Source organism: Salinisphaera sp. C84B14 (assembly GCF_040361435.1).
Lineage (GTDB): Bacteria > Pseudomonadota > Gammaproteobacteria > Nevskiales > Salinisphaeraceae > Salinisphaera.
Genome location: NZ_APNL01000005.1, coordinates 1 through 114,747 on the forward strand (window position 1 = coordinate 1; position 114,747 = coordinate 114,747).

105 protein-coding genes and 2 pseudogenes (1 of these 107 only partly in view) are annotated in these 114,747 nt (G+C 63.2%); 61 read left to right on the forward strand and 46 right to left on the reverse strand.

Translation table 11 applies throughout. The features are described 5' to 3' along the window. The coding region (rsmI, locus tag C84B14_RS05325) for a 16S rRNA (cytidine(1402)-2'-O)-methyltransferase (RefSeq protein ID WP_353222427.1) at window positions 1–397 on the reverse strand (397 nt) is incomplete at its 3' end. Between the two features lie 98 nt (window positions 398–495). Between rsmI and C84B14_RS05330 the strand changes: the two genes are divergently transcribed. The 3 genes from C84B14_RS05330 to C84B14_RS05340 all read left to right on the forward strand — a co-directional run bounded on the left by C84B14_RS05330 (window position 496) and on the right by C84B14_RS05340 (window position 3,461). After that, on the forward strand, window positions 496–2,406 hold the full coding sequence (locus tag C84B14_RS05330) for a penicillin-binding protein activator (protein ID WP_353222429.1): 1,911 nt from the start codon (window positions 496–498) through the stop codon (window positions 2,404–2,406). 106 nt (window positions 2,407–2,512) lie between these two features. Continuing rightward, on the forward strand, window positions 2,513–2,872 hold the full coding sequence (locus tag C84B14_RS05335; protein ID WP_348766439.1) for a YraN family protein: 360 nt from the start codon (window positions 2,513–2,515) through the stop codon (window positions 2,870–2,872). Next, window positions 2,862–3,461: a D-sedoheptulose-7-phosphate isomerase gene (locus tag C84B14_RS05340; protein ID WP_348766440.1), complete on the forward strand. Its 600-nt coding sequence runs from the start codon at window positions 2,862–2,864 to the stop codon at window positions 3,459–3,461. The genes C84B14_RS05335 and C84B14_RS05340 overlap by 11 nt, the downstream gene beginning before the upstream one ends. A 34-nt stretch (window positions 3,462–3,495) precedes the next feature. Here C84B14_RS05340 and C84B14_RS05345 read toward each other — a convergent pair whose 3' ends face one another. From C84B14_RS05345 to C84B14_RS05395, 11 genes are all read right to left on the reverse strand, one after another. Further along, window positions 3,496–3,918 carry a ClpXP protease specificity-enhancing factor gene (locus C84B14_RS05345; RefSeq protein ID WP_353222703.1) on the reverse strand — a complete coding sequence of 141 codons (423 nt, stop codon included), beginning with the start codon at window positions 3,916–3,918 and terminating at the stop codon, window positions 3,496–3,498. A 140-nt stretch (window positions 3,919–4,058) separates the two neighbouring features. After that, window positions 4,059–4,691 carry a glutathione S-transferase N-terminal domain-containing protein gene (locus tag C84B14_RS05350; protein WP_353222431.1) on the reverse strand — a complete coding sequence of 211 codons (633 nt, stop codon included), beginning with the start codon at window positions 4,689–4,691 and terminating at the stop codon, window positions 4,059–4,061. Between the two features lie 25 nt (window positions 4,692–4,716). Next, window positions 4,717–5,463, reverse strand: coding sequence for a cytochrome c1 (locus tag C84B14_RS05355; protein WP_348766442.1), 747 nt, complete (start codon window positions 5,461–5,463; stop codon window positions 4,717–4,719). Next, window positions 5,460–6,695 (reverse strand): cytochrome b, encoded by a 1,236-nt coding sequence (locus C84B14_RS05360; RefSeq protein ID WP_348766443.1) that lies wholly within the window; start codon window positions 6,693–6,695, stop codon window positions 5,460–5,462. The genes C84B14_RS05355 and C84B14_RS05360 overlap by 4 nt, the downstream gene beginning before the upstream one ends. A gap of 1 nt (window position 6,696) precedes the next feature. After that, window positions 6,697–7,296: a ubiquinol-cytochrome c reductase iron-sulfur subunit gene (petA, locus tag C84B14_RS05365; protein WP_348766444.1), complete on the reverse strand. Its 600-nt coding sequence runs from the start codon at window positions 7,294–7,296 to the stop codon at window positions 6,697–6,699. 130 nt (window positions 7,297–7,426) lie between these two features. Continuing rightward, a complete protein-coding gene (hisD, locus tag C84B14_RS05370; protein ID WP_353222434.1) occupies window positions 7,427–8,728 on the reverse strand; it encodes a histidinol dehydrogenase in 1,302 nt (433 codons plus the stop codon). Next, entirely contained in the window at window positions 8,728–9,372 is a 645-nt protein-coding gene (gene hisG, locus C84B14_RS05375) for an ATP phosphoribosyltransferase (RefSeq protein ID WP_348766446.1), read from the reverse strand. Before hisG ends, hisD begins: the two co-directional genes overlap by 1 nt. Further along, window positions 9,369–10,661, reverse strand: coding sequence for a UDP-N-acetylglucosamine 1-carboxyvinyltransferase (gene murA, locus C84B14_RS05380; protein WP_353222436.1), 1,293 nt, complete (start codon window positions 10,659–10,661; stop codon window positions 9,369–9,371). The genes hisG and murA overlap by 4 nt, the downstream gene beginning before the upstream one ends. Before the next feature lie 30 nt (window positions 10,662–10,691). Continuing rightward, on the reverse strand, window positions 10,692–10,934 hold the full coding sequence (locus C84B14_RS05385; protein WP_293628423.1) for a BolA family protein: 243 nt from the start codon (window positions 10,932–10,934) through the stop codon (window positions 10,692–10,694). 70 nt (window positions 10,935–11,004) lie between these two features. Then, a complete protein-coding gene (locus tag C84B14_RS05390) occupies window positions 11,005–11,760 on the reverse strand; it encodes an ABC transporter permease (protein ID WP_353222438.1) in 756 nt (251 codons plus the stop codon). Continuing rightward, window positions 11,757–12,695 (reverse strand): ABC transporter ATP-binding protein, encoded by a 939-nt coding sequence (locus C84B14_RS05395; RefSeq protein ID WP_353222440.1) that lies wholly within the window; start codon window positions 12,693–12,695, stop codon window positions 11,757–11,759. Before C84B14_RS05395 ends, C84B14_RS05390 begins: the two co-directional genes overlap by 4 nt. A gap of 148 nt (window positions 12,696–12,843) precedes the next feature. On the opposite strand from C84B14_RS05395, the gene C84B14_RS05400 reads away from it, so the two are divergent. The 14 genes from C84B14_RS05400 (at window position 12,844) to mgtE (ending at window position 24,579) form a co-directional block, all read left to right on the forward strand. Then, window positions 12,844–13,821 carry a KpsF/GutQ family sugar-phosphate isomerase gene (locus C84B14_RS05400; protein ID WP_353222442.1) on the forward strand — a complete coding sequence of 326 codons (978 nt, stop codon included), beginning with the start codon at window positions 12,844–12,846 and terminating at the stop codon, window positions 13,819–13,821. Beyond that, on the forward strand, window positions 13,818–14,327 hold the full coding sequence (locus C84B14_RS05405; RefSeq protein ID WP_353222444.1) for a KdsC family phosphatase: 510 nt from the start codon (window positions 13,818–13,820) through the stop codon (window positions 14,325–14,327). The genes C84B14_RS05400 and C84B14_RS05405 overlap by 4 nt, the downstream gene beginning before the upstream one ends. Window positions 14,328–14,338: 11 nt before the next feature. Next, the gene (lptC, locus tag C84B14_RS05410) at window positions 14,339–14,893 is read left to right on the forward strand and encodes an LPS export ABC transporter periplasmic protein LptC (RefSeq protein WP_348766453.1); all 555 of its coding nucleotides are present in this window, start codon (window positions 14,339–14,341) and stop codon (window positions 14,891–14,893) included. After that, the gene (lptA, locus tag C84B14_RS05415; protein ID WP_353222446.1) at window positions 14,868–15,395 is read left to right on the forward strand and encodes a lipopolysaccharide transport periplasmic protein LptA; all 528 of its coding nucleotides are present in this window, start codon (window positions 14,868–14,870) and stop codon (window positions 15,393–15,395) included. Before lptC ends, lptA begins: the two co-directional genes overlap by 26 nt. Then, a complete protein-coding gene (gene lptB, locus C84B14_RS05420; RefSeq protein ID WP_348766455.1) occupies window positions 15,392–16,144 on the forward strand; it encodes an LPS export ABC transporter ATP-binding protein in 753 nt (250 codons plus the stop codon). The genes lptA and lptB overlap by 4 nt, the downstream gene beginning before the upstream one ends. After that, window positions 16,141–17,595 carry an RNA polymerase factor sigma-54 gene (locus C84B14_RS05425; RefSeq protein ID WP_353222448.1) on the forward strand — a complete coding sequence of 485 codons (1,455 nt, stop codon included), beginning with the start codon at window positions 16,141–16,143 and terminating at the stop codon, window positions 17,593–17,595. Before lptB ends, C84B14_RS05425 begins: the two co-directional genes overlap by 4 nt. A gap of 44 nt (window positions 17,596–17,639) precedes the next feature. Further along, entirely contained in the window at window positions 17,640–17,972 is a 333-nt protein-coding gene (gene hpf / locus C84B14_RS05430) for a ribosome hibernation-promoting factor, HPF/YfiA family (protein ID WP_293628407.1), read from the forward strand. Between the two features lie 73 nt (window positions 17,973–18,045). After that, on the forward strand, window positions 18,046–18,510 hold the full coding sequence (locus tag C84B14_RS05435) for a PTS sugar transporter subunit IIA (protein ID WP_293628405.1): 465 nt from the start codon (window positions 18,046–18,048) through the stop codon (window positions 18,508–18,510). A gap of 13 nt (window positions 18,511–18,523) precedes the next feature. Next, the gene (gene hprK / locus C84B14_RS05440) at window positions 18,524–19,522 is read left to right on the forward strand and encodes an HPr(Ser) kinase/phosphatase (RefSeq protein ID WP_293628403.1); all 999 of its coding nucleotides are present in this window, start codon (window positions 18,524–18,526) and stop codon (window positions 19,520–19,522) included. A 118-nt stretch (window positions 19,523–19,640) separates the two neighbouring features. Next, entirely contained in the window at window positions 19,641–20,498 is an 858-nt protein-coding gene (rapZ, locus tag C84B14_RS05445) for an RNase adapter RapZ (protein ID WP_353222451.1), read from the forward strand. Between the two features lie 24 nt (window positions 20,499–20,522). After that, window positions 20,523–20,921 (forward strand): PTS sugar transporter subunit IIA, encoded by a 399-nt coding sequence (locus C84B14_RS05450; RefSeq protein ID WP_293628399.1) that lies wholly within the window; start codon window positions 20,523–20,525, stop codon window positions 20,919–20,921. 42 nt (window positions 20,922–20,963) lie between these two features. Then, the gene (locus tag C84B14_RS05455; RefSeq protein WP_293628397.1) at window positions 20,964–21,233 is read left to right on the forward strand and encodes an HPr family phosphocarrier protein; all 270 of its coding nucleotides are present in this window, start codon (window positions 20,964–20,966) and stop codon (window positions 21,231–21,233) included. A gap of 37 nt (window positions 21,234–21,270) precedes the next feature. Then, window positions 21,271–23,010, forward strand: a complete 1,740-nt coding sequence (gene ptsP / locus C84B14_RS05460) for a phosphoenolpyruvate--protein phosphotransferase (RefSeq protein ID WP_293628395.1) — start codon at window positions 21,271–21,273, stop codon at window positions 23,008–23,010. 204 nt (window positions 23,011–23,214) lie between these two features. Next, a complete protein-coding gene (gene mgtE, locus C84B14_RS05465) occupies window positions 23,215–24,579 on the forward strand; it encodes a magnesium transporter (RefSeq protein WP_293628393.1) in 1,365 nt (454 codons plus the stop codon). 522 nt (window positions 24,580–25,101) lie between these two features. Here the strand turns inward: mgtE and pmbA are convergent. Continuing rightward, window positions 25,102–26,475 carry a metalloprotease PmbA gene (gene pmbA, locus C84B14_RS05470; protein WP_353222454.1) on the reverse strand — a complete coding sequence of 458 codons (1,374 nt, stop codon included), beginning with the start codon at window positions 26,473–26,475 and terminating at the stop codon, window positions 25,102–25,104. A 95-nt stretch (window positions 26,476–26,570) separates the two neighbouring features. Between pmbA and C84B14_RS05475 the strand changes: the two genes are divergently transcribed. From C84B14_RS05475 to C84B14_RS05490, 4 genes are all read left to right on the forward strand, one after another. Further along, window positions 26,571–28,067 (forward strand): HAMP domain-containing sensor histidine kinase, encoded by a 1,497-nt coding sequence (locus tag C84B14_RS05475; RefSeq protein ID WP_353222455.1) that lies wholly within the window; start codon window positions 26,571–26,573, stop codon window positions 28,065–28,067. Continuing rightward, on the forward strand, window positions 28,057–28,692 hold the full coding sequence (locus tag C84B14_RS05480) for a hypothetical protein (protein ID WP_353222457.1): 636 nt from the start codon (window positions 28,057–28,059) through the stop codon (window positions 28,690–28,692). The genes C84B14_RS05475 and C84B14_RS05480 overlap by 11 nt, the downstream gene beginning before the upstream one ends. Continuing rightward, window positions 28,693–30,063, forward strand: a complete 1,371-nt coding sequence (locus C84B14_RS05485; protein WP_353222458.1) for a sigma 54-interacting transcriptional regulator — start codon at window positions 28,693–28,695, stop codon at window positions 30,061–30,063. It abuts the gene before it with no gap. 329 nt (window positions 30,064–30,392) lie between these two features. Continuing rightward, window positions 30,393–30,674, forward strand: a complete 282-nt coding sequence (locus tag C84B14_RS05490; protein ID WP_353222459.1) for an EF-hand domain-containing protein — start codon at window positions 30,393–30,395, stop codon at window positions 30,672–30,674. Between the two features lie 512 nt (window positions 30,675–31,186). Here the strand turns inward: C84B14_RS05490 and mpl are convergent. Together mpl and C84B14_RS05500 are read right to left on the reverse strand one after the other, a co-directional pair. Beyond that, window positions 31,187–32,539: a UDP-N-acetylmuramate:L-alanyl-gamma-D-glutamyl-meso-diaminopimelate ligase gene (gene mpl, locus C84B14_RS05495; RefSeq protein WP_353222461.1), complete on the reverse strand. Its 1,353-nt coding sequence runs from the start codon at window positions 32,537–32,539 to the stop codon at window positions 31,187–31,189. A 23-nt stretch (window positions 32,540–32,562) separates the two neighbouring features. Continuing rightward, entirely contained in the window at window positions 32,563–33,093 is a 531-nt protein-coding gene (locus tag C84B14_RS05500; protein WP_293623770.1) for a type 2 periplasmic-binding domain-containing protein, read from the reverse strand. Window positions 33,094–33,108: 15 nt separating this feature from the next. On the opposite strand from C84B14_RS05500, the gene rnd reads away from it, so the two are divergent. Beyond that, window positions 33,109–34,281 (forward strand): ribonuclease D, encoded by a 1,173-nt coding sequence (gene rnd, locus C84B14_RS05505; RefSeq protein WP_353222463.1) that lies wholly within the window; start codon window positions 33,109–33,111, stop codon window positions 34,279–34,281. A 12-nt stretch (window positions 34,282–34,293) separates the two neighbouring features. Here rnd and C84B14_RS05510 read toward each other — a convergent pair whose 3' ends face one another. Beyond that, a complete protein-coding gene (locus tag C84B14_RS05510) occupies window positions 34,294–34,851 on the reverse strand; it encodes an adenylate kinase (protein WP_293623772.1) in 558 nt (185 codons plus the stop codon). Window positions 34,852–35,033: 182 nt separating this feature from the next. On the opposite strand from C84B14_RS05510, the gene C84B14_RS05515 reads away from it, so the two are divergent. Continuing rightward, complete coding sequence (locus tag C84B14_RS05515) at window positions 35,034–36,296, forward strand: 6-phosphofructokinase (protein WP_353222465.1); 1,263 nt, start codon at window positions 35,034–35,036, stop codon at window positions 36,294–36,296. Between the two features lie 75 nt (window positions 36,297–36,371). Further along, a complete protein-coding gene (ppa, locus tag C84B14_RS05520) occupies window positions 36,372–36,905 on the forward strand; it encodes an inorganic diphosphatase (protein ID WP_293623774.1) in 534 nt (177 codons plus the stop codon). A 188-nt stretch (window positions 36,906–37,093) separates the two neighbouring features. Here ppa and moaB read toward each other — a convergent pair whose 3' ends face one another. Together moaB and C84B14_RS05530 are read right to left on the reverse strand one after the other, a co-directional pair. Continuing rightward, window positions 37,094–37,609, reverse strand: coding sequence for a molybdenum cofactor biosynthesis protein B (gene moaB / locus C84B14_RS05525; RefSeq protein WP_293623775.1), 516 nt, complete (start codon window positions 37,607–37,609; stop codon window positions 37,094–37,096). 120 nt (window positions 37,610–37,729) lie between these two features. Continuing rightward, window positions 37,730–38,851: a CNNM domain-containing protein gene (locus C84B14_RS05530; RefSeq protein WP_293623776.1), complete on the reverse strand. Its 1,122-nt coding sequence runs from the start codon at window positions 38,849–38,851 to the stop codon at window positions 37,730–37,732. 302 nt (window positions 38,852–39,153) lie between these two features. Here C84B14_RS05530 and C84B14_RS05535 point away from each other — a divergent pair, with 302 nt between their 5' ends. The 3 genes from C84B14_RS05535 to sbcB all read left to right on the forward strand — a co-directional run bounded on the left by C84B14_RS05535 (window position 39,154) and on the right by sbcB (window position 43,930). Beyond that, on the forward strand, window positions 39,154–40,470 hold the full coding sequence (locus C84B14_RS05535) for a DEAD/DEAH box helicase (RefSeq protein ID WP_293623777.1): 1,317 nt from the start codon (window positions 39,154–39,156) through the stop codon (window positions 40,468–40,470). 90 nt (window positions 40,471–40,560) lie between these two features. Further along, window positions 40,561–42,456 (forward strand): ABC-F family ATP-binding cassette domain-containing protein, encoded by a 1,896-nt coding sequence (locus C84B14_RS05540; protein ID WP_293623778.1) that lies wholly within the window; start codon window positions 40,561–40,563, stop codon window positions 42,454–42,456. Window positions 42,457–42,490: 34 nt separating this feature from the next. After that, on the forward strand, window positions 42,491–43,930 hold the full coding sequence (gene sbcB, locus C84B14_RS05545) for an exodeoxyribonuclease I (protein ID WP_293623779.1): 1,440 nt from the start codon (window positions 42,491–42,493) through the stop codon (window positions 43,928–43,930). Window positions 43,931–43,976: 46 nt separating this feature from the next. Here the strand turns inward: sbcB and C84B14_RS05550 are convergent, their stop codons facing one another. The 5 genes from C84B14_RS05550 to C84B14_RS05570 all read right to left on the reverse strand — a co-directional run bounded on the left by C84B14_RS05550 (window position 43,977) and on the right by C84B14_RS05570 (window position 49,669). Beyond that, a complete protein-coding gene (locus tag C84B14_RS05550) occupies window positions 43,977–45,743 on the reverse strand; it encodes a sensor domain-containing phosphodiesterase (RefSeq protein ID WP_293623889.1) in 1,767 nt (588 codons plus the stop codon). A gap of 253 nt (window positions 45,744–45,996) precedes the next feature. Further along, a complete protein-coding gene (locus C84B14_RS05555) occupies window positions 45,997–46,752 on the reverse strand; it encodes an amino acid ABC transporter ATP-binding protein (RefSeq protein ID WP_293623780.1) in 756 nt (251 codons plus the stop codon). Between the two features lies 1 nt (window position 46,753). Further along, window positions 46,754–47,575 carry an amino acid ABC transporter permease gene (locus C84B14_RS05560; protein ID WP_293623781.1) on the reverse strand — a complete coding sequence of 274 codons (822 nt, stop codon included), beginning with the start codon at window positions 47,573–47,575 and terminating at the stop codon, window positions 46,754–46,756. A 9-nt stretch (window positions 47,576–47,584) separates the two neighbouring features. Next, complete coding sequence (locus C84B14_RS05565; RefSeq protein ID WP_293623782.1) at window positions 47,585–48,421, reverse strand: transporter substrate-binding domain-containing protein; 837 nt, start codon at window positions 48,419–48,421, stop codon at window positions 47,585–47,587. Window positions 48,422–48,556: 135 nt separating this feature from the next. Then, a complete protein-coding gene (locus C84B14_RS05570; protein WP_293623783.1) occupies window positions 48,557–49,669 on the reverse strand; it encodes a DUF1615 domain-containing protein in 1,113 nt (370 codons plus the stop codon). A 107-nt stretch (window positions 49,670–49,776) separates the two neighbouring features. Between C84B14_RS05570 and C84B14_RS05575 the strand changes: the two genes are divergently transcribed. From C84B14_RS05575 to C84B14_RS05590, 4 genes are read left to right on the forward strand one after another with little or no spacing between them, the layout of a single operon-like run. Then, window positions 49,777–51,054, forward strand: a complete 1,278-nt coding sequence (locus C84B14_RS05575) for a metallophosphoesterase family protein (RefSeq protein ID WP_293623784.1) — start codon at window positions 49,777–49,779, stop codon at window positions 51,052–51,054. Continuing rightward, a complete protein-coding gene (locus tag C84B14_RS05580) occupies window positions 51,051–54,554 on the forward strand; it encodes an ATP-binding protein (protein WP_293623785.1) in 3,504 nt (1,167 codons plus the stop codon). Before C84B14_RS05575 ends, C84B14_RS05580 begins: the two co-directional genes overlap by 4 nt. Continuing rightward, window positions 54,544–55,488 carry a S66 peptidase family protein gene (locus C84B14_RS05585; RefSeq protein ID WP_293623786.1) on the forward strand — a complete coding sequence of 315 codons (945 nt, stop codon included), beginning with the start codon at window positions 54,544–54,546 and terminating at the stop codon, window positions 55,486–55,488. The genes C84B14_RS05580 and C84B14_RS05585 overlap by 11 nt, the downstream gene beginning before the upstream one ends. 55 nt (window positions 55,489–55,543) lie before the next feature. Continuing rightward, window positions 55,544–55,894 carry a TraR/DksA family transcriptional regulator gene (locus C84B14_RS05590; RefSeq protein ID WP_293623787.1) on the forward strand — a complete coding sequence of 117 codons (351 nt, stop codon included), beginning with the start codon at window positions 55,544–55,546 and terminating at the stop codon, window positions 55,892–55,894. A gap of 5 nt (window positions 55,895–55,899) precedes the next feature. Here the strand turns inward: C84B14_RS05590 and C84B14_RS05595 are convergent, their stop codons facing one another. After that, window positions 55,900–56,865: a LysR family transcriptional regulator gene (locus tag C84B14_RS05595; protein ID WP_293623788.1), complete on the reverse strand. Its 966-nt coding sequence runs from the start codon at window positions 56,863–56,865 to the stop codon at window positions 55,900–55,902. A gap of 203 nt (window positions 56,866–57,068) precedes the next feature. Between C84B14_RS05595 and C84B14_RS05600 the strand changes: the two genes are divergently transcribed. The 9 genes from C84B14_RS05600 (at window position 57,069) to asd (ending at window position 66,800) form a co-directional block, all read left to right on the forward strand. Continuing rightward, the gene (locus C84B14_RS05600; protein ID WP_353222705.1) at window positions 57,069–58,289 is read left to right on the forward strand and encodes a Zn-dependent hydrolase; all 1,221 of its coding nucleotides are present in this window, start codon (window positions 57,069–57,071) and stop codon (window positions 58,287–58,289) included. Window positions 58,290–58,313: 24 nt separating this feature from the next. Beyond that, on the forward strand, window positions 58,314–58,460 hold the full coding sequence (locus tag C84B14_RS05605) for a hypothetical protein (RefSeq protein WP_006913053.1): 147 nt from the start codon (window positions 58,314–58,316) through the stop codon (window positions 58,458–58,460). Between the two features lie 22 nt (window positions 58,461–58,482). After that, on the forward strand, window positions 58,483–60,081 hold the full coding sequence (locus C84B14_RS05610; protein ID WP_293623790.1) for a sodium:solute symporter family protein: 1,599 nt from the start codon (window positions 58,483–58,485) through the stop codon (window positions 60,079–60,081). 362 nt (window positions 60,082–60,443) lie between these two features. Next, window positions 60,444–61,322: a hypothetical protein gene (locus C84B14_RS05615; RefSeq protein ID WP_293623791.1), complete on the forward strand. Its 879-nt coding sequence runs from the start codon at window positions 60,444–60,446 to the stop codon at window positions 61,320–61,322. 34 nt (window positions 61,323–61,356) lie between these two features. Further along, complete coding sequence (locus C84B14_RS05620; protein WP_293623792.1) at window positions 61,357–62,799, forward strand: esterase-like activity of phytase family protein; 1,443 nt, start codon at window positions 61,357–61,359, stop codon at window positions 62,797–62,799. A gap of 390 nt (window positions 62,800–63,189) precedes the next feature. Further along, complete coding sequence (locus tag C84B14_RS05625) at window positions 63,190–63,849, forward strand: YceH family protein (RefSeq protein WP_353222472.1); 660 nt, start codon at window positions 63,190–63,192, stop codon at window positions 63,847–63,849. 53 nt (window positions 63,850–63,902) lie between these two features. Further along, window positions 63,903–64,361, forward strand: coding sequence for a GNAT family N-acetyltransferase (locus C84B14_RS05630; RefSeq protein ID WP_353222474.1), 459 nt, complete (start codon window positions 63,903–63,905; stop codon window positions 64,359–64,361). 299 nt (window positions 64,362–64,660) lie between these two features. Continuing rightward, window positions 64,661–65,464 carry a hypothetical protein gene (locus tag C84B14_RS05635; RefSeq protein ID WP_353222476.1) on the forward strand — a complete coding sequence of 268 codons (804 nt, stop codon included), beginning with the start codon at window positions 64,661–64,663 and terminating at the stop codon, window positions 65,462–65,464. Window positions 65,465–65,681: 217 nt separating this feature from the next. Next, window positions 65,682–66,800: an aspartate-semialdehyde dehydrogenase gene (gene asd / locus C84B14_RS05640; RefSeq protein ID WP_353222477.1), complete on the forward strand. Its 1,119-nt coding sequence runs from the start codon at window positions 65,682–65,684 to the stop codon at window positions 66,798–66,800. Window positions 66,801–66,900: 100 nt separating this feature from the next. Here the strand turns inward: asd and C84B14_RS05645 are convergent, their stop codons facing one another. The 3 genes from C84B14_RS05645 to C84B14_RS05655 form a co-directional block, all read right to left on the reverse strand. Beyond that, window positions 66,901–68,163: an acyl-CoA dehydrogenase family protein gene (locus C84B14_RS05645; RefSeq protein ID WP_353222479.1), complete on the reverse strand. Its 1,263-nt coding sequence runs from the start codon at window positions 68,161–68,163 to the stop codon at window positions 66,901–66,903. Window positions 68,164–68,168: 5 nt separating this feature from the next. Beyond that, complete coding sequence (gene ssuE / locus C84B14_RS05650; RefSeq protein ID WP_353222481.1) at window positions 68,169–68,792, reverse strand: NADPH-dependent FMN reductase; 624 nt, start codon at window positions 68,790–68,792, stop codon at window positions 68,169–68,171. 112 nt (window positions 68,793–68,904) lie between these two features. Then, window positions 68,905–70,344, reverse strand: coding sequence for an LLM class flavin-dependent oxidoreductase (locus C84B14_RS05655; RefSeq protein WP_353222482.1), 1,440 nt, complete (start codon window positions 70,342–70,344; stop codon window positions 68,905–68,907). 228 nt (window positions 70,345–70,572) lie between these two features. Here C84B14_RS05655 and C84B14_RS05660 point away from each other — a divergent pair, with 228 nt between their 5' ends. Both C84B14_RS05660 and C84B14_RS05665 read left to right on the forward strand, forming a co-directional pair. After that, a complete protein-coding gene (locus C84B14_RS05660) occupies window positions 70,573–71,505 on the forward strand; it encodes a CysB family HTH-type transcriptional regulator (protein WP_353222484.1) in 933 nt (310 codons plus the stop codon). Between the two features lie 143 nt (window positions 71,506–71,648). Beyond that, window positions 71,649–72,236: a hypothetical protein gene (locus C84B14_RS05665; RefSeq protein WP_353222486.1), complete on the forward strand. Its 588-nt coding sequence runs from the start codon at window positions 71,649–71,651 to the stop codon at window positions 72,234–72,236. A 130-nt stretch (window positions 72,237–72,366) separates the two neighbouring features. On the opposite strand, the gene C84B14_RS05670 is transcribed toward C84B14_RS05665, so the two are convergent. After that, window positions 72,367–72,831 carry a GTP cyclohydrolase II gene (locus C84B14_RS05670; protein ID WP_353222488.1) on the reverse strand — a complete coding sequence of 155 codons (465 nt, stop codon included), beginning with the start codon at window positions 72,829–72,831 and terminating at the stop codon, window positions 72,367–72,369. A gap of 143 nt (window positions 72,832–72,974) precedes the next feature. Between C84B14_RS05670 and C84B14_RS05675 the strand changes: the two genes are divergently transcribed. The 4 genes from C84B14_RS05675 to C84B14_RS05690 all read left to right on the forward strand — a co-directional run bounded on the left by C84B14_RS05675 (window position 72,975) and on the right by C84B14_RS05690 (window position 77,701). Next, on the forward strand, window positions 72,975–73,904 hold the full coding sequence (locus tag C84B14_RS05675; RefSeq protein ID WP_035451483.1) for a chromate resistance protein ChrB domain-containing protein: 930 nt from the start codon (window positions 72,975–72,977) through the stop codon (window positions 73,902–73,904). Window positions 73,905–73,906: 2 nt separating this feature from the next. Beyond that, complete coding sequence (chrA, locus tag C84B14_RS05680) at window positions 73,907–75,361, forward strand: chromate efflux transporter (protein WP_051414514.1); 1,455 nt, start codon at window positions 73,907–73,909, stop codon at window positions 75,359–75,361. A 91-nt stretch (window positions 75,362–75,452) separates the two neighbouring features. After that, window positions 75,453–76,376 (forward strand): DUF1259 domain-containing protein, encoded by a 924-nt coding sequence (locus C84B14_RS05685; protein ID WP_026949793.1) that lies wholly within the window; start codon window positions 75,453–75,455, stop codon window positions 76,374–76,376. A gap of 23 nt (window positions 76,377–76,399) precedes the next feature. Beyond that, window positions 76,400–77,701, forward strand: a complete 1,302-nt coding sequence (locus tag C84B14_RS05690; RefSeq protein WP_026949794.1) for an ISL3 family transposase — start codon at window positions 76,400–76,402, stop codon at window positions 77,699–77,701. 168 nt (window positions 77,702–77,869) lie between these two features. Here the strand turns inward: C84B14_RS05690 and C84B14_RS05695 are convergent, their stop codons facing one another. The 4 genes from C84B14_RS05695 to C84B14_RS05710 form a co-directional block, all read right to left on the reverse strand. Further along, window positions 77,870–78,367 (reverse strand): DUF4231 domain-containing protein, encoded by a 498-nt coding sequence (locus tag C84B14_RS05695; RefSeq protein WP_353222491.1) that lies wholly within the window; start codon window positions 78,365–78,367, stop codon window positions 77,870–77,872. Between the two features lie 118 nt (window positions 78,368–78,485). Then, window positions 78,486–79,436, reverse strand: coding sequence for a hypothetical protein (locus C84B14_RS05700; RefSeq protein ID WP_353222492.1), 951 nt, complete (start codon window positions 79,434–79,436; stop codon window positions 78,486–78,488). Between the two features lie 125 nt (window positions 79,437–79,561). After that, entirely contained in the window at window positions 79,562–79,984 is a 423-nt protein-coding gene (locus C84B14_RS05705) for a hypothetical protein (RefSeq protein WP_353222493.1), read from the reverse strand. A gap of 133 nt (window positions 79,985–80,117) precedes the next feature. Further along, on the reverse strand, window positions 80,118–80,420 hold the full coding sequence (locus tag C84B14_RS05710) for a hypothetical protein (RefSeq protein WP_353222495.1): 303 nt from the start codon (window positions 80,418–80,420) through the stop codon (window positions 80,118–80,120). Between the two features lie 319 nt (window positions 80,421–80,739). Here C84B14_RS05710 and C84B14_RS05715 point away from each other — a divergent pair, with 319 nt between their 5' ends. The 3 genes and pseudogenes from C84B14_RS05715 to C84B14_RS05725 form a co-directional block, all read left to right on the forward strand. Beyond that, entirely contained in the window at window positions 80,740–84,207 is a 3,468-nt protein-coding gene (locus tag C84B14_RS05715; RefSeq protein WP_353222497.1) for a type VI secretion system Vgr family protein, read from the forward strand. After that, a complete protein-coding gene (locus C84B14_RS05720) occupies window positions 84,204–85,040 on the forward strand; it encodes an ankyrin repeat domain-containing protein (RefSeq protein ID WP_353222499.1) in 837 nt (278 codons plus the stop codon). Before C84B14_RS05715 ends, C84B14_RS05720 begins: the two co-directional genes overlap by 4 nt. 415 nt (window positions 85,041–85,455) lie before the next feature. Then, a pseudogene (locus C84B14_RS05725) lies at window positions 85,456–85,821 on the forward strand (ankyrin repeat domain-containing protein); the annotation flags it as partial. A 420-nt stretch (window positions 85,822–86,241) separates the two neighbouring features. Here C84B14_RS05725 and ssuD read toward each other — a convergent pair. Further along, the gene (gene ssuD / locus C84B14_RS05730) at window positions 86,242–87,411 is read right to left on the reverse strand and encodes an FMNH2-dependent alkanesulfonate monooxygenase (RefSeq protein ID WP_353222501.1); all 1,170 of its coding nucleotides are present in this window, start codon (window positions 87,409–87,411) and stop codon (window positions 86,242–86,244) included. A 1,036-nt stretch (window positions 87,412–88,447) separates the two neighbouring features. Then, the gene (locus tag C84B14_RS05735) at window positions 88,448–89,806 is read right to left on the reverse strand and encodes an MFS transporter (RefSeq protein WP_353222502.1); all 1,359 of its coding nucleotides are present in this window, start codon (window positions 89,804–89,806) and stop codon (window positions 88,448–88,450) included. A 217-nt stretch (window positions 89,807–90,023) separates the two neighbouring features. Here C84B14_RS05735 and msrB point away from each other — a divergent pair, with 217 nt between their 5' ends. Then, the gene (gene msrB, locus C84B14_RS05740; protein WP_353222504.1) at window positions 90,024–90,470 is read left to right on the forward strand and encodes a peptide-methionine (R)-S-oxide reductase MsrB; all 447 of its coding nucleotides are present in this window, start codon (window positions 90,024–90,026) and stop codon (window positions 90,468–90,470) included. Next, a complete protein-coding gene (gene msrA / locus C84B14_RS05745) occupies window positions 90,470–90,979 on the forward strand; it encodes a peptide-methionine (S)-S-oxide reductase MsrA (RefSeq protein WP_293623809.1) in 510 nt (169 codons plus the stop codon). Before msrB ends, msrA begins: the two co-directional genes overlap by 1 nt. Window positions 90,980–91,054: 75 nt before the next feature. Here the strand turns inward: msrA and C84B14_RS05750 are convergent. The 4 genes and pseudogenes from C84B14_RS05750 to dctP all read right to left on the reverse strand — a co-directional run. Further along, window positions 91,055–92,146 (reverse strand): annotated as a pseudogene (locus C84B14_RS05750) (PQQ-dependent sugar dehydrogenase); the annotation flags it as partial. 227 nt (window positions 92,147–92,373) lie between these two features. Further along, window positions 92,374–93,684, reverse strand: a complete 1,311-nt coding sequence (locus tag C84B14_RS05755) for a TRAP transporter large permease (protein ID WP_293623811.1) — start codon at window positions 93,682–93,684, stop codon at window positions 92,374–92,376. Next, window positions 93,681–94,235 (reverse strand): TRAP transporter small permease subunit, encoded by a 555-nt coding sequence (locus C84B14_RS05760; RefSeq protein WP_293623812.1) that lies wholly within the window; start codon window positions 94,233–94,235, stop codon window positions 93,681–93,683. Before C84B14_RS05760 ends, C84B14_RS05755 begins: the two co-directional genes overlap by 4 nt. Window positions 94,236–94,308: 73 nt before the next feature. After that, the gene (dctP, locus tag C84B14_RS05765; RefSeq protein ID WP_293623813.1) at window positions 94,309–95,358 is read right to left on the reverse strand and encodes a TRAP transporter substrate-binding protein DctP; all 1,050 of its coding nucleotides are present in this window, start codon (window positions 95,356–95,358) and stop codon (window positions 94,309–94,311) included. 487 nt (window positions 95,359–95,845) lie between these two features. Between dctP and C84B14_RS05770 the strand changes: the two genes are divergently transcribed. Continuing rightward, complete coding sequence (locus C84B14_RS05770) at window positions 95,846–97,837, forward strand: hypothetical protein (RefSeq protein ID WP_502949894.1); 1,992 nt, start codon at window positions 95,846–95,848, stop codon at window positions 97,835–97,837. A gap of 52 nt (window positions 97,838–97,889) precedes the next feature. Continuing rightward, window positions 97,890–98,531, forward strand: a complete 642-nt coding sequence (locus C84B14_RS05775; protein WP_353222509.1) for a pseudouridine synthase — start codon at window positions 97,890–97,892, stop codon at window positions 98,529–98,531. 11 nt (window positions 98,532–98,542) lie between these two features. Here the strand turns inward: C84B14_RS05775 and C84B14_RS05780 are convergent, their stop codons facing one another. The 4 genes from C84B14_RS05780 to yghU all read right to left on the reverse strand — a co-directional run bounded on the left by C84B14_RS05780 (window position 98,543) and on the right by yghU (window position 103,003). Next, a complete protein-coding gene (locus C84B14_RS05780) occupies window positions 98,543–99,688 on the reverse strand; it encodes an aldo/keto reductase (RefSeq protein WP_353222511.1) in 1,146 nt (381 codons plus the stop codon). Between the two features lie 64 nt (window positions 99,689–99,752). Further along, window positions 99,753–99,983, reverse strand: a complete 231-nt coding sequence (locus tag C84B14_RS05785) for a DUF2835 family protein (RefSeq protein ID WP_353222513.1) — start codon at window positions 99,981–99,983, stop codon at window positions 99,753–99,755. Between the two features lie 13 nt (window positions 99,984–99,996). After that, window positions 99,997–101,889: an EAL domain-containing protein gene (locus C84B14_RS05790; protein WP_353222515.1), complete on the reverse strand. Its 1,893-nt coding sequence runs from the start codon at window positions 101,887–101,889 to the stop codon at window positions 99,997–99,999. Between the two features lie 238 nt (window positions 101,890–102,127). Next, window positions 102,128–103,003: a glutathione-dependent disulfide-bond oxidoreductase gene (gene yghU / locus C84B14_RS05795; protein ID WP_353222517.1), complete on the reverse strand. Its 876-nt coding sequence runs from the start codon at window positions 103,001–103,003 to the stop codon at window positions 102,128–102,130. A gap of 526 nt (window positions 103,004–103,529) precedes the next feature. Between yghU and C84B14_RS05800 the strand changes: the two genes are divergently transcribed. Beyond that, complete coding sequence (locus C84B14_RS05800; RefSeq protein ID WP_353222519.1) at window positions 103,530–104,399, forward strand: LysR family transcriptional regulator; 870 nt, start codon at window positions 103,530–103,532, stop codon at window positions 104,397–104,399. A gap of 10 nt (window positions 104,400–104,409) precedes the next feature. On the opposite strand, the gene C84B14_RS05805 is transcribed toward C84B14_RS05800, so the two are convergent. The 3 genes from C84B14_RS05805 to C84B14_RS05815 form a co-directional block, all read right to left on the reverse strand. Next, entirely contained in the window at window positions 104,410–104,934 is a 525-nt protein-coding gene (locus tag C84B14_RS05805) for a phenolic acid decarboxylase (protein ID WP_348767941.1), read from the reverse strand. A gap of 102 nt (window positions 104,935–105,036) precedes the next feature. Further along, window positions 105,037–106,278 carry a cation:proton antiporter gene (locus tag C84B14_RS05810; protein ID WP_353222521.1) on the reverse strand — a complete coding sequence of 414 codons (1,242 nt, stop codon included), beginning with the start codon at window positions 106,276–106,278 and terminating at the stop codon, window positions 105,037–105,039. A gap of 42 nt (window positions 106,279–106,320) precedes the next feature. Then, entirely contained in the window at window positions 106,321–107,382 is a 1,062-nt protein-coding gene (locus C84B14_RS05815; protein ID WP_353222523.1) for an amidohydrolase family protein, read from the reverse strand. Between the two features lie 151 nt (window positions 107,383–107,533). Between C84B14_RS05815 and C84B14_RS05820 the strand changes: the two genes are divergently transcribed. The 6 genes from C84B14_RS05820 to C84B14_RS05845 all read left to right on the forward strand — a co-directional run bounded on the left by C84B14_RS05820 (window position 107,534) and on the right by C84B14_RS05845 (window position 112,796). Then, window positions 107,534–108,712, forward strand: coding sequence for an MFS transporter (locus C84B14_RS05820; RefSeq protein ID WP_353222525.1), 1,179 nt, complete (start codon window positions 107,534–107,536; stop codon window positions 108,710–108,712). Between the two features lie 81 nt (window positions 108,713–108,793). Continuing rightward, the gene (locus C84B14_RS05825) at window positions 108,794–109,720 is read left to right on the forward strand and encodes a glutathione S-transferase family protein (RefSeq protein WP_353222527.1); all 927 of its coding nucleotides are present in this window, start codon (window positions 108,794–108,796) and stop codon (window positions 109,718–109,720) included. 116 nt (window positions 109,721–109,836) lie between these two features. Continuing rightward, window positions 109,837–110,037, forward strand: coding sequence for a hypothetical protein (locus C84B14_RS05830; protein ID WP_353222529.1), 201 nt, complete (start codon window positions 109,837–109,839; stop codon window positions 110,035–110,037). Next, window positions 110,030–110,410, forward strand: coding sequence for a hypothetical protein (locus C84B14_RS05835; RefSeq protein WP_353222531.1), 381 nt, complete (start codon window positions 110,030–110,032; stop codon window positions 110,408–110,410). Before C84B14_RS05830 ends, C84B14_RS05835 begins: the two co-directional genes overlap by 8 nt. A gap of 131 nt (window positions 110,411–110,541) precedes the next feature. Continuing rightward, window positions 110,542–111,708: an alcohol dehydrogenase catalytic domain-containing protein gene (locus tag C84B14_RS05840; RefSeq protein ID WP_353222533.1), complete on the forward strand. Its 1,167-nt coding sequence runs from the start codon at window positions 110,542–110,544 to the stop codon at window positions 111,706–111,708. A 41-nt stretch (window positions 111,709–111,749) separates the two neighbouring features. Continuing rightward, window positions 111,750–112,796: a proline racemase family protein gene (locus tag C84B14_RS05845; protein ID WP_353222535.1), complete on the forward strand. Its 1,047-nt coding sequence runs from the start codon at window positions 111,750–111,752 to the stop codon at window positions 112,794–112,796. A gap of 184 nt (window positions 112,797–112,980) precedes the next feature. Here the strand turns inward: C84B14_RS05845 and C84B14_RS05850 are convergent, their stop codons facing one another. Further along, on the reverse strand, window positions 112,981–113,868 hold the full coding sequence (locus tag C84B14_RS05850) for a polysaccharide deacetylase family protein (protein ID WP_353222537.1): 888 nt from the start codon (window positions 113,866–113,868) through the stop codon (window positions 112,981–112,983). 89 nt (window positions 113,869–113,957) lie between these two features. Between C84B14_RS05850 and C84B14_RS05855 the strand changes: the two genes are divergently transcribed. Further along, window positions 113,958–114,747, forward strand: partial view of a DNA ligase gene (locus C84B14_RS05855; protein ID WP_353222539.1) — the 5' portion only. It continues 104 nt past the right edge of the window; 790 of the gene's 894 nt are visible here — the first part of the coding sequence; it begins with the start codon at window positions 113,958–113,960; its stop codon lies beyond the right edge, outside the window.

Genomic DNA, 114,747 nt, shown 5'->3' on the forward strand with positions numbered 1-114,747 from the left:
TTACACAGCTAGGCAGGCCGGCAACCGAAAGCGCAGCGATCGCCGCGCAGGCCCCCGGCACCGCAAGTACCGGATACCCCGCCGCACGCACCGCGCCGACCAGCGCATAGCCCGGGTCGCTGACCAGGGGCGTGCCGGCATCACTGATCAAAGCCACCGAATCGCCGGCCGCCAGTCGATTGACGATGGTATCGATGCGCGCGCCTTCGTTGTGCTCGTGCAACGACATCATGGGCGTATCGATGCCCAGGTGGCGGGTCAGGCGCGCGCTGTGACGGGTATCTTCGGCGGCGATCAATGCCACCTCTGCGAGCGTGCGCCGCGCCCGATCGCTGAAATCGCCGAGGTTGCCGATGGGCGTGGCCACAATCCAGAGTGCGGCCGTGGTCGATTGCATAGTCGTTTCACGACGTCGTAGGGGTGGCGCTGATATTATGCAGGCCATACCGGCGCGCTTGGGGGATACGGCGCGCAAACCTGGGAGTTGCAAATATTATGACCGTCTCTAAAAAGCTATCGCTGGGCCCGATCGCCGTCCTGCTTATTGCGCTGATGCTGGCCGGCTGCGCCGAGCAGTTACGACAGGCCCAGGGCCAGTTCGGCAACGCCCAGGCCGGCACGCCCGAGGAGGCGGTCGCACAAGGCGATTACGCCCGTGCTGCCGAACTTTATGCCCAGGCCTCGGCCAGCACCTCGGACCGTGATCGGTCACGACAGCTGCGCTTCGAAGCCGGGTTGGCCGCCGCCCAGGCCGGCGACGCCGAGATGGCCAAGCAGATCCTGTCGAGCTTTCCGCCCAGCACGCTCAACGACCTGGAACGGGCCCGCTACAAATTGGCGCGCCGCGAAGTGAATCTCGTGGGCACACCGCCGGCGGCAGCGCTCGAACAGCTGCCCCCACCGGGCAGCGGCACGCCGCCCCAGGTGGCCGAACGGGTCTGGGAAAAACGCGCCCAGCTGCATTTCGAACAGAACAACCTGATCGCCGGAATCGGCGCGCTCGTGCAGCGCGGCGTATGGCTGGTCGACGACCGCATGCTGCGCGGCAACGACGACAACATCTATTCCAAGGCGCTGGATGCCATCACCCGAGGCCAGGGCCCGCAAAGCCAGGCCGCCCAGGATGCCGATCAGACCACGGTGGGCTGGCTGGCGCTTGCCGAGATCGGCCAGCGCCGCTGGAACAGCCGCAACGAACGCGACCAGGCGCTGGCGGCCTGGGAAGAACGTTTTCCGCAGCATCCGGCCACCCGGAGCATACTCGATCAGCGCTTTGACTATCGCGCCCGCACCTCCCCGGTCGAGCGCAGCCGCCCCGGCCAGCGCTTCGGGCAGGCTCCGCGCCCGCAAAACGATAGCGTGGCCCTGGCGTTGCCCATGACGGGCAACTTTTCGAGCGCGGCCAAGGCCATTCGCGACGGCTTCATGTTTGCCTACGAAAACGACAGCAGCAAACCGGCCCGCCCGCAGGTCTACGACACCAGCGCCATGAGCGCGAGTGAATTGCTGCAGCGGGCGCAGAGCGACCGGGTGGGCATTCTGGTGGGCCCGCTCGACAAACCGAAGGTCGCGGAGCTCGCACGCCTGGACAGCCAGATCCCGACCGTCGGTCTCAATTACACCGATACGCCTGACAGCCGCCCCGGCTTTTATCAGTTCGCCCTCGCGCCCGAGGACGAAGCCCGCGAGGTCGCACGCCAGGCCGCTGCCAAGGGCCGCACGCGCGCGCTGGCCCTGGTGCCCAGCGGCGACTGGGGCATGCGCGTGTTCAACGCGTTTCGCAGCGAGCTGGAAAAACGCGGCGGCCAGGTCGTCGACCAGGCAACCTATGAGCCCAGCGAGCCGGATCACCGCGACCCGATTCAGCGCCTGCTACAGAGTTATCGCCGCGGCGGCGCCGACTATATCTTCGTGGCGGCCCAACCCGCCCAGGCACGCCTGATCCGCAGCCAGCTTCGCTATTACCGGGCACGCAACCTGGCCATGCTGACCACCTCGCATGCCTATACCGGCAGCCCCGATCCGGGCGAGGATATCGACCTCAACGGCGTCGAGTTCGTCGACATGCCCTGGGTGGTCGGCGCCGGCGATTTTCTCGACTCGCGCCGCGCCGAAGCGATTCAACGCTATGGCACGACCGCCGAGCACTACGAGCGTCTGTTCGCCATGGGCATGGACGCATGGAAGCTTGCCGATCGTATCGCCGAGCGTGGCCTGCGCCCGGACGATCTGTTCGAAGGCATGACCGGCGTGCTCAAGGTCAACCCCGATGGCACCATCCGGCGCTATCTGGCCTGGGCGGTATTCCGCGACGGCGAGCCGGAGCTGGTGGAAATGCCGTCGATCAGCGACGCCAAGAACGACGACGCCGGGTCGTCGACCGCCCGCGATCCTTGGGCCCGCTAATACGATCGGGGCGCGCGCCGGCGGTCCGGCGGCGCATGGCGCCCGGCCGCCGGGACGCGGCCAGGGCATGCGAGCACCCTGGCGGCGCCCCGCGCTAGGTTTGCGCATGCGTCGAAGCACGCTTGCAACCGGGCACGACGCAGAAGATGTGGTGGATCGCGCCGCGCGCAAGCGCGGCTGGAAGCGTATCGAGCGCAATTACAACGTCCGCGGCGGTGAGCTGGACCTGGTCTACGATGCCCGCGGCACTCTGGTAATTGTCGAGGTTCGCTATCGCACGCGCAGCGACTACGGCAGCGCTGCGGCCACGGTCACACGCAGCAAGCAGCAGCGCATCGTACGGGCCGCCCGTCATTTTCTGGTGCAATATCCGCGCTATGCGCAGGCCACGATTCGTTTCGATGTGGTCGGCGTAAATGCCCACAACGAACTCGACTGGATAGAGAACGCTTTCTATGCCGAATGAAGCCGATACCCGCCTGCAGCTGATCGGGCAGCTTTTCGCCGACAATGCACAGGCCAATATGGCCACCCTGGCTGCCAACGACCGGCAAATCGTCGCCGCCGCCGATCTGCTGATCGATTGCCTGGATCGCGGCCACAAGATCCTGTCCTGCGGCAACGGCGGCTCCGCCGGCGACGCACAGCATTTTTCCTCGGAGTTGATCAACCGCTTCGAGCGCGAGCGGCGCGCCTTGCCCGCCGTCGCGTTAACCACAGAAAGCTCCACGCTGACCGCGATCGCCAACGACTACGCCTACGAGCGGCTGTTCGCGCGTCAGATCGAAGCCCTGGGCCAGCCCGGCGACGTCCTGCTGGCGATCAGTACCAGCGGCAATTCCGCCAACGTCTGTGAAGCCGTGGACAGCGCCCACGCGCAGGGGCTGAACGTGCTCGCTCTGACCGGCAAGGAAGGCGGCCGCATGGCCGCGCTTCTCCAGGAACAGGACGTCGAGCTAAGAGCGGCATCGAACAGCACCGCGCGCATCCAGGAGATGCACCTGCTGTTCATCCACTGCCTGTGCCGCCTGATCGAGGATCACTTGCTCGACTGAGCGCCTGCGGCCGGGCTGCCGCAGCAGGCTTGCCCTATTTAACCACCTTGAGATGCGGGTGCTTGCTCTTGGTGTCGCTGCCCTCTTCGTGCGTATCGGCGTCCGTGCCGCTGCCCGGCCCGTCATCGGGTGGCGTGGGCGCGGCTTCCACCTCTCCGAAGAGCATGCCCTCGCCGTTTTCGCGTGCATACAGCGCGAGCACCGCGCCCGGCGGCAGGCTCACGTTGTAGCTCTGCCCGGAAAAACGCGCCGAGAAACTGATCAGCTCATTTTCCAACGCCAGCCCGCGCACCGCGCCGGGGCTGATATTGACCGTGATCTTGCCATCCTCGGTAACGAATTGACGCGGCACATCGACGCCGTCGGCGTCGGCAGCAACCAGCAGATGGGGCGTCAGATCGTTATCGAGCACCCAGTCGTAAAGGGCGCGAATCAGGTACGGCCGGCGGGACGTCAGTTCGGCCATGAGCACAACCTCAAATCAGTAGCAAAGCGAATGATCTGCGTCCAACGGTGGGGCAGATCGCGCGTATAAACAAGTCGTGGGAATACGGGCAACGCCAGCGCAGGCGAGCGCCCGCAGCGACAACCGGTCGCTCAGCGCTTGGGCGGCAGCTGGCCCATTTCGGCCTCGATGGCCGACAGGCTTTCGGCAAAGGCCGGGCGCGCAAACAGGCGCTGCGCGTAGCTGCCAAGCGTTTTCGCATGCCGCGGCGGCAGCTTGACGCCGTAGTGCTCGAGACGCCATAGAATCGGCGCGAGCGTGCAGTCCACCAGCGAAAACTCCTCGCCGATATACTCACGCGGCGAAAAATCCGCGGCCAGCGTGGTCAGCAGCTCGGTCATGCGTTCGCGCGCCTTGCGGGCCACGGCAGGCGTACCGTCGAGATCCTCACACAGCTCGTAAAGATCCGCCTCCATGCGAAAGATGGCCAGGCGATACTGGGCTCGCAGCACCGGATCCACCGGCATGAGCGGCGGGTGCGGATAACGCTCGTCGATATACTCCAGGATGATGCGCGGGTCGTAGACCACGAGATCACGATCGACCAGCGTGGGCACCGTGTTATAGGGATTGAGCTCGAGAAGATCCTCGCTTTCCTCGTCTTCTCGAAGCTCGACCACCGTATAACTGGCCACGCCCTTTTCGGCCATGATCAGTCGCACCCGGTGGCTGTGTACACAGCCCGGGCGCGAATAGAGCGTAATCGTAGCGCTACGACTGGCCATGAATCAGCTTTCGAAGCGACGTGGTTTAATGCACATCGCGCCAGAATTCCCGCTTGAGCATATAGGCCAGCGCCGTGAACAACAGCAGGAACACGATCACCTTGAAGCCGAGCGAATAGCGCACCAGCTTGGCCGGCTCGCCCACGTAGACGAGAAAGTTGGTCAGATCGCCCACGGCCTGCTTGTACTCCGCCGGGTTGAGCTGGCCTTCCTGGATAAGCTCGAACTCCGGCGCGCCGTGGCCGGAACCGTGCGAACCCTCTTCTTCGTCGCCTTCGCTGTGCTTGAGCGCCTGATAACCCTGCAGCGGAGCAAGGACGGCGGGCATCGCCGTATTACTCATCACCACGTTGTTCACGCCGGTCGGGCGCGAGTCGTCGCGATAAAAGCTCAACAGGAAGCTATAGACCCAGTCCGCGCCGCGCTCACGCGCGGTCAGCGACAGATCCGGCGGCGCCTTGCCGAACCATTCGGCCGCGCTCTCGGCGTCCATCGTGCCCTGGATGGTGTCGTGGATCTTGCCGCGGGTCATCATGAGATTGTTCTCCATGACGTCCTCGGGAATCTCCAGATCTTCTGCAATCCGCTGATAGCGCATGTATTGCAGCGAGTGGCAGCCGGAGCAGTAGTTCATGAACATCTTGGCGCCACGCTGAAGCGAAGCCTGGTTGCCAAGATTGGTGTCATGGTGAAAAGGCACCGATTCACCACCGGCCGCCAATGCGGCCAGCGGCATCATCAGAAACAGCGCAATGAGGAACCGACGCATCATCCCGTCACCCTTTCCGGAACCGGCTTGGTCCTGTCGATCGCGCTATAGAACGGCATCAACAGGAAGAAGGCGAAATAGATCGCAGTACAAATCTGCGCGATGGTTGTCAGCAACGGGCTCGGCGCCTGGGTGCCGATATAGCCGAGGGTGATGAAAGCCACCACGAAAATCGCGAGCATTGCTTTGAAGATCAGCCCTTTGTAGCGAATCGACTTGACCTTGCTTCGATCCAGCCACGGCAGCACGAACAGAATCAGTACCGCGCCAAACATGGCGATCACGCCCAGCAGCTTGGCAGGCACGCCCAACACTTCGAAGTTAATCGCACGCAGGATCGCGTAGAACGGCGTGAAGTACCACACCGGCGCAATGTGCTCGGGTGTGACCGACGGATTCGCTTCGGTGAAGTTCGGCGGCTCCAGGAAAAACCCGCCGAACTCCGGCGCGAAGAAGATCACGCCGCAGAACAGGATCAGGAACACGCCCACGCCGAACAGATCCTTCACCGTGTAATAAGGGTGGAAAGGAATACCGTCGGCCGGGTGGCCGTCGGCGTTCTTGTTGGCCTTGATCTCGATACCGTCGGGGTTGTTCGAGCCCACGTGATGCAGCGCCATGATGTGCGCGATCACCAGACCGACCAGCACGAACGGCAGCGCCACGACGTGCAACGCGAAGAAGCGATTGAGCGTGGCATCGCCAATGACGAAGTCACCGCGAATCCAGGTCGTGAGCTGCTCGCCGATCACCGGGATAGCCGAGAACAGCGAGATGATCACCTGCGCACCCCAGTAGGACATATTGCCCCACGGCAGCACGTAGCCCATGAAGGCCTCGGCCATCAACGCCAGGAAGATCAGGCAACCGAAGATCCACAGCAGCTCGCGCGGCTTGCGGTACGAGCCGTACAGCAGAGCGCGGAACATGTGCAGATAGACCACGATAAAGAAGAACGATGCACCCGTGGAATGCATGTAGCGAATCAGCCAGCCCCATTCCACGTCGCGCATGATGTAGGCGACAGAGCCGAACGCCTCGGCGGCGGACGGCTTGTAGAACATCGCGAGCCAGATACCCGTGAGCAGCTGGTTGGCCAGCACCAGCATGGCCAGCGAGCCAAAGTAGTACCAGACGTTGAAGTTCTTCGGGGCGTAGTACTGGCCGATGTGTTCGTTCCACAGCTGGGTCGCCGGGAACCGGGCATCGACCCAGTTCATGAACTTGCTTGCCATTTTACGCAGCCTCCTCGCCGCCCTGGTTCGGATCCTCGCCTACCACTATAAGGCTGTCGCTCTCATAGCGATGCGGCGGCACCACCATATTCAGCGGCGCAGGCACGCCCGAATAGACCCGGCCTGCGATATCGAACTTGGAGCCATGGCAGGGGCAAAAGAAGCCGCTATAGGACAACTGGCCGCCATCGGCTTCCGGTCGATACTTGGGCGAGCAGCCCAGATGCGTGCAAATACCCACCATCACCAGCACCGCCGGCTCGATCGAGCGGTGCTTGTTGCGGCAGTATTCCGGCTGCTGGTCGGCCTTGGATTCGGGATCGGACAGCTGGGGTGCGACCTCGTCCAGGGTTTCGAGCATGTCCGGCGTGCGGCGCACGACCCAGACCGGTTTGCCTCGCCAGGTCACGCTCACGAGCGCGCCCTCTTCCAACGCAGCGATGTTGACTTCCACCGGAGCGCCAGCCGCCCTGGCGCGCGCACTCGGCAGCCAGGACTTGACGAACGGTGTGGCCACAAAGGCCGCGCCCACGCCACCGACGGCTGCGGTGGCGGTGGTCAAAAATCGGCGCTTGCCGACGTCGACCCCCTCTTTGCTCATGCGTAAAACCTCTTCGAGCAGGGCAGAAATGCCGGTTCGATTTTTCTAATGGGTGCGTGATCCGCGGCGTGACAGGACGCCGCAATGGAGTCGAAAAAGTATAGCACAGCGCGGCGCAATCAAAGCTGACTCAGCCCTGGCCTTCGTCGCCGCGTACGCGCGCAGACGCCGCATGGGCATACAGCCCCTCGCCCACGGCAAGCTCGGCGGCGACCGGCGCCAGCGCGGCTGCGCCGCGCGGACTGGCCTGGATGATGGACAGGCGCTTCTGGAAATCGTAGACCCCAAGCGCCGACGAAAACCGCGCCGTGCGCCCGGTGGGCAGCACGTGGTTGGGCCCGGCACAGTAGTCGCCAAAGGCTTCGGGGGTGCGATGCCCCATGAAGATCGCGCCGGCGTGCTCGATCGAATCCAGCAGCGCCTCCGGATCGGCGACGGCGAGCTCCAGATGTTCGGGGGCTATCCGATTGGACAAGGCCATGGCTTCGGCCATGTCGGCGACCGCGATCAGCGCGCCGTGGTTGGCCAGCGATGCGCGGATGATCTCGTGCCGCGGCTGGTCTTCGATCAGGCGTTCGACAGCGGCTTCGACAGCGGTAAGAAAATCCCGGTCCGGACTGATCAACAGCGCCCGCGAATCCTCGCCGTGCTCGGCCTGGGCGAACAGATCCAGCGCTGCCCATTCCGGATCGCCGCTGCCATCGGCAACGATCAGTACTTCGGACGGCCCGGCGACCGATTCGATGCCCACCCGGCCAAATACCTGGCGCTTGGCTTCGGCCACATAGGCGTTGCCCGGGCCGACGATCTTGTCGACACAGGGCACGCTGTGCGTGCCGTAGGCCAGCGCGGCGACGGCCTGCGCGCCGCCGATAGTGAAAAAGCGGTCCACCCCGGCGAGCGCAGCCGCGGCCAGCACCCAGTCGTTGACTTCACCGCCCGGCGCGGGCGACACCATGATGATCTGCGACACGCCGGCCACCCGGGCCGGCAGCGCGTTCATCAGCACGCTCGACGGATAGGCGGCCTTGCCGCCCGGCGCATACACACCGGCCCGCTCGATCGGGCGCACCAGCTGCCCCAGGCGGTTGCCGTATTCGTCTTCGTAGGACTGGGCTTCGATCTTCTGCGATTCGGCATAGCGTTGGATACGATCGGCCGCGGTTTCCAGCGCGGCACGCGGCTGCGCGGGCATTGCATCGAGCGCAGCACTCAGTCGCGCCGGGGCGATTTCCAGGGCGGCCATATCGGTCGCCGGATGCCGATCCAGCTCGCGCGTGTACGCCACCACCGCTTCGTCGCCGCGTTCGCGCACGTCGGCAATAATGGCCGCCACCCGGCTATCGATCTCGGCCTGGGCCGGCGTATCGTGATCGATGAGCGCTTCGAAGCGTGCCTCGAAGTCCTGGCTCGCACTGTCGAGACGCTGCATCACGCCGGGCCTCCGGCATTCGGGTCGAACAGATCGATCAACTCACCGATTTCGGCATGCTTCATCTTCTGTGCGGCCTTGTTGACGACCAGACGCGCGCTGATGTCCTCGATCACCTCGAACGGCTCCAGGCCGTTGGCACGCAGCGTGTTGCCGGTATCGACCAGATCCACGATCACGTCCGCCAGGCCGACCAGCGGCGCCAGCTCCATCGAGCCGTAGAGCTTGATGATCTCGACCTGCCGGCCGAGCCGCGAAAAATAGGCACGGGTGGTTTCGACATACTTGGTCGCCACCCGCAGCGGGCGATGCCCGGCTGCCTCCATCGCCCCGGGCAGCCCGGCGGTCATGAGCTTGCAGCGGGCGATGCCCAGATCCAGCGGTTCGTACAGATCCGCGCCGCCGTGTTCAATCAGCACGTCCTTGCCGGAAATGCCGATATCGGCCGCGCCATACGCCACGAACGTCGGCACATCCGACGCCCGTATAACGAGCAGACGCAGTCCGGGCCGGTTGGTTTCGAACACCAGCTTGCGCGACTTGTCGGGGTCGACCTCCGGCTCGATGCCGGCCGCAGCCAGCAGGGGCAGCGTGGCTTCCAGAATGCGCCCTTTCGACAGGGCAAGCGTAACCTGACGGCTCATGCCCCCACCTCGCGCGCGGTGACCGGCGCCCGGTCGGGCAGGCGCTGGATATGACCGCCGAGCTGCGCCATCTTCTCCTCGATGCATTCATATCCGCGATCGATATGATAAATCCGGCGTACGTCGGTCGAGCCGTCGGCCACCAGCCCGGCGATAACCAGCGAGGCCGAGGCACGCAGATCGGTGGCCATGACCGGCGCGCCAGTCAGGCGCTCGATACCGGTCACGATGACGGTATTGCCTTCCTGACGAATCTTCGCGCCCATGCGCTGCAGTTCGGAGACGTGCATGAAGCGGTTTTCGAACACGGTTTCGGTCACCGTACCCACACCACTGGACAGCGCATTGAGCACACAGAACTGGGCCTGCATATCGGTAGGAAAGCCCGGATACGGGGCGGTGCGCAGATTCACGGCCTTGGCCTGCTTGCCGCGCATATCGACCTCGATCCAGTCGTTGCCGGTCGCGACATGCGCGCCGGCTTCGGCCAGCTTGTCGGTGATTGCATCGACCAGGCTTGGATCGGTATGGGTCACCTTCACGCGACCGCGGCTGGCCGCGCCGGCCACAAGAAAGGTGCCGGTTTCGATACGATCGGGCAGCACGCGATGACGGGCGCCGTGCAGCTTGTCCTTGCCGCGAATGGTAATCGTGGACGTGCCCGCGCCTTCGATTTCCGCACCCATGGCGATCAGACACTTGGCCAGGTCCACGACTTCCGGCTCGCGGGCCGCGTTTTCGAGGATGGTGACGCCGTCGGCCAGCGTGGCTGCCATCATCAGATTCTCGGTGCCGGTGACGGTGACCGTATCCATGGCGATACGTGCGCCCTTGAGTCGCGATGCCTTGGCTTTCACGTAGCCGGCTTCGACCCGAATCTCAGCGCCCATGGCTTCCAGACCGCGTAGATGGATATCCACCGGGCGTGCCCCGATCGCGCAACCGCCGGGCAGCGACACCTCGGCCTCGCCGTGGCGGGCCAGCAGCGGGCCGAGCACGAGAATCGAGGCGCGCATGGTCTTGACCAGATCGTAGGGCGCAACACAGCGGGTGATCGTCGACGCATCAGCCTCGACCACCATGTAGTCGCCGATGGTGACCGACACGCCCATATGCGCCAGCAGCACATTGGTGGTGGTCACATCTTCCAGATGCGGCACGTTCTCCACCAGCAGCGGCTCGTCGATAAGCAGCGCCGCGGTCATGATCGGCAAGGTGGCATTCTTCGCCCCGGACGCACGCACGCTGCCGTTCAACGGCGGCCCACCCTCGATACGCAGTAGATCCATCGCGCGAAATCCTAAAAGGTACTTAAGTGATCAGGATACGGACGCGAACTCGTCAGGCGTCCAGGTTTTCATCGTCAGCGCATGAATTTCGTTACCCATGAGCTCACCCAGCGCGGCATAGACCATCATCTGGCGCTTGACCGGCGGCTTGCCCTCGAAATCCTCGCTGATGATACGACCGGCGAAATGCACGCCGTCGTCGCTCACGATCTTCACGTCGGCGTCCGGCAGGGCGGCAAGAATGAGTTCGCGTACGGCTTCCGGGCTATACATGATTCGGCGTCTTTGGAAATCGGGCGCGAAATGCTAGCACGAGCGAAGTCGTCACGGCCCGGTTCGCGGCTCAGCCTCGAATCTTGTAACCCTTGGCCAGCATGACCACACAAATCGTCGACACAAAGGCAAAGAAGGCCGCCGCGACCGCCACACTGCGCAACGGGTCGCTGTCGCCAACGCCGAAAAAGCCCTGGCGAAAACCGTCGATCATGTAGAAGAACGGATTGAAGTGCGACGCCTTCTGCCAGAACTCGGGCAGCGAATGAATCGAGTAGAACACGCCGGACAGAAACGACAGCGGCATGATGAAGAAATTCTGAAACGCGGCCAGATGATCGAACTTGTTCGCCAGAATGCCCGCGATCAGCCCCATCACCGCCAGCGTGCCGCCGCCGAAGACCAGCATCGTGACCACCAGCAGCGGGTTGGCGATTGGCACCGTCACGAACAGCTGTGTGACCAGATACAACACGCAGGCCACCAGCGTCGCGCGCACCAGCGATGCGCCGATATAGGCCAGGTAGATCTCGAACGCCGACAACGGCGTCATCAGCAAGAACACCAGATTGCCGTTGATCTTGGACTGGGTCAGGCTCGAGGACGTATTGGCGAACGAATTCTGAATGATGCTCATCATCATCAGTCCCGGCACCAGAAACGCCGAGGCTGGTACGCCCTGGATTTCCTGGCCCTGGAGCACCTGGCCGAACACCACCATGTAGAGCAGCGCGGTGACCACCGGCGCGCCGACCGTCTGCAGGATAACGCTGTAGAAGCGCCGGACTTCCTTGGAAAAAAGCGTGAAGCAGCCCTGCCAGTTCATGCGGCGCCCTCGTCACGGTCGTTGGAGTGGTCGGTGAGCTCGACGAAGATATTCTCCAGCGATGGCTCACGCGTGCGTACATCCTGAATGCGATAGCCCGCGTCCCGGATCTGCTCCATCACATCGGCAATGAAATCCTTGCCCTGCTCGAGCTTGAGATCGAGGGTGTCGTCGTGGCGATCCTCGATGAGCCGCTCGACGCTGGCCGGCAATGCGCCGCCGTTACCCGACAGCTGCAGGGACAGAAAGCGATAAGGATGGCGATCGAGCAGCGCGCGCTTGTCTTCGAGTACCGACAGCCGCCCGCGGTCGAGGATCGCGATACGATCGCACAGCTCTTCGGCCTCTTCCAGATAATGCGTGGTCAGCACGATGGTATGGCCGGCCTCGTTGAGTTCGCGGGTGAAATGCCAGAGCGTGCGCCGCAGCTCCACGTCCACGCCGGCCGTCGGCTCATCGAGAATGACCACCTGCGGCTTGTGTACCAGCGCCTGGGCGATGAGCACGCGCCGCTTCATGCCACCGGAGAGCGCGCGCATCGAAACCTCTGCCTTGTCGGTCAGGTCGAGGCGTTCGAGCAGCTCGTCGATCCACGGCCAGTAGTCCTTGCCGCAGCCGAAATAGCCGGCCTGGATACGCAGCATTTCGCGCACCGGAAAGAACGGGTCGTAAACCAGCTCCTGGGGCACCACGCCGAGCGCACGGCGAGAGCGGCGAAAATCGCGGCGCACGTCGTGGCCGAGCACGGACACGCTGCCGGCCGTGGCATGGGCGAGACCGGCAATGATGCTGATCAGGGTGGATTTTCCGGCCCCGTTGGGCCCGAGCAGGCCGAAATACTCACCCGGACGAATATCGAAGGACACCCCCTTGAGCGCATGGGTGCTGGGGTAGCGTTTTTCGACGTTCTGTATGGAGATAGCGGGTTCGGTCATCGCAGCCGCACGGGTCGAACAAAAGGGCGCGCATTATACGGGGCGCATGCAAACCTGCATACGACAACGACCGGCGATCATCGAACGATTGACCGAAAGCCTGAACGAACAACATGTTGGCGTGTCGCAGCTACGCTAGAATGAGGGTATGAACGCACAGGACATCATGAATTCGGCTCGACGCGTCATCGATATCGAAGCCGTGGCCGTGGCAGCGCTGGCAGCACGCATCGATACCCAGTTCGCAGCCGCGGCCGAAACGCTGATCGCCTGCCCGGGGCGCGTGGTGGTGACCGGCATGGGCAAATCCGGTCATATCGCGGGCAAGATCGCGGCCACGCTGGCCTCTACCGGCACGCCCGCTTTCTTCGTGCATCCGGGCGAGGCAAGCCACGGCGATCTGGGCATGATCACCGCACAGGACGTGGTCATCGCCCTGTCCTATTCCGGCGAAACCGGCGAGATCCTCACGATTCTGCCGCTGATCAAGCGCCTGGACGTGCCGCTGATCGCGATGACCGGCAATGCCGAGTCGACCCTGGCCCAGCGAGCCGACGTGCATCTGGATGTCGCCGTGGAACTCGAGGCCTGCCCGCTGGAGCTGGCGCCTACCTCCTCTACGACCGCCGCCTTGGTGATGGGCGATGCGCTGGCCATCGCGCTGCTCGAAGCGCGCCATTTCACCGCCGAGGACTTCGCCCGCTCCCATCCCGGTGGCGCGCTCGGTCGGCGACTGCTGCTGACCGTGGGCGATATCATGCACACCGGCGACGAGCTGCCGCGGGTATCGACGGACGCGCCGCTGCGCGAGGCACTGCTGGAAATGAGCGCGAAGGGGCTGGGCATGACCGGCGTCGTCGATGCCGATGGCCGCCTGGCGGGCGTATTTACCGATGGCGATCTGCGTCGCACACTGGATCAGGACATCGATATCAAACACGCCGGCATTGCCGATCACATGACCCGTTCCCCGAAAACCGTGACCGCCGACATGCTTGCTGCCGAAGCCGTGCGCCTGCTGCAGGCGCATCGTATCGGCGGCGGCGCGCTGCTGGTGGTGGATGCCGACAATCGCCCTGAAGGGGCGCTCAACATGCAGGATCTCCTGCGAGCCGGAGTGATATGAAACCCGAGTTCAGCGAAATCCAGAAGCGCGCTGCCGACATTCGTGTGGCCGTGTTCGACGTCGACGGCGTGATGACCGACGGCAAGCTTTATCTCTACGACCACGGCGAAGAGATAAAGAGCATGAGCGTACGCGACGGGCTGGGCATTCAACGCCTTCAGGCAGCCGGCGTGGCCGTGGCCGCAATCAGCGGCCGTCCCTCGCCGGCGGTGGCTGCACGCCTGCATTCCCTGGGCGTCGAGTACATCTATCTCGACAGCCACGACAAGCAGCTGGACTTCGAAGCCCTGCTGGCCGAACTCGAACTCACCCCCGATCAGGCCGCGGTCATGGGCGATGATCTGCCCGACCTGGGCCTGATGCGCCAGGCTCGCCTGGCCATGGCCGTGGCCGACGCGGTCGACGACGTCATCGAGAGCGCCCACTGGGTGAGTCGCTTCGACGGCGGTCAGGGTGCGGTTCGCGAAGCCTGCGAACTGATCATCGCCGCCCACGACGCGCGCTAGCGCCTGCCGACATGCTACGCATCGTCGCCATTCTGCTCGTGGCATCGGCCGTGCTTCTAGGTCTGCGCGTGATCAACAACGAGCGCACGTCAGGCGCCGATGATGCGCCGCGTCTGTCCACCCCGGACAACAGCGACTACTACATGAGCGATGCCGTCGTGCGCCAGATGGACGACAACGGCAGACTCGCCTATCGCATGACCGTCGGCGAAAGTCTGCACTTCGCGGACGACTCGGCTCGGCTCACGGATATTGACGTACACTACCTTGCAGGCACCAAAACCTACTGGGACGTAAGCGCCGAGCGCGGCCGCATACCCGCCGGCGAACGCGATATCTATCTCTACGACGGGGTCACGGGGCGGCATCCGCGGGTCAACGGCAACGTCGTCGAGATCGTCACCGACAACGCCTGGGTGCGCCCCGATACCGACCGTATCGACACGCAGGCCCATGTGACCGCCACCGAGCCCGGCCAACGCGTCGAAGGCGACGGCATGGAGGTCAACCTGAAAACCGACAAGCTGAGACTGCTCGAAAATGTACAAGTCACTTACACGCCGTAGGGGTCTGTCGGTCGCGCTGGTCGCGCTCGGGCTTGTGCTGGCAACCGGCGCAGCGCCTGCACAGCAACAGCCACTACCGATTCGTATCGAATCCAACAGCGCCGATCTGTCCCAGCAGCAAGGCACCAGCACCTATACGGGCAACGTGGTGCTCACCCGCGGCGGGCTCACCCTGACCGGCCACCGGCTGGTGGTGACGCGCATCAACGACCGCGGCAACATCAAGGCCGTGCTCGACGGCAGCCCGGCCAAGTTCGACAAGCAGCCCGATCGCGAGGGCAACGACGTGGTTACCGGCAACGCCGGCCAGATCGAATACACCAACAACGATTCCACCATCGTGCTGCGCGGCGATGCGGTGGTACGTCGCGGCGGTGACGAAATCAACGGTCAGGTCATCCGCCACAACCTGGACACCGAACGCACCCAGGCCGAACGGGGCGGATCGGACAGCAAGCGCGTGCGTATCACCATTCAGCCGCAAGAGGAAACGCAACCGTGAGTTCGACCGCCGGGACGGCGAACGGCCAGCGGCTGGTCGCCGAAAACCTGAGCAAGCGCTACAAGGGACGCGCGGTGGTTCAGGACGTCAGCCTGTCGCTGGCGCCGGGCGAAGTGGTGGGCCTGCTCGGGCCCAACGGCGCGGGCAAGACCACCTCTTTCTACATGATCGTGGGACTGGTCACGCCCGATACCGGGCAGATCATGCTCGGCGAACGCAGCCTGATCGGCCTGCCCATGCATGCCCGTGCGAAGCTGGGCATCGGCTATCTCCCACAGGAAGCCTCGGTCTTTCGCAAGCTGTCGGTGGCCGACAATATCCGCGCCATCCTGCAAATACGCCCCGGCCTGAACAAAGCCGATATCGACCGCGAACTCGCCTCGCTGCTCGACGAGCTGTCGATTGGCCATATCGCCGATTCCAAGGGCGTGAATCTGTCCGGCGGCGAACGCCGGCGGGTGGAAATCGCGCGCGCGCTCGCCGCCCAGCCGCAGTACATGCTGCTCGACGAACCGTTTGCCGGCATCGACCCCATTTCCATCGGCGATATCCGCAGCATCATCACGCATCTTAAAAACCGCGGCATCGGCGTGCTGATCACCGACCACAACGTGCGCGAGACGCTGTCGATCTGCGAGCGCGCCTATATCCTCAGCGACGGGGCCGTTATCGCAGACGGCCCGGGCGAAGCGATCCTGGCCGATCGCAAGGTACGGGAGGTCTACCTCGGCGAGGATTTCCGACTATGAAACAGTCGCTGAACCTCAATCTGTCGCAAAGCCTGACGATGACGCCTGCGTTGCAGCAGGCGATTCGCATGCTCCAGCTGTCCACCCTGGATCTCAAGACCGAGATCCAGGAAGCGCTGGAGTCCAACGTCATGCTCGAGGCGGATGATGGTCACGACGAAATCGACACCCGCGAAGCCAGCCGCGCGGAAAGCGCCGAAAGCCAGCGCAGCGCGAGCGAGGCCGGCGCCGAGATTCCCGAGAACCTGCCCGTCGACGCCGACTGGAACGACATCTACGCGGGCAGTGCCACGCCGGCACCGGCGCCGACCAGCGATGACGAAGACTACTGGGACTATCGCCAGGCCAACCTCACCAGCACGCCCGATCTGCACGCGCATCTGAGCTGGCAGGCGGACATGCACCGCTTTACCGAAACCCAGCGCGCCATTGCCGACCACGTCATCGATGCCATTAACGAACGCGGCCTGCTCGACGACTGGCCGGAGCTAGCACCGCGCCTTGCCCGGGATTTCGATACCGATGAGGCCGCGATTGAAACCGTACTCGGCGAAATTCACCGTTTCGACCCGCCGGGCGTTGCCGCGCGCTGTCTTGCCGAATGCCTGAGCATTCAGCTCCACCAGATGCCTGCAGCAACGCCGGGCCGTCATACCGCCCTGCGCATCATCGACGAGGAACCGCTGGAATGCCTCGCCTCGCGCGATCGCGCCGCGCTGGCGAGCCGGCTGGAAATCGAAACGCAGGCGCTGGAACGGGCGATCGCGCTTATCCAGACCCTGCAGCCCCACCCGGGCGAGGCGTTTTCCGACCACGAATCGAATTACGTGGTGCCCGAAGTCTTCGTCACCCGGCAGTCCTCGCGCTGGCAGGTGTCGCTGAACGCAGAGATCGCACCGCGTCTGCGCATCAACAGCCAGTATCTGGCGCTGATCAAGCGAGCCGACAAGAGCGCCGATCAGACCACGCTCAAGTCGCATCTGCAGGAGGCACGCTTCTTTCTCAACAGCCTCAAAAGCCGCAACGACACGCTGCTGCAGGTCGCACAAACGATTGTTGAAGCACAGCGCGCTTTTCTGGAATATGGTGAAGAAGCCATGAAGCCGCTGGTGTTGCGGGATGTGGCAGAACAGCTCGATATCCACGAATCCACCGTGTCGCGCGCCACGGCCAACAAATACATGCAGACCCCGCGCGGTATTTTCGAACTCAAGTATTTCTTTTCCAGCCACGTCTCGACGACGGATGGCGGCAGCGCCTCGGCAACGGCGATCCAGGCCATGATCAAGCGCATGGTCGCGGACGAGCGCCCCGGCAAGCCGCTTTCCGACAGCAAGCTCGCCGAGCTGTTGCTGGGAAACGGTATCAAGGTCGCCCGTCGCACGGTGGCCAAGTATCGCGAAGCCCTGTCGATCGCGCCCTCGCATGAGCGCCGGCGACAGGCCAGCTGAACCGCTTCACACGCGCTTTTCCACAAGCCGACAAGGAGTACCTGATGAACCTGAACATCTCCGGGCATCACATCGACATGACCGAAGCGCTGCATAACTACGTGGCGTCCAAGATGGATCGTATAGAGCGCCATTTCGATGACGTCATCGATGCGGAAGTCGTACTCGAAGTCGAAAAGGTTCGACACAAGGCCGAAGTCACCATGCAGGTCCGCGGTGCCACCCTGCATGCCGAATGCACCCAGGACGACATGTATGCCGCCATCGACGGCATGGTCGACAAGCTTGACCGGCAGACGCTCAAGCACAAGGAAAAGGAAAAGGATCACCACAACCGGCAGGCCCGGCACGCCAATCTGAACATGGACGCCGGGTGAGCCGGGTCCGGCCACTGGCCGCCTGCCAGTGGCCGGACGACCGCACGCATTTTGTATTGCCTAAAGGAAGTTTATGAACATCGCCGATATCGTCGCTCCCGAGCGCGTACGTCTTGCCGACGACGTGCAGAGTAAAAAGCGCGCGCTCGAGCAACTGGCCGAATTCCTGACCCAGGGAACGCCCTATCTCACCGCCAGCGAAATCTTCAACGGTCTGGTGTCCCGTGAAAAGCTCGGCAGCACCGGTATCGGTGACGGCGTCGCGATTCCGCATGCGCGCCTGAAGGGCATCGATGACTGCATTGGCGCCTTCATGCGTCTGCCCCAGCCGGTGAATTTCGAATCCAACGACGAACAGCCGGTGGATCTGGTGTTCGGTCTGCTGGTGCCGGAGAAATCCACCGAAGAACATCTCATGCTGCTGCGCCGCCTGGCGGAGCTGTTCTCCGAAAACCAGACGCTGGCCGAACTACGCGATGCCAGCGATGACGAAAAGCTCTACAAGACGCTCATCGCTCGCGATACCAGCGAAGCATAAGCCGGCCTCTGCGGTGGCACGCCCCGGCGACGACCTGTTCGACGACGAATCGCTCGCAGCCCGACGGGTCGCGGTGGAAACCGTGTACGCACGCCTGAAATCCTCGCTCGGCCTGCACTGGCCGGACGAGGTCGGCGGCCAGCAAACGCTGGGGGCGACCCGCATCAACGGCCGTCGTGTACCGATGGTCGGCTATCTCAACTTCATCCATCCGCCGCAGGTTCAGGTCATCGGCGAGCCCGAGACCGCCTACCTGGACACCATCGAACAAGCCCAGCTCGACCACGTGCTCGAGCGGGTGACCTCGGGGGCCACGAAACTGGTCGTGGTCGCCGACGGCTGCACGCTCATCAAAGCACTTCGCGAAGCCTTCCGCGAGGCCGGCGTCGCCGTATTCGAAACCGCGGCCAGTGGCCATCGTGCCGCCTATCGGCTGCGTCATTTTCTGGGCGAGGCCCTGGCCCGCCAGATCACCGTACACGGCGTATTTCTCGAAGTGCTGTCGATCGGCCTGCTGCTCACCGGTGACCCCGGCGTGGGCAAAAGCGAACTGGCCCTCGAGCTGATCAACCGCGGCCATCGCCTGGTGGCCGACGATGCCCCGGAATTCGCTCTACTCGGCCCGGATGATCTCAACGGCGGCTGCCCGCCCGTCCTGCAGGATTTTCTGGAAGTGCGCGGCCTGGGCATTCTCAATATCCGCGCCATGTTCGGCGAGGCCGCGATCAAGCGACGCAAGCAGCTGGGGCTGATCATCCGTCTCGTGCGACCGGCGTCCGGCACGCTGGACGCGCCCGACCGGCTGACCGGAACGCGTACCCAACGCCGGATACTGGATGTCGACATCCCCGAAATCACCCTGCCCGTGGCCGTGGGGCACAATCTCTCGGTACTGGTCGAGGCCGCCTGTCGCGACCACCTGCTGCGCATGCAGGGCCACTACAGCGACGAACAGTTCGCCACGCGCCAGAGCCTGGCGATGGCCGCGAGTGCGGCCTCATACGAGCCGTGAGCGACGCGCCGGGGTCATCCGGGGGGCGCAAACCCACTCTACCCTCGCAGCCGGACACGATGTTGGCCACAATACGGCACAACGGCGTAGCAAGCGTATTCAAACCTGAAGGTGAGTCATGCGACTGATCGTGGTGAGCGGTCTGGCGGGGTCGGGTAAGTCGGTCGCGCTGCACATGCTCGAAGACCTGGGCTATTACTGTATCGACAACCTGCCGCTGGGACTGCTCAGCGGGGTGTCGGCGGATACGCTCAACAGCGAGGGGCTGGATTTCGACCGCCTCGCCGTGGGCATCGACTCGCGTTCGCGGCGCGGCGAAATCGCCGGCTTTCGCGACCGTATCCAGTCGTTGCGCGAGGGCGGCATCGAGATCGAGGTCATCTATCTGCATGCGGATACGGATACGATCCTGCGCCGCTATTCGGAAACGCGGCGCAAGCATCCGCTCACCGACGAGCAGACCTCGCTGATCGACGCGGTGCATACCGATCGCAAGCTGCTGGCCCCCATCGCCGACAGCGCCGATGTCTCGATCGATACCAGCCATACCAATATTCACCAGCTGCGCGATATCATCCGCAACCGGGTCGAAGGCGGTGCGAGCGGCGAGATGTCGATTCTGCTGCAGTCGTTCGGCTTCAAGTACGGGCTGCCCCAGGCCGTGGACTTCGTCTTCGACGTGCGCTGCCTGCCCAACCCGCACTGGGTACCCGAACTGCGCGCGCTTACCGGGCAGGACGCACCGGTGGCCGAGCACCTCGAAGCACAGCCGCAGACCCGCGCCATGCTCGACGATATCCACGGCTTCGTGAGCCGCTGGCTACCCGATTTCGCGCGCGAAAACCGAGCCTATGTCACGATTGCGGTCGGCTGCACGGGCGGCAAGCATCGCTCGGTCTATATCGTCGAACAGCTGGCTCGCCGCCTGCGTGAAACCTATGCCCAGACGCTGGTAAGACACAATGAACTGCACTAGCTTTTTCGTAACCGAGACGCGCCCGTGATCGGGGTATTGCTGATCACCCACGGCCGGCTCGGCGCGCATTTCGTGGATACGGTCACCGGCATGATCGGTGAACTGTCGCGGCCGACCGAAGTCCTCGAGGTTCATCGCCACGACGACCCGGACGAACGCAGCGACGCCGCGCATGCCGCGCTCGAGCGCCTGGACGAAGGTGACGGCGTGCTGATCATCACCGACGCCTTCGGCTCCACCCCCAGCAATATCGCCACTCGCGCGGCGGGCCAGTACGGCGCGCGCGTGGTCGCCGGCATCAACCTGTCGATGCTGGTGCGCGTTTACAATTACCCGCAGCTCGCGCTCGACGACCTGGCCGCTTCGGCCATCGAGGCCGGGCGAGCCGGCGTCATGGCCTGCCCGTCTCAATCCGAGCGCTGATCCTTCACCCATTCGTTTTCAATCGACACGACAACCCTCGTTATGCCCACCCGTGAACTCGCCATCGTCAACAAGCTCGGTCTGCATGCGCGCGCGGCCAGCAAGTTCGTTACCGTCGCCTCTCAGTATGACGCCGACATCCGGGTCTCCAAGGACGGCCGCGAGGTATCGGGCAAGTCGATCATGGGCGTGATGATGCTGGCGGCCGCCCGCGGCTCGCGTATCGAAGTCACCGCCGAGGGCGACGACGCCGAAGCCGCGCTCGACGCGCTCGACGAACTGGTGCGCGATCGCTTCGGCGAAGGCCAGTAGCCGTGATCGAACCACGCCCACACAACCGGGCCAACACATGAGCCTATGGCTGGCGGCCATCGGGGTATCGCGGGGCGTGGCCATCGGCGCAGTGCATCGCGTGCACGGTACCGATCTGGATATCCCCGAATATTCGATCTCGCCGGACCACGTCGAAGCCGAGATCGCGCGTTTTCAAAGCGCGCTCGAAGATGCACGCGACCAGCTCGCCGACATTCGTGAACAGATTCCGGCCAACGCGCCTTCGGAAATCGGCGCGTTTATCGAAACGCATCTGCTGATGATGCAGGACAGCGCCCTCACCGATACGGTCTGTGCGTTGATTGGCGAGCACCACTGCAACGCCGAAGCCGCGCTCAAGATGCAGGCCGAACACCTCACCGCGGTGTTCGACCAGATGGACGACAGCTATCTGCGCACCCGGCGCGACGACGTCGCCCATGTGACCGCCCGTATCCAGCGGATTCTGCTCAAGCAGGAACGCACCATCGAAACGCGGGAAGCCCCGGATGCACCGCCGCCGGTGATCGTGGCCGACGAGCTCACCCCGGCCGATATCATCCTGTTGCACCAGCAAGGCGTGGCCGCCTTTGTCACCGAACACGGCGGGCCGCTGTCGCACTCGGCCATTCTGGCGCGCAGTCTGCGCATTCCCGCGATCGTGGGCATGCACAACGCCCGGCGCCTGCTGCTCGACGACGAGACCGTCGTGGTCGATGGCGAAGCGGGGCACGTGCTCGCCGGCCCGGACGAGGCCGCGCTCGAGTTCTATCGCCATCGCCAGAAACGCGACGCACGCTACCGGCGCATGCTCGGCATGCTGCGCGACGAGCCGGCGGTCTCCACCGACGGCGTGCGCGTACGCATGCTGGCCAACGTCGAACTGCCCGACGACAGCGCCGACGCCGCCGAAGTGGGTGCCGAAGGCGTGGGCCTGTATCGCACCGAATTCCTCTACATGAACCGCGACGAAACGCCCGGCGAAGAGGAACAGCTGGCCGCCTACCGGCGCGTGCTGCGCTCGGTGGACGGCCCGGTCACCATTCGAACCCTCGATCTGGGCGCCGACAAGACGGTGGGTCGCAACGCCGGCAAGACCTCGAGCAATCCGGCGCTGGGCCTGCGCGCCATTCGTCTGTGCCTGAAGGAAACCGACCTGTTTCGCACCCAGCTGCGGGCGCTGCTGCGCGCCTCGGCGGAAGGCGATCTACGCATCATGCTGCCCATGGTCTCGAACATTCAGGAAATGCGTCAGACCCACCACCTCATCGACGAGCTCAAAAGCGAGCTCCGGCGCGACGGCCTGGACTTCGATGCCCAGCTGCAGGTTGGTGCGATGATCGAGGTGCCGGCCGCGGCCCTGGCCGCGCCGCTGCTGGCCCAGTACTGCGATTTCTTCTCGCTGGGTACCAACGATCTCATCCAGTACACGCTGGCCATGGATCGTATCGACGACGAGATCAACTACCTCTACGACCCGCTGCACCCGGCCGTGCTCCAGCTCATCCGCATGACCATCGAAGCCGGGGACGCGGCGGGCATCAGCGTCTCGATGTGCGGCGAAATGGCCTCGGACAAGCGCTACACCGCCCTGCTGCTTGGACTCGGGCTCACCGAATTCTCCATGCATCCGGCCAGCGTGCTTGAGGTCAAGCGCGCGATCATGAATGCCGACGTCGACGCGCTGAAAACGCGTACCCGTGAAATCCTGGCGCTGACCGATTCCCAGGCCTATCGGGAAGCCCTGGAGACGCTCAGCCGCCAGCTCGTGGGGTAAACCAGACGCTGACACGCCGTGCCACGGCCGCACAGGCGTCGTCGCCTTTAAACAGAGCCCGGTTAAGCTGAACCGGGTCAGCCACGCTGGCAACCCCGAGGCCCCAGGGGCGTCGCTCACAGACTAGCATCAAAAAAAGCGCAGGAAAATCCGTATTTTTCTGGTATTTTGAAATACCACCCAACGATTCGAGCATGCGCTGCGATGAGCGACGCCAAGACCACTGAAAATCAGATGGAATCGCGGCTCGCGCATCTAAACGAGGCGCTGGAATCCGGGCGCATGCGTCGGCTCAAGCCGATGCTGCATTCGCTCTCCCCGGCGGAAATCGGGCTGCTGCTGGAATCGATCCCGCGCACCAAGCGCGAGCTGGTCTGGCGACTCGTTCCCGAAGACGATCACGGCGAAACGCTGCTGCACGTCAACGACGAGGTGCGCGCCGAACTCATCGACGCCCTCGACGACGATGTGCTGCTGGCGGCCACCGAAGGCATGCCGATCGACGACCTCGCGGATCTCATTGAGGACCTGCCCGAGCAGGTCACCCGCGAAGTCCTGCATACGATGGACCTGGACAATCGCGAACGCCTGGAAGCGGTGCTGTCCTATCCTTCGGATTCGGCCGGCGGCCTGATGAACAACGACACCATCACCGTCCGCCCGGACGTGTCGCTGGATGTCGTACGCCGCTATCTGCAGCAGCGCGGCACCCTGCCCGACGATACCGAATCGCTGTTCGTGATTTCGCGCTACGGCCGCTATCTGGGCATGCTCACACTGGCCAAGCTGCTCACGCTCGACCCCGAGCGTGACGTCTCCGAGGTGATGAACACCGATATCGAAGCCCTGCCGGTCGATATGTCCGCCGCCCAGGTCGCCAAGCGCTTTCAGGACCTCGACCTGATCTCGGCGCCGGTGGTCGACGAAAACGAAAAGCTGGTCGGCCGGATCACCATCGACGACGTGGTGGACGTGATCCGCGACGAGGCCGAGCATTCGATCATGAGCATGGCCGGCCTCGACGAGGAAGAAGACGTCTTCGCACCGATCGCGCGTAGCGCGCGCCGACGCGCCACCTGGCTGGGCGCGAACCTGCTCACCGCGTTTCTGGCGGCCCAGGTGGTCGGCCTGTTCGAAGCCACCCTGTCGCAGGTGGTGGCATTGGCCGTACTCATGCCGATCGTAGCCAGCATGGGCGGTATCGGCGGCTCGCAGACGCTCACGCTCATGATTCGCGGCCTGTCACTCGGCCAGATCGGCTTCGGCAACGCCAAGACGCTGTTAATCAAGGAACTGGCGGTGGCCGTGATCAACGGCATCCTCTGGGGCGCGGTGGTCGGCGTGGTCGCACAGGTCTGGTTCGGCAACCCCACCCTGGGCGTGATCATCGCCGTGGCGCTGATCATCAATCAGATCGGCGCCGCCATCGCCGGCGTAGCCATTCCGCTGGCCATGAAGAAGATGGGCATCGACCCGGCGCTGGCGGGCTCGGTGGTGCTGACCACCATCACCGACGTCATCGGCTTCGGCGCCTTCCTCGGCCTGGGCACACTGTTTCTGCTGCGCTAACGGGCCGGCCTCGTCGCTCGAATGAGCGCCTCGTGAGTTGGATGAGCGCAGCGTAATCGCGTCATTACGGCAGCGCCTGTCGAAGATTCGACCTGAGTGCTTCAAGCCGCCCATCCGGCAATGGCGTATTGGCTTGCGGTCTTCGGCCAGAAGGAAAAGTCCGCAAATGAACGTGAAAAGCGCAAATGAGAAACACCTAGCAAACTCGCCTTGTACAACCCGTTCTTGGGTATGTATGATCGCGCGCGTACGTAGCAGGGGTCACTTGCCCCTGATCTATCTGCCTAGCCACATCGCGTTCATTTGCGGACAATTCGACCGCAATTGATCCAGTCGGCCAGTCGGCCGGCGTAGCGAAGCGTCATCCCGCAAAGAATGGCACCCCTGTACGCGATTCGACCCGGATGCTCGGCGGCGCTTGCCTGCCGGCTTACGATGCGAAGCCCGAACCAACCCTAGCGACCGCCTTATTTGCGTGTCTTCGCGTTCATTTGCGGACTGTCAGACGAACACGAGACAGAATCACTGCCCGGCGATCGTCATCGACCCGATCAGCACCGACGGCGTACGCAGGGCCGCGCCGAAATCCACATCGCTGCCCAGGGCATCGATGCCCTGGTACATCTCGGCCAGATTGCCGGCGATCGTGGCGTTCTCGACCGGATAGGCGATCTCGCCGTTCTCGACCCAGAAACCGGCCGCCCCGCGCGAATAATCGCCGTTGACGAGGTTGACGCCCTGGCCCATGAGTTCGGTCACCACCAGCCCGCGCCCCATGCCGGCGACGAGCGCGTCGAAATCATCGATACCCGGGGCCACGTCGAGGTTGAACACGCCGCCGGCGTTACCGGTCGAGGCCAGGCCCAGGCGGCGGGCGGTATAAGCCGAGAGCACATAGCCACGCAGCACGCCGGCCTCGACCAGCGTGCGCTCGGCGGTGGCCACGCCGTCGCCGTCAAAGGCCGCACTGGCCAGCCCACGCGGCCGGTGTGGATGCTGGTTCAGCGTCAGCGCATCGACCGCGATCGATTCATCGATCCGATCCTTGAGGAAACTGGCATTGCGATAGAGCGCGCCGCCGCTGATCGCGCTGATGAGATGTCCCCACAGCCCCCGTGCCACGCGCGGCGTGAACAGCACCGATGCCGTGGTGGTCGGCGGTGTGCGGGCGCCAAGCCGTGAAACCGCGCGCTCGGCGGCGAGGCGTCCGACGTCCGTGACAGCCTGCAGATCATCAACGTGGCGCGCCTGCGAGAAGGCGACCTCCCGCTGCATGCCGGCATCGCCGCGGGCCAGCGGCTGGCAACTGAGCGCATGGCGGCTGGCGCGCTCGCCGCCGACGAAGCCGTGGCTGTTACCGTAGACGCTTACACCGTCGCGACTGGCGACCGTGGCGCCCTCGGTCTGGGCGATACGTTCATCGTAATCGAGCGCGGCGGCCTCGAGTTCCAGCGCCATTTCCAGCGCCTGCTCGGCATCCAGCGACCAGGGATGATAAAGCGACAGATCGGGCTGTTCGCCGGCCATGAGCTCGGCATCGGCGAGTCCGGCAAACGTATCGGCTTCGGTAAAGCGGGCGATGGTCAGCGCCTGGTCGAGGGCGGCACGCAGCCCGTCGCCGGTCAGATCGGTCGTGGAAGCGCTGCCACTACGCTGGCCGCAGTAAACGGTCAGGCTCGCCGCGCGATCGCCTTCGTGCTCGACCGATTCACGCTGGCGCGCTCGGGCGGTCACCGAAAGCGCCCGCGAAGCCGACAGCGATACCTCGGCCTGATCGGCGCCGCGACGCTCTGCTTCGGCAAGCAACTCGCGCGTGCGTGCTTCCAGCCAGGCCAGTTGTGGCAGGCCGCTCTCGCTTTCAGCGGGTGACGTATCGACTGCAGAAAAGCCGGTCATGCAGGGGGTCTCTCGGGACGCAAAACAAGCGCCAGACGTTAGCCCCGCAGGGCCTGCCGACGCAACGTCGGCGTCGTTCACGCTATGCTGTACCCATGTCGCGTCCCGTTTCCGCCGTCGCCGAGCCGCCGCGCAAGCAGCACCGTCGGCGCCGCCTGATATTTCGCCCCCGTTCGATCACCGGGCTGCTGCTGAGCAGTTTCGGCCTGGTCGCCCTGCCGCTGATCGTGGCGGTGCTCTTCGGCGTGACCTATGTCGACCGGCTGACCGGTCAGAGCGAACGCCTGGTACTGCAAGGCGTGGAAGTGACCCGTTACAGCAAGCGCCTGGGCTCGCTGCTGGTAGGCATGGAACGCAGCGCGCGCCAGTACGGCGTACTGCAGAGCGACGAGCTGGTGGAGCGTTTCGAACGCCAGAGCCAGGAATTCGACGCCATGCTCGACGCGCTCGGCGCGCTCGAGCTCGACACCCTGCCGGGCTGGAACCTCGATACCCTGCGCCGCCAGGCGCGCGCGCTCGCCGAGCGGCTGCGCGCCCGCCCGGCCGACGTAGGCGGCGTGATCGAAGAACTGACCGACATGCAGCGCGAAACCGACCTCATAACCCAGCAGGGCAATGTGTTCATCGACCGCGAGCTGGCCCGTCTGCAGGCCACGGCCGCCGATGCCCGCTTTTTCCTGCTGCTGTGCGTGTTCGCGCTCATTCCGGGCACGCTGGCCCTCACCGCGCTCTTCGTGGTGGTGATCGCCCGCCCGCTGCGCCAGATTTCCGGGGCCGTCACCCGTCTTGGCGACGGCGATTTCTCACAGGAAATCAAGGTATTCGCGCCCACCGTCGAACTCGATGCGCTGGGCGCGCGGCTGGACTGGATGCGCCGCCGGCTGGCCACCTTGGAAAACGAAAAGCAGCAGTTCATCCGCCACATGTCGCACGAGCTCAAGACACCGCTGGCCAGCATCCGCGAAGGCGCCGATCTGCTGCGCGACGGCACCGTGGGCAAGCTCAACGCGTCCCAGGCCGACGTGGCCGAAATACTGCAGCAGAACAGCATCGAGTTGGCCAAACTCATCGACAATCTGTTGGACTTTGCAGCCTGGCAGCAGCAACACGCTAAACTTGAGTATGAGCGCTTCGACCTGAACGCGCTCTTCGAGGCAATCGTGGCCCGTCAGCGGCTTACGATCGAGGGCAAGACGCTCGAGGTGATCACGCCGGGCGCAACCATGGAAATCACGGCCGACCGGGACCGTATGCAGCTTATTGTCGACAATCTACTCGCCAACGCGGTGAAGTTCGCACCCACCGGATCCACCGTCACGCTCGCCGCCGACCGTCGGGTCGCGGCGACCACGATCGTGATCAGCGATCAGGGCCCGGGCGTGCCCGAGCAGGAACGCAGCGCGATCTTCGACGCCTTCTACCAGGGCACGAACAGCAAGACCCACGCCCGCGGCGCGCTGCGCGGCACCGGCATCGGTCTGTCCGTGGTGCGCGAATGCGTACAGGCCCACGGCGGGCGTATCGATGTCACCGATGCGCCCGGCGGCGGTGCCCAGTTCACAGTGGAGATCCCCGATCGCCATGCCGTTTGAAGTACGCAGCACCTGGATCGCGATTGCGCTATGCGCCACGGCTGCGACGATGGGCGGCTGCACGACCGATCAACCTGCCTCGGCGCTGGCCGATCGGGTCGAAACCTCGCCCGCCATGCCGCTGGCCAACGAGCGTGATCCGGTACTCGATCTGCTCGATTATGCGGCCCAACTGCGTCAGGCCACGCCCGAAGCACGCGCCCGTGCAGTCAGTCTGGCGCGCGAAGAGGTCGAGAACGACGCGGATGCGCATAGCTACGCGCATCTCGCCCTGGCCTTTGGGACCCCCGGCCAGCGCCGCTATACGCCCGACGAGGCAGCCCGCTATGCCCAGCGCGCGCTCAGCGCCGACGATGCCCACTGGAGCCCGGCGGCCGTTCAATACCTGAGCGACCTCGCGCGTCTCTATACCGAAAGTGCCAGCAACACGGCAGGCGGCGATCCGGCCACCGACATCGGGGCTGCGCCGGCGTCCGCCAACAAACCGCTTTCGCCCTCAGCGCAGGACCCCGGCTCCCAGCAACGCGCCCATATTCGCGAACTCGAGCGAGAACTCGATGATGCCCGCCGCAAATTGCGGGAACTGGCGGAAATCGAGACGCGTCTCGGCGAGTCCACACCTTAAATGGCGCGCGGCGGCAAGATCCTGCTGGTCGACGACGACCCCAGCCTGCGCCGGCTGCTCGCGCTGCGTCTGGAAGGCGCCGGACATCATGTCGAAACCGCGGAAAGCGGTTTGGCCGCACTGCGTGCACTGGATAATTACGGCGCGGATTGCGTAATCACCGATCTGCGCATGGACGAGATGGACGGCATGGCCCTGCTCGAACGCCTGAGCCATGCCCATCCCAACCTGCCGGTCATCCTGCTGACCGCCCACGGCACCATCCCCGAGGCCGTGGCGGCCACCCAGGGCGGCGCGCTGGATTTTCTGTCCAAGCCGGTGGACAAGGATGTGCTGCTGGCACGCGTCGACCAGGCGCTTGAACAGACCGGCGTCGGCAGTGAGGACTGGCAACAGATCTGGCGTTCGCGCATCGTCACCCGCTCGCCGTTGATGCACCGTCTGCTCGACGAAGCCAAGCTGGTCGCGGCGAGCGACACCAGCGTGCTGGTCACCGGCGAATCGGGCACCGGCAAGGAAGTGCTTGCCCGGGCACTCCACGATGCCAGCCCGCGTTCACGTGCCCCGTTCGTGGCGATCAACTGCGGCGCCATGCCCGAACAATTGCTCGAATCGGAGCTGTTCGGTCACGAAAAAGGCGCCTTCACCGACGCCAAGCAGGCACAGCAGGGCCTGTTCCGGAGTGCGGAAGGCGGCACCGTCTTCCTCGACGAAATCGGCGATATGCCGATGACGCTGCAGGTCAAGCTGCTGCGCGTACTCCAGGAACGCGAGGTGCGTCCGGTCGGCTCGGCACGATCACTGCCGGTCAACGTGCGCGTGATATCGGCCACCCACCGCGATCTGGGCCGTGCGATCGAGCAACAGAGCTTTCGCGAAGATCTGTACTACCGTCTGGCCGTGGTCACCCTCGCCTTGCCGGCCTTGCGCGAACGCCCGGAAGACGTGGCGCCACTGGCTCGCCATTTTCTGGAAACGATCGCCAACCGCTCGGGGCGACGCACCCGCGTTTATTCCCCGGACGCCATGGAAGCGCTGTGTCGCCACCACTGGCCCGGCAACATCCGACAGCTGTCCAACGTGGTCGAACAGAACGTGGCCCTGACCCGCGGCCACGTCATCTCCGCCCAGGCGGTGGACAAGGCGCTGGCCGGCCACAGCGGCCGCTCGGACGCCGCGGCCGCGCTGCAACCACTCGCCGAAGCCCGGGATGCCTTCGTACGGGACTATCTCGTACAGCTGCTGCGCATCACCGAGGGCAACGTCGCACGCAGCGCACGTCTGGCCAAGCGCAACCGCACCGAGTTCTACAAGCTCCTGGGCCGCCACGTCATCGACCCCAACGATTACAAGCGCCAGAACGAGCAATAGCGCAGCTTGGCTGCCGATGCGCCGCCTTATCCTGTGACGACACGCCTAGGCTCGGCGTTGCCCTGAGGCGACATTCCCTATCCGTTGAAGCCGCGCAAATGTCGCTTATTGGCGACAATAAAAACCCCTTATTTACAGTGGCTTATAATTCGATTCCGAATAGCGTCGCCGGTCGGCAACAGTCTTTGTCGTCCATGGCCTGCCGATGCCGACACAAGCGCAGGCGGCGCCACCAAAATCTTCTTAAACTATTGATAACTATTGCTTTTTAATAACTGGCACGACGGTTGCTCTAGGTGTACTCAGAAACGCATCGCAGTTGATCAGTCATGAAGAAGCGCTATGCAGTTATTGCCGGTATCGCGATCGCCATTCCCTTCGGAACGGCGCTGTCGATAAGCCAGGCGACGGCCGCTGAAACGGCTTCGGCCTCCTGGGCAACGATGGACGCGGACGCGGATGGTTCGCTCTCGCCCGAAGAAGTCGCGGGTACGCCCTGGGAAGCCAAGTTCGACGAAATGGACAAGAACGGCGACGGCAAGGTCGACAAGGACGAGTTCCAGCGCTACATGAAGGACATGCAGTCTTCGCAGGAAAGCGAAGAGCAGTAACAAGGAGTTTTCGGCAGCAGCGCTGCCAACAGTTTTCGCCTGGTCGGGCTGGCGTCTCCCCGGTCCCCCCCTCGTGCCTCGGCGTGGTTCGGCTCGGCACAGGCGAAATTAAATCGATACGCGTACGCAGATGGCGGCGTGTATGACAGTTTTCGCTTGGTCGGGTCGGCGTCTTCCCGGTCCCCCCTCGTGCCTCGACGTGGTACGGCCCGGCCAAAGCGAAATTTACAACGGCCATCGCCAGATTGATGGCCTACGCTTTCGCCAGGGTCGGGTCGGCGTCTCCCGGTCCCCCCTCGTGCCTCGACGTGGTACGGCCCGGCCTCGGCGAACTTTACAACGGCTCATCGCCAAGACGATGGCCTACGCTTTCGCCAGGGCCGGGTCGGCGTCTCCCGGTCCCCCCTCGTGCCTCGACGTGGTACGGCCCGGCCTCGGCGAACTTTCTCCTCGGAGATAAAAAAACCGCAGTCGATGCGGTTTTTTTATGGGCGCTTTCAGCGCGCCGATCGTCAGCCGGCCAACGCCTCCAGAAGGCGGGCGTGGATGCCGCCGAAACCGCCATTGCTCATCACGACCACGCTGTCGTCTGGCGCCGCCATGGCCGCGATGGCTGTAACCAGCGTGTCCAGATCGCTGCAGCGGGTAACGCCTTCGCCCAACCCGGCAAAGACCTCGGCCGCGTTCCAGTCCAGGTCTGCGTCATAGACGAATACGTGGTCGGCATCGGCAAAGCTGGCGGCCAGGGTCTCGGCGTGCACGCCGCGGCGCATGGTGTTGGAGCGCGGCTCGAACACCGCGAGTACCCGCCCCTTCTCGTGGCCTGCGCGCAGGCCGGCCAGGGTGGTCCGGATCGCGGTCGGGTGATGGGCGAAATCGTCGAACACACGAATGCCGCGAGGCTTACCACGCAGTTCCATACGGCGTTTCACGCCGGAAAAACAGGACAGCGCCTCGATGGCCTGACCTGGCACGACCCCCACATGCCGGGCCGCCGCGATGGCTGCAAGCGCGTTGGCTGCGTTATGCGCCCCCGTGAGCCGCCAATTCAGCTCACCGACATCGTGGCCTTCATGTCGAATGCGAAGACGGCTCGCATCCGCTGCCAGCGGCTCGTATTGCCAGTCGGCACCGGCATCGGCAAAGCCGGTCGTCGGCGTCCAGCAGCCGCGCGCAAGCACATCGTCGAGCGCGGAATCAGCGGCGTTGTGCACGATCTGGCCGCCCGCGGGCACCGTACGCACCAGATGATGGAACTGGCGCTTTATGGCTTCCAGATCATCGAATATGTCGGCGTGATCGAACTCGAGGTTGTTGAGCACCAGCGTACGCGGACGGTAGTGCACGAACTTCGAACGCTTGTCGAAAAAGGCCGTGTCGTACTCGTCGGCCTCGACCACGAAGAAGTCGCTTTCGCCCATTGCGGCCGACTGGCCGAGATCGGCCGCGATACCGCCGATCAGATACCCCGGCGCCATACCGGCATGTTCGAGGATATGCGCGAGCATGCTCGCCGTCGTGGTCTTGCCATGGGTGCCGGCCACGGCCAGCACCCAGCGCGATCGCAGGACGTTCTCGGCCAGCCATTGCGGCCCGGAGATATAGTCCAGACCGGCATCGAGGGTGTATTCCACCGCCGGGTTGCCGCGGCTCATCGCATTGCCGACGATCACCTGGTCGGGGGCAGGCTTGAGGTGATGCGCCGCATAGCCGTCCATCACATCGATACCGGCCTCGGCCAGCTGAGTGCTCATCGGCGGGTAGAGCCCGGCATCGGAGCCGGTCACGGTATGCCCGGCCGCCCGCGCCAGCAGCGCGACACCGGCCATGAAGGTGCCGCCGATGCCAAGAATATGGACATGCATTGAGAAAACCTCGGATCGAAAAACTAACCCAGCAACGAGAACACGAGCAGCAGCAGCACTTCGAAGGCGATGGTCGCGCCCACGCCCAGCCACAGACTGGCATCGAGGGCGTTGCGATAGACATGGCTATAGATCGCCAGCCCCCAGAAGCCCATGGCCACATATGACAGGGTGACGAAGGTGGGCGGCATGTCCACGGCCTGCGGATCGCTCGCCTGGCCCAGCGCCGTCAGATAAGGCGCCATCGCATGGGTGGGCGCGAGCATGATCAGGGTGAGCGTGGCCCCCGAGGCAAACAACGCGGTCGCGGTCTGATTGAAGCGGTTGGGCAGTTGACGGATACGCAGCACAGTGCGCACATACAGGGCCAGCAATGCGGTTGCCAGCAGCGCCTGCAGCGCGGCCGCGGGCGCCGGCATCAACAGGCCGACCTGCAGAAACAACAAGATACAATAGGCCGCAGCACAGCCGATGAGCGTCGTCGAGTCCCCGGGCATATCCTGGGGGCCACGCCGCAGCAGCATTAATTCGATCACCCGCCGCGCAAAAACCATGGATAAGACATCCTTATGAAGCTTGTCAGAGCACAGGGCATGATACCGAAGCCACCCGAGCACGTCGTCACGATCACCGATGGCGCGGCGCTCGCCGACTTCGCCGCGCGCATGCGAAAGCGCGACTGGATCGCCGTGGATACCGAATTCCTGCGCGAGAGCACGTACTACCCGAAGCTGTGTCTGGTGCAGATCGCCGACGCCGAGGAAGTCGGACTCATCGATGTAATCGCGCTCGACGATCTCGAACCGCTGGCCGCCCTGCTCGCCGATACCAACGTACTCAAGGTGTTTCATTCCGCCGAGCAGGATCTGGAAGTGCTCTACCAGCGCTTCGGCGCCCTGCCCGCACCGCTGTTCGATACCCAGGTTGCTGCGCCCCTGCTCGGCCTCGACGACCAGATGGGCTATGCCCGCCTGATCGATGCCCTGCTGAATATCGACCTGCCCAAGGCCCATACCCGCACCGACTGGAGCAAACGCCCGCTGCCCGACGGCGCGCTGGACTATGCGGCCGACGACGTACGGTATCTGGCGGTGGCCTATCACGTCATCGGCCAGAAACTGGTCGAACACGAGCGCGAAGCCTGGCTGGCCGAGGACTTCGAACGCATGATCGACACGCAACGCTTCGATGTGGACACCACGCAGGCCTGGCGGCGTATCAAGAGCTGGCATCGGCTCAAGCCCGCCCAGCAGCAGGCATTGGCCGTCATCGCCGACTGGCGCGAACGTGAAGCCATGGCCAGCGACCGCCCACGCCGCTGGATTCTTGCCGATGATGCGGTTGTCGAACTGGCCAAACGCGGGCCCCGGGATACCGAGGCCATGAGCGAGATCCGGGCGCTGCCGGCCAAGACCCGGGGCCGCCATGGCGAGGCCCTTCTCGCCTGCCTGCAGGAGGCCGCCGAACGCCCGGCCGAGCCGATCGCTCCGCTACCGACACCCCCGAGCGACGAAGAAAAACGCCTCATCAAGATCGGTATGGATACGCTGGCCGAGCGTGCCGAAAGCCATGATATCGCCGCCTCGGCATTGGCCAGCCGCAAGGAAATCGCCGCACTGGTTGCCGGCGAGCGCGAGCTGCGCCTGCTCGGCGGCTGGCGCGCGGGCGTTGCCGGCGAGGCCGTACTCGCGGCCATAAAAAACGCCGAAGCCGCATCCGGCTCCGGCGTATCGGGTTCCTAGAATGCCTTGCGGTCAGCCGGCCGGCAGGGCGGCCTTGATACGGGCATAGATCTCGTCGACTTCGCCCACACCGGCCACCGCCGTAAGCAGACCCTTGTCTTCGTAGAACTTGACCAGCGGCTGGGTCTGTTCCTGATAGACCTTGAGCCGATTGCGAATGGTTTCTTCGTTGTCGTCGGCCCGGCCGCGCGCCATGAGCCGCTGCACGATCTCTTCGTTGTCGACCTTGATATGGACCACGCCCTGGAGCGGGCGATCCATCTCAGCCAGCAGTTCGTCCAGCGCCTTGGCCTGATCGAGGCTGCGCGGAAAACCATCCAGGATGAAGCCGTTCTCGGTGTCGTTCTCGGCCAGGCGCTCGCGAATCATGCCGACCACGATATCGTCGGAGACCAGCTCGCCGGCATCCATCGCCGACTTGGCCTTCTTGCCGAGTTCGGTCTCGTTGGCTACCGCGCTGCGTAGCAGATCGCCGGTGGAAATCTGCGGTACGCCGAATTCGGCGACCAGCTTTTCACTCTGCGTTCCCTTGCCCGACCCCGGGGCACCCAGCAGGACGATTTTCAGCATGATTTCTCCGCGCACGGCTTGGCGTTGTCACAACCAGAAGGTAGAGCGTTCGGCGCACACAAACCCGAGCACGCGCACGAACGAACGGCCGACGTTAATGATTCGCCTTGGGCAAGTCAATTTTCGAGACCCGCGACTCTCAAGTATGCTTTGCGGCGCATCTGATCAGCCAGGATGAACCCATGACCCGAAAGAATGCCTTCTATGCCCAGAGCGGCGGCGTGACTGCCGTCATCAACGCCTCGGCCGCCGGCGTGATCGAAGCCGCGCGCGAACACAGCGACAAGATCGGCACCGTTTATGCCGGGCGCGACGGTATCGTCGGCGCGCTCACCGAGGATCTCATCGATACCTCGGCCGAATCCGCCGGTGCGATCGCCGCACTCAAGCACACCCCGGCCGGCGCCTTCGGGTCGGCGCGCTACAAGCTCAAGGGCCTTGACGACAACCGTGCCCAGTACGAACGCCTGATCGAGGTCTTCAAGGCCCACGATATCGGCTATTTCTTCTACAACGGCGGCGGCGATTCGGCTGATACCTGCCTCAAGATCAGCCAGCTGTCGGAAAAGATGGGCTACCCGATCCAGGCGATCCACGTCCCCAAGACCATGGACAACGACCTGCCGCATACCGACTGCTCGCCCGGCTTCGGCAGCGTAGCCAAATACACCGCGGTATCCATTCGCGAGGCCGGTTTCGACCTGGCCAGCATGTGCAAGACCTCGACCAAGGTGTTCATCCTGGAAGTCATGGGCCGGCATGCCGGCTGGACCGCGGCCGCGGGCGGCCTGGCCAGCGAGGCCGACGGCCAGGATCCGCACGTGCTGCTGTTCCCCGAAATCGCCTTCGACGAGGAAAAATTCCTGGCCAAGGTCGATGACACGGTCAAGCGCCACGGCTATTGCACCATCGTGGCCTCCGAGGGCGTACGCAACGCCGACGGCGAGTTCCTCTCCGACGCCGGCAGCACCGATGCCTTCGGCCACAAGCAGCTTGGCGGCATGGCGCCGACGCTGGCCGAGCTGATCAAGAACAAGCTCGGCTACAAATACCACTACGCGATCGCCGACTATCTCATGCGCGCGGCACGCCATATCGCCTCCCAGACCGACGTGGAACAGGCCTATGCCGTGGGCCGCGCCGCGGTGGAATACGCGGTGGCCGGCAAGTCCGGGATCATGGTCTCGATCGTGCGCGAATCCGACGAGCCCTATCGCTGGACCATCGGCGAAGCGCCGCTGGATGAAGTGGCCAACGTCGAGAAGATGATGCCGCGCGAATTCATCAGCGAAGACGGCTTTCATATCACCGAAGCCGCCCGGCGCTATCTCAAGCCGTTGATCGCCGGCGAATCCTATCCGCCCTATGCCGACGGGCTGCCGCAGTACGCACGCCTGAAGAACGTCGCCGTGGAAAAGAAGCTCAGCGAGGGGTTCGAGGTCTGAAACCACTCAGCGGCAAGTCATCGGTTACAATCGGTCGCCACAAATTCGATTATTCACCTTCGCAAGGGGTCTGCAATGGGCTTTGAAGCCATTACACCGGGCAAGAAAGCACCGGACGAAGTCAACGTCGTTATCGAGATCGTGGAAGGCTCGAGCTCGGTCAAGTACGAAGTCGACAAGGACACCAACTGTCTCATGGTCGACCGCTTCATGAACGTGGCCATGCACTACCCGGCCAACTACGGTTTCGTGCCGCAGACGCTGTACGACGACGGCGACCCGGTCGACGTGCTGGTGCTCACCCCCGAGCCGATCGTACCCGGCTGCGTGATCAAGGCACGTCCGGTGGCCGTACTCGGCACCGAGGACGAATCCGGCCTGGATGCCAAGATCCTGTGCGTACCCACCGACAAGATCGCCACCGACTATTACAAGGACATCAAGGATCTGGGCGACGTCGACGAACGCCTGAAAAACAAGATCCAGCACTTCTTCGAGCATTACAAGGATCACGAAGAAGGCAAGTGGGTGAAGATCACCGGCTGGGAAGGCGCTGAAAAAGCCAAGGCCGAAATCAACAAGTCGATCGAGGCCTACAACAAGGGCTGATCGACCTACGGCCGCTGTCAGTCCCGATGCCTGAAGGCATCGACGGGCTGCACAGACCGAAACGCCCCCGACCGGTTCGCCGGCGGGGGCTTTTTCGTATGCGCGTTTTGCGCGCCTTCGCGTTCATTTGCGGACAACCTGCCCATCGAGCGCGGCCAACCGAGTTCCATACATAAGAAGGGGCCCGACTAGCGCTCGGTCAGGCGTGGCAGCAGCTCCTGCAGATTACAGGGCCGGGTACGGGCATCGATCTGATCCGCGATGAGCTTGTCCCAGCCGTCGGCACAGGCGCCGGTCGAGCCCGGCAGACAGAAGATGAACGTCGCCTTGGCCACGCCGGCGATCGCGCGCGACTGCAACGTCGACGTGCCGATCGTGTCGTAGGACAGCACCCGGAACATCTCGCCGAAGCCGTCGATACGCCGGTCGAAAAGCACCTCGACCGCCTGCGGGGTGACATCGCGCCCGGTCAGCCCGGTCCCGCCGGTGGTGATGACCACATCCGGCTTTTCGTCCGCGATCCAGCGTGCGACCCGGGCCCGAATTTCGTGCATGTCGTCGGTACAGATGGCCTTTTCGTACAAATGGTGGCCGGCGGCCTCGATCCGATCGACCAGCAGCCGACCCGACTTGTCGCTGGCCTCGGTTCGGGTATCCGATACCGTGAGTACGGCGATATGCAAAGGGACGAATCGATCGCTCATGGCATGTCCTGGCGTGTACCTAAAGGCCGCCCACGATGCCACAAGGCGTTACGGGCATCGGCCGAAGCAAAGAAATGTTGTTTAGTCCGGCCGATGCGCCCGCGACGTTTGAAAACGCCGTCAGACCGGCGAGCCGGCCGAGGATTCATGCCGGGCCGCGGCGCGTCGACGGGCAGCCCCCTCGTCCTCGTCGAGGTCCTGTTCGATGAGGCCGAGCTTGCGCGCACGCCGCTTCCACTGTTCGCGTGCCATCACCCGCATGTCCTCGACCTTGTCACCCTCGTCCATGATTTCCAGGCCGAGCATGGTTTCGACCACGTCTTCCATGGTCGCCACGCCCACGATATCGCCGTACTCGTCGACCACGACGGTCAGCTGCTGTTGGCGCTCGAGCAGATTGCGAAACAGCCCGTACAGCGACAGGGATTCGGGCACGACCAGCACATCGCGCTGAATCGCCGACAGCGCCGTATCGTGGCGATCGCGGGCGATCTCGCTGAGCACGTCCGAGAGCAGCACGAAGCCGGTGATTTCGTGGCCGTCTTCGGAAAACACCGGCAGGCGCGAAATACGCCGCGTGCCCAGCGTTTCGAACACCTCGGTCACGGTCTGATTTTCGGTAAAGGCCATCATCACCACGCGCGGGGTGAGTACGTCCTTCACCCGCAGCGAGGGAAAGTGCAGCAGATTGCGCAGGATGCGCGATTCCTCGATATCGAATACGCCCTCGGCCTCGCCCTGGTCGGCCATGGCCTGGAACTCGTCGCGCGAGAAGGCCGGGCCGGTGTGCTTGGGGGTAAGCAGCTTGGTGATGACCATCGACAGCGCCACCAGCGGATAGAGCGCCTTGGTCATCCATTGCAGCAACAGCGCCGCCGTTGGCGCGAGCTGTTTCCAGTAGTTCGCACCGAGCGTTTTCGGGATGATTTCGGAAATAACGAGGATCAGCAGCGTGAGCACGATCGAAGTGGCGGTCAGATAGCCGTTACCGAAGACCTGCTGCGACTGCGCGCCCACGCCTGCCGCACCGATGGTGTGGGCGATGGTATTCAGACTCAAAAGCGCCGACAGCGGTCGATCGATATCCGACTTGAGCGAATCCAGGCGCTCGCCGACATGCCCGCCCTCCTTCTGCTTCAGGGCGATATACGAGGGCGTGATCGATAGCAGCACCGCTTCCAGCACCGAGCAAAGAAAGGACACGCCAAGCGCGAGAAGTAGATAGAGAAGAAGTAGCGCCATGTCACCCATACTCGCTCACGCCCTCGCGGCGCGCGCATTGTTTTAGTTGATTTGCCTGCACCCTGCGACACACCGTCGCCGGATTCGTTCTAGTTCGCGGCTATCGTTCAGTCATCCCGGCGCGTATAGTGGGCTATTCGGCCCGGCGCCCGCGCTTTATCGCGGTGTACGCCACGCTCGCCCCCGCGAGCCGGTCGTTGCAGCCCTGCGTTTTCTCGCGGCGCTGCGATCCACGCCATCATGCCATGCGGCAGCGGATGTCTCGTGTTCATGATGTGCCGCAGCCCAATGGAAGACTCTCTATGCCCTTTGATCAACTCGGCCTGGCGCCGTCGCTTCTCGAAGCGGTCGCCGCTGCCGGTTATAGCGAACCCACGCCTATTCAGGCCAAGGCCATTCCGGCCGTACTCGATGGCCAGGACGTACTCGCCGCGGCCCAGACCGGCACCGGCAAGACCGCGGCCTTCACCCTGCCGCTGCTGCACAGACTGGGCGAAAGCCAGGAAAAGAAGCCGCGCGTGCTGGTGCTCGCCCCCACGCGTGAACTGGCAGCCCAGGTCAACGAATCGGTGCGTACCTACGGCAAGTCCGGTGCGATCCGCTCGACCGTGATCTTCGGCGGCGTTGGCTATCAGCCCCAGATCGCCCAGTTCAAGAAAGGCGTCGATATCGTCGTCGCCACCCCCGGCCGCCTGCTCGACCTGCTCCAGGAAGGCCATGCCGACCTGTCGAACATCCAGACGCTGGTGCTCGACGAAGCCGATCGCATGCTCGACATGGGCTTTATCCACGATATCAAGCGCGTGCTCAAGTACGTGCCGGAAAAACGCCAGACGCTGCTGTTCTCGGCGACCTTCTCCAAGGATATCCGTAAGCTCGCCGCCAACCTGCTGCACAAGCCGGTCGAGATCGACGTCGCCCCGCGCAACGCCACCGCCGATCGTATCGACCAGAAGGTCGTGATGGTGGAAAAACCGCGCAAGCGCGCGGTGCTCAGCCACCTGATCAAGGAAAACGGCTGGCATCAGGTGCTGGTGTTCGCCCGTACCAAGCACGGCGCGAATCGCCTGTGCAAACAGCTCGACAGCGACGGTCTGCCGGCCGCGGCCCTGCACGGCAACAAGAGCCAGAACGCGCGTACCAAGGCGCTCGACGGCTTCAAGAACGGCGATATCCAGGTGCTGGTCGCTACCGATATCGCCGCCCGCGGTATCGATATCGAATCGCTGCCCTATGTGGTGAATTTCGAACTGCCCAATGTCTCGGAAGACTATGTCCATCGTATCGGGCGTACCGGACGTGCCGGTGAAGCCGGCGAAGCCGTGTCGCTGGTGGGCCCCGACGAGCGCAAGCTGCTCAAGGACATCGAAAAGCTCATCGGCAAGCAGATCGAACGCATGACCGTCGAGGGCGTGGACATGCGCGCCGGCGAAAACGACGAGGCCGACGAGCGCCCCGCACGGCGGCCGAACAACGGCGGCGGCAACCGCCCGCCCAAACGCGGCGGCGGTGGCGGCGGCAACAACGCGCCCGGTCGCAATCAGCAGCGGCGGCGCAGCCGCGGCGGCAATCGGGGCGGCAACCGCTCCGGTGGGGGCGGTGGCGGTAACGGCTCCTGAGCCGACCCGTTCGCTGACCCGATTCGGCCCGCCACGCGCGGGCCGATTCATTTCCGGGCCGAATAGCCCGCCTCATTTACAATAGCGCCCATGATCGCTTTCAAAGACCTCACCCTGCGCCGTGGATCGCGCAAGCTGCTGGAAAAAGTCAACGTGCGTTTCCAGCCCGGCCAGCGTATCGGCATCGTGGGCCAGAACGGCACCGGCAAGTCCAGCCTGTTCGCCATGATGCTCGGCGAGCTCTCGCCCGATGCCGGCGAGGCCGAGATTCCGGCGCATCTGGATATTGCCACGGTGCGTCAGCACACCCCGGCCGGCGAACAATCCGCGCTGGATTTCGTGCTCGATGGCGACACCGAACTACGCGCGGTCGAAGCCAAGCTTGCCAAGGCCGAGGCAGAAGTCGACGGCAATGCCATGGCCGAACTGCATGGCCGCATGGCCGAGATCGACGGCTACTCGGCTACCGCCCGGGCGGCTAAGCTGCTGCACGGGCTGGGCTTCGCGCCGGACACCCATCGAGCACCGCTGGATTCGTTTTCCGGCGGCTGGCGCATGCGCCTGAACCTGGCCGCCGCGCTCATGCGCCGCTGCGACCTGCTGCTGCTCGACGAGCCGACCAACCATCTGGATATGGACGCGGTGTTCTGGCTGCAGGAATACCTGGCCAGCCACCCTGCCACGCTGATCATCATTTCGCATGACCGCGATTTTCTCGATGCCCTGATCAGCCATACGCTGCATCTGGAAGGCGGGCGCGCGACGCTCTATACCGGCAACTACTCCGAGTTCGAGAGCATGCGCGCCGAGGCCAAGCTGCAACAGCAGGCCGTCTACGAAAACCAGCAGAAAAAGCTCGCCCAACTCCAGGATTTCGTCGACCGCTTTCGGGCGAAGGCAACCAAGGCGCGCCAGGCCCAGAGCAAGCTCAAGCAGATGGAGCGCATGGAAAAAGTCGAGGCGGCGCACTGGGATACGCCGTTCTCCTTCAATTTCCGCACCCCCGACCGCCTGCCCGAGACCCTGCTGCGGCTGGACAACGCCGATACCGGCTACGACGGCGTGGCCCTGGTCGGCGGCATCAAGATGCAGATCGTGCCGGGTGACCGGCTGGCAATTCTCGGCCGCAACGGCGCCGGCAAGTCCACGGTCATGAAGCTGCTCGCCGGGGAGATGGCCCCGATCAGCGGCGACGTCCAGCACGACAAATACACCCGCGTGGGCTATTTCGCCCAGCACCAGCTGGAAGTGCTCGACGACAACGCCAGTGCCGCCACCCACCTGCAACGCCAGGCGCCGCGCGCCTCCGAACAGGAGATCCGCGACTTTCTCGGCGGCTTCGATTTCCACGGCGACAAGGCCCTGGAGCCCATCGCCCCCTTCTCGGGCGGCGAAAAGGCCCGCCTTGCGCTCGCCCTGGTGGTTTACGACAAGCCCAATCTGCTCCTGCTCGACGAGCCGACCAACCATCTCGATCTGGACATGCGCCACGCCCTGGAAACCGCGCTCGCCGGCTATACCGGTGCGGTGATCATGATCGCCCATGATCGTCACCTTATCGATGCCACCTGCGACCAGCTCTGGCGCGTCGACGACGGCACGCTCATGCCCTTCGACGGCGATCTGGACGACTATGCCAAGTGGCTGACCCGCCAGAACGCCGCCCGCGAAGGCAGCGACAAGCCCAAAAAGGCCACCACGCCCGGCGGCAGTGGCGCGGATGCCCGTCGCGATGCCGCCGCCCAGCGGGAACGCGAAAAGCCCCTGCGCCGCGCGCTCAAGCAGGCCGAGTCCGATATGGCCAAGTTCGAGGAAAAGATCGCCGCCATCGAAAAGGAAATGGCCAAGCCCAGCGTCTACGGCAACAAGACCGAGATTGCACGCCTGTCGCAGGAACAGGGCAAGCTGCGCAAACAGCTCGACAAGGCCGAGGCGCAATGGATGGAAAACGCCGAGGCACTGGAACAGGCCCAGGCCACCTCCTGAGCGTTTGCAACCAACGCCGCCCAACGAGTAGCCGATGAGCACGCCCACCTATTTCTGGCACGACTACGAAACCTTCGGCGCCGACCCGCGTCGTGACAAGCCGGCCCAGTTCGCCGGCATTCGTACCGATATGGACTTCAACATCGTCGGCGAGCCGGTGGTGCTCTACTGCCAACCGCCGGCAGATATGCTCGGCCATCCCGAAGCCACGCTGATTACCGGCATCACCCCCCAGATCGCACTCGAGCGCGGCGTGCCCGAGCCCGAATTCATCGAAACCATCGTCGCCGAAATGGCCGTGCCCAGCACCTGCAGCGTGGGCTACAACAGCCTGGCCTTCGATGACGAAGTCACCCGCCACACGCTCTGGCGCAACTTCTTCGACCCGTACGGCCGCGAATGGCAGAACGGCTGCTCGCGCTGGGACATCATCAACATGGTGCGCCTGGCCTATGCCCTGCGCCCCGACGGCATCGAATGGCCGCAGCGCGAAGACGGCGCGCCGAGCTTCAAGCTCGAACATCTGGCCACGGCCAATAATCTGGTTCAGGAACGTGCGCATGACGCGTTATCCGATGTGCATGCCACCATCGGCCTGGCGAAACTCGTCCGCGACAAACAGCCCAAGCTGTTCGACTATGTCGTGAACAATCGCGACAAGCACAGCGCGCGCAAGATGCTGGACATGGACACGCGCAAACCGGCGCTGCATGTGTCGTCCAAGTTTCCGGCAGCCAACGGTTGTCTGTCGCCGGTCATGCCGATTGCGGCGCATCCGAGCAACAAGAACTGCGTGATCGTCTACGATCTGCGCGTCGACCCGGCGCCGTTGCTGGAACTGCCGCCAGACGAGATATTCGAGCGTATCTTCACGCCCGCGGCCGATCTGCCGGAAGACACGCCGCGCGTCGCGCTCAAGGGCGTACACCTGAACAAATGCCCGGTGCTTGCGCCGTTCGAAATGATGCGCGACAGCGAGGCCGAGCGGCTGCATCTGGATATCAACCAGTGCCGACGCCACTGGAAAGCCATTCACGACCGGCTCGCCGAGGTTGAAGCCAAGGCGACAGCGGTATTCGAGGCCCACGCCTTCGAGCCCGACGGCGACGCCGAAGCCGCGCTCTACGATGGTTTTGTGGGCGATGCCGACCGCAAGCTGGCCGACCAGGTGCGTCGTACCTCGGCCGCCGATCTGGCAGACGGCGCGATCGTGTTCGCGGACAACCGCCTCAACGAGCTGCTGTTTCGCTATCGCGCCCGGCATTTCCCGCAAACGCTGGTCGACGCCGAACGCGACGACTGGAACAACTGGCTATCCAAACGACTGGAGTTCGCGCCGGACGGCGGCCTGACGCTGGACGACTACGACGAACTCATCGCCCAGCTCATGGAACGGGTCAAGGGCGAGCCGGCCCAACTGCAGCTGCTGCTCGATCTCAAGGCCTGGAGCGCGAAACTGCGGCAACGGCTATAGCGACACGACAGGCCCGACCCGCTGCCGCGGGAGGCGACAACGACGCTCAGCGCGGCGGCTGCAACGCCTCGAGCTGCTCGCTGATCGCATCCGCCGGCTGCGGCCGGCCCAGTAAAAAGCCCTGGATATGCCCGGCGCCCAGCTGCTGGAGCACCGCATACTGTTCGGCCGTTTCCACACCCTCGGCGACCACCGCCAGGTTGAGCGTGCGCGCAATCTGGAGAATGCCGACAGTGAGCTCGTGGCTGGTCGTGTCCTGGGTGATCAGCTGGGTAAAACTGCGATCGATCTTGAGGATATCCAGGGGCAGCTGCTGCAGATAGCGCAGCGACGAATAGCCCGTGCCAAAGTCATCGATCGCGAAGCGAAACCCCTGCTGACGTAGCGCGTTCATGGTCTTGGCCGCGGTTTCCACGTCGGTGATCACGCTCTGCTCGGTAATCTCGAGCACCAGACTGGTTGCCGGCACCTGATGCTCGGCCACCAGACCGGCCACCATATCCGCGAAGTCATCGCAGTAAAGTTCGGCCCCGGCAATATTCACCGCCACGTAGGGGGCGAAATCGAACTGCTCGCGCCAACGCGCAACCTGCTTGCAGGCGCTGTTGAGCGTACACCGGGTCAACAAGCGGCGCAGATCGGCATCGGCTTCGGCAATCGGCACGAACTCGGCCGGGCTGATCGGGCCCCACTGGGCGTCGGTCCAGCGTGCCAGCGCCTCCACGCCGATCATACGGCCGCTGCTGCATTCCACGATCGGTTGATAAACCTGGTCCAGGGCATCCGAGCGCAGCGTTTCCGCCAGTCGGTACTGACGCTCGTGGCTGTGCGCCACGCTGCGATGCACGTCGCTGGAATAGCAGCGCACGCGCGGGCCGCCGTGCCGCACGTCCGCGGCCGCCATGCGCGCATGGGCCAGCACGGTCTCCACGTCCGCGGCATCGTGGGGCGCACGGCTCACGCCGGCCGCGATTTCGATCGGCAGACGCGTACCCTTGTAGTCAACGGGTTTGGCGAGCGTGCGCACCAGCAGTTTGACGCGCTCGAGCGATTCATCCGGGCCGCCCGGCCCCCAGGTGATCGCCAGCCCGAAACGGTCGGCGCCCAGCATGCCGATACGATCCTCGCCACGTACGTTGCGCTCCAGCCGGCGCGCGATCGTCGCCATCACGTGATCGCAGCCTGGCTGCCCCGCCAGCGAATGCAGGACTTCAAAGTTGGTGAGATGGAAATGCACCAGGGTCAACGTCTTGGCCGCACCCGCGGCCTGCTCCCAGGTGCTCGCCACCAGCTCCTCGAAAAGCGCGCGCCCCGGGAGCGCCGTGATCGAGTCGTACATCGCCTTGTGCTGCAGACCCACCGACCAATGGTCGAACTGCATATGCAGATTGATCTCGCTTTCGACGATGCGGGCGAACATCAGCAGTCGCCATTTATCCGCATCCGAAAACTCGCGCGGGCGCTGGTCGATCACGCAAAGCGTACCCAGCGGTTCGCAGGACGGCCCTTTCAGAACGGCGCCCGCATAGAAGCGAATATGCGGCTCACCCACCACCAACGGGTTGTCGTGAAAACGACGGTCCTTGGTTGCATCGGGCACGTACAGCAGGTCCATCGGCAGCGCGTAGGCACAGAACGATTCCTCGATCGGCGTCTCGCGCCGGTCGAAGCCCACCATCGATTTGAACCATTGCCGGTCGGCCTCGACCAGCGTTACCAGCGCGGTCGGCACATCGAATACGCTCGCCACCAGTCGCGTGTACTGGTCGAAGCGATCCTCGAAAGGCGTATCCAGCAGATTGAGCGAACGCACTTCTCTCAAGCGTTCAGGGTCTGCCACTCGTTGCGCTGTTGAACCCGTTTTCATGCATGCGACCGGGAGATTGTTGACTGCGCGACCTGCGCGTTACTCAGCAGTATCTATCGACTGTTGCAAGTACGACTTGAGCGCCCGCGCCGATGCCCGGCGCGCTGCCACGGCGGCACGGCAAGCGGTCGAAAAAAGCCTTGGGCCGAGGCTGCAGGCCAGGCCGAACCGGTCGATTCGGCGTATACCGGGAATCGGCTCAGTCGGCAACCGGTACGAGCACGCGCTTGAGAAAGTCGCGGGTGCGCGCGGCGCGCGGTGCAGAAAGCAGCGTCGCCGGCGGGCCCTGCTCGACAATGCCGCCGCCGTCCATGAACACCACCCGGTCAGCCACCTCGCGCGCGAAGGCGATTTCGTGCGTGACCACGATCATGGTCATGCCCTCGGCGGCCAGGCGGCGCATGACCGACAGCACTTCGCCCACCAGCTCGGGATCCAGTGCCGAGGTGGGCTCGTCGAACAGCATCAGCGCCGGATCCATCGACAGCGCCCGAGCGATCGCGACCCGCTGCTGCTGGCCGCCCGACAGACGCGCCGGATAAGCATCCAGCTTGTCGCCGAGCCCCACCCGTTCCAGGTTTTCGCGAGCGATCCGCTCGGCAACCTCGCGTTTGTTCTTCAATACCGTCGTCAACGCCAGGGTGCAGTTATCCAGCGCGTTGTGATGCGGGAACAGATTGAACTGCTGAAACACCATGCCGATCTGGCGGCGTGCGGCATCGATATCGCAGTCGGGGTCGGTCAGCTCCCGGCCGTTGACCCGAACCGTGCCGGCCTGCGGCGTCTCCAGCAGATTCACACAGCGCAGCAACGTGGACTTGCCCGAACCCGAAGGCCCGATCACGCAGACGACCTCGCCGCGCGCCACGCTGAAATCGATATCGCGCAGCACGTGGTTGGGGCCGAAGTACTTGTTCAGCCCGCGAATTTCGACCAGCGGTTCGGCCTGGCTCATATCACCGCCCCCGTGACGCCGCCGCTTCCATGCGCCGTACGATGATCGACAGCGGCAGGGTGATGATCAGATAACCCAGGCCCGCCACCACCAGCGGCGTGATATTCACATTGCTGTTGGCCGCGGCCCGTCCGAATTTGGTGAGATCGAAATTGGCCGCCGACAGGCCAACGATGAAGACCAGCGAAGAGTCTTTGATAAGCATGATCAGCTCGTTGGTCAACGGCGGGATCATGATCCGGAATGCCTGTGGCAGGGTGATCCGCCACATGGCCTGGCTGGCCGACATGCCCAGTGAACGCGCCGCCTCGATCTGCCCGCGAGGCACCGCCTGGATACCCGCGCGAATGGTTTCGGCCATATAGGCACTACCCACGATGCCCAGGGCCGCCCACACCGTGCCGTAGGGCGGCAAGGGCATGGCCAGGCCGGGGAACGCCAGCGGCAGCAACGAAAACGCCATGAATACCACCAGCGCCGGCAGGCCCCGGAAGAACTCGATATAGACAGTGGCCAGCCAACGATAGGGCCCGACGTCGGACAGACGCATCATCGCCAGCAGCGTGCCGGCGACAAGCCCCAGAACGAAGCCGCCCGCGGTATAGACCAGCGTGTTCCAAAGCGCCAGCCACAGGCCGTGCATGACGGTATCGCGGATCAGGCCGGGATCGAAGAAGGTCCGGCCGATCTGTGCCCAGTCCGCCAGCAGGGCCGCGGCGACGACCATCGCCACCAGCAGCGCGTACTGCACGGCACGAATACGCCGGGCCCGAATACGCGGGCTCGTCCTGCGGGGCGCCGCCCCGCCTTGCCGGGTCGTCATGCCAGCCGGCTATTGTTCGTTGATCGTGCCCGGCACCTGGCCGAACCATTTCTTGAAGATTTCGTCGTAGCGGCCGTTTTCCCGGGCCTTGGCCAGCGCTTCGTTGAGTCGCTCGATGAGCTTCTGTGCGTTTTCGTCGTCCTTTTTGGCGAGAAAGCCGTAGCGCTCGCCGGTATCAAATTCCGCCGCGATCTCGGTATCCGGGTTGTCCGCTGCGTACTGATACAGCGGCCCGTTGTCGTTGATGGCGGCATCAACCTTGCCCGCACTCACCGCAGTGGTTTCCAGGGCGAGATCGTCGAATACCACGGTCGTATAGCCGTACTGCTCGGCGTGCTTGTCGGCATAGATTGCGCCGGTGGTATCGGTCTGGGTGCCCAGGCGCTTGCCTTGCAGATCTTCAAGGCTTTCGTAATCGCTGCCCTTTTTCACCAGCAGCGCCTGGGTCGCGTTGAAATACGGGTCCGAGAACAGTACCGCCTCTTCCCGCTTGGGCGTGATCGTCGCCCCGCCCATGGCCAGATCGCAGGTGCCGGCGGCGAGCACCGCCCCCGACGTGATCTGGTTCCAGTCCACGCTCACCACATGCGTCTCCACGCCCAGATCCTGGGCCAGAAGATCGACCAGATCGACGTCGAAGCCGACCACTTCCCCGTTATCGCCGGTGAACTGGAAGGGCTTGTAGGGAATATGGGTACACACCGTCAATGCGTCGGCATTGACCAGATGAATACCGTCGACGGTGGCGCCCTCGTCCTGGCTGCAGGCCGAGAGCGTCAAGGCCAGCAGACCGGCAGAAAACAGTATGGCCAGGCGGCCGAGACGGCGCGTTGAAGCGATCACCATGAACTTCCCCGTTGGGTGTCGTTATATCGTCAAATTCCCCTTGCAATGAGTCTGCCACATTGGCCGGACACCCCGGCAATACGACCTTTGCGCAACGCGCTGGCACCCGATGCGGGCCTGTTAAGTCTGTATTGCCTAGCCTGCCCCCGGCTGACGCATGCAGGCCTGCCAGCGCGAATACACCCGCTCGGCGAACCAGGCGGTGGTGAGGTTGCGGGTGATCTTCGGGCTTTCGAGCTCGATACCGGGCAGGATTACCCGCGCCACCCGTTCGCCCGCCTGGGTATCGGCCAGCGCATAGACACGCTGATAGAGCCGCGTCTGCTCGAAGTTGGGGCCGCTGCCCTTGGTGAGGTCGCGACGGATCGGGCCTTCATCCATCTCCAGACGATCGCTCAGCGACTTGGTGGCCCGTTCGGTGTTGCTGATCGAGAACGCCCGGTACGAGATCAGATCCCCGTCGAGGGCGAGATCGGTGCCCGTGAGCTGGCTTACCGCCCGCTGAAACGCCGCGTTGCGGCTGGCATACCAGCCGGCGTTGTAGTCGGCAAAGCGATAGAGCGGGCTCGGATAATCGACCTCATAGCCCAGCAGATGGAGGATGCCGAAATACAGCCCGCCGCGGCGGCTGAACACTTCCTCGCGTACCGACTCGGCATCGGCGTAGGGATAGTCCTCGGCATGGTCTTCGGCGAAATCGATCGCCACCTGCATCGGCCCGCCCGTCTGCACCGGGTTGAAGCCGCCGAACAGGGTGCTGCCCAACGGCACGCGGTCGATGAATTCCTCGAACAGATCGTTCAGATCATTTTCGGTACGTACCGTAGCCAGGCGTTCGTCATAAGTCTGGCCGTTGGCGGACTCCAGCCCCAGGGCCTTGTCGAGCAGAAAATCGGGTATATGCGCGGCTGCCGCCCGCCGTTCGATCTCGCCGCGGGCGATGCGCGCAAGACCGGGCACCACCGGCGCGGCGCGATACGACGACTCCTGGGCGATCACCGCCAGCGTCGCACACAGATTCGAGCTCGACGCCTCGATATTCTGCGCGGCGAAAGCGGTTTCGATATCGGCTGCCCAGCCGGCGCGATCGTCCACGCTCGCGGGCATGCGCGACACCAGCTCGGCGCGCACCTCGGCGGGCGGCCGGCGGGGCATCTCGGTAGGGCGCAGCGCGGCACAGCCGGCCAGCCACAACAGGTTCACGGCAACGACTGCGCGCAGCGCGCGGGTAGCAACGACACTCGACATGAGCGCGACTCTGCCCGAGCGCTGGGTTTTATGCGAACACGGGCGTTGGGCCTGCCCCGCGTGCGGGATAAGATGCACCCACCTGTTTCGTCATCACGCTTTCGTCCTTGCGCTCGTTTCGCTTCATCCATGCCGCCGATATCCATCTCGACAGCCCCATGCGCGGGCTTTCGGAGGATGTGCCCGGGGTCGCCGAGCGGCTGCGCCTGGCCACCCGGGAAGCGTTGACCGCGCTCATTGACGCGGCGATCGAACGCGCGGTGGATTTCGTGATTATCGCCGGCGATGTGTACGACGGCGACTGGCGCGATTACCAGACCGGCGTGTTCTTCGTGCGCCAGATGCACCGCCTGGCCAGCGCGTCGATCCCGGTGTATCTGATCCACGGCAATCACGACGCCCAGAACCAGATGACGCGCAGCCTGTCGCTGCCGAACAACGTGCACGTGTTCTCGCACGAAGACGCTGAAACCAGCGTGCTCGAACATCTCGACGTGGCCGTTCACGGCACAAGCTATGCCGAGCGCGCGGTCACCGACAATCTGGTGCCCGGCTACCCCGCACCGGTTGCCGAGCACTTCAATATCGGCGTGCTGCATACGGGCCTGGGCGGGCGTGGCGGTCACGCCAACTATGCGCCCTGCTCGCTCGACGAACTCACTGCCAAGGGCTATGACTACTGGGCGCTGGGCCACGTGCACGCCGCCGAGGTGCTGGCCGAACACCCGCATGTGGTGTTCTCGGGCAATCTCCAGGGCCGGTCCATTCGCGAAACCGGAGCCAAGAGCGCCTATGAAGTGGTAGTGGAAGACGGTCGCGTGGCCGAGCTGCACGCCATTCATTGCGATGTCGCCCGCTGGGCCGAAAGCGAGGTGGACATCGCCACCGCCGACGACTTCAACGACGTGATTGCGGCCATGCGCCGGGCGATCGAAAACGGCGCGAACGACGTCGCGGGGCGTCTTCTGGCGGTACGCCTACGCCTGACCGGCACCACTGCCCTGCACGACCAACTCGCGGCCGCGCCCGAACGCCTGCTGGCCGAAGCACGAACTGCGGCCGCCGGGCTGGGCGCCGCCCAGGTCTATGTCGAAAAGATCAAACTGGCGACCACGCCCGCACTCGATGCCGCCACCCGGCGCGAACGCCAGGATGCGCTGGGCGAAATGCTGCGTCTGCTCGACGAAGCCGTCGACGACCCCGATATTCGGGCGATGATCGAAAAGGATATTCGCCGCCTGGCCGAACGCCTCCCCTACGAGATACGCGAACACGCCGACGACGTACTGCTGCGTGCGGCCATCGACGGCGATACGGCGACCCTGATCGACGGGGCCGGCGATTATCTGCTCTCGCGCCTGGCCGCCGACGAGAGCGCGCCGTGAGGTTCGCGCAACTCGATCTTCTCGCCTACGGTCATTTCACCGACCGCCGGCTGGTCTTCGTACGCGGCGCGACCGACCTGCAACTCGTGTTCGGCGCCAACGAGGCGGGCAAATCCACTGCCCGCAGCGCGATCGGCGATTTCCTGTTCGGTTTTCCGACCCAGACCGAACTCAACTTCGTGCATGCCTACAACGCCCTGCGTATCGGTGCACGTATCGAGGCCGGCGAAGCCGAGATCGAGGCGATCCGCAAAAAGGGCCGCAAGAACACGCTGCTCGATGCAGAGGGCGGGCCCGCTAACACGCTGGAAACCGAGCTGGACCGCCAGCTCGCGGGCGCGGATCGGGCGTTTTTCACCCGCATGTTCAGCCTCGACCATGAAGGCCTGCGCGCCGGCGGCGAAACCCTGGCCGCGGCCGATGCCAACGCCGATACCGCCCTGCTTTCGGCCGGCTCGGGGCTGGCGGACGTGCTCGCCGAACGCGAAGCCCTGGTGGCCGAGGCGGACGGGCTCTGGGCGCCCAACGCCTCCCAGAACCGTCGTTACTATCAGGCCGAAGCCCGGCTCAAGACGGCCGACGCGGATATTCGCGAACACGAAGTCACGGTCGGCGACTGGCAGCGCCGCCGCGAGGCCTTCGACGCCGCCGAAGCACACTACGAACAGCTCGCCGAACGCCGTCGCGCGCTCGACCACCAACGTCTCGAGCTGGAACGTATTCGCCGCGTCGCCCGCCCGGCGCGCCGCTATCGCGAGATCGAAGCCGAACTCGCCGAGCTTAAAGAAACGCCCGATCTGGATGTCGATGCCCGGCCGGCCTTCGAGCGCGCCTGCCAGACGCTCGAATCCAGCCGCATCGCGATTGCCTCCATCCAGGATCAGATCGCAGCCATCGATGCCGAAATCGAAACGCTGGTCGACGAACCCGCCCTGCGCGAGGCCGGGGACACCATCGAGCGCCTGGCCGAGCAGCGCGGCCAGATCGCCACCGACCGCGAGCGCATCGCCGAAATCGAACGCGAACGCGCCCGGCTGACCCAGGCGCTGGACCGCGATCGCACCGAGCTGGGCTGGCAGGACGAGCATACGCCCTGGCCCAGCGCCACCGCCCTCGCCCAGGCCCGGCGTATCGCCACCGACGAAGCCACGCTTCGCCAGAGCGTCGCGCATGCGACGAACAACCTCCAAAACGCCCGCGAAGCCGACGCACGGCTGGCCGACGAGCTGCAATCGCTGGGCGATAGCCGCGATACCGCCGCGCTCGAGGCATGGCTGACCGCCACCACCCGCGAAGGCGATCTCGAAGCCGAGCTGCGCAGCGTCCAGGCGAACGTCGACCGGCTGGATCGCGATATCGAACGTCGCCTGGCCGCCCTGAAACCGGCCGTGAGCGACAGCGACACGCTGGCCGGCCTGGCGGTGCCGGCTCGCGAGCGCGTCGATGAATTCGAGACCGAGCTCGCCGACGCCAGCGAGGCGCACAAGCGTCATCAGCAACGCCTCGACGAACTGAGCGACGAGGTCGAACGCGCCCGCGATGCCCTGGCCCGCCGCCGCGCCGACGAGGCACTGCCGAGTATCGAGGCGCTGCAATCGAGCCGTTCGCATCGCGATGCCTGCTGGCAGCTCGTACGCCGGCGCTATGTCGAAAAGCGCGAACCGGATCTGTTCGACCAGCCCGAAACGCCGGCACTCGACAAGGCCAGCGAAAAGAACCCGGTGTCTGCCTTCGAGCGCAGCACGCAGGCGGCCGACGAACTGGCCGATGCCCGTTTCGACCGGGCCGAAGCCATTGCCCAGGACGCCGAACGCCAGCGCCACGTGGCCGAACGCGAACAGGCGCTCGAACAGGCGACAACACGTCGAGACGACGCCAGGGCCCGTCTCGACGGGCTGCGAACCGAATGGAAAGCCCTGTGGCTGTCGGCCGATATCGAGCCCGCCAGCCCGGCCGCGATGCGGGACTGGCTCGACCGCCGCGACGGCCTGCTTACGGCACGCGCCGACCGTATCGAAGCCGTCGCCGCCCGCGACGATCTGGCCGCGCGTATCGACGCGCAGCGCATACAGCTCCTCGAGCTGCTCGGTCATGGCGACAAATCGACCCACACCGCCCTGGCGGTGTTGATCGAACAGGCCCGCCAGACAGTCGAACGCGAAAAACGCCGCAGCGACGAACGCCGGCGTATCGAACGCGAACGCGGCGACTACGCCCGCCGTATCGATACGTTGCTTAGCGAACACAGGACGGCCGAAGCCGCGCTGGACGACTGGCAGCAACGCTGGCACGCGGCTCTTGCCGAACTTGGTCTGGACGCGCATCTGGACGCCGACGCCGGCCGGGCCGCCCTCGACGTGCTCGACAGCGCGCGTGAGCATGCCCGTACCAGCCGCGATCTGGCCGCCGAACAGGCCGATCTCGTCGAACGCCGCCAGCGTTTCGAACAGCGGCTGGCACAGGTACTCGACGCCACGGGCCGAACCGCGAACGAAAACGAAGCCGCCGAGCAGAGCGTGCAGCGACTCAACGCTGCGCTACGCGACGCCCAGAGCCGCCACGACCGGCTACAGACCCGCCAAAGCGATCGCCAACGCCAGGGCGAACAGATCGCCGAGCACGAGGCCACCCGAGCCGAGGCCCAGCGTCGTATCGACGCCCTCTGTCGACAGGCGGGGGTCGCCGATGCCCAGGCGCTCGAAAGCGTCATCACGCGTGCCGAACGCCGCCGGGCGCTGGCAGACGAACAGGCCGCCACCGCCGACACCCTGGCCGAACAGGGCGATGGCCGGGCGGTAGACAATCTCATCGCCGCAGTCGAGGCCAGCGATCTCGATTCGCTGCGCGAACAGATCGATGCCCTGGCCGATCAGCTCGAGGACGTGGACGACGAACTGGGCCCGGCCCGCGACGCCCGCAACGAAGCCCGCGCCGATTTCGAGGCCATCGGCGGCGACGATCGCGCCGTGACCGCCGCGGCGGAACGCCAGACCGCCCTCGCCGACATGCAGGACGCCGCCGAACGTTACCTGCGGGTCGGCACCGCGGCCCTGCTGCTCAAATGGGCGGGCCAGCGCTATGCCATGGACAAGCAGCGCCCGCTCATCGAACGCGGCTCCGCGCTCATGAACCAGCTCACCGGCGGCGCCTTCGAACGCCTGGCTGGCGACTTCGACGAGCGCGACGAGCTGCAGATCGTGGGCGTACGCGCCGACGGTTCGCACGTACGCCCTGCCGGCATGAGCGAAGGTACGCGCGACCAGCTCTATCTGGCCCTGCGTATCGCCGCGATCGAGGACTATCTGCAGCGTGCCGCGCCCCTGCCGGTGGTCGCCGACGATCTGTTCATCAACTTCGACGACGAGCGTGCCCTGGCCGGCCTCGACGTGCTGGCCGGCCTGGCCGAAAAAACCCAGGTCCTGTTCTTCACCCACCATCAGCATCTGCGCGACATGGCTGCAGAAAAGCTGGGCGATCGCGTACAAACCCATGAGCTGTAAACCCACGCTTGAACCATCGGCCGCGCTTGTCGAAGCGCTGCGACCGCTTGCCGGCATGCGCATCGCGCTGATCGCGCCGGCCGGCGGCGTCAAGGATGAACGCATCGATACCGCGCTCGCCGTACTTGCGGCAGCGGGCGTCGAGGCCCTGCTGGGCAGCCACGCCCGGGACCATCACCGCTATCTCGCCGGCACCGCCGCCGATCGCCTAGCCGACCTGCAGGCCGCCTTCGAATGGCCGAAAGTCGATGCCGTGTGGTGTCTGCGCGGCGGCTACGGCAGCGCCCAGTTCGTACAGGCGATCGACTGGGAACGCATTCCGCGCGATGTGCCGCTGGTCGGCTATTCGGATATGAGCCTGTTGCTGGCCGCATTCGCCCGCCACGAGCGCGCCGCGATTCATGCCTCGGTGGCCACCGAGCTGGCCCTGCCCGGCGCAACGCCGGCCGAGCAACAGGCGCGGGCGGCCTCGATGGCGTCGCTGGCGGCTTGTTTGCAGCACGAAGTCAGCGAATGGCCGCTGGCCTATCACGGCGGCCCGGCGGAAGCGCTTGCCGGGCGCGTGGTCGGCGGCAATCTCACCACGCTGGCCAGCGTGGCCGGTACGCCGTCTGCGCTGACGCTGAACGACGACGCCATCCTTTTGCTCGAAGACGTGGGCGAGGCCGAGTTCCGGCTGGAACGCTGTCTGCAACAGCTGCTCGACTCGATCGATACGCGCCGCGTGAAGGCCCTCGTTCTCGGGCGCTTCGAGCGCTGTACCCTGGCCTGCGGCATGGATTCGCTGGTCGAGATCGTCGCCGAATACACGAACGCGCGCGGCATCGCCCTGTATTCCGACGCCCCGGTCGGCCACGGCTGCGTCAATCACGCCTGGCGCTACGGCGCCCGTGCCCATATCGACGCCAATCGCCTGCGTATCGGCGGCCTCTGAAGCTCGGGCCGCGTAGCGTCTTTGCGGCGTGCCGCGATTGGATCAGACTGGCGCCATGAGCAATGCGGCCCCCTCGCGTGAAAGTCTCGAAGCGCGGCTCGACGAGCTCGAGGCCGAGGCCCGTGCCTATCTCGACGAGAGCCGCGATGCCGACACGGCAGTAGAACTGGACCAGACCCGTCAGGGACGCCTGTCGCGTATGGACGCCATGCAGGCGCAGGCGATGAGCCGCGCGGCCCGCAACCGGGCGAACCAGACGCTGCAACGCGTGGCCGCCACGCGCAAACGGCTCGACAGCGCCGATTTCGGCTATTGCCTGGACTGTGACGAGCCGATCGCCCCGGCCCGACTCGCGCACGACCCCACCACGCTGCGCTGTCTGGACTGTGCCGCCGCCCGCGAATAGCGCCGCTAGTCGCGGTCGAATGCAGCCAGCAGTTCGTCGCGAAAAACCGTCTCCGCGGCCCGCATAGGGCGCTCGCTGTTCCACAGCAGATGAATATCGACATCCGCCAGCCCCTCTTCAGGCGGCAGCTTGCGCAGCATGCCGGCCTCGGTTTCGCGGCGGAACGCGTCTTCCGGCAGAAAGCCGATGCCATAGCCGCACATGATCAGTCGGCAGACTTCTTCGAGATTCGACGACGAGGCAGCCAGCCGCCCCTGAAACCCGTGGTGTTCGCGAAACAGCGTGAGCGGCGAGAGCGTGTCGCCGAGATAATCGCCGGTGAAGGTCACCAGATCTTCGTGCAGCAGTCGCGACACCTCGACTTCGCGGCGGGCATACAGGGCATGCGGGCGACCACAGAACAGGGCATAGCGCTGCGGCACGATCAGCCGTCGTTCGACCGACGGCGTATCGAGCCGGCACAGCCCGAGCCCGAACGAGGCCGTGTTCTGGCGAATTGCCATGAGCACGTCGTGGCCGCGCAGCACCTCGACCTCCAGTTCCACGCGCGGATAGCGGCGATGAAAATCGGCCAGAAAATCGTTGTAGCGTTGGGAATGCACGCGGCTGACGGTGAGCAGTTTCACCCGCCCCAGCACCTGATCTGTCGCAGCCCGTGCCGGCATTTCCAGGCTGGATACATCGGCGAACACGCCACGCGCGATTCGTTGTACTTCCTCGCCGGCGGCGGTCAGCGCGATCTGCGGACCGCGGCGCTGGACCAGCGCATAGCCCAGCTGACCCTGTAGCCGTTTGAGCGCCTGACTGACTGCCGGCTGGGTGACGAACAGCCGTTCCGCCGCGCGGCTGAGATTGAGCTCGTCGGCCACCACCAGAAACGTACGGATGAGGTTCCAGTCCAGCCGGGCCGCCAGATCGCGTGACCCGTGCTCGCCTGCGGATAGCGACTTCTTGTTCGAGCGATCGGCCATTGTCAGCATCCGAGCCGGTGCAATTATTAGCCAGACTAATAATACAGATAATATCGCGTGCTTTGACTGATGCGCGGTTATTACCGCTAGATGAAAAGACACGATCAGGCGTCTGCGCCAAGCCCATGACTACCGTGGTGCTCGAGCGCACGCCGGCCGACGCGCCTTCAAGCGCGCTCCGTTTTTACCAGTTCAACACGCTTATGCTCGAAACCAACGGCCCAAGACTGTGGGACAGCCTGATGGCGATGGCCGAGATCGGCGCCACCGCCAACGGCGGCAGCAGCCGGCTGGCGCTGACCGCCGAAGATGCCGCCGGCCGGGCACTGTTCGTGCGATGGGCGGAGGCCGAAGGCCTGAGCGTATCGCGGGATGCCATCGGCAACCTGTTCGCGCGCCGGGCCGGGCAAGCGGACGGCCCGCCGGTGGTGATCGGCAGCCATCTGGATACCCAGCCCAAGGGCGGACGTTTCGATGGCGTACTCGGCGTGCTGGCCGCCCTCGAAGCCGTACGCACGCTCAACGAAAACAATATCCAGACCCGTGCGCCGATCGAAATCGCGAACTGGACCAACGAAGAAGGCGCCCGCTTCACGCCCGCCATGCTGGGTTCGTCGGTGTTCACCGGCGCCCTGGCGCTCGACGACGGGCTGGCACGCGAAGACACCCACGGCGAACGCATTGCCGACAGCCTGCAGATCATCGGCGAGGCCGGCGATACGCCCCTCGCCCGCCCATTCGATGCCTATTTCGAAGCGCATATCGAACAGGGCCCGGTACTCGAGGACAACGACAAGACCATTGGCGTGGTCACCGGCGGCCAGGCGATTCGCTGGCTGGACGTACACCTGACCGGCAAGGCCGGCCATGCCGGCACCACGCCCATGCCGGTACGCCGCGACGCCATGTTCGCGGCCGCCGAGGCGATGGCCGCCATCGAAGACCATGTCGCCGGCGTCGACGGCCTGCTGGCCACGATCGGCGAATGCCATGTCGACCACGGCTCGCGCAATACCATCGCTGCGGATGTGGCATTCACCCTCGACCTGCGCCACCCCGCGGATGCCGTGGTCGATGCCGCCATCGACCGCATTCGCGAACGCCTCGCCGAGCGACTGCCAACGCGCGGCGTGGAGCACGAACTGTCGCTGCACTGGCGCAGCCCGGCGCTGCCCTTCGACGACACCTGCGTAGGCCATGTGCGCGATGCCGCGAAAGCGCTCGGCTGTGCCTGGCAGGACATCATCAGCGGCGCCGGCCACGATGCCTTCCACCTGGCCCGGCACTGTCCCACCGCGATGGTGTTCATTCCCTGTGCCGATGGCCTGAGCCATCACGAGGCCGAGTCCATCGAGCCCGAACACGCCAAACGTGCTGCCGACGTGCTCGTCAACGCGGCCCTGGCCCGGGCCGGGCGCGTCTAGCGCACCGCAACCGAGAGAAAACCCATGGATTTCAAACCCTACGTTCTCATGCTGTTCGGCAATGCCCTGCTGACCACGGTGATCTGCTGTGTGGTGGTGGGCGCGATCCTGCTGCGTGAATACCGCCCGACCATTCTGCGTCTCAAGCGAGAACGCAGCGACAAGCGCTAGGCGCATATTCGGGGGAGCAATCATGAACATTACGCTGACCATATTCATCGCCGTGCTCGCCGCCTATGTGCTGGTGGCGGCCGGGCTGACCCGTTTCATCAAGAACCGCGACGATTTCTATGTCATGGGCGAGCAGGGCTCGACCCTGCTGCTTACCGGCACCCTGGCCGCAACCTTTCTGAGCGCGGTCACGCTGATGGGCATTGCCGGTATTTCCTATAGCGAAGGGCCGCTGGTCATCGGCGCGCTGGGCTCGTTCGGCGCGTGGCTGGGCACGCTCATCGCAGTGGTCTGGATCGGGCGCAAGATGAAGGCCATGGAATGCCGGACGATGATGGATTTCTTCGACCGGCGCTTCAACAACAAGTGGGTGAGCGTGGTCGCGCTCATTCTCATGGTGATCGGCCTGCTCGGCTACGGCATCATCCAGCTCATCGGGGCCGGCCTGGTGCTGGCCGAGATCATCGACGTGCCGTTTCCGGCCATCATCATCGCCTTCACCTTCGCGTTGATGATCTTCTGCAGCCTGTCGGGCATGTACGGCGTGGTCTATACCGACACCATGATGTTCTTCACCATGCTGGCGATCGCCTTCGTGATCTCGCCCTTGCTCATCGGCCAGGCCGGCATGGAAAACCTGCGGGGCCTGAGCGACAGCCTGCCGGGCTATTGGACCCTGGCCGGCGCGGACGGGCGCAGCATCGGCTGGTCGATCTCGCAGTTCCTGGTCTGGATTCTGTTCTTTGCCTGTACGCCGGCGCTGGTTTCACGCGTGTTCCCGGCCAAGAACGATTTCGTGATCCTCAAGGTCGCCATCATCGGCGTGTTCTTCGCCCCTGCCATGCAGCTGATGGTGTATCTCGCGGCCTCGGCCATGCAGGTGATCCAGCCCGGTATCGAGCCGGCCGACCGCGCCATGATCGTGGGCTTCATGGACCACACCAATCCGGTGCTGGCCGGCGTGGGCCTGGCCGGCTTGATGGCTTCGATCATGTCCACGGCCTCCACGCTGTTCGTGCTCACCGGCTTTGCCCTGGCACGCGATCTCTACGAGAAGCTGTTCGAAAAGAAGCTCGACGAAAAACGCAGCGTCCTCGCCGGGCGTATTTCGCAGGTGATCGTATCCGTTATCGTCTGCGTGATCGCCATCGCGCGGCCGGCCGGCATCTACTGGATATCGATCTATGCCGGTTCCATCTTCGCCGTGGCCTGGCTGCCGACGATTGTCGCCGCGATGAAATGGCGCCGCGCCAGCGCGCCGGCGGTACTGGCCTGCATGCTGGTGGGCTCGATCAGCTTCATCCTGCTCGGCGAGCTGGAACGCCACGGGCTGATCAGCTATCCGGCAGGCATCGACAACCTGATGATGGCCTTTGCCCTGGGCACGGTCACGCTCGTCGTGATGTGTCTGACCTTCAAGCCCAGCGGCTATGAAATCGAGCGTTTCGAGGAAATGAAGGGCCAGCGCATGTCCGAGATCACCATCGGCCGCTTTCTGGCCGACGATGCCAGCGGCGCTTCGCTGATTCGCGAATATCGTCGCGTGTGGATGGCGCTCATTGCCATGCTGGTGATCGCGGCCGGCCTGTGGGGCTATTTCTTCGTCCAGCTCGGTCTGTAAAAAGGGGCACGTCGCCTGATCCGGATCCCAGCGCAGCATCCGCTGGGCGGCTAATCAGACGCCGGACCGGCACAGCCTTGATTCGGTCCGCAGTTGCGCTGCGCTTCTGAACACGACCTGCGCGACGGCCCATGCTGGCCGTCCCGCGGCGTACGCCGCCGATCACGCCTTTCGCACATCGACACCGACCCCGGCGGCGGCGTGGCCATTGGCCTGCGCCCACCCGAACCGCGGTCCCGAGCCGCTGAGCGGACCGGAACGGCGCGCTTTTCAAGCGTCGGTCATCAACGCGTCATTTTCGCTTCCTAGAATCGCGTCGCAGTTTGCGCTGCAGGATTCCTGCAGGCTGGGGGGCGATCACAATGAAAATTTTTCTGGCCAGTGGTCTGGGGCTGCTGGTCGTGCTGAGCGCAATGCCGGTGCAGGCCAACCCGGATGTGATTTCGCGCGAGTACAAACTGATTCTCGATGCCAGCCGGTTCCAGTACCAGAACGAACAAAGTGATGTACTGAACCTGATGCAAGCAGCCAAACCGGCTATCGAAGATGCCATCGACCGCTCCGTCACAGGCACCGCCACCCTGGACCATGACCGACAGGTGCGTTTTTTCGACACCGCGGGTTCCTGCGTACTCGATCAGCTCGGCTACAGTTTTCGCGAGCGCCTGGAAAACGGCAACTCCGAAGTGACACTGAAATTTCGCAGTCCGGATCGCTACATCGCCGATTTCGAGGATCTTTCCTCCAGCACCAAGGGCGCGGACAGCAAACTGGAAGCGGATGTCGGCGCCACCAGCGACATGCCGTTCAAGGTGGTGTACAGCCATTCCACCAAGGCGCCTAACGGCCGCAAGCTCAATCGCATGAACGATATCCATGCGCATTTTCCCGGCTTCGAGGATGACTACGGCCTGGATGACGATCTGGCCCTGTCAGTGGTCGGTGATCTGACGGTGACCGAGCGCGTTTACCGCAATGTGGATATCGATCTGGGCCAGCACGACGGCGAGATCAGCATCACGCTCTGGTATGCCGGCACCCCGTCCGGCAACCAGGCACCGGCAGTGGCCGAGATTTCCTTCAAATATGAAGACCCATCCGCGGACTACACCCGAAAGGTCGTGAATCGTGCCCGGCAGGCTTTCGATGCCCTGCGTGGCCTGAGCGACTGGGTGGAGCCCGACGGCCAGACCAAAACCGCATTCGTCTATCAGTACGACAGCACTTTCTGTCAGCCCTGAAGTCCCGTCCTGAAAAATCGCAAGGAACGTTGCCGTGTTCAATAAAACCCTGATCGCCTCGGCCGTCGCCGCCGCTCTGCTTTCCGGTTGTAGTGATAGCTCGTCAAGTAACGGCGACACCGACACGGGCACGTCGCCCACCTCGCCGACCGACAATTTCCCGGCGCAAGGCGTGGCCCTACCCTACACGGTGCTGCGCTCCGATTTGATCGATGCCAACACCCAGCAACCCTTCGAAGTACGCAACGGCGGCTTCGGCTCCGCCATGACCGGCGACCCGGCCGACAACCGCCGTTTTTATGCGCTCACCGATCGCGGCCCCAATGCCAGCTTCACCGGCAGCCAGGGCAAGGGCAAGAAATTCCCCACCGCGGATTACACGCCCCGCATCGGGCACTATGAAGTCACCGCCGAGGGCAAGGTGGTGCTGCTCGATACCATTCTGCTCAAGCGCCCGGATGGCACCCTGATCACCGGCCTGCCTAACAGCAGCGCGCTGGGCGGCACCGGAGAGACGCCCTACAACGCCGATGGCTCCCCGGTACTGGAAAACCCGACCCAGCCCTATGACGCCGAAACCAACCCGCTGCGCCTGGACGATTACGGGCTGGATGGCGAAGGCCTGGTGGCGCTCAGCGACGGCTCCTTCTGGGTATCCGACGAGTATGGCCCGCACATCGTGCATTTCGATGCCGAGGGCAAGGAAATAGGCCGGATCAACCCGTTCGCCGATGACGAGCGTAACGATTACACCCTGCCGGCAGAGTTCGCCAATCGCCGTGCCAACCGCGGCATGGAGGGTCTGGCCATCACCCCGGACGAGAAAACCCTTGTGGGCGTCATGCAGTCGACCATGGATAACCCGGGCAAGAGCGTCCGTGACCTGGACATGACCCGTATCGTGACCATCAATCTGGACGATGGCAGCGTCGGTCAATACCTGTACAAGCAGGAAAAAAACCAGAACTCCAACTCCGAGCTGGCGGCGTTGAGCGCCACCCAGTTCCTGTTACTCGAACGGGACGGCAGCTTCCTGTATGGCGGTCCGGATGGCCCCGCAGCGGCCAATCCCGCCGCCCAGAAGACGGTTTTTCGTATCGATTTGAGCACAGGCACCAATCTGGAAACCATCGCCACCGGCGGCGAGCTAAGCCAGGACGCCGAACTGGGCTTGACCATCGACGGCAAGACGCTGGAAGAAGTGGTCCAGGCAGACGGCTGGGCCGGCCTGGCCGCCTACAATATCCTGCCCGTGGACAAACAGCTGGTAGTGGATATGGTGGCCCAGGTGAGCTACCCCCACGACAAGATGGAAGGCCTCTGGGTGATCGACAGCAACACCCTGGGCGTGCTCAACGACGATGACTTCGCCACCTGGTCCACGGACAGCGGCGAGCTGGAGCAAAAGATGCTCGACAGCAACACTATCGACGGCAACCGTCTCTACATCGTGCCCGCGGACCTGTCCGTCAAATAGGGCCTGTAAACACGGCCAGGGCCGGCCTGTTGCAGATGCGCAGGCCGGCCCCTGTTACGACGAGAGCGCTGACGCAGTGGTCGCTGCGGCACTGGGTCGAGGGCATCTCGACCGCTATCTGAGCCGCGAAGCGCGGCTCGCGCGTGCACGGATGCAAGCCCCGCCCGGATAGCCGTCGCTACGAGCACGCTCTACGTGAGTCGAGTCGCCTGTGCGCTATCGGCGCGCGGCCCGGCCGCGAACGCCAGGACCTGCTCGCCGATGTCAGGCACGCTTATCAAGGCGTTGCGATCGCTAGTTTATGCAGATCGCGGACAGCGAATCGTGTCGCGCGCGTTAGACTCTTGGCAGCGCCTGCGCGCTGTCGATTTCCCACGTTGCGAGAGATTCATGCTGCCCCAACTGACCGCCACCGAAGCCCGCGTGATCGGCTGCCTGATGGAAAAGGCCGTCACCACGCCGGATCAGTATCCGCTCACGCTCAACGCGCTGACCAATGCGGCCAACCAGAAATCATCGCGGGAACCGGTCATGGCGCTCAAGCCGGCCGAGGTACAACGGGCCGCTCGCGCCCTGCGCGATCGCAGCCTCGTGCATATCGAGGAGAACTTCAAAAACGGCGTGGAGAAGTACAAGCAGCGCCTGTGCAACACCACCTACAACGACCTGCAGCTCTCCAAGGGCCAGTACGCCGTGCTCACGCTGCTGCTGCTGCGTGGCCCGCAGACGCCGGGCGAACTGCGCGCACGCAGCGGCCGGCTGCACACCTTCGACGACAACGCGGCGGTGACGACCGCCGTGGGTGATCTGCTCGGCGAAGACGACAGCGCCCTGTTCGTGCAGCTGCCGCGTACGCCCGGCCGCAAGGAAGCCGAGCTCATGCACCAGCTGTGCGGGCCGGTGGATATCGCCGCCCATGCCCAGAAGGCCGCCGCGGCCCGCGGCGATGGCGGCGCCTCCCAGGGGCGGATCGCAGAACTGGAAACACGGATCCGCGAGCTCGAAGCCGAAAACGCCGAACTGCGTCAACGGCTCGGCGAACAGGGCTAAGACGCCCGCCAACCACCGAGCGGGCAAAACGATCCACGAATCGGGAGCAGATCATGTCGAACGGCGACATCACGGTTAAACCGATCACGGCCGAAGACAAGCACGCCTGGCTACCGTTATTTCGCGGCTACGCGGTCTTCTACAAGGCGCAGATCGATAGCGGAATCGAAGACGAAGTGTGGCGCTGGCTGACCGACCCGGCGCACGTGCTCGAAGGCTATCTGGCGTGGAACGCCGAGGGCAGCGCGGTCGGCCTGATTCATATCCGCGAATGCCCGCGCCCGTTGTCCGGCAAGATGATGGGCTTTCTCGACGACATGTTCGTCGACCCGCGCCAGCGTGGTACGGGCGCGGCGGATGCGCTGTTCGAGTTCATGCGCCAGACCGCCGAGGATCGCGGCTGGCCGGTGTTTCGCTGGCTCACGCAGCACTACAACTATCGCGGGCGCGCCTTCTACGACAAATACACCGGCAGCTCGAGCGACTTCATCATGTATCAGTGGACGTTCTGAGCGCCGCCTGGCCGGCCATCGCCCTGGACGAGCACCGTCGCCAAGGCCGGCGCTCGCCGGTGGCTTTGGCCCACGCACCAACCTAGCCCAATCACGCCAGAACGAGATTTCCAGAGCAGGCTTGGAACAAGGTCGCTGGACGTGCGGCTCGTCGATATCGCAGCCCGGATGAGGTGAAGCGGGTGAGCTGCCATCGCGCAACCAACTGAGACACAATGATTTAACGCTTACAAGCATCGTGGACTGAACACCGCGTATGCGGCAGGCTCTCGCGCTTTCCATACCCCAGAGTCAGCCCGATGCGCATTCACCAACCTCTCCAGGCCGCCCTGACCGCCCTGCTGCTACTGATCTGTTTCGCTTCCCATGCGCAGGCGCCTGGGGGCGACGCCGGGGCCACACAGATCAAGCTCGACGAAGACGTGCTATCGCGCCTGGAAGCGGCCCAGGCCGATATCGAAGCCCATGGCGGTGTCGAGGCGTTCGCCGAAGACGACGACCACCAGACCGGCTCGTCAACCATGCCCGAGACGATAGAACGCGTGGGTGCCAGTATCGACGCCGACCCGAAAAAACACGCTCTGGTCGATCGACACGGCTTCACCGGACGCAGCTTCATACGCGCCCATCTGACGCTGTTGCAGGCCAAGTACGCCGCGCTCATGGGCGAGGCAGGCCAGAAATCGGACATCGCCCGCCACAACGCGAAGTTCTACAAGGCCCATGAAGCACGCATCAAGCAGCTCATGGGCCAGCCGGATGATCGCTCGCAGGCCGATATCGATAAAACCGAAGAATCGGCGAAGCGATTCGGCGAAATGGACCCCGACGTACGCGAAGATTGCCACATGATCGCGGCCGGAATGCTGCCGCTGGTCCCGCTGGGCGCGCCCGGCAGTGCCGAAGTCGATAACCAGCATCTGCGCAAGGTCGCGGCGTCGCTGACCGAGACCGCAGGCCGTCTGAACCACGACTCGTTACGCGAGCAGATGAACACCATGGCGGATGTGCTGCGCAACGATCCCGGCCACGCCCCGCTCAAGTCGCCGCGTTTCAAGGCCGCCGTCGAGCAACTCAAGGCCTGGTCCGACGAGAACTGCTAGGGACTCGCCGACCCGTACGTATGTACCCGCCCGCCGGGCATGCGGCCAATACGGGCCGCATGTCCCTTGCCTGGGCTTTCAAGCGTATCGCAGCCGCAGGCAAAACAGCCTGCCCAAAGCGTGAACCCGGCGCATTCCGCCAAAGTTTTCGATTCACGTTAAACTGAGGTCCAAGCACAAACGTGTATCAATCACGCTTAGAAAGGGTTGCTAAAGCATGCTTAAAGTAGGTTTTGTTGGTTGGCGCGGCATGGTGGGCTCAGTGCTCATGCAGCGCATGCTGGATGAAAACGATTACGAGGGCATCGAGCCGGTGTTCTTTTCCACGTCGCAGGCCGGCCAGCCCGGCCCGGACATCGGCAAGGACGTACCGGCACTGCAGGACGCCAAGGACGTGGACGCGCTCAAGGCCATGGACGTGATCATGACCTGCCAGGGCGGCGACTACACCGGCGAAATGTACCAGCCGCTGCGCGACGCCGGCTGGGACGGCTACTGGATCGATGCCGCCAGCAAGCTGCGCATGGCCGAGGATTCGACCATCGTGCTCGACCCGGTCAACCGCGACGTGATCGAAAAGAACCTCGACCGCGGCACCAAGACCTTCTGTGGCGGCAACTGCACCGTGAGCCTCATGCTCATGGGCCTGGGCGGGCTGTTCGAGGCCGATCTCATCGAATGGATGTCGGCCATGACCTATCAGGCTGCCTCCGGTTCGGGTGCCCAGCACATGCGCGAGCTGCTGGTGCAGATGGGCCAGCTGCGCGACACCGTCGCCGACCAGCTGGATACGCCCTCCTCGGCGATTCTGGATATCGATCGCGACGTGACCGCCAAGATGCGCGATTCCAGTTTCCCGGTCGAACAGTTCGGCTACCCGCTGGCCGGCTCGGCCCTGCCCTGGATCGATTCACTAATCGACGAGACCGGCCAGTCCAAGGAAGAATGGAAGGCCGGCGCCGAATCCAACAAGATCCTCGGCCGCGACGGCAACCCGATCCCGATGGACGGGCTGTGTGTGCGTATCGGCTCGATGCGCTGTCATAGCCAGGCGTTCACCATCAAGCTCAAGAAGAACGTCTCCATTGAAGAAATCGAAGAGCGCATTGCGGCCCATAACGAGTGGGTGAAGGTCGTGCCCAACAACAAGGAAGCCACCCTCAAGGATCTCACCGCCACGGCCGTCTCCGGCACGCTGACGGTGCCGGTCGGCCGGCTGCGCAAGCTGGCCATGGGCGAGGAATATCTGGCGGCCTATACCGTGGGCGACCAGCTGCTCTGGGGTGCGGCCGAGCCGATTCGGCGCATGCTCAACATCGTGCGCGAACGCGCCTGATCGGGCGTTTATCGCCACCGGGCTATGTCCCGGCGCGCACACCGAAAGCCGGCCGCGGATTCCGTGGCCGGTTTTTTTTGTGCACGGCGCAAAACCCGGCTCAGGAATAGGCGGTGGGCTCCGGGTATTGACCGAGCAACGCCCACCGCCCGAGATCGCGCAGCTTGTAGTCGATCGGGTCGTGCAGGGTATGGGTGCGCGCATTGCGCCAGAAGCGATCAAGATTGCGGTGTCTGGCCACCGCGGCCGTGCCGGCAAGTTCGAACAGCTCGCTGCTGGCCTGCAGGGCAATATCGTGGGCACAGACCTTGGCTTCGGCCACCGCAATCGCCACGCTGCCCCGCTCGCCTTCGCTGATCGAGCCGGCGGTGCCGAGGGCAACCTCGTACATCGTATCCAGCCGCCGCGCGGCCGAATCGGCCAGCGCCTCGGCCGCCCGCAGGCTCGCCCAGAGCCGCCCGTAGCGATGCTGCAGATAGGGATCCTCGGCCGCCGTATCGACATCGGCCGCCGCCCAGGCGCGCGAGCGCTCACGGGTCAGCGCCCCGGCCTTGCCGATCGCGCCGACTGCGATACCGGTATAAAGATTGACCAGCACGAGCTGGGCCATGCAGCTGCGCAGCTGCATGGCCGGCGTCTGGGCCTGGCCGGCGGCGACAAGGACCTCGTCGGCCCGTACACGGACGTGGTCGAAGCCGACGGTGCCGCTGTCGGTCTGGCGCTGACCGATGGCATCCCAATCGCCATGGACCGTCACCCCCGCCCGATCGGCCGGGATCGCGGCGATCACGAGGCTGTCGGTCGCCGCGTCAACGGCCGAGACGGTGAGCATATCCGCCCCCACCGAGCCGGAGCAGAAGCCCTTGTCGCCGCTGAACACATAGCCGCCGGCATCGCTTGCCACAGCCCGGCAACGCCGATCACGCGGGTTGAGCGCGTTGCCCCAGAACCAGCGCGCCGAGATCGTGCGTTGCAGAAGCCGGTCGACCTGGGCCGGCGCGCCATACAGCCGCAGCGTGGCCACCTGCAGATGATGGAAGGCAAAGACGTGAGCCAGGGCGGAGTCCGCGGCGGCGAGCTGGCGCACGATGGCGAACAGCGCCGGCCAGCCCATGCCGGCGCCGCCGTGCTCGCGCGGGACCGACAGGCCCAGCAGGCCCGATTCGCGGATCAAGGCGTACTCGGCCGCGGCATGGCCCCCTTCGCGGTCGCGTTCGCCGGCGGTGGCATCCAGCCGCTCGGCCAGCTGCGTGGCAATCGCCGCCCAGTCGTCCGCGGCCGCGGTGATGGGCGGATAAGGGTGCGGTTGGGCGGCCTCAGGCCGGGGCCGGACATGCGCCCGTTCGATGAGAGGTATGGCCATGACGATCAGCCGGCTGCCTTGCGAAGCCATTCGCCGGGCGCGGTGGCGAATACGGTTCGCCCGCGGCCCGGCTCGACGCGGCGCAGCGCCAAGGGCTGAGCCGTGCTCGGCCGCAGGTGGCTGGCGAGTTCGTCCGCGGCCGCGTCGAGGCGTTCGCGTATGCCCGCCTGGATGCGGTAACGGTCGTCATCGCGTACCAGATCGGGCCCGCTGGCATAGACGCCGCCGAGCACGCGGTCCGCGCCCAGCGAGGCCAGCACCGGCTTGAGCGCATAGTCGAGCGTGAGCAGATGATGGGGCGAGCCGCCGGCAGCGATCGGCAGCACGCTCTTGTCGCGCAGGCCGTTCTGCGGAATGAGATCCAGCAACAGCTTGAGCGCGCCGGCAAAGGAGGACTGATACACCGGCGTTGCCACCACCAGCGCATCGGCGGCGGCGACCGCCTGGATATAGCGCTGAACCGCCGGCGCGCGGGTATTCGCATAGACCAGCGACGCTGGTTCGAAGGCGTTGAGGTCGAATACCTCGGTGCGGGCGTCATGCGCGACAAGCCGTGCGGCCACGTATTCGATGAGCGTGGCCACGCGCGAGGGCGTGCTGGGGCTGCCGGCGAGAAGTACGATATTCATGAGATCTTCCTTGTCGTATGTCGAAAACGGATGGGGTGAAGGCCGACCGCGACGCGGTCAGGCATCGCGGTCGATTCCGATGTGGCGTGCGTTGCGCCAGGCAGACCGCGGCCTAGAACGAGGCCGCCCGGGCCGCTTCGAACGGCTCGCGACGGGTCGCATCAGCCGCGTTCTCGCGGTTGACGAACGCCCTGCGATAGCGCGCTGCGGGATGCGTGTCCGGCACCCGGGGCGAAGGGCTGTCCAGCAGGTTTTCGCGCAGGGTTTCACCGGCATAGCCGTCACGCAGGCGCCCGCGGCGAGCGAGCTCCGGCACCACCCATTCGATGAAGTCCGCGAAGGTGCCGGGCGTCACCGCATAGGCCAGGTTGAAACCGTCCAGGCCGCCCTCGTCCACCCAGCGTTCCAGTTCGTCGGCCACGGTTTGCGGCCCGCCGACCAGCACCGGGCCGATGCCGCCGATGCTGCGCTGTTCGACGATATCCCGGGGCGTCCATTGCCGGTTCGGGTCCGCCTGGGTGAGCATCGCCAGCACCGAGCGAATCGCGTCGTTGTCGATGGCCTCCAGGGGCTGGTCTGGGTCGAACCGGGAGAAATCCACGCCGGTCCAGCCGCCAAAGAACGACAGCATGCCGTCGCCGCTGGCATAGGCCTGATACTCGCCGTATTTGGCCCACGCGGCTTCGTCGGTCTCGGCCGTGATGACCGTAAGCAACGAAAATATCTTGAGATGGTTCCGATCACGCCCGGCATCCTCGGCCTGGCGACGGATGCTCTCTGTCAGCGTGGCGGATTGGGCAATCGTGGCCGGGGCTACGAACACCCCTTCGGCATGTTGCGCGGCAAAACGCTGGCCACGCGGCGAGGCCCCGGCCTGAAAGATCACCGGCGTGCGCTGGGGTGACGGCTCGCACAGATGAATGCCGGGCACCTTGAAGTAGCGGCCTTCGTGGCCGATCGGGTGCACCTTGGTGGGGTCCGTGAACACGCCCTTGTCGCGATCGCGTACGACGGCGTCGTCCTCCCAGGAGCCTTCCCAGAGCTTGTAGGTCACGTCCAGGAATTCGTCCGCCAGGTCGTAGCGTTCGTCGTGGGCAATCTGCTGCTTCAGGCCAAGGTTCACCGCCGCACTGTTGAGATACGAGGTCACCACGTTCCAGGCCACGCGGCCCTTGGTCAGGTGATCCAGCGTCGAGAACTTGCGGGCCAGCGCGTAGGGCTGCTCGTAGGTCAGCGCCGCCGTGACCCCGAAGCCCAGACGTTCGGTGACCGCGGCCATCGCCGAAATCTGCATGAACGGGTCGTTGACCGGCACCTGATCGGCATCGATAAGCGATGTTTCCACCGAATCACGATAGACGTCGTAAACGCCCAGCACGTCGGCAATGAACAGCGAATCGAAGCCGCCGGATTCGAGCAGGCGGGCCAGATCGACCCAGTAGTCCAGATCCTTGTAGGTATCGGCGCGGTTGTCGGGATGACGCCAGGTGCCTGCCGCCTGATGGCTCACGCAGGTCATGTCGAAGGCGTTGAGGATGATGCGTTGGCTCATGTCGAGCGGCCTCACGAATGTAAAACGTGGGCCGAACGATAGGCAGCAGGCGCCGCCAGCGGAAATACGAATCGCCGCTTAACTTGTCACGAATTTCGATTAAGCCGCGCCAGGCCCCGCCCCGAACGCCTCATCGCGGCGGCGCATAACAATAGTGCTAATAAATATTATTTAGGAATATAAAACCTGATCTATATTCCTATGAACGCTTGACGGGTTCTCTTGGCGATGAATATTCAGCAACTGCGGCTCGTGCACGAAACGGTGCGCCAGGAATTCAACCTCACCCAAGCCTCGGCCGCGCTCAACACCTCGCAGTCGGGCGCGAGCAAGCATATTCGCGACCTCGAAGCCGAGCTGGGCATCGACGTGTTCGAGCGCAAGGGCAAACGCCTGCTCGGGCTCACCAACGAAGGCCAGATGCTCATCGACCTGGTCGAACGCATCGTGCTCGACGTGGAAAACCTGCGCCGCAGTGCCCAGCAGCTCACCCACGAGGACGAAGGCCAGCTCACCATCGCCACCACCCATACCCAGGCGCGCTATGTGCTGCCGCCGGTCATTCGCGAGTTCAAGCAGGCTTTTCCCAAGGTGCATCTGGAGCTGCACCAGTGCTCGCCCGAGGAGATCGTCTCGCTGCTCAAGGCCGGCAAGGTGGATATCGGTATCGCCACCGAAGGCCTGGCCCAGCAACGCGATCATCTGGCCTGCTTTCGCTTCTACGACTGGCACCACGCCGTGGTCGTGCCCGACGGGCACCCGCTGGCCGACGGCACACCGCTCACGCTGGAACGCATCGCCGGCTATCCGCTGATCACCTACCACCGCAGCTTCACCGGCCGCGAACGGCTCAACCGCCTGTTCGCCGATGCCGGCATCGAACCGGACTTCGTGCTCACCGCGCTCGACGCCGACGTCATCAAAACCTATGTCGAGCTCGAACTCGGCGTGGGCCTGATCGCCTCCATGGCCTACAACGAACAACGCGACCAGGGCCTCACGCTGATCCCGGCCGAACACCTGTTCCCCGTCAACACCAGCTATATCGCCCTGCGCCGCGGCTATTTCCTGCGCGGCTATGCCTACAAGTTCCTCAACATCTGCCGCGAAGACCTCACGCTGCAGACCGTACGCGGCCTGCTCGACAAGCAGGCCGCCTGAGCCGCCGCCTTATTCCACAGAGCGAATAGCAAAGCGATTTTTCAACGTTCTATCGACACCACCCCGCCCCTAACCTTGGCACTCGACACCCCGTCGCTGGACGCGACAGGCAAGCCCGGCCCCGGCCGGTTGGAGAACGACCCATGTGCGTACTGATTCACAAACCCGCCGGCGTTGCCGTACCCGAGCCGATCATCCACTCGGCGGCCCTGCACAATGCGGACGGCTGGGGCGTGATGGGCCATACCGCGAGCGGCGAAACCGTGCTCGAACGCCATGTCGACGTCGATGCCACACGCACCATCGACTTTCTGCGGGCACATACCGATTCCGAGCTGGCGATCCACCTGCGCCGGCGTACCCATGGCGATGTGAACGCCTGCAACGCTCACCCCTTCGAGATCGAACCCGGCCTATACCTCATGCACAACGGCAGCTTCGCCCTGCCCATCCGCAACCCGGCCTACTCCGATACCTGGCACCTCGTGCACGACATCCTGCGCCCGCTCGCACGCCGGCATCGCGGCCTGATCGCCGACCCAGCCTTTCTACAGCTCATCTCCGCCGTCGCCGGACCCGACAACCGACTGATCCTGTTCGACGCCAAACGGGCGAAGTTCCACGTCGTCAATCGCCAGATCGGCGTAGACCATGCGGGGTTATGGATTGGGAGTTTGAGGTGGTTGGACGCGGGGTTGTTTGAAGCGGCTGCCGTAGGACGTGCTGCGTGAGGCTTTACGTTTCGCTGGACTTGGCGGAGTTAAATATACTGTCACGGAACCCCAAGAGGCTCAGTTACCGGCCGAATCGCAGCAGCGCTTAAGGCAGTCAACTGCAGCGAATTTTATACGTAACTAGCGTTCAAACTCTGATTAGTAAATGCCCCATTTTATGCGCTTTTGTATGGAGGTAAGATCTAGATTCGTCCGTCGAATCAATTTCTAAGGGCTCTCGCTCGACTTCAATTCCTGCACCCCGCAGCCCCTCGATTTTTCTTGGATTGTTGGTTAATAGCTTGATGTTGAGGAACCCGAAAAACTTTATCACTTCGGATACTCGTTCGTAACTTCTAGGATCTTGAGGCAAACCTAATTTCCGGTAAGCATCCGACGTATCCAACCCCTCCTTTTCACCAAGAGCCATGCCGCGCAACTTGTTAAGTAGACCCGCCCCCCTTCCATCGCAGAGCATATATATCAGGTAGCCGCCTCGGTCACCAATTAAGCGCTGGCTCTTAGCTAGTTGAGCATGACAATCACAATCGAGGCTACGAAAAATTTCTGCCGTATAACACGCGCTTTGGACGCGGATCAGCGGAATATTCACAAACTGTCTATTTTGGGTATTCGGATTAGCTGGTTGATTTCGTCACGGAGAGTGAAGCGACAAGATAAAATCCTCATCGGAAGATCTGGTTGGTATAGATATATCAGTAGTGATTAATACAAAATAGTAGTATCCTCTACATCATGTCGTGGTTGTTGCTAATACTCTCTCTCCCCACCGAGAATGCGACGGTGCGCATGCGGGCCTGGCGCTCCATCAAGGCATGGGGTGCGGCGTCACTGCGCGATGGTGTCTATGTGCTGCCCGCCGGCCCTGATCATGTCGAGAGGTTGGAGGCAGTCGCCGGCGACGTCCGTGAGGCCGGGGGCGTCGCCTACGTGCTACCCACTGACGGCCCGGAAGCCGATGCATTCCCCGCCCTGTTCGATCGCTCGGACGACTACGAGACATTGCGCTCGGCCATCGCGGAACTACGGGCAACGCTGTTGCCAGAATCGGCGATGGATGTCATGAAGGAGACGCGCAAGCTGCGTAAACGCTTCACACGACTGTCACAAATTGACTTTTTCGCTGGCGCTGCCCGTGATCGAGTTGACCGGGCGTTACAGGAACTGGAAACCAACGCTAATCGAGTTTTGTCGCCTGATGAACCATTACCTGCTTCAGGCTCTATCCATCTTCTCGAACGTGCCGATTACCAGAGCAGGCTCTGGGCAACGCGTCGTCGGCCTTGGGTGGACCGCCTGGCCAGCGCTTGGTTGATTAAGCGATTCATCGATCCCAAAGCGCGCTTTCTGTGGCTGGGTTCTCCAGACGACTGCCCCCAGGAGGCGCTGGGCTTCGATTTCGACGGGGCGACCTTCACTCACGTGGCTGACAAGGTCACCTTTGAGACATTGCTGGCGAGTTTTGACCTGCGCCCGGTGGCGCTGCAACGGATTGGGAAACTGGTGCACTACCTCGATGTGGGCGGCCATCAGCCACCCGAGGCCGCGGGGGTTGAGTGCGTATTGATGGGCCTCCGCGAGTCCCACAGCGATGATGACCAGCTATTGCTGGCTGCCAGCGCGGTATTCGACAGCCTCTACACAACCTACACAAAGGAGAATTAACCATGCCGGAGTCCCCCCGTTCGACCCCTTCACCCGACAGGCCCCGTCAAGACACTGCCGTGTCCTCGGATGGCAACCTTAACGAATTCGGCCACCAGATTTCGTTCGGGGAAGCCGTGCGTGTGTGGCTGCGGATCGCAATCCTTAGTTTCGGTGGTCCGGCTGGCCAGATCGCCGTCATGCACCGTATTCTGGTGGATGAAAAGCGCTGGGTCAGTGAGAGTCGATTCCTGCACGCCCTGAACTACTGCATGGTGCTGCCGGGGCCGGAAGCCCAGCAGTTGGCTACTTACATCGGCTGGCTGCTGCATGGCGTCAAGGGTGGGCTCGTGGCCGGCGGGCTGTTTGTATTACCCGGTTTTTTGAGCATCCTGGTGTTGAGCGTGCTTTATGCGGGATTTCAGGACGCGACCTTGGTGCAGGCGCTTTTCTTCGGCATTAAAGCGGCGGTGTTGGCGATCGTGATTCAGGCCGTCATCCGGATCGGTAAGCGAGCGCTCAAGAATGCCTATATGTACACACTGGCGACCACGGCTTTTATTGCGATCTTCTTTTTTGCCGTGCCATTTCCGATAGTGATACTGACGGCTGCTTTCATTGGTTTGTTGGGAAGGTATGTAGATCCAGAACGTTTTACGATTATCAAGGGGCACGATGCCCCGGAAGAGGCTGACCATGCGATCGACACCATGATCGATAGCGGCGAAGCAAACCACACAAAGGCAACACGTAACCGGGCATTTAAAGTGCTCGCGGTCTGGCTGCCGTTGTGGTTCGCACCGCTTATTGTTTTGCTTATGACGCTGGGGTATGACGATGTCTTCACCCAGATAGGGCTCTTCTTCAGCAAGCTGGCCGTCGTCACCTTTGGTGGCGCCTATTCGGTATTGGCTTATATGGCACAGGAGGCCGTGCAGAATTACGGCTGGCTTGCACCAGGGGAAATGCTGGATGGCCTGGGCATGGCAGAAACCACGCCCGGCCCCCTTATTCAAGTAGTGCAATTTGTAGGTTTTATGGGCGCCTTCCGGGATGCCGGACTGCTCGATCCCTTTACAGCGGGTATTCTCGCATCGCTTCTGGCGACCTGGGTCACCTTTATTCCCTGTTTTCTGTGGATATTTCTGGGCGCGCCCTATGTGGAAACGCTTCGCGGAAATCAGGCAGTAAGCGCGGCACTGTCGGCGGTGACCGCTGCCGTAGTAGGCGTCATGCTGAATCTGGCCATCTGGTTCGCTGTACATGTAGCCTTCGGTGAGGTGAATACGGTTCGGTCCTTTGGTATACAGTGGCTGTTACCGACATGGCACAGTATTCAGATCGCCAGCGTTGTGCTGGCTCTGGGCGCCTTTATTGCCATGCTGCGTTTCAAGGTGGGCATGTTGCCGGTGATTTTCGTCAGTGCGCTGCTGGGTATCATTTATTACCTGTTATTCGGAGGCGCTCCAGCATCGTAAAGAGCTAACCGATGCGATTAGTATCCGGTTTGCCAGTTTGAACCTCAAACAATTTGAAACCCAATCGAAAATTAAATAATGGAGGATAACTATGAAAAATCATCCGCTTAAAATATTTATTATCACCGCTCTGCTGATGCAGGCGCCAGTCGCTTTCGCAGATGCGCCAAGCGATATTAATCCAGAAATCATCAGTAAGGCTACGGACACACAGGCGACGGTCAAACCGGACGGCGTAGTACGCATCGGCTGGCAACGCGATGCCGTGCCGGTCGTGGTAGACGGGATAAAGCTTCCGACACCAGCAGGCTTGGGCAGTTGGGCTGCGTTCAAGGCAGTTCCGGATGGCGGTGTGATGCTGATGGGAGACACGGTGGTATTTGAGGATGAAATCACTCCGGCGATGGATGCGGCTTTCGCCCATGGCCTCGAAATCACCGCGCTGCATAACCACTTCGTGTTTGACCGTCCTCCGGTTTATTTTATGCATATCGGTGGCCACGGACAGAGCGCTGAAAAGCTTGCCGAAGGCGTCAAGGCCATGTGGGATGCCATAAAGAAGGTTCGCGAGAAACACGTCACACCGGTAGAGCGCTTTCCTGGCAGTGTGCCCGAAATCACCGGGGAGTATGACACAGCGTCGCTGGAAACCATTTTGGGTGCCGAAGGCAGTCTCAATGGTCAGGTATTAAAATTTACTTTTGGGCGCAGTGCTTCCATGCATGGCACTGAGTTTGGCGCATCAATGGGACTGTCGACCTGGGCAGCATTCTCTGGCAATAAGGATCATGCGGTCGTCGATGGGGATTTCGCCATGACTGCTGGTGAGGTTCAACCTGTTATGCACGCTCTGCGCGACGCCGGTATCCATATTGTTGCCTTGCATAATCACATGATTGGCGAGACGCCGCCCTATTATTTCTTGCACTACTGGGGTAACGGCGATCCTGAGGTATTGGCACAGGGGCTTCATGCTGCATTAGAAGCCCAAGAAAACGCCGGCACAAGCCATTAAAGGAACATAACGTCGACTTGCGAATGCTGAAGCTACCCGACAATATTCTTCATCTTCCCGAATATCGCGTAATAAATATCAAGGAGATGGACGGCTGGCTCCACTTCCAAGTTGATGCGCTCGATCCCGCTGCCTGCGAGGAATGCGGCGTGCAGGGTGAGTTTGTACGGTTCGGCAAACGTGATGTTCCCTATCGCGATCTCCCCATCCACGGCAAGCGGGTCACCCTCTGGGTGATCCGTCGCCGATACACCTGCCGGGCCTGTAACACCACTTTCAGGCCCCGGTTACCGGAGATGGTGGATGGCTTCCGCATGACGTTGCGGCTACATGAGTACGTGGAGAAGGAATCTTTCAACCACCCCTGCACCTACGTGGCTGAGCAGACTGGCTTGGACGAGAAGACGGTGCGAGACATCTTCAATACTCGCGCCGAGTTCCTGAGCCGCTGGCACCGCTTCGAGACGCCCCGCATTCTGGGTATTGACGAGCTTTACCTGAACCGGCACTACCGCTGCATCCTGACCAACATTGAGGAAAAGACTTTGCTCGAACTACTGCCCACCCGGCGTCAGGATGTAGTGGCCAACTATCTGATGAAGATGAAAGACCGTCAGAAGGTCGAGATCGTCAGTATGGACATGTGGAATCCCTACCGGGCAGCGGTCAAGGCAGTGTTGCCGCATGCCCGTATCGTGGTAGATAAGTTCCATGTGGTGCGCATGGCTAACGATGCCCTGGAGAAGGTGCGCAAGGGCCTCCGGAAGGAACTGAAGTCCTCCCAAATTCGAACCCTCAAGGGTGATCGAAAGATACTCCTAAAGCGGGCTCACGACATTTCGGACCGTGAACGGCTCATCATGGAGACCTGGACCGGGGCCTTTCCTCAACTTCTAGCTGCCTACGAACACAAGGAGCGGTTTTACCATATCTGGAGCTGCACCAACCGAAGTGATGCCGAGAAAGCGCTGACTGCTTGGATTGACGACATCCCGCAAGGGCAACAGGCAGTCTGGAAGTGCCTCGTCAGCGCCGTCAGTAACTGGCGTGAGGAGATGATGGCCTACTTTGAGAATGACATCCCGATCACTAACGCCTTCACAGAATCGATCAACCGACTAGCTAAAGACAAGAACCGCGATGGGCGCGGCTATTCGTTCGAGGTCATGCGAGCCCGGATGCTTTATACCACCAAGCACAAGAAGAAGTCACCGCAGACGAAAGAATCCCCGTTCCTGGACGGAGCAATCAAGACTTACAGCATGGGACTCTTTGAGTCTGAGTATAACTTCGGTGTCGATTTATCAACCTTCTGGGAGGACTAAGATGGGATTGGATCGGAAGGTCACATCAACCACTTAATCCGAATACCCTCTATTTTCAAGAACAAGGATATTATCTTCTTCGTGGCGACCCCAAGAAAAACAGTGAAAATCGAACTCACCAAATTTCGTTCTAAGTATCGTTGACGAATGTTCCATCTTGTATTTTACTCAAGTGATATTTTCCGGACTTGGAACTATCGGAAGCCAGGCGTAGTGAGCATCTAACGCGATCTTGCTAACTCTCTCAACTAGAAGCTTATCTGGATCACATTTTTCAGCGTAATCGCCGACACCGAAACGGTACTTTTGAAGATTATCTTCAAGCTCCCGTTGCGATGTCCGATAAAGCGACCAAAGTTGTTGGGGCTTGCGTAACTGCAACCAGCCAGTAGAAAACGCGACACAAACTGAGAGCAAACTCGGAATAACTTTACCTAGCCAGAAGTCAAAGGCTGGCAAACCGATAGCTTCAGCTATCCCGGGGCCTAAGTTCACGAAGATGGGAACGAGCAATGAGCCACCCATCGCTGCCCAAAAGCAGAGCATTGACTCATTTTTATTATGAGTTGCTTTTTCCTTAAAGCCACCAATTACAGCAACGCAAAAGTCTTCTGGAGACTGCTGCTTTGCTTCGACTTGGGTGGCCAGCTTTTTCCTCCTCCACATCTAGGCACCCTCCCGTAGTTTCCCACGGCGTATCACGCTCGTCGTGAAGGACGCATCTGGAGTTAAGCGCGTCGCGGAAAATGCGTCCCGCTCAACGGGGCTGTTAGGCGAACCCAATCTACTGGCCTCGAATTTTGAATGCTTTCCTGAGTTGATAGACCTCATTTGGGATATCGCCAGGGTCATTCGGTATGGGTGAGGGGTTAAACCTTGCCTCACGAACCTCCTGAATGAGAAGAGGAACAAATGTTTCAGATACGCCCTGAGTTGGTTGGCCGACGCGGGTGATGATGTCAACTTCAATACATAGGCCTGCTGCCGCTTTGAATGGTGCTCGTTTCAGGGCGTTTTCGAATTGGTCTTTTAGTTGTTTAGGCAAGCCGGCAGTGAGTTCACCCAGCATATCGGGGTGGAAGTCGAAGCTAGCATAGTGATCTGTTCCCCCGATGTCACAACAACAACCTGTTGTCATCAATTCGTCGTCAATTTTGGCGAACAAGTTTAGTCGCGCCCCGGGCAGGACCACCTCGCTTCCAACAGGCAAACCCATTCTAACTAACGCCGTTCCCAAGTCTGGAGCAAACTTTCTTAGAGCTGGTTCTAGCAAGTACCTCGGAGTAAGATATTTCTCGATATCGTCCCATCGAGATTCGAACTCCTCAAAGGGCAATGAAAACACCGGCTCGAAGCTATTCATATCAAAGATGGTTAGCTCCAACCCGTTACAGAGCCCAAATTCGGCGACTTTTACTTCAGGATGAAATGCGTAGCTGTAAGTTTGCTCAACGTGCTTGGGATCAATGGTGCTTTGATTCGGCGCTTTAGCATCCAACACGAACACTGGGCGATTATTCGCGTACAGCATGTAATCCGGAATGATAGTGACAGGATGCTTGCGCGTACCTACGCGAATAAACGGGTTTTTCAGCGCCGGACTTCGTGCCGCACGGTTTGTCCCCACCGTGCCATACCCGAGTTTCGCGATTATCGGCGCGATTATCAATTCCCGGACTGAATCCTCCTTAAAAGATTCATCCTCGATCACCGAACGGTCTATATCGTGAAACATCGTAAATTCGCCTTACGCCTAATGCCGACGCTCAGTTTTTGCCGGAGCAGGCGCAGCCTGTGGTGGGAACCCGAAGCGCGCCAGCGCTTTGGACGGTCAACTGAAGAGTTTCGTTAGATATCTAGCTATAACCGATCCAAATCACGGCGACAAATCCGAACGTATTCATCTCTTAACTCCGGAAAATTCGGACGATCTTCTTCCTCGTCCTTTTCGAAATGATTCAGGACGCAACTAGCAATGTTGCGAGATGAGGCACCGACCTCAGTCGAGTGAAACCATATTTGGCTTTCTAGGGCGACGAGCTTTCTCACCTCTTCGGAAATAACTCCTTTTCTTTCAAATGATAGAAGCATTAATCGGCTTGCTTCCGCAAGAAATTCTGCGTAAAGGCTATACCGACGTTCCGTTTCACGGTCGCGGCGCTCCAATTTCCATTCAATTTTACGAACAGATCGAGTCGACAAGTATGATAAAACGCCACCCACTATAGAACCGATAAAAGCGGCGCTTACGCCGATCAATGCAGCAAGTATTTCACTGTCCATACTCTGCGCCCTAACGCCAGCCAGACTACATATATCCATTACTAAATATATAAGCATCCATATCTATATTTCTCCGACGATACGTTCGATCAGCCCGACGATCAGCGTGAGTTCTTTGGTCACGCCGCAGGTGCTACTCGAAGCTTTTTTTCCGGCCTCCACCGGTGCCTTGTTGGCGAACGGTTTCACGCGGCGCCTTCTCGTCATAGCCAATACGCAGCAGAACCGGCTCATCGGCCGTACGTTCCATCACATGTGTTTCCCGGCTGCCTGCCGGATGCCATGGCCCAGTCTCTTCGATGAGTTCGACGGCCTTGTACCGCGTTTCAATGGAAGCGTCGTATCGATAGCGCACCCAAACCAGCCGCTCGCCATACTTTTTGAGGAGCGCTTTGGTGCCGATCTGGCCGTGCTGCAGATTGAGTCGAGTTTCCAAGTGCGTCCCCTCGCCTCGGCTTCTTCACGACATTAGCGGATTTCTCGTGCGTGTGAAATGCGCTTATGGGCCCGACGGGCGGACCTGCGGCCAATATCTAACGCATTTCCAACTTGGCAATCCGGGGACAGCATATTCAATTCACAGACCGACTGGTCGACTCGGATCGGCGTAAGCAGATGGCAATAGGCAAAGTATATTCGGCATCGTATGCACACCGCTCTGATCGCGTAAGAAAGCCGGCGCGTGCGGCCCCGACGCTTGCGCCGGGCACTCGGCATCGGCCAGTATTCGAATAGGCCTTGTTGGAGCCGTTCGCATGACCGATTACAACGCCACGGCCCTTGCCAAAATCCGCCAGGCCTTCCAGGCCGTCTACAGCCAGCATGGCCGACTCCTGGCGGTTGAAACACCCCTCGGCGAAGAAGCCTTCGTAGTCGAACGCATGCACGGGCGTGAAGCTATCAGCGAGTGCTTCGAGTTCGTCATCGACTGTACCGCCCCGTCGGCCCATTTCGAACTCAAATCCCTCATCGGCCAGCCCATGACACTGCGTCTGGCCCAGGCCAGTGGGAGCCCGCGGGCCTGGCACGGCTATATCACCCAGGCCGGCTTTCTCGGCGCCGATGGTGGGTTGGCCCGCTATCGGCTGCATCTGCAGCCCTGGCTTTCGTTTCTCTCTCGCCGGCGTAACTGTCTCGTCTTTCAGGATCTCGACGCGCTCGAGATCATCGAACGCATCTTTGCCGATTACCCCCAGGCCGACTACGCCGTCGATGTCAGCCAGACACTGGCGAAACGTCCGCGCTGTACCCAGTACCGAGAAACCGATCTGGCTTTTGTTGAACGCCTGCTCGCCGAAGAAGGCCTCAGCTTTCATTTTCGTCACGATCCGAACGCCTCGGCGGCCGATACCGAACACGGCGCCAGTCACGGCCCGCAGCTGCGCATTTTTGATTGCCAGGCCGACGCGCCGGATGTAGAGCCGGCTACGATCCGGTTTCATCGTATTTCTGCCGCTGAAACCGAAGATGCCATCACCGTATTCAGCGCCCGGCGGGCGCTGGCCCCCAATACCGCCACCTTGTCAGCCTGGGATGCCTTCAAGCTCAAAGCCCACGCCGCACAAAGCGAGCAGGCCGCCCCCGATCTACCGGGGCTGGAACTCTACGACGGCAGTCGCAGCAGCTGGCGCCATCAAGACGAAGCCGGCATCACCCAAAGCGTCGATAACGCCCTCGCCGCCGCCCGTCTGAAAAGCATCAGCGCCTCGGGCACGGCCAGTGCGCGGCAGCTGGCGGCCGGCTGTGCCTTTACGCTCACCGACCATGCCAGTGACGACGGCCGCTATGTGCTCTGTGCGGTCGAGCATCGCGCGGCCAACAATCTGGGTGCGCATCTCGCCCATCTGCTGGGCACGACCGATATCGAGTTCGGCAGCTATCGCAACGCCTTTGTATGCGTGCCGGATACCACCGCCGTGGTGCCCACCTTCATCGCGGCCCCACAAGCCGCCGGCCCGGAAAGCGCCCTCGTGGTAGGCGTGGCCGATGAAACCCTGACCAGCAACCGTGATCATCGCGTCAAGATCCAGTTCCCCTGGCAACGCGGCGAGCAACCCACGCCGGGCGGTCTGCGTGAAACCCATAGCAGCGCCAATCCGCAGGGCAATGCCCCGGGCGATGAACGGGCCGGCACCTGGGTGCGGGTGGCCGAAGGTCTGGCCGGCCCCAACTGGGGTGATCATTTCACGCCGCGTATTGGCAGTGAAGTGCTGGTGGATTTTCTCGACGGCGATTTCGATCAGCCGATCATTACCGGCCAGTTCTATAACGGCAGCGACGCGCCGCCCTTTGCCGCCGGCGCGAACAGCAACGCGAACCACCCCGGCACGCTCTCCGGCACCCACGATCGCGCCCTGGATGGCAGCGGCCATAACCAATGGGTGCATGACGATGCCCCGGGTCAGCTCAGAACGCGCCTGGCCACCACCCAGGCCGACAGCGCCCTCAATCTGGGTTATCTGATCGATCAACAAGGCGCATACCGCGGCGCCTATCGCGGCCAGGGCGCCGAGCTCAAAACCGCCGGCTGGGCCGCGCTGCGCGCGCCCGAAGGCCTGCTCGTATCCAGCAGCGCGCGTTCGCGCGCCACGTCCACCGCCCAGGATGTCAGCGAAGCGGTCGGCCAGCTCAAAGCCGCACAGGAACGCGCGACGAGCCTGTCGGATGCGGCGAGCGCTCAGAGCGCGACCGGGCTGAACGCCAACAGTGCCCAGGCCGACTTCACCCAAGCGATCGATCCCAACGCCGACGGCGTTTATTCCGGGCCCGTCGGTGGCCACGATCATCGCAAGGCGGCATCCGGGAAAAGATCGGGCGGTGATCCCGCCGAGCGCTTCGCCAAACCCTTCGTGTTCGTCGACAGCCCAAGTACCGTCGCCTTCACCACCCCGGCCTCGCAGCTGCACTATGCCGGCCAGAACACCCATGTCACGACCCAGGGTGAAACCCAGCACACGGCCGGCGCGACTTACAGCAGCGTGGCCGGGGCTACCACCAGCCTGTATACCCACGACGGTGGCGCCCAGGCCGTGGCCGCGAACGGCCCGCTGAGCCTACAGGCCCACGACGACACGCTGGAGATCCTGGCCGACGACAGCGTGACCGTGACCAGTAGCAGCGATACGGTCAACGTCTTCGCCCAGAGCAAGATCGTGCTGACCTCCGGGCAGTCCACCGTGACGCTCGAAGGCGGCAATATCACCTTCGCCTGCCCGGGCACGTTTACCGTTAAAGGTGGGGCGCATGGGTTTGTGGGGCCGGCCAGTCAGCCGGCGCAGATGCAAGGATTGCCGACCGGCAATGTATCGCTACAGAACGTGTCATTTAATACTGCGAGCGGGAATCCATTTGTTCAGCCAAGCGACGAAGACAGTGAAAAAAATACACACTCCGAATGTGACTTGCGGCGTAAACGAAGAGATCTCGCGCGCAGTCAATTAAATTTGCAGGTGTCTCGTTACACTGCTACTAAGTTAGCCACGGGCACCGGCAACGCACAGGATATTGAGAGCCTCGGCGGCGTCGCACGCGACATGGCAAATAATTACGGGAAGATCGGTCTGGCGGCTCGGGCCGCTCGTTGGCAGAGCGTCGCCGAGTTCCTCATGGATAAAGGAATCAAAGAAGCATCGGGCTTTAATGAGGCAGTAAATCGTTTCCAAGAAGGCCAACTTAACGAAACACACGAAGCCAAAAAAAAATTCAACGATCTAGAGTCCCAGGTCCAAATTTGCGAAACAAACGCCCAAGCCAAGGCAGCAGCAGCAGCCGAGCAGGCAAAAATTGCCGACGCGATGGACTATCTCGACGCGCGAAGCGCACTGGAAGACGACATTAGTGGAATCGCGATGGCAGCGGCTTTGACAAATACCGGAGCCAAACTTACTCATCGCGATTTCGAGTATCGGTATAGTCAATTGTTTCCGGAAACCGATGCGCAGGATTATCTGGAAACGCAACACGATTATTCCAATTCACCCCAATGGAATACGGAAAGCCTGAACGCGCAGCGCGCCCATGAGCATATCCTCAGTATGGCTCGGCCGGTGCTGGACAGCCCGCCCGCTGACGTATCAATACCACCGCCAGCCGCGCGGGATAAGCAGCTCGATAAATTGCGCCGTACCAGGGACCAAATGCATGCGCTCTATGATCAGCAGCTGAAACCCATCTGGAGGAAGGTCATGGATTACTGGTCCGAACCGCCAGGTGGCACGACATGAATACACGTTCGAGCGTGCATGAATGGATACGAAGTGTCGTATTACTCGTCATGCTTCTCGTGCTGCCGCAGGCGTGCGCAGCGCAGGATCGTACTGTGGCCGAACGCGGCGCCGACCTTGAAGCCGCGATGTGGACAGGAGAAACCGAGCACGCTAAGGAGATTCTAGATTCCGGCCCTATCCCTGAAACCAACTCGGAAAACCTTTGCTGGATACAGGCAGCAGTCACTCTCAACCAGTCGGACCTTATAGAACCCCTATCAGAGGCGGGGGTCGATATTGATTGCGAAGATGCCCACATGACGGCGCTTCAATACGCCGTATTTTACAATCGCTACCAGTCGGCCGAAGCACTTATTCATTCAGGTGCGGACGTTAACGCAGGAATCGACGAGCCGGATTCGACTCCGCCGATCATTCATGCAGTACAAGAGTACGTTGCGCGCCGAGTACGTGGGGAAGATGCTAGCGATGCCGAGCACCTTGTTCGCCTACTTTTGCAGAATGGCGCGGACCCCAACGTGCTGGAAAAACCCGACGCGCCTTCAAAGCTATGTATTGCCGCAGAACAGGGCCAAACGGAAATGGTTCGCCTGCTGATCGATTCTGGCGCGCTCGTAAACCAAGTGACAGATGAAGGTCCGAACACCCCCGGCGTGACCGCACTGGAATGTGCTTTGCTGCGCAAGGACAGTAACCTTGAAACGGTACAAGCCTTGCTCTACGCCGGTGCGGACCCAACCGCCGGCCCCCACGCCGATAAACTCCTCGAAAAAGCCGAGCAAAACTTACCGAACGCGGTTCCATTACTGAAGCAGTACGGGGCGAAGTAGTCCGCTGAGTTTGCCTAACAATCGATGCGTTCGGATTGCGCCATGCTCCAACATGCATATTCCTTGTTCTCGGGGCTCTCTCGCGAATTGGTCGAAGGCAGATATCGACCGGTCCAAGTACGATGACGGAGACTCTGCGGCGGGTGTTCTGCAGCACATCGCCCAGCGAAATCTGGCGTAATAGCACAATATGAAATGCGTAGCGGTTTTATTGCTCCTATTTTGCTGTTGCCAAGCGTTTGCGAGCGATGATATTTGCGGCAATCAGCTTTTGACGCTTGATGATCCGCAGGTGCGGAGCAATCCGTTCCTTAGAGCAGCGACCGACAAAGAATTTCCCGAGTTCTCCAAAATTGCTGACGACAAGAAGCAAACGGCCTAATTCGGCGACACGGCACTCGCCTATCTCGTATTTACCGGCTACCCGCAACTCGTTGAAAAGCTGCTATCTGCTGGCGTGCAACTCGACATTAAAAACGATAACGGGGCGACTCCCGCTTTCGGCGCTGCGGCCTGCGGCAACATAGCCACGCTCGAAGTGTTAGCAAAGTTCGGGGCCGACTTAAACATCGTCTCAACCGGAAATCAGGGACTTTTGACTCAGGCAATCCTTTCCAAAGATCAACGAACAGCCGCCTATCTACTCGCGAAAGGTGTTTGTCCGCGCTCGGAAGGTCGGCAGGTAAGTGATTTGGACGCGGCGCGTCGCTCGGGGCTTGCACGCGTCGTGGACTTTATAGAATTCTCGTATGCGTCCCCACGCAAATCTTGCGATCAATAATCGATCGGTGCTCACCACAACCAATAAGGTTTGCCGCGCGGCAGGTCCAGCGGTTTGGCTTGGACATGGGATAGGCTTGGAGCTAGGCGGCCGAGATTGAGCGCTTCCAGCATTTGCGGATCGGCGACGAACTCGACCCATTGGGCATCGATGCCCTTGGCTTAGAGTGCATTGTCCAGACCGCCGCGTGCATGACCAGCGTCAGAATCGTGCCCTTCTGGAAACCGATGCGACCGGTCTCGGGTTTGTCTGCACTGGCTTTCGGGGCCGCAGCCGGCGCGATGGCGGCTACGGCCAACAGCACGAAAAACGCCAACGTGGCCACGAGCCTATAGACTGCGCGAGATTAAATGCGGCACTGCACGCCGATACGTGGAAACGCTCATATCCCAAGCCTTTTGAAGATAGGTAAGTCGCAGATCAACTCGCGCTAGCCGCAGAGGGCCGCACATCGTTGCCGATGGTTTCGCCGAAGGGCCCGGTGTTGGTGGCCTGTGCCTGTTTGGCTATACGGCCTTCGACCGGCAGCAGTGGCAGTACCAGCTCGCCAAAACGCCAGGCTTCTTCGAGATGCGGGTAGCCGGACATGATGAAGGTATCCACGCCGGCGGCTTGGTATTCGCGCATGCGCTCGGCGACCGTTTCCGGGCTGCCCACGAGCGCGGTGCCGGCACCGCCACGTACGAGCCCTACGCCAGCCCAGAGGTTGGGGCTGATTTCCAGCTTGTCACGACGCCCGCCGTGCAGTTTGGACATACGCGCCTGCCCGACCGAGTCCATGCGCGCGAAGATTTTCTGTGCCGAGGCAATGGTCTCGTCGTCGAGGTGCGAAATGAGCTTGTCGGCAGCGGCCCAGGCTTCGGCGTCGGTCTCGCGCACGATGGCGTGCAGGCGAATACCGAAAGTCACCTCACGCCCGGCTTTCGCTGCGGCCGCACGCACGGTGGCGATTTTCTCGGCCACGGCTCCCGGCGGCTCGCCCCAGGTCAGGTATTTATCGACCGTATTGGCGGCCACCTCGATCGCCGGTTCGGACGACCCGCCAAAGTACAGCGGCGGCCCGCCGGCCTGAACCGGCTCGAACAGCAGCCGGCCGTCCTCGATGCGCAGATGCTTGCCGCTATGGTTGACCGTCTCCCCCGCGAGCAGGCGCTGGTATACGTCGAGGAATTCCCGCGTCACTTCGTAGCGCTCGCCGTGGCCCAGAAAGATGCCGTCACCAGCGTTTTCCACCGGATCACCGCCAGTGACCACGTTGATGAGCAGGCGCCCGTTTGACAGCCGGTCCAGCGTGGCGGTCATGCGTGCGGCCACGCTCGGCGACTGCAGACCCGGGCGCACAGCGACCAGAAAACGCAGGTTCTCGGTGAGCGGTGCGAGCGCGGAGGCCACCACCCAGGAATCCTCGCAGCTTCGGCCCGTGGGCAGCAGCACGCCGTAATAGCCGAGCTGATCTGCAGACTGGGCGATCTGGCGCAGATAGGCCAGATCGACGCCCCGCCCGCCGTGGCTGGTGCCCAGATAGCGGCCGTCGCCGTGCGTGGGCAAAAACCATAGAACTTTCAATGCATCGGTCGTCTGATCGGTCATGTTCCACTCCTGAAAACGAGCCGGGCACACCGCCGGGCGGTGACCACGCGGCTCGTGCTGCGCTTGTGTTTGCGATGGCGCCAAGCTAGCAGCGCTTTTCGCGCTGGCTAAATCAGAAAACGTGCATTACTTATTCGGGGGTTTCAGGCGTTCCATCCGCCCCGCCTGTGCGCTTCGGCAGCAATCGCCGGTCGGTACGCTGCTGCAAAAGAAGGCAAGCAAGGTAAAAGATCCCAAGGTTGCGCGTCGGAGCGGCGCGCCGGAGCACTGCCCATGCGATAACAAGTTCTCGTACGAAAAGGTGTAACCAGAACTCGAATCACTTTGGCAATGCTCCAAAATGCCGGCCGCGCCGAAGCCGTGCGCCGGACAGCCTTCGGCACTGCACGTCTCGTTCGCTCCTCACGGGCACGCCTACAGACGGCAAACCCGTAGGAATGCGTCGATACAGCTATGAACTTGAGACAGGGGGCTATGGCTGCGTTCGTGTCGGCTTACGCTGCGCTAAGCCGACCTACGAAAGACGTGACCTTGAGCGAGCTCGTCTGTATTGGGCCCGTTGGGCGTAGCGCCGAGCAGTGGAGGCCGCAAGCGGACTTGTCAATTCACTAGGGTCAGCCGGATGTTTGAGCGAAGCGAGTTTCCGGCTGGCCCGTTTGTGGCCGGAGCCGCGCAGGGCATCGGCGCGCAGCGCCGACGCAAGACAGGGTGTCTTTTGTGTTGGTTACTTATATTTGGACAAGCAAATATAAGTAACTCGCACATCAGTGCGAAATCTCAAGCCCCAATTCACCCGCGCCGTTGATTCAACACTCTAAAGCTTAAGCCACGAGCCTACGGCACTCACGAAATCTGAATACGAGCGGCTAGCCGGTAGCGTGGATTCGCTATAGCTATAAACACGCTGGCCAGTCCGAGACTGCGCTCTTGTCGGCTTACGCTCCGCTAAGCCGACCTACGGCAGACGTCACCGATATCGACCGCTAGCGGCGCGTGCCCGTACGCGCCGCTCTCGGAACCCTCGTGCTGAGCAGAATCAGGCAGCCGGCGCCGGCTCCCTCGGCCCGGTCCGCGGCCCTGTCCCGCTGTGCTGCGCCTTCGAGCCCGGCAGGGGCCGGCCGGCGGTTTCGGGAATCAGCATGATGGGAATGAGCGCGATCACGGCCGCGCCCATGAGATAGAACGCCGGAATGAAGTTGTTGCCGGTTTCCCCGATCAGATACTGGATGATCAGCGGCGCGGTGCCGCCGAACAGCGATGTCGACAGGTTGTAGGCGATGGCGAAGCCGCCGTAGCGCACCCGCGTGGGGAAAATCGCGGGCAAGGTGGCCGGCATGACGCCGGCGAGCATGACCGTCATCAGACCGAGCATGGCCAGGCCCGCGACCAGGCCCCAGACGGTGGTGGTCGAAAGCAGCAGAAAGGCTGGGTAGGAAAACACGATGAAGCACAGGCAGGCGGCGATGAGTACCGGCCTGCGCCCCACCTTGTCGGACAGGCCGCCAAACAGGTAGATGATCGACATCATGGCGAGCTGGACGGCAATCAGAAGCCCGGCGGCTTCCGTGGCGCTTATGTCCAGGATGGTTTCCAGATAGCTCGGCAGGTAGGTGAGCACCGTGTAGTAGGCGATGTTGAGGATCAGCGTGAGGCCGATGCACAGCAGCAGTTGCCGGGTATGGTCGCCGACGACTTCGGCCAGGGTGCCGTTGGCTTCGTTGTCTTCCTGGGCCTTGAGGAAGGCCGGGCTGTCTTCGAGCTTGAGACGCAGGTAAAGGCCGAACAGGCCGAGCGGCGCGGCACACAAGAACGGGATACGCCAGCCCCAGGCCGTGAAAGCCTCGTCGCCGAGCGAGAACTGAACCAGGAACACCAGCGCCGAGCCGAGGATATAGCCGCCCAGAGTGCCGAATTCGAGAAAGCTGGCCAGAAAGCCACGGGAGTTGTCAGGCGAATATTCGCAAATGAACGTCGCCGCGCCGCCGTACTCGCCGCCGGTGGAAAAGCCCTGCACCAGCCGGGCGGCCAGCAGCAAAATCGGCGCCCAGATACCGATCGATTCATGGGTGGGGATCAGGCCGATGGCGACGGTGCCGAGCGACATCATGATGATGGTGATGGCCAGCACGCTGGAGCGCCCCAGGCGATCCCCCAGCGGGCCGAAGAACAGCCCGCCCAGCGGACGTACCGCAAAGGCCACCGCGAAGAACATCAGCGATTTGAGCAGTGAATCGCCCGAGTCGGGGGCGAAGAAGACGCGGCCGATGGTGCTGGCCGTATAGGCATAGATGCTGAAATCGAACCACTCCAGCGCGTTGCCCAGGCCGGCGGCCGTGACCGCCTTGCGAACCGCGCCGGCCTCGACCTCGGTACTGTCTTCCATGGCATCGCTCATGAGCGCTCCTGTATCACGCGCCGGAATTCATGGTTACCGAAATTAGCCGAAACCTGCATGTAGCACAAATATACCAACGTCTATATCGCGCCGGCTTGCGTAGTACGGTGCAGGGACACGGTCCAAGGCGGGCCCGTGTCGTGGTCGCGGCGGTGCTTGATTTTGTGCTGCCGGGCCATCATTTACGCCCTATTCGCACACGGCTGTGAGAGCTTTTATGTCGAACTACAGCAAATCCGAGGAAGCCCTTTCCAAACTGGACAAGACCCAGTACTGGGTCACCCAGGAAAGCGGCACGGAGCCGCCGGGCACCGGTGAATACCTGAACAACAAGGAGCCCGGTATCTACGTGGATATCGTCTCCGGCGAGCCGTTGTTCGCTTCCAGCGACAAGTACGAATCCGGCTGCGGCTGGCCGAGCTTTACCAAGCCGATCGAAGCGGCCTACGTCAACGAACTGCAGGATAACTCGCACGGCATGAGCCGCACCGAGGTGCGCTCGAAGCACGGCGACAGCCATCTGGGGCACGTATTTCCGGACGGCCCGCGCGACCGTGGCGGGCTGCGCTACTGCATCAACTCGGCGTCGCTGCGCTTCATCCCGAAAAGCGAGATGGAAGCGCAGGGTTACGGCGACTATATCGATCAAGTGGAGGACATCTGATGGCACAGGAAAAAGCGATTCTGGCCGGCGGCTGCTTCTGGGGTATGCAGGACCTGATTCGCCGCTATGACGGCGTGATCTCGACCCGTGTGGGCTATTCCGGCGGCGACGTGCCCAATGCCACCTATCGCAACCACGGCGATCACGCCGAGGCAATCGAAATCGTGTTCGACCCGGATACCATCAGCTATCGCCAGCTGCTGGAGTTCTTCTTTCAGATCCACGATCCGACCACGAAGAACCGTCAGGGCAACGACCGTGGGCGCAGCTATCGCTCGGCGATCTACTACACCAGCGACGAACAGAAAGCCGTCGCCGAGGATACGATCGCGGACGTGAATGCCTCCGGCATCTGGCCCGGCAAGGTTGTTACCGAGCTGGAGCCGGCCGGCGACTTCTGGGAAGCCGAACCGGAACACCAGGATTATCTGGAGAAGTTTCCGAACGGCTATACCTGCCATTTCGTACGTCGCGACTGGCAGCTGCCGCGCCGTAACGAAAGCGCATGAAAAACGGCCGGCGCGGCTTGATATGCCGCGCCGGCCGCTCATGCCGAGTTGACGGGCGTTGACCGCCCGCGTGGATCAGCTTTCCTCTTTGGCCGGCGTCAGACGAATGAGACGTGCATCCATGCTGTCGTCGTCGGCGCCCTTTGCCTTGTCTTCGAGCACCCAGAGCGCGCCGTCCGGCCCCTGCTCGACTTCGCGAATACGCTTGCCCCAGCCATAGCGGGCCACTTCTTTGCTGTTGTCGCCGTCGAGCGTGACGCGAACGATGGCCTTGGCCACCAGGCCGCCGATGAAGCCGTCGCCCTGCCAGTCTTCGAACATGTCGCCGTTATAGATCACGAATCCGGCCGGGCCGATGGAGGGCGTCCAGGAGACCTCCGGCGCGTTGAATTCGGGGCGGGTGTCGTGATCGGGAATGGGCACGCCGCTGTAATTGTCGCCGTTCGAGACCACGGGCCAGCCATAGTTGTCGCCGGCCTCGATCTTGTTGAGTTCGTCACCGTGGGCGGGGCCCATTTCATGCGCCCAGAGGGTGCCGTCGGCGGCGAAGGCAATGCCCAGCATGTTGCGGTTGCCCACGGTATAGAACTGCCTGGCGATTTCGCCGTCGTCGGTGAACGGATTGTCCGACGGAATGCTGCCATCGGGCTTGATGCGGATGATCTTGCCGAGGCTGTTGTCCATTTCCTGGGCCGGATCCTGCTTCTGGCGGTCGCCGGAGGTAATGAACAGATCGCCCGCATGCTCGGCGTTGGCCGGGGCAAAGGCCAGCCGATGCGAGAAGTGGCCCTTGCCTACGCGATAGGGCTGCTGATGCCATAGCTTGGTGATGTCTTCGAGCGCGGGCTTGCCGTCGTCCATCGCCAGCCGAGCACGGACCACCGCAGCGCCGCGGGTGGCGCCGCCGTCGAGCGATTCCGCGTACGACAGGTAGATATACCGGTTATCAGCGAAGTCCGGGTCGAGAATCACATCGCCCAGCCCGCCCTGGCCGCCATAGGCCACTTCGAACATGTTCGCCACATCGGTCTTTTCGCCTTCACGGCTGACGTGCACGAGCTGGCCGCGTTGCTCGGTGACCAGCATGGAGCCGTCGGGCAGGAAGGTCATCGCCCACGGCTGGTTGAAATGGGCAACGGTTTCGGCCGCGATGGCCATGTCGTCGCTGGCCTAGACATCGGGTGCACCGTCGGTGGCCGCGAGGGCGGCCAGCGGCATGGCGATCGCCGCTGCAAACAGGCCACGCGCACAGCGCGAGGCAAAATGGTGACGCATCATGAACTACCCCTTTTAAAACGCGTTATCGTTGAACTAGACGATACGTCACCCGGACAGGCCCCGGATGATGAAAGCGCTGCCTGCCGTCGCGACAGGCAGCGCCGTACAGGCCGCGCCTAGAAGACGTAGCCGGGCAGCCAGGTCGCGATCTGCGGGAACATCATGATGATCGCCAGCCCCACGATGCCCACCATCACGTAGGGCAGCACCGAACGGTAGATATCCTGCATCGTGATCGAGGGCGGTACCACGCCCTTGAGATAGAACAGGTTGAAGCCGAACGGCGGCGTCATGTAGCCGATTTCCATGTTGATCACGAACAGAATGCCGAACCAGATCGGGTCGAAGCCCAGGCTTTCCACGATCGGCATGAACACCGGCAGCGTGATCAGCATGATGCCGACCGGGTCGAGCACCATGGCCATGAGAAACAGAATGATCTGCATGGCGATGATCGTGCCCCAGGGCCCGCCGGGGATCATTTCCATCCAGCCTTCGATCATGGCCTGGGCATCCATGCTCTGGTACGCCGCGCTGAACGCGTGTGCGGCAAACAGAATCCACATGATCATGCCGGTGAGCGAGAACGTGCGCAGCGCGGCATCACGAATCAGCGGCCAGGTGAACTTGCGATAGACCGCGGCCGAGATCAGCGCGCCGAGCACGCCCATGGCGGCGGCCTCGGTAGGCGTGGTGATGCCCAGCATGATGGAGCCGAGCACCATGACCACGATCAGAATCGGCAGCAGCACCGCGCCCAGGGAGCGAAACTTCTCCGGCCAGTCGGCGCGTTCTTCCGGCGGCAGTGCCGGGGCGAGCTCGGGCTGGAAATAGCAACGCACGAGTACGTAAATCGCCACCAGCACCACCAGCAGCAGCCCCGGGAACACGCCCGCGGCGAACATCTGGCCCACCGATACGCCGGTGATCAGCGAATACAGGATCATGATGATGCTGGGCGGAATGAGAATACCCAGGCCGCCGCCGATATTGATCGCGCCCAGCGCCATATGCTTGTCGTAGCCGCGTTCGAGCATCGACGGCAGCGCGATCGTGCCCATGGCCACCACCGCCGCGCCGCTGATGCCGCACATGGCCGCGAACACCGCACAGATGAACACCGTGCCAATGGCCAGCCCGCCGCGGGTGCCGCCCCACCACAGATACATCATCCGGTAGAGCGAGTTGGCCACGCCCGTGCGTTCCAGAATCATCGCCATGAACACGAACAACGGAATGGCGACGAGCGTGAAGCTCTCCATGGTGCCCCAGATCTGGGAAGCCACCATGTAGAACGAATCGATCCCCCAGGTGAAATAGAGGAAGATCACCGACACGCCGCCGAGTACGAAGGTCAGCGGCAGGCCGAGAACCAGAAAGAACAGCAGCGCGCCGAAGAACAGCAGGGTCGTGAGTTCGATACTCATGCCGTTTCTCCCGGATTGCTGTCACGCTCGGAGGCCACGGTCGGCGGCTCCATCACGCCCAGGGCGATGGCGATGTCCTCGACCAGCTTGGCAATGCCCTGCAACAACAGCAGCGCGGCCGCCACCGGAATGGCGATCTTGAACGGCCATACCGGCGGGTTCCATGCCGAGTACGACGTTTCCATGCTGTCGAGCGATTCCCAGGCGATGGTGCCGCCGTAGTAAAGCAGCGTGATCGTGAACAGAAAGAACAGCGACGAGGTAAGCACGTCCAGCACCGCACGCACCCGGGGTGCGAGCGCGCTGTACATCAGGTCCACGTTCACGTGCCCACGATGGGCCATGACATAGCCGCCCGACATCACCGCATAGAATCCGAACACGAACTGGGTGAGTTCGGTGGTCCAGACACGCGGCGCCTCGAGCGCATAGCGATAGATCACGCCGAGCAGCAGCACGGCGAACATCACGAATATGAGCAACGCCACCGCCCGACCGATCCAGTCGTTAAGTCGGGTGATGCCGTTGATGAAGGCATTGAGCAGGCGCATAAGCGACTCCCGCAGATAAGTCCGCCCCGATGGCCACGAAGGCCAGCGGGGCGGCGGTCAGGCAAAAACGCGATCAGGCGTTGTCGTCGAGATAGCCCAGGTCGCTCAACATGCTCTTGAGCTTGTCGAGCGCTTCGGCGGCCTTGTCGCTGCGCTCGCCCTGCTCTTCCCAGGACTTTTTCGCCACCTCGGTGAGATGCTGCTGGACCTCATCCGGCAGCGTGGTGATCTGCACGTCCTGCTGGGCCATCGCATTGGCCAGCGCGATCTGCTCTTTGTAGAGGTACTCGTTGGTACGTACCCAGAACTGCTCGTCGAGCGCCTGCTTGACGGTCTTGGCGTCTTCAGCCGAGAGCTTGTCGAGGGCTTTCTGGTTGACGATGAACACGTCCGTGCCCGCGATGTTGAGCGCCGGCTTGACGTGGTACTTGGCCACTTCATACAGGCTCATGCTCGCCGCACCCTGGGCCGCGCCCCAGTGCGCGCCGTCGACCACGCCGCTCGACAGCGCGGTATAGAGTTCGCCGCCCGGAATATAGCTCGCCGAGGCACCGGCTTCGGTCAGAAACGTCTGCAGCGCGCCGGAGGAGCGGATCTTCAGGCCCTTGAAGTCGTCCATGCTGTTGATCGGGCGATCGACCACCATTTCGGTCGGATAGACCTTGTCGGTGGACCAGTACACGCCCTCTTCGGCGGCTTCTTCACGCAGCATGTCCTCGAAGCCCAGGCTCTTGTGGAAGTAGGCCGCTTCCCAGACGTTGCGGAAGGCGAACGGCAGGCCCGAGGCGATACCGGCCAGGCTCATCTGGTTCTGGGCATAGGCCGGCGAGATGGTACCCATCTGGATGGTGCCGCGCTTAACCGCGTCAAAGGTCTGCTGGGCCTTGAACAGGGCACCGGCCGGGTAGAGCTTGAGCTTCACGCGGCCATCAGTGCGCTCTTCGATGACGTTCTTGATACGCACCAGGCTGTCTTCGTACGAGCTGCTCGAACTCGGCCAGTGCGATTGCACGCGCCAGGTCGTGCTCTTCTGCGCCAGCGCGCTCGTGGGGGCCAGGAACGCGGTGAGCGCCAGCGCGGTGGCGCCAGCCAGCAGCCCGCGCTTGAAAGGTGTCGAAAGCATCGGATATCTCCTCCGTTATGAAAGTCTGGCGCCTTGCGGTCAGCGCTTTTTTGCCGCTGTACCGCCCGCCATCCGGCGCACGCCGGATGAAACGATCATGCCTTACTTGAAATCTCGTTTCACGTCTTATTTTTAGTGCGTTTTACAGGCATTGGCATGGAACCATACCCGTCACCACGCCAGAATCGAATACCGTATGCCGCCCGTCGATGCCCTCGCCAGGGCGCATCCAGGCGCCAGCGTCGGGTGTGCCTCGGTACACCAGCCGTTGTTTGTTCGGTATTCCCCGTGGCAGCCGAACGCGCAGTGTCCGGCGCGCCGGCCGACTGCCTTCATGGCTGAACGCAGTGCCTGCGGGCCGCCCACACGGCCCATATTCAGTCACGCTTATGCCGAACCCAGTAATCTATAGCGCGCACGGTACGATTACGTTGATTACCGCCATTTCAGGTTAGGCTCATGCCTTGCCGCCGGACATCCTTGAACCATGACCATGCCGAACGATAAGCACGATCTCGCGACCCTGACCGCTACCTTCGATGCCAAGCTGGCCCAGCTCGGCGAAGCCGGCGAGGACAGCCGCAAGGCGATCAATACCGAAGTACTGGAACACGCCGCGGCGATTCTTGCCTGCGACGGCGGCCCGCAGGCCCTCTACGAGCGCGTGGCGGCCTATGAACGTGCCGGCGTCTTCGCCCATAGCGACTGGGGTCGACCGGCCATTCTCCAGCCTGCGCTGGCGGTGCGTTCGCTGCGCCAAGGGGATGCCGTGCTCACGGCCATGGAGGCCTTGAGCGAACTGCGCCTGCTGGCGGTGGCCCGAGGCGATTACCGCCACCCCGGCATGACCGCGGAACGCGCCCGCAACTTCCTCACCCAGGTGATGGCGCTCAACCTCGACCTGCTGTCCGGCACGCTCAGCGAGGCCGACCGCGAACGCCCGGATAACCTCGGCGGGGCGGTGCAGGCGCTGTATCACTATCAGCTCGAGCATATGGGCTACGAGAGCATTCTCGACAGCCTGGTGGCCGAGGTCTGGCGCATTCTCGCCCAGCGCCCGATTCAGGTCGACGACGTACGCCAGATGGTGATTCAGATCGCCACCTGCCTGTACGACCCGGATATCGAGGGCACCACCGGCAACAACGACGCGCGCCGGCTGGTCGAATCCCTGTTTGCGCCCTCGCCCGGCTGTGCCGAAGACCCGGGCGTGGCCGTCTATGCCGAACGCCTGCAGGCGATGGATCACGACGGCTTGACGACCGAGGCCGTGGGCTTTGCGCGGGCGATGCACGACACCGGCCTGGCTTCGGTTTATCACGCCGTTTTGCTGCGTCATCTGCGCGGGCTGCCCGACGGCAGCGGCGACGCGCTCGTTCCCCTTGCCCTCGGCCTGAGCCAGACCGGCCAGGACGCGCTGCTGTGCTATCGCCAGCTGGTGCACACTCTCATCGACGAAACCGTGTTCGTGGAAACCGCGCAGGCGATTTATGGCCTGGCGCTGCTGCTCGAACGCGGCGTGCTGTTCTCCACGCCGGTCGCGGCCGGGCTGTGGCGCCAGATCGGACTGAAGCTATCGCCGGCCACCGAGGAGAACATCCGCATGGTCTGCGGCGAGGCACAGCCGCCACGGGTGTTCCTGCTTGCCGGCGTACTGGGGCTGCTGGGTCAGCCACTGGGCGTGGGCCAGGGCAACAACCCCACCTGCCAGTCGGTGATCGGGCTGTCCATGTGGGCCGACAACGATCCGGACTACCTGCTGCAGCTGGTGACCTGGGCCGCCCGCGACGACGAGGTGCTTACCCGTTTCGAAGGCGAGCCGATCTCATCGAAGGGTCTGGAAGCGGGGCTGGCCAAGGAGGCACCGCTGGACGTGGACCCGGTATCGCTGGTGCTGGTGCCGCATCTGGACCGGCTGTACATCGAAATGGGCCGGCTGTGTGGCGAACGCGACAACGACCTGCACCGCTGGATCAACCCCGAATTCTATGGCTGGTGGGTCGGCCAGGGCTTTGCCGTGGTCGCCGATCCGAAAACCGGCGCGATCGGCGATCATGCCGGCTTCATCCGCCATTTCTATGCCTGCTACCACCCCTATTACAACGGCAACGTGCCGGTCATTCACTCCCAGCCGGCCGGTATTGCGGTCACCGACAGCGCGGCACGCTATGTCGGCCGCCACGCCATCGCCATCCTGCGCGTCGCGCTCGATCCGGACGGCGACATGCGCGTGTACTTCTTCAACCCGAACAACGACAGCGGCCAGGACTGGGGCCAGGGTATCGTCACCACGACCGAAGGCCACGGTGAGCTGCCGGGCGAAGCCTCACTGCCCTTCGCCGAATTCGCCTCGCGGCTGTTCGTGTATCACTACGATCCGCTCGAACACGGCAACGCCGACGGCGTGAGCGACGAGGAACTCGAGCGCATCGTGACGCTGGCCTACGACAGCTGGGGCAAGGAGTTCGATACCGAGTAGGCTTGCTGCATTCGTTTGATTGCCGTCGTTCGCGGGTGGGTCGCATCGCCATATGAGCCGAGCAGCACACAAGCCGAGTCCGGGCCAGGGCTCTGCGCGCCGCCGCAAGCCCAAGCCGCGCAAGCCCGCGGCGCGGCCTGACACGCCGCGGCTGATCGCGTTAAACAAGCCGTTCCGGGTGCTGACCCAGTTCACCGACGGCAACGGGCGGGCGACGCTGGCCGACTATCTCGATGTGCCCGGCGTGTATCCGGCCGGCCGGCTCGATCGCGACAGCGAGGGGCTGCTGCTGCTGACCAACGACGGCCAGCTGCAGGCTCGGATCACCGACCCGAAGTACAAGCTGCCCAAGACCTACTGGGTACAGGTCGACGGCGAGGCTACGAACGCGCAGATCGAGGCGCTACGCGCCGGCCCCATGCTCAAGGATGGTCCGACCCGGCCAGCCGATGTCGAAATCATCGCCGACCCCGAACTCTGGCGCCGCGACCCGCCCGTGCGTTATCGCAAGAATGTGCCCACCAGCTGGCTTGAAATCACCATCCGCGAAGGCCGCAACCGCCAGATTCGACGCATGACCGCGGCGGTGGGTCTGCCGACCCTGCGCCTCGTGCGTACCCGTATCGGGCCCTGGTCACTGGCCGGGCTGGCCAGCGGCGAGTGGCGTGAACTGGCGCCGAGCCTGCCCGGCTAGAGTCGCCACGATTACGCCTTCTGACTCAGCTCGGTCGGCGCATCGCTGTTGATCAGCCCTTCGCGTTTGACCGCCTGCCAGAATGCCGGGTCGATCGAGGTGCGCATGGACGCCGCGTTCTCGCGCGCCTGACGGGCATTGCGTGCGCCCGGAATGGTCGCGGACACGATCGACGGCGCCGCCGTGAACTGCAGGGCCGCGGTCCGCAGATCGGTGTCATAGGACTCGGCCAACTTGCTGAGCTTGGCGCGTTTTTCGCGATAGCCGTCGGGAATGGGGTCGCCGCTGTAGAGCCAGCGATCCTTGCCGGCCAGAAATCCGGCACCCAGGGGTGCACCGATCACCACCGAGCAGCCCTGGGCCTCGCATTTCGGAAACAGCCGCTCGAGCGCGTCGTCGTGGTTCATCAACGTATAGCGCGTGGCCTGTAGCAGCACGTTGGGCTCGGCATTGTCGAGGGCCGCGAGCGCGGGCTCGATATCGTTCACGCCCATGCCCCAGGCCTTGATCAGCCCTTCCTCGCGCATTTTGGTGAGCTCCGGCATGGCGCCTTCGATCGCGGTCTTGAGCTGGGCATCGTAGTCGTCCAGATCCTTGTTGCTGGGCGCCAGATCGTGGATGAACACCATATCGAGACTGGGCACGCCCAGGCGCTGCAGGCTGTCTTCGACCGAACGTCGCACGCCGGCGGCGGTGTAGTCGTAGCGATAGTTGAAGTTCAGATCGCCCGCCCAGATACCGTGGCTGTCCATCGATGCGTCGGGGGTCAGCAGGCGCCCCACCTTGGACGACAGCAGATACGCTTCGCGCGGTTTGCCGTCGAGAAAATGCCCCATGCGGCGTTCGCTCAAACCCAGGCCATACCAGGGCGAGGTATCGAAATAGCGCACGCCCGCATCCCAGTGCGCCTGCATCATGGCCTCGACGGTTTCGTCGGAAGTTTCGACAAACATATTGCCGGCCTGGGTACCGCCGACGCCGTATTTATGCGGCGGGCGATAGCCCGACGCGCCGCTCGGGTTGGCCGGCATCGAGTCGGGGCTGTGCGTGGCATGCGCTGCGTTGTCTGCGGCAAAGGCGCGCGGTACGAGCAGCGAGGCCGCACCGGCCAATCCACCGAAGGCGGCCGTGCGAAGAAAATGACGACGGCTGGTCATGATGTATCCGTGAGCTTTGAACGATGCCGGCCAAGGTAGCAGACGTTACCGACAACGTTCGACGTCAGGGGCTGTCGCCCAAACGTTGCAGCGACTGGAAGCGGCCGTTGTCGTCGTAGCTCAGGCGGTAGACGCCGTGCACGCCGTCGCGCGTGACCACGCGCCGCAGCGCCTGGGCGGGTAGCAGCACACGCCGACCGTCGGTGCTGGAGGCATAGACATGGTCGACCGAGCCCGCATAGTGGGCCTGACACTGGGCGGCAGAAAGTTCGATGATCAGATCGATGCTCGGCATGGGCAGACAATGCTCACATGGGCCCGGGCTGTTCCTGCGGCTGGGCGGCGACGCGCTCGCAGGAGGCCGCCCGCGATTCCGGCCGGGCGAGCAGGAAACCCTGGCTGTATTCGCAGCCGAACGAGCGGATCCATTCGTGCTGGGCACGGGTTTCCACGCCTTCGGCCACCACGCCCAGATCCTGCCCGTGTGCCAGATCGACAATGCTGCGGACCAGTTCGCGGGCGACCGCATCGTGCTCCAGACGCTGGACGACGCTCTTGTCGAGCTTGACCAGCGCCAGCGGCAGCCGGGTGAGATAGGCAATGGACGAATAGCCGGTGCCGAAATCGTCCATGGCGATACGGATGCCCAGCGTGTTCAGGCGCGCCATGGTGCGGGCCGCTACGTCGAAGTCGGCGATCAGGCTGCGCTCGGTGAGTTCGAATACCAGCCGGCGGCCGTCGATGCCGTGGCGCGCCAGCACGCCGGCGACACAGTCGTAGAAATCGCTCTCATAGAATTCACGGCCGGGGATGTTGATTGCGACATAAGGCAGGGGCAACGACCGTTGCTGCGCCTGCCATTGCGCGATCTGCGCGGCAGCGGTATCCAGCGCGTGTTCCACGAGCGCCCGGCTGAGGTTGTGTTCGGCTTCGGCCAACGGGATGAATTCATCCGGATAGATATCGCCGAGTTCGGGGTCGTGCCAGCGCGCGAGCAGCTCGAAACCGGCAAGCACGTCGCCGCGATTGCTGAACAACGGCTGCCAGTGGAAGTCGATACCGCCTTCCTGCAAGGCGGTTTCGAACAGGCGGCGGATATGGCGATCGCGCAGCAGCTGGCGGTTGATCGTTTCCGAGAAAAGCACGACGCCGCGGCGGATGTCGGCGCGTCGATGCGCCTGACGTGCACGCGACACCAGTTCCGCAGCCTGACGCCCATGATCGCCGTGCACGGCAAGGCCGCCAACGACCTGAAACGCCACCTGGGCCGCGCCGCCGCTGACCGCACGGTTGGCATAATCGACCTGGCGCTCGCAGTCGGCACGTACGGCTTCGATATCCTCGCCGTCGGGTACCGCGCCGACGAATTCGGTATCCGACAGGCGCGCGATATAACAGAAATCCGCCGCCCCATCCTGAAGCGCCGCCAGCCAGCTCGCGACCGTATTGCGTGCGACCTGCTCGCCGTAGGTCTGTTCGTAGTGGGCGAGGTTGACGATATCCAGATGCAGGACCGCCGTGCCCTGGCCGTTGCGGGCGCGCGACATCAGCACATCGTCAAGGCGCTCGAGCGCGATCGTACGCGTAGCCACCGGCAGCGACGGGTCGCGGTCCATCAGCCGGGCAACGTGGCGGTCGTGGGCGGCGATACGGCGATCGAGATCGAATTCGTGTTCGATCCAGTCTGCAATTTCCTTCAGCAGCGCGTGATCGCGCTTATCGAAAGTGCGCGGTTTGAAGCCGGCCACGCAGATCGTGCCAATGGGTCGGCCCTTGGGCCCATGCAGGGGCATGCCGGCATAGCTGCGTATATGAGGGGCCCTGGCTACATAGGGCAGATGAGAGAAGCGCAGATCCCGACTCGCGTCTTCCACGAACAGCGGCTTGTCGTGGACGATGGTGTGATCGCACACCGAGATACTGCGCGACGATTCCTTGATCTCGATACCGCAGGTGGACTTGAACCACTGGCGGTCGCCTTCCATGAGCGACATCAATGCGATGGGCATGTCCAGCAGCTCGGTGGCGAGCCGGGTGATCCGGTCAAAGCGCTCTTCGGGGCGGGTATTGAGCAGGCCCAGTTCGAGCAGATCAGACAGCCGGTCGCACTCACGTCGATCGGTGTCGATGGACACCGAGCTGTATCTTCCGGCCACGGGCTGCTGCAGCGGGCCGTCGCCGCCGGTCGTTTCGCTGGTCACGTGGGCCGTCCTTTACCGCTCGCCTCGCCACATGCGCGTATCGTCACGGTTATCGCTCGGCCACGATTTTTTTTCAAGCGCCACGTCGCATGGCGGCGCTTCCAATGCCCTGACCCGAGGCGACGAAAAGCCGCCGTCGCATCGGCCCAGGCCAGGCCGTGGCGCGCTTTCAGGCACCCACAGCTTCGTGACCGGCCTGCCCGGCTCGAACGGGACGAGCGCGACGGCAGCACGGCGCTCAATCCGCCGCGTCGAGCTTGTCCTGGGTACGGCGCTCGAAATCGCTGGCGTCGTGACGCTCGCGAAGTTGTTCGTGCGGCTCACCCCAGACACGGTTGACCATACGCCCGCGCTGTACCGCGGCACGCGCATCGATTTCCTGTGCCCAGCGCTGAACGTTCTCGTATTCCTGAACCTGCAGGAATTCGCCCGCGTCGTAGAGGCGGCCGAGCGCGAGCGCGCCGTACCAGGGCCAGGTAGCGATATCGGCGATGCTGTATTCGCCGCCTGCCAGATACTGCGATTCGGCCAGACGCCGATCGAGCACGTCGAGCTGACGTTTGACTTCCATGGTGAAGCGATCGATCGGGTACTGCATCTTCTCGGGCGCATAGGCATAGAAGTGCCCGAAGCCGCCGCCCAGATAAGGCGCACTGCCCATCTGCCAGAACAGCCAGTTCATCGCCTCCGTTCGCGCACCGTGATCGCCGGGCAGAAACTCACCGAATTTTTCCGCCAGATAGAGCAAGATCGAGCCTGATTCGAACACCCGCGTGGGGTTGGCCGTGCTGTAGTCGACCATCACGGGGATCTTGGAGTTCGGGTTGATGGCCACATAGCCGCTGGAAAACTGCTCGCCTTCGCCGATATTGATCGGCCAGGCGTCGTATTCGGCCCCCTTGTGGCCGAGTTCGAGCAGCTCCTCGAACATCACCGTCGCCTTCACCCCGTTGGGCGTGGCCAGCGAATAAAGCTGGAAGTCGTGCTTGCCGACCGACAGCTCCGCTTCGTGGGTCGGACCGGCGACCGGGCGATTGATATTGGCGAACTTGCCGCCGCTGCCCTTCTCCCAGGTCCAGACTTTCGGCGGTGTGTAATGGTTGTTGTCGCTCATTGGCTGCGCGCTCTCGAAGATCGTGTACGCACGATTATCCGGAGGCCGGGCCTTCGCGTCGAATCTAGGGAAGCTCTGCACGACCTGTCACGGTCGCGCCGGCGTGCTTTGCGCGCGATTGACAGACAAGTGAGAGCGTAGCGTGCTTGCTGCGCGGTAGCGAACACTGACGCTGTTCAAGCGCGCGCAAAGCCGGCGGCCCGACGGGGTTCGGCCTCACAGACGCCGCGGCGGCGTTGCCAGGCTTGACCTGCCAGAAAGGCAGGCGCTGCGCTGCGCCCGGACGCCTTGCCGCACCGTCTGTGAGGACTCGAACGCGATCCGCGAGAGGTTATGCAGAGCTTCTCTAATTATGGTCGAACCCTGCATCGGCGCGGCAAGACCACCGGCCGGTACGCGAGCCCAGCCCGGCGATAACAGTCGCAGCAGCGCGTCGGGCGGCTGCGAGAATACGACATTAGAAACTGCGACCAGGCGAGATTAAAAGTCATGCAACGAACTCAACGACGTTCGGAATCGATCTGCGATGCGTATTCCTAAGACCACGCTGGAACAGTGGCGTGTACTGCAGGCCATCGTTGAATACGGCGGCTTTGCCCAGGCTGCTGAACGCCTCAATCGCAGCCAGTCGGCGGTGAGCTATGCCGTGGCTCGTTTGCAGGAGCGCGCCGGCGTTGATCTGCTCGTAATCGACGGCCGCAAAGCGCAACTCACCGATGCCGGGCGTAGCCTGCTGGCTGAAGCCGTGCCGCTGGTCGACGAACTGCTGCGCATCGAACAACGCGCGCTGGCCCTGACCGAAACCCAGGCCAGCGTGCGCCTGCATGTGGACAGCATCTATCCGCGCAGCAAACTGTTTGCCGCGCTACGCGCCTTCAGCGCCGCTTACCCGCAGGTCGAGATCGATCTACGCGAAGCGACAAGGCTGGCCACATACGGCGAACCGGGTTTCGATCTGGCAATCGTTGCATGGGCGCCTGCCCGGACAGACCAGCGCCCTCTACTGGATGTCGACATGCTGGCCCTGGCCTGCCCCGCGCATGCACTGCACCGCCGAAGCGGCCGCCCACTGTCGGCGTCCACCCTGGCCGGGCATCGCTGTGTATCGATTACCGGCGAAGGCGCATCGGCCAAGGCAGCCACGCTGGCGCCAGCGAACGGCCGTGTCTGGCAGGTCAACACTCTTGAAGCCGCGGTCGAGGCCGTGGCCAGCGGGCTGTGCTGGGGCTGGTTGCCGGCACATCTGGCCGCGCCCTATGTCGACGCCGGGCAGCTGGTGCCGCTGGCCGTGTCCGGCCCTGCCCGGCGTCCGATCCCACTGGCGCTCTGCTATGCCGACGAAGCCGACGCGGGTACGGCGACCCGTGCACTCGCCCAGCTGCTGCGCGACGCCTAGGGCAGCAGCGCTAGTTGCGACGGTCGGCGTAGCCTTCGGGCAGTTGATCCGGCGCCTGTGCAACCACGCTTTCGTCATCCACGTCGCAGCGCTCCAGAAAGGTGACCGTGGCGAACTCGTCGATGACCAGGGTGGGATACGTCGGGCCGGCGTCGCGATATTCCAGCATGGTTTCCAGGTGGTCATTCTGATAGCAGACCGTCTTCTCGGGCGCATCAGCGACCCAGCGCGGGAAAAAGATCACGCCGTGCAGATGGCGCTCGGCAAAATTCACCGCCACGCTTACCGAGGTGCCGGTCGGCTCGTTCCACGACACTTTGCACACGTCGTCCGACAAACGCGCCAGATGCACCGCCTGATCGCGAACCCAGCGGCCGCCCACCATGCCGCTATGAATACGGTAGTCGATCGTGCGGGCATTCTTGATGTACATCTCGTACTGCCAGCCGTTGTCGTAGGTGTAGATGAAATGGCGGCCGACGAAGGCGGCGAGCGCATCCGGCTGGGTGGATTCGAAAGATTCTTCGGTGATCATGGGGTCCATCCCGTAGTCGAGAAATCGAACCTCATGATCGACCCGCTTATCGAATATAAAAAGCGCGGATTCTGCGGCTTTTAAATCGAAAAATTAGATATGTCAGAGATCGCGGTTCAAGCGGCGAATAACCCGACCCACGCTCAAGCCCTGGACCACGATCGAAAACAACACCACGCAATAGGTGATCGTGAGAATCGTATCGCGGGCTTCGCCGGGTGGTAGCGCCAGAGCCAGGGCCACCGAGATACCGCCGCGCAGCCCGGCCCAGGTGAGCAGCGCGCTGGCGTTATCGCCCAGACGGTGCCAGGGGCGCACCAGCTGCAGGGCCATGCTTACGCAGCCGTAGCGGGTGATCAGCACCAGCGGAATCGCGCAGACGCCGGCCAGCAGATAGCGCCCGTCGAGGGTGATATGGATCATCTCCAGGCCGATCATCACGAACAACACGGTGTTGAGGATTTCGTCGACGATTTCCCAGAAGGTGTCCAGATGCGCACGGGTGGTGTCGCTCATGGCGAACAGGCGCCCGTGGTTACCCACCAGCAGGCCGGCGATGACCATGGCGATCGGCCCCGAGGCATGCAGCACCAGCGCCAGCTGATAGCCGCCCAGCACCACGGCCAGCGTCACCAGAATCTCCACCTGATGATCGTCCATGCGGCGCAGCATCCAGAAGGCCAGCCCGCCCAGGGCCAGGCCGAGCAACGCACCGCCGACCACTTCCTGGAGGAACAACAGCGCGATTTCGCCCGCGCCTTCCACATGGCCGGCCCCGGTCAGGCCAAGCAGGGCCAGAAAGACGACCACGGCCACGCCGTCGTTGAACAGCGACTCGCCGGTGATATTGGTTTCAAGCTCCTGCGATACACCGGCCTGCTTGAGCAGGGCCAGCACGGCGATGGGATCGGTGGGCGTGATCAGCGCGCCGAACAGCAGGCAATAGACAAAGCTCAGCTCAAAACCCAGATACGGCACGAGCACATAGGTCACGCAGCCGATGATCGCGGTGGACAGCACCACCCCCACCGATGCCAGCACGCCGATGGAAAAGCGATGCTTCCACAGATCGCCCAGGTTGACCTGCAATGCGCCGGCGAACAGCAGAAAGCTGAGCATGCCGTCCATCAACGTTCGATTGAAGTCGATGGCCAGCCACCAGCTGCCGGTTTGTTCGCGAACCGCGAGGAGGCCGAAGTAATCCGCGGCGACCAGTGCGGCCGACACCATCAAGCTGAGCAGCATCACGCCGATGGTGGTCGGCAGGCCGACGAGGCGATAATTGACGAACGCGAGCACCGCGGCCAGCGATACCACGATGGCGCTAATCTGTAGCAGACCCACGGCCTGTCCCCCGGCAAAAACGCGACAGGATAGCGCGTTGTCTCACGACCTCGATATCGAATCCAGACGGTAAACCCGCGCCGCGGTATCGAAGAACAGCGCGTTCTTTTCGTCTTCCGAACAGCCGCGTGCCAGATACTTGAAGGCGTTCCAGAGCGTGGCGTAATCGCAGGTGAAGTGATCCACCGGGAAGTTGCTTTCGAACATGCAGCGCGTCGCGCCGAAGGCTTCGATACAGGTTTCGATATACGGTGCCCAGGCCTGCGCGAGCGACTCGTGCGAGTCGGGGCGTTGGTCGTAGGACCACTCGAAGCCGGCGAACGGCATCGCCAGCCCGCCAAGTTTGACGACCACATTGTCGCAGGCCGCCAGTGCCTGGATCTGGGCGCGCCATTCGTCGAAGCGGGTATCGCGCCGACCCGCATACGCACCGATACCGACCGGTCCGCCGACGTGGTCGAGCACGATGGCGGTGTCCGGAAACGCCCGCGCCAGGTCGACCAGATCGGGCAGCTGGGGCTCCAGCAGCCAGGCATCGAAACTCAGCCCGCGCGGTGCGAGCTCGGCAAAGCCCTTGCGAAAATCCGCGTCGCGCAGCAAGTGGGCCGGCGTGCCCCGCGTGGACAACGGGCCCAGCACGTTGTCGTCGGCATCGTAGGCCGCACTATGGCGAATGCCGCGAAAGCGCCCCTGCCCGGCCGCCAGATGGGCCTCCAACACCTCGGCCACGTCCGCGCCCAGGCGCAGATCGGCATGGCCGACAATGCCTGCACAGGCGCGCGTATCGCCATAGACGCCGCTGGCCGCCACCGCCGCCACGCCGTTGACGAACTCGGTTTCGCCCACGCTGCGCAGGGCTTTCGCGCCCTCGGCGCGGTACATGGACCGGCATTCGATGAACACCGTCGCGCGGATGTCGTGGCCGCGGTCGGTATCGGCGAGCAGTTCGTCGAGCATGTAGCGCGAGCGATCGCGCAGCATGCGGCTGAAGCCATGCTCGGCAAACGGCATGGCGCCCAGATCCAGCCGTGAACGATCCCAGAGATGATGATGGGGGTCGATGATCGGGCGGTCGGGGTCGAGTACGTCGGCGTTCGCGGCCATGGGGCTCCTCAGCGCATCAGGCGATTCGTTTTTGTGCAGGCAACTTACCACCGAACGAGCGTTCGTTTCTTGAAAGACCGTGCACGGTTATTTGATGTAGCAGACATATTCAGGCTTGCTAGAGGTCTCGTGGTTTCATCGGACCCCTGACATGAGTGCTTATCGAGACGGCATACGCCTGGGCGTTGCCGGCGCGGCCGCGGCCGCGGCGATCTATTTTCCGCAGCCGCTGGCCGCGCGTATCCAGACCAGCTTCGATGTATCGGTGCTGTGGGCCGCGATGCCGATGACGTTCGCCTTCATCGTGCTTACCTCGGGGCCGGTGTTGTTCGGGCGTTTCATTACCGTGGCGCGGGCGATGCGTATCGTCATCGTCACCGAACTGCTGCTGGCCGCGCTGTTCGCGGCACAGGCCGTGGCGTTCGATTCGCTGCCCTATTTCACCCTGCGCGCGCTGCAGGTGTTTCTGCTGCCATTGCTCATTCCGGCCGTGATCACCGGTTCATCCAATATCCAGGGCTCGGACAATCGCGCCCGCGACCTGGCGTTCTATACCGCGGGCACCATCGTCGGCGGGGTGGGCGGCCGGCTGATTGCGGTCGGTTCGGTCACCTTCGAACACTGGCAGATCGGCAGCCTCGCGATCACGGCGATGCTGCTTTTCTCGGCCTGGCTGCTGCGCGACCCGCCCGAACTGGCCAGCGAAATACCGCGCCGGCCGACCACCGCTGGCGATACGACGATCGCGCCGGTCGAACAAAAGAAAAGCTGGCGCTGCCAGGTGACCCTGTCCTACCCGGGCCTGGCACTGGCCTTTGGCGTATTGACCACGGTACTCACCTGTTTGCCATTCGAAATCGGCTACAAGCGGGGCGGCGCATTGATGCTGGCCATCGTCTACGGCGGTTATGCCGTCGGCATTGCCACGTCGCTGGGCGCACCCGCGATCACGCGTATCAGCCGCGGATTGCCCAATGCCACACTGGTGGCGGCCATTCTGTTCGTCGTCGGCCTATGCGGCGTGATTCAGGGCTCGTTCCCGGCGCTCGTCGTGGGCGTGGTGCTTCTGTGCGGCAGCATGGTGTTTCAGCAGGCCACGCAGATCGTGTTGCTCAACGACTACTTCGCCCGTTCGCAGTCCGGCACGGTGAGCGCCTTGTTCGTGGCGGCCGTATTCGCCGGGGGCACGCTGGGCTCCAGCGTCATGGTGTCGCTCTACGAATGGGCCGGCTGGGGCGTGGTGATGGGTATTTGCCTGGTCTTCGCTGCGGTGGCCGGTTATTGCGTGTATGCCGCGGCCCGAGGCCAGCATCGGCAAGCTAGCGTTTGAATCGGCGCCTGAATTACTGGCGCCTGGCTTTACGTCCCGGCAGACTGCGCCGGTGTTTTCGTTTCGAGCCGGCATATGCCCATGATCATTCTTCACCATTACGAGGCGTCGCCTTTTTCTGAAAAGGTCCGTGCCGTGCTGGGCTACAAGCAGCTCGAATGGCAGTCGGTACTGATTCCACGCATCATGCCCAAGCCCGACCTGGTCGCCCTGACGGGCGGCTATCGCAAGACGCCGGTCATGCAGATCGGGCGCGACATCTATGCCGATACGCATCTGATCACACGCCAGATCGAGCGACTCTCGCCGGCACCCGGCCTTTTTCCTAAGACCGAAATCGCGAGCGTCATCGGGCTCGAACAGCTCGGCGACAAGCGCCTGTTCCTGGCCGCCGTACCGGTGATGTTTCGTCCGGCCGGTCGTAAGGTGCTCATCGAAAAACTCGGCGAAGACTATCTGGCCAGCTTTGGTGCCGACCGCGCGGCGTTATTCAAGGGCGGCCATGTCGCACGCCCGGACGCGGCGTACTCCGACGCCGTTCTGCCGCCAACGCTCGATGCGCTGGATCGACAGCTGACCGACCGCGACTTTCTGTTCGGCGAGCGCCCCTGCATTGCCGATTTCTCGATCTACCACCCCATCTGGTATATCCGCTCGAACCCCGGCGTCGCGCCCCTGCTTGATGATTACCCGAACCTGCTGGGCTGGGCCGATCGCATCCGCGCGCTGGGACACGGCACCCGCGAGGAGATCGATGCCGGCCAGGCACAGCAGATCGCCGCGCGCTGCGAGCAATGGCAACCGCTGCCGGCCGCAGTCGAAGCCGGACTCGCGCCCGGCACGCGGGTTTCGGTTGCGGCCACCGATTACGGCACCGAACCCAGCCAGGGCGAGCTGGTATCGATCGCGGCCGAGAGCATGACCATTCAACGCGACGGCCCGGACGGACAGCCCGTTCGCGTGCATTTCCCGCGCGACGGTTTTCGTATCGAGGCAGTACAGGCGTAGTCCAGCCAGGCCCCGCCGTCGGCCTATTGCGAAAAAACCGAGCCGGGGCGTTGTACCAACCCGTCCATGCCACCATCATCGTTTCATCAATCCGACCCGCCGATAGAGGCCGAGTCATGAAACGAGCACTGGGCGCGATGGCCGCCAACTGGTTGCGCAAACCGGAAAACCAGGAACGTATCAAGCGCACCGCGCGCGACGTGTGGGGCAAGTTCCAGCAGCGCCGCGAGGCCCGCAAGAACCCCAACGCCAGCACCAAGGGCCCACAGGGCCAGCGACCCACCGAGCGCAACGCCCCCGACAGCCACGATGAATGAGCCGTATTCGCTACGCGCAGTCGGCGCGAGGCTGCTCGCACTTCTGGCGGCCGTGCTTCTCGCCGGCTGCGCGGGCGGCCCGCCCGAGGATCCAACCGAGCCGGCCTATCAGCGCTATTGGCAATGTGCCTATGCTGCGGCCATGCCCTATGCGGCGGACTACAGCGTAAGCCCGCGCAGCGCGGCCGCGAGGGCGCAGTCGGCCTGCGATAACGTCTACCGCGCATATCGCGATGCCCGCATCAGCTACGTGCGCTCGGTGGTCCCGGCCCAGGATCGCGCCATGGCCACTACGCTGGGCAGCCAGGCCGCGCGGGAGCGCTACAAGATGGTCACCCAACGCCTGACCGAGCTGGTCGCCGAGGCGCGTTGAAGCCGACGGCGCCGGCACGCGCCGCTGTTGGCGGCTATGCCCGGCGCGTTTCGCATATCGGATTACGGGCAGCGCGGCCGTCTTTGATACCGTCGGTCATGAATTGGATGCACCGACCGACGAGCCCCACCATGACTGCGCAAGCACTGCCCGACACCATGCACGCGATGCGGCTGACCGGCCACGGCGGCGTGGACAAGCTCGTCTACCAGGACGATGTGCGCACCCCCACACCCGGGGCCGGCGAAGTAGTGGTCCGTGTGACCGCCACGGCCAAGAACAATACCGACCGCAAGGCCCGTGAAGGCCTCTACCCGACGCGTGAAGCCGGCGACGTGACCTCGTTCGCGATCGGCGGCACGCCCACGCTGACGTTCCCGCGTATCCAGGGCGCGGATATCGTCGGCCGGGTGGCAGCGGTCGGCGACGGCATCGATGCCTCGCGCATCGGCGACCGGGGCCTGCTGGACTTCAATATCTACGGCGATACCGCCGACGGCCCTCGGCGCGACATCAACCTCACCCCCGACTACTACGGCCACGGTGCCGACGGCGGCTATGCCGAGTATGTGGCCGTGCCCGCCGACCAGTTCCATGCCATCGACAACGATCTGAGCGATGCCGAACTGGCCAGCCTGGGCATGTGCTCCTACCAGACCGGCTACCACATGCTCACGGCGGCGAATATCGTCGCCGGCGAGCGCGTGCTGGTCACCGGCGCCAGCGGCGGCGTGGGCACGGCACTCATCCAGCTGTGCCGGGTGATCGGCGCCATTCCCTACGCGCTGAGCACGCCCGACAAGGCCGACGCGCTGCGAGCACTGGGCGCCGAAGCGGTGTTCGATCGTGCCGATATGGAGAACTTCACCCAGACGGTTCGTGAGGCCACCGGCGACGAGCCCATCGATGCGGTCATGGATCTGGTGGGCGGCGACATGACGCATCGCTTCATCGATACGATGATCTTCGACATGGGCCGGCGCAGGACCTATCCGCGTCTGAGCATCGCCGGTGCGAGCGGCGGCAATGTCAGCGAGGTGCTTTGGACGCGTATCTATCTCTATCAGGTGCAGATTTTCGGTGTCTCCCACGGTACCCGCGATGAGGCCGAACAGCTCATGCGCTGGATTCGCGGCGGTGAGCTCCAGCCGGTGCTGCATGCCGCGTTCAAGCTCTCGGAACTGCATGAAGCCGAGCGCTATTTCGTGGATCGGTCGAGCAATTACCTGGGCAAGATCGTGATCGTACCCGACAGCCAGTGGGACCAGCACGGCGCCCGCTACGCGCTGAGCGCCTGAACACGCCGAATTCGCAGCAGCATTTTGCAAGAGACCGTGGCATGAGCGCAGAACTGACGTTTCAGATCATCGATACCCATGCCGGCGGCGACGTCAGCCGCATCGTCGTGGGCGGCATCACCCGCCTGCCCGGCGCGACGGTACGCCAGCAGATGGAATACCTGCGCGACCATGCCGACGGCCTGCGCACCGTCCTGCTCGAAGAGCCCTACGGCATCCCGGAGATGTCGGTGGACCTGATCGTGCCGCCGTCCAATCCCGAGGCGCAGGCCGGCTATATCATCATGGAAGTGATGGGTTACCCCATCTACTCCGGCTCCAACACCATCTGTACGGCCACTGCCCTGCTCGACAACCACATGATCCCCAAGCGCGAAGGCCGCCAGCAGTTCGTGCTGGAATCGCCCGCCGGGCGCGTGGCGATCGAAGCACGGGTCGAGAACGGCGTAGTCGAGGCCATCACCTGCGAAGGCCTGCCCAGCTATATCGATACCCATCGCGCCACGATTCACGTGCCGCTGATTGGTGAGGTGACCTACAGCATTGCCTATAGCGGCGGCTTCTATGCGCTGGTGGACGCCGCCGAGCTGGGCTTTTCGCTGACCCGCGACGAGGAGTCGCGGCTGGCCCACTGTGCCCAGGCGATCGTCGAGGCGATTCTGCAAGAACGCGGCTTTTCCCATTACGAGCTCGGCGATGTCGGGCCGCTGCCGTTTCTGCACTTCATGGGCGAGGTCGAACAGACCGGAGCCGGCCACTATCGCTCGCGCTCGGCCACCTATGTACACCCCGGCGTGATCTGTCGCAGCACCACGGGCACCGGCACCTCCGCGCGCATGGCGTTGATGCACTACGAAGGCCGCATGCAGCCGGGCGATACCCTGGAAACGGTGTCGCTGCGCGGATCGAGCTTTCTGGGCACGTTCACGCGCGTCGCCCGGGCCGGCGGCTACGACGTGGTGGAAAACACCATCACCGGCAAGGCCTACGTCATCGCCCGCTCGCAGATCGTTGTGAACCCGGACGACGAACTGGTCGACAGTTCCCAGCTGCGCGGCATCCTGACCTGCACACAATCTCGGGACTAAGTTTTGCGTGTTCGCTCGTCGCGCGGGCGCGTCGTTCTTGGATGTCTTCATTCCGCCCGTGAACGCAACAGGCGGAAGTTGGTGGATCGGTTTCGCGACGTCGTACAACGACCGCGTTGGTGGCCGACCTGACCGAGCCACGCACGGCCAATGCAAGGCCGCTCATGACGCTTGCGAAAGGACGCTACGGCGCAACGGCTTCGAAATGGCGGGCGATCGCGCCCGGCGTGGTCAGCCAGACATCGTCGCGCGCGGCCGCGACATGGGCCAGCGCTTGGCGTAAGACGCGCAGGCGAAACGGCTGGCCGACGATATAGGGGTGCAGCGCGATGCCCATGACCAGGGGCTGGTTTCGCGCCTGCTCGCGCATCTCGTCGAACTGGTCGACGATACGGGCAGCGAACTCGCGATAGTCGATATGGTGGGCCACGATCGACGGGATGTCGTTGATCTCCTGCGGGTAAGGCACCGATAGAATGCGTCCGCCGTCGCGGGTGGCCATCCAGGTGGGCTGATCGTCGTGGCACCAGTCCAGGTGATAGCCAAAGCCGGCTTCGGCCAGCAGATCCGGGGTGATCTCGCTTTGCGCGATCCACGGGCCGAGCCAGCCGGCAGGCGTTTCGTCGAACGTTTGGCTTAGACGAAAGCGTGATTCGGCAATCAATGCAGCCTCGCCGGCTTCGTCGAATTCGTTCTGGGATTCGCTGTTGGTACGCCCGTGGGCGATCAGCTCGGTATGCAGGCGTTCTCGATAGGCGATGACCAGTTCGGGGCAGTAGTCGGCGATCGTGCTGTTCACGATCAACCCCACCGGCAGATCAAGTGCTTCGAACATCTCCAGCATGCGCCAGGCCCCCACGCGGTTGCCGTAGTCACGCCAGGCATAGTTGAGCACATCGGGTTCGCGCCGCCCGCTCGCAAGCGCGGCGCCGTGGCCCTGGCCGAAATCGAAGTGTTCAAGATTCAGCCCGATATACACCGCCAGCCGCCGGCCTTCGGGCCAGTCGAAATCGGGGCGGTCGACGATGGCGCTGTAACGATAGCGCCCGTGGCTTCGAGTCGTTCGTGGCATGGCAATACAGGCAGGAATGGCTGCTCAAGTGTAATTGCGGGATGCATACGTCGGCCATCTGCGCTAGCGTCGAAGGTGGGGGGCAAGCGATGCATTCTGGACACACGAAGCGACCCAGGTTTCTGATCGGCGTACTGCTGGTACTACTCGCGGGCGCGCTCGCGGCCGCCGAGCCGCCGCCGGTCACGCTGGCCGAACGCTACGACGGCCAGACCGATCTGGCCGACTACTGGGTAAGCGAAAAATACGACGGCGTACGCGGCTACTGGACCGGCACGTCATTGATCACCCGCGGCGGCACGCCGATCGACCCGCCGGCCTGGTTCACCGCCGGCTGGCCCGATACGCCCATGGACGGCGAGCTGTGGATAGACTACGGCGAATTCGCCCGCGTTTCCGGCATCCTGCGAACGCACGACGCCCAGGATAGCGACTGGCGCCAGATCAGCTATCGCGTGTTTGACCTGCCCGCGCACGGCGGCGATTTCGATAAGCGCGTGCCGGCCATTCGCGAAACCGTCGCTGCAATCAACCAGCCCTGGGTGGTGGCGATTCGTCAGTTCAAGGTCGAGGATACGGCCGCGCTCGATGCAGCACTCGACGCGGTGCTCGCCCGCGGCGGCGAAGGCCTCATTCTGCACCGCGGGGACGCGCCCTATCGTTCCGGGCGCAGCGACGACCTGCTCAAGCTCAAGCCCTACGACGACGCCGAAGCCATCGTCACCGCCATCAACCCCGGCCAGGGCCGGCTCGAGGGGCTGATGGGCTCGCTCGACGTGCGTACACCCGACGGCCGCGAATTCGCCATCGGCAGCGGCTTTACCGACGCGGAGCGTGCCGAGCCACCGCCGGTCGGCAGCTGGATTACCTACCGATACA

What these genes read in the sequence shown, in the direction of transcription:
- C84B14_RS05715 (WP_353222497.1), top strand. Translation starts at nt 80,740, where the DNA reads ATGACCGATTACAACGCCACGGCCCTTGCCAAAATCCGCCAGGCCTTC.
- pmbA (WP_353222454.1), bottom strand. Translation starts at nt 26,475, where the DNA reads ATGACCGGCTTTTCTGCAGTCGATACGTCACCCGCTGAAAGCGAGAGC.
- C84B14_RS05635 (WP_353222476.1), top strand. Translation starts at nt 64,661, where the DNA reads ATGCGCATTCACCAACCTCTCCAGGCCGCCCTGACCGCCCTGCTGCTA.
- C84B14_RS05585 (WP_293623786.1), top strand. Translation starts at nt 54,544, where the DNA reads ATGAGCTGTAAACCCACGCTTGAACCATCGGCCGCGCTTGTCGAAGCG.
- C84B14_RS05535 (WP_293623777.1), top strand. Translation starts at nt 39,154, where the DNA reads ATGCCCTTTGATCAACTCGGCCTGGCGCCGTCGCTTCTCGAAGCGGTC.
- C84B14_RS05455 (WP_293628397.1), top strand. Translation starts at nt 20,964, where the DNA reads ATGCCCACCCGTGAACTCGCCATCGTCAACAAGCTCGGTCTGCATGCG.
- C84B14_RS05780 (WP_353222511.1), bottom strand. Translation starts at nt 99,688, where the DNA reads ATGACCAGCCGTCGTCATTTTCTTCGCACGGCCGCCTTCGGTGGATTG.
- ssuD (WP_353222501.1), bottom strand. Translation starts at nt 87,411, where the DNA reads ATGACCGATCAGACGACCGATGCATTGAAAGTTCTATGGTTTTTGCCC.
- mgtE (WP_293628393.1), top strand. Translation starts at nt 23,215, where the DNA reads ATGAGCGACGCCAAGACCACTGAAAATCAGATGGAATCGCGGCTCGCG.
- C84B14_RS05690 (WP_026949794.1), top strand. Translation starts at nt 76,400, where the DNA reads ATGCTGAAGCTACCCGACAATATTCTTCATCTTCCCGAATATCGCGTA.
- C84B14_RS05510 (WP_293623772.1), bottom strand. Translation starts at nt 34,851, where the DNA reads ATGCTGAAAATCGTCCTGCTGGGTGCCCCGGGGTCGGGCAAGGGAACG.
- C84B14_RS05820 (WP_353222525.1), top strand. Translation starts at nt 107,534, where the DNA reads ATGAGTGCTTATCGAGACGGCATACGCCTGGGCGTTGCCGGCGCGGCC.
- C84B14_RS05500 (WP_293623770.1), bottom strand. Translation starts at nt 33,093, where the DNA reads ATGGTTTTTGCGCGGCGGGTGATCGAATTAATGCTGCTGCGGCGTGGC.
- C84B14_RS05825 (WP_353222527.1), top strand. Translation starts at nt 108,794, where the DNA reads ATGATCATTCTTCACCATTACGAGGCGTCGCCTTTTTCTGAAAAGGTC.
- C84B14_RS05610 (WP_293623790.1), top strand. Translation starts at nt 58,483, where the DNA reads ATGAACATTACGCTGACCATATTCATCGCCGTGCTCGCCGCCTATGTG.
- hisG (WP_348766446.1), bottom strand. Translation starts at nt 9,372, where the DNA reads ATGAGCCGTCAGGTTACGCTTGCCCTGTCGAAAGGGCGCATTCTGGAA.
- C84B14_RS05695 (WP_353222491.1), bottom strand. Translation starts at nt 78,367, where the DNA reads ATGTGGAGGAGGAAAAAGCTGGCCACCCAAGTCGAAGCAAAGCAGCAG.
- msrB (WP_353222504.1), top strand. Translation starts at nt 90,024, where the DNA reads ATGTCGAACTACAGCAAATCCGAGGAAGCCCTTTCCAAACTGGACAAG.
- C84B14_RS05700 (WP_353222492.1), bottom strand. Translation starts at nt 79,436, where the DNA reads ATGTTTCACGATATAGACCGTTCGGTGATCGAGGATGAATCTTTTAAG.
- C84B14_RS05530 (WP_293623776.1), bottom strand. Translation starts at nt 38,851, where the DNA reads ATGGCGCTACTTCTTCTCTATCTACTTCTCGCGCTTGGCGTGTCCTTT.
- C84B14_RS05600 (WP_353222705.1), top strand. Translation starts at nt 57,069, where the DNA reads ATGCTCGAAACCAACGGCCCAAGACTGTGGGACAGCCTGATGGCGATG.
- hpf (WP_293628407.1), top strand. Translation starts at nt 17,640, where the DNA reads ATGAACCTGAACATCTCCGGGCATCACATCGACATGACCGAAGCGCTG.
- C84B14_RS05475 (WP_353222455.1), top strand. Translation starts at nt 26,571, where the DNA reads ATGTCGCGTCCCGTTTCCGCCGTCGCCGAGCCGCCGCGCAAGCAGCAC.
- C84B14_RS05850 (WP_353222537.1), bottom strand. Translation starts at nt 113,868, where the DNA reads ATGCCACGAACGACTCGAAGCCACGGGCGCTATCGTTACAGCGCCATC.
- sbcB (WP_293623779.1), top strand. Translation starts at nt 42,491, where the DNA reads ATGAGCACGCCCACCTATTTCTGGCACGACTACGAAACCTTCGGCGCC.
- moaB (WP_293623775.1), bottom strand. Translation starts at nt 37,609, where the DNA reads ATGAGCGATCGATTCGTCCCTTTGCATATCGCCGTACTCACGGTATCG.
- C84B14_RS05625 (WP_353222472.1), top strand. Translation starts at nt 63,190, where the DNA reads ATGCTGCCCCAACTGACCGCCACCGAAGCCCGCGTGATCGGCTGCCTG.
- C84B14_RS05630 (WP_353222474.1), top strand. Translation starts at nt 63,903, where the DNA reads ATGTCGAACGGCGACATCACGGTTAAACCGATCACGGCCGAAGACAAG.
- asd (WP_353222477.1), top strand. Translation starts at nt 65,682, where the DNA reads ATGCTTAAAGTAGGTTTTGTTGGTTGGCGCGGCATGGTGGGCTCAGTG.
- ptsP (WP_293628395.1), top strand. Translation starts at nt 21,271, where the DNA reads ATGAGCCTATGGCTGGCGGCCATCGGGGTATCGCGGGGCGTGGCCATC.
- chrA (WP_051414514.1), top strand. Translation starts at nt 73,907, where the DNA reads ATGCCGGAGTCCCCCCGTTCGACCCCTTCACCCGACAGGCCCCGTCAA.
- C84B14_RS05675 (WP_035451483.1), top strand. Translation starts at nt 72,975, where the DNA reads ATGTCGTGGTTGTTGCTAATACTCTCTCTCCCCACCGAGAATGCGACG.
- mpl (WP_353222461.1), bottom strand. Translation starts at nt 32,539, where the DNA reads ATGCATGTCCATATTCTTGGCATCGGCGGCACCTTCATGGCCGGTGTC.
- C84B14_RS05605 (WP_006913053.1), top strand. Translation starts at nt 58,314, where the DNA reads ATGGATTTCAAACCCTACGTTCTCATGCTGTTCGGCAATGCCCTGCTG.
- dctP (WP_293623813.1), bottom strand. Translation starts at nt 95,358, where the DNA reads ATGCTTTCGACACCTTTCAAGCGCGGGCTGCTGGCTGGCGCCACCGCG.
- C84B14_RS05720 (WP_353222499.1), top strand. Translation starts at nt 84,204, where the DNA reads ATGAATACACGTTCGAGCGTGCATGAATGGATACGAAGTGTCGTATTA.
- C84B14_RS05815 (WP_353222523.1), bottom strand. Translation starts at nt 107,382, where the DNA reads ATGGCCGCGAACGCCGACGTACTCGACCCCGACCGCCCGATCATCGAC.
- C84B14_RS05480 (WP_353222457.1), top strand. Translation starts at nt 28,057, where the DNA reads ATGCCGTTTGAAGTACGCAGCACCTGGATCGCGATTGCGCTATGCGCC.
- C84B14_RS05830 (WP_353222529.1), top strand. Translation starts at nt 109,837, where the DNA reads ATGAAACGAGCACTGGGCGCGATGGCCGCCAACTGGTTGCGCAAACCG.
- yghU (WP_353222517.1), bottom strand. Translation starts at nt 103,003, where the DNA reads ATGAGCGACAACAACCATTACACACCGCCGAAAGTCTGGACCTGGGAG.
- lptA (WP_353222446.1), top strand. Translation starts at nt 14,868, where the DNA reads ATGTACAAGTCACTTACACGCCGTAGGGGTCTGTCGGTCGCGCTGGTC.
- C84B14_RS05490 (WP_353222459.1), top strand. Translation starts at nt 30,393, where the DNA reads ATGAAGAAGCGCTATGCAGTTATTGCCGGTATCGCGATCGCCATTCCC.
- C84B14_RS05335 (WP_348766439.1), top strand. Translation starts at nt 2,513, where the DNA reads ATGCGTCGAAGCACGCTTGCAACCGGGCACGACGCAGAAGATGTGGTG.
- C84B14_RS05390 (WP_353222438.1), bottom strand. Translation starts at nt 11,760, where the DNA reads ATGAACTGGCAGGGCTGCTTCACGCTTTTTTCCAAGGAAGTCCGGCGC.
- C84B14_RS05435 (WP_293628405.1), top strand. Translation starts at nt 18,046, where the DNA reads ATGAACATCGCCGATATCGTCGCTCCCGAGCGCGTACGTCTTGCCGAC.
- petA (WP_348766444.1), bottom strand. Translation starts at nt 7,296, where the DNA reads ATGAGCAAAGAGGGGGTCGACGTCGGCAAGCGCCGATTTTTGACCACC.
- rapZ (WP_353222451.1), top strand. Translation starts at nt 19,641, where the DNA reads ATGCGACTGATCGTGGTGAGCGGTCTGGCGGGGTCGGGTAAGTCGGTC.
- C84B14_RS05570 (WP_293623783.1), bottom strand. Translation starts at nt 49,669, where the DNA reads ATGTCGAGTGTCGTTGCTACCCGCGCGCTGCGCGCAGTCGTTGCCGTG.
- C84B14_RS05755 (WP_293623811.1), bottom strand. Translation starts at nt 93,684, where the DNA reads ATGAGTATCGAACTCACGACCCTGCTGTTCTTCGGCGCGCTGCTGTTC.
- C84B14_RS05645 (WP_353222479.1), bottom strand. Translation starts at nt 68,163, where the DNA reads ATGGCCATACCTCTCATCGAACGGGCGCATGTCCGGCCCCGGCCTGAG.
- C84B14_RS05560 (WP_293623781.1), bottom strand. Translation starts at nt 47,575, where the DNA reads ATGACGACCCGGCAAGGCGGGGCGGCGCCCCGCAGGACGAGCCCGCGT.
- C84B14_RS05840 (WP_353222533.1), top strand. Translation starts at nt 110,542, where the DNA reads ATGACTGCGCAAGCACTGCCCGACACCATGCACGCGATGCGGCTGACC.
- ssuE (WP_353222481.1), bottom strand. Translation starts at nt 68,792, where the DNA reads ATGAATATCGTACTTCTCGCCGGCAGCCCCAGCACGCCCTCGCGCGTG.
- C84B14_RS05425 (WP_353222448.1), top strand. Translation starts at nt 16,141, where the DNA reads ATGAAACAGTCGCTGAACCTCAATCTGTCGCAAAGCCTGACGATGACG.
- hisD (WP_353222434.1), bottom strand. Translation starts at nt 8,728, where the DNA reads ATGCAGCGTCTCGACAGTGCGAGCCAGGACTTCGAGGCACGCTTCGAA.
- C84B14_RS05355 (WP_348766442.1), bottom strand. Translation starts at nt 5,463, where the DNA reads ATGATGCGTCGGTTCCTCATTGCGCTGTTTCTGATGATGCCGCTGGCC.
- C84B14_RS05655 (WP_353222482.1), bottom strand. Translation starts at nt 70,344, where the DNA reads ATGAGCCAACGCATCATCCTCAACGCCTTCGACATGACCTGCGTGAGC.
- C84B14_RS05360 (WP_348766443.1), bottom strand. Translation starts at nt 6,695, where the DNA reads ATGGCAAGCAAGTTCATGAACTGGGTCGATGCCCGGTTCCCGGCGACC.
- C84B14_RS05835 (WP_353222531.1), top strand. Translation starts at nt 110,030, where the DNA reads ATGAATGAGCCGTATTCGCTACGCGCAGTCGGCGCGAGGCTGCTCGCA.
- rnd (WP_353222463.1), top strand. Translation starts at nt 33,109, where the DNA reads ATGAAGCTTGTCAGAGCACAGGGCATGATACCGAAGCCACCCGAGCAC.
- C84B14_RS05685 (WP_026949793.1), top strand. Translation starts at nt 75,453, where the DNA reads ATGAAAAATCATCCGCTTAAAATATTTATTATCACCGCTCTGCTGATG.
- C84B14_RS05665 (WP_353222486.1), top strand. Translation starts at nt 71,649, where the DNA reads ATGTGCGTACTGATTCACAAACCCGCCGGCGTTGCCGTACCCGAGCCG.
- msrA (WP_293623809.1), top strand. Translation starts at nt 90,470, where the DNA reads ATGGCACAGGAAAAAGCGATTCTGGCCGGCGGCTGCTTCTGGGGTATG.
- C84B14_RS05340 (WP_348766440.1), top strand. Translation starts at nt 2,862, where the DNA reads ATGCCGAATGAAGCCGATACCCGCCTGCAGCTGATCGGGCAGCTTTTC.
- C84B14_RS05515 (WP_353222465.1), top strand. Translation starts at nt 35,034, where the DNA reads ATGACCCGAAAGAATGCCTTCTATGCCCAGAGCGGCGGCGTGACTGCC.
- C84B14_RS05775 (WP_353222509.1), top strand. Translation starts at nt 97,890, where the DNA reads ATGAGCCGAGCAGCACACAAGCCGAGTCCGGGCCAGGGCTCTGCGCGC.
- C84B14_RS05760 (WP_293623812.1), bottom strand. Translation starts at nt 94,235, where the DNA reads ATGCGCCTGCTCAATGCCTTCATCAACGGCATCACCCGACTTAACGAC.
- ppa (WP_293623774.1), top strand. Translation starts at nt 36,372, where the DNA reads ATGGGCTTTGAAGCCATTACACCGGGCAAGAAAGCACCGGACGAAGTC.
- lptC (WP_348766453.1), top strand. Translation starts at nt 14,339, where the DNA reads ATGCTACGCATCGTCGCCATTCTGCTCGTGGCATCGGCCGTGCTTCTA.
- C84B14_RS05800 (WP_353222519.1), top strand. Translation starts at nt 103,530, where the DNA reads ATGCGTATTCCTAAGACCACGCTGGAACAGTGGCGTGTACTGCAGGCC.
- C84B14_RS05540 (WP_293623778.1), top strand. Translation starts at nt 40,561, where the DNA reads ATGATCGCTTTCAAAGACCTCACCCTGCGCCGTGGATCGCGCAAGCTG.
- C84B14_RS05615 (WP_293623791.1), top strand. Translation starts at nt 60,444, where the DNA reads ATGAAAATTTTTCTGGCCAGTGGTCTGGGGCTGCTGGTCGTGCTGAGC.
- C84B14_RS05735 (WP_353222502.1), bottom strand. Translation starts at nt 89,806, where the DNA reads ATGAGCGATGCCATGGAAGACAGTACCGAGGTCGAGGCCGGCGCGGTT.
- C84B14_RS05595 (WP_293623788.1), bottom strand. Translation starts at nt 56,865, where the DNA reads ATGGCCGATCGCTCGAACAAGAAGTCGCTATCCGCAGGCGAGCACGGG.
- C84B14_RS05590 (WP_293623787.1), top strand. Translation starts at nt 55,544, where the DNA reads ATGAGCAATGCGGCCCCCTCGCGTGAAAGTCTCGAAGCGCGGCTCGAC.
- C84B14_RS05660 (WP_353222484.1), top strand. Translation starts at nt 70,573, where the DNA reads ATGAATATTCAGCAACTGCGGCTCGTGCACGAAACGGTGCGCCAGGAA.
- C84B14_RS05400 (WP_353222442.1), top strand. Translation starts at nt 12,844, where the DNA reads ATGAACGCACAGGACATCATGAATTCGGCTCGACGCGTCATCGATATC.
- C84B14_RS05350 (WP_353222431.1), bottom strand. Translation starts at nt 4,691, where the DNA reads ATGGCCAGTCGTAGCGCTACGATTACGCTCTATTCGCGCCCGGGCTGT.
- C84B14_RS05485 (WP_353222458.1), top strand. Translation starts at nt 28,693, where the DNA reads ATGGCGCGCGGCGGCAAGATCCTGCTGGTCGACGACGACCCCAGCCTG.
- C84B14_RS05565 (WP_293623782.1), bottom strand. Translation starts at nt 48,421, where the DNA reads ATGGTGATCGCTTCAACGCGCCGTCTCGGCCGCCTGGCCATACTGTTT.
- C84B14_RS05330 (WP_353222429.1), top strand. Translation starts at nt 496, where the DNA reads ATGACCGTCTCTAAAAAGCTATCGCTGGGCCCGATCGCCGTCCTGCTT.
- C84B14_RS05555 (WP_293623780.1), bottom strand. Translation starts at nt 46,752, where the DNA reads ATGAGCCAGGCCGAACCGCTGGTCGAAATTCGCGGGCTGAACAAGTAC.
- C84B14_RS05405 (WP_353222444.1), top strand. Translation starts at nt 13,818, where the DNA reads ATGAAACCCGAGTTCAGCGAAATCCAGAAGCGCGCTGCCGACATTCGT.
- C84B14_RS05770 (WP_502949894.1), top strand. Translation starts at nt 95,846, where the DNA reads ATGACCATGCCGAACGATAAGCACGATCTCGCGACCCTGACCGCTACC.
- C84B14_RS05385 (WP_293628423.1), bottom strand. Translation starts at nt 10,934, where the DNA reads ATGTATAGCCCGGAAGCCGTACGCGAACTCATTCTTGCCGCCCTGCCG.
- C84B14_RS05705 (WP_353222493.1), bottom strand. Translation starts at nt 79,984, where the DNA reads ATGGACAGTGAAATACTTGCTGCATTGATCGGCGTAAGCGCCGCTTTT.
- C84B14_RS05785 (WP_353222513.1), bottom strand. Translation starts at nt 99,983, where the DNA reads ATGCCGAGCATCGATCTGATCATCGAACTTTCTGCCGCCCAGTGTCAG.
- C84B14_RS05805 (WP_348767941.1), bottom strand. Translation starts at nt 104,934, where the DNA reads ATGATCACCGAAGAATCTTTCGAATCCACCCAGCCGGATGCGCTCGCC.
- murA (WP_353222436.1), bottom strand. Translation starts at nt 10,661, where the DNA reads ATGGATCTACTGCGTATCGAGGGTGGGCCGCCGTTGAACGGCAGCGTG.
- C84B14_RS05845 (WP_353222535.1), top strand. Translation starts at nt 111,750, where the DNA reads ATGAGCGCAGAACTGACGTTTCAGATCATCGATACCCATGCCGGCGGC.
- C84B14_RS05395 (WP_353222440.1), bottom strand. Translation starts at nt 12,695, where the DNA reads ATGACCGAACCCGCTATCTCCATACAGAACGTCGAAAAACGCTACCCC.